Below are 115,343 nucleotides of genomic sequence, written 5' to 3'. Positions count from 1 at the left end.
GGCAGGGGATAGTCTTTTGCTCAGATGCGGCATTTATCTTTTTACTTATCTCTTACTGGTTTGTATAATGAAAAAAAATAATTGTGTGTTTCCTCAAAAGAATATGAACCAAAAGGTGTTAAAAGCGTTTATTGAATTGGCAAATACCGGGAATTTTCAACGAGCAGCGGAACGTTTGTGTGTAACGCAATCAACGTTAACCAAACAGATCCAGGCGCTTGAAGCAGAGTTAGGCCTGGATCTTTTTTCCAGAATCAAGAGTGGTACAATCTTGAATAAAAATGGGCATTTATTATTTAATGAAATAAATAATATTCTTACTGCTTACGACTTATTAAAAAACAAAGCTAACACCCTCACCAACCCTAATAATTTATCTGTTGCCTTTGGCATGGCCACCAGAGACCTGGCCCCTGCCCTCATCAATAATTTCATGACCAGTCATCCACAAAAAAACATTACGCTGATTGACCTTCCTACCGCAGCACAGAGTGAAAAGTTATTGGCCGGGGAGCTGGATCTGGCATTCATGCGTGAACAAAGCGGTACTTTTTTAAAACAAATGGTCGTCCGCCGCGATCGTCTCCTGTTGATATATCATCAAAGCCAAAAGCGTTTAATGGAACAACAAAATATTATTGACATCTTAAGTAATAATATATTTCTGTGTATTGATGAGAACATCTGCGGGGGCACCTACAATATTATATCGACTTTTTTAAAAAATACGGTTGCAACCGCAAACCTTAAAGAAATCAGTAGCTACCCGAACATCCTCTCGCTGGTAAAAGAAAATTTTGGCTGTGCGCTTATCCCTGAAAGCGCCTGCCATCATAATGAGCACAAGGATATACTTTCAGTGCCTATCAATAACCCGTTAACGATCTGGAATATTGTGATGGCATGGAACGAGCGATTTAATAACACGCTAAGAGATGAGTTTATTGATTATTGTCATGAGGTGATCACGACAACATCCGGGCGGCCGGTATCCCTGTGATACCGATCCGCCCGAAGTACTGCGTTGCATCGGGTGACTACTGCCAGCCATACCGACGGCTATAAAATCCTTTGACCAACTGCGTCAGCGTCATATATCCCGCCAGAATTGCAATAAGCCATGGGAAGTAGCTCAGTGGCAGCGCCTGAAGCTGCAAATAGCTCGCCAGCGGCGAGAACGGCAGCGCAATGCCAGCGATCATCACCAGCAACGTCATCAGCATTAATGGCCAGGCGGCACGGCTCTGGATGAACGGCAGACGGCGGGTACGGATCATATGCACAATCAGCGTTTGCGACAGCAGTCCGACCACAAACCAGCCAGACTGGAACAGCGTTTGCGATTCCGGTGTATTCGCATGAAACACCCACCACATCAGGCAGAAGGTCAGAATGTCGAAGATAGAACTGATCGGCCCGAAGAAGATCATAAAGCGCCCCAGATCCGCCGGGTTCCAGCGCTGCGGCTTCTGGATTTGCTCATCATCAACGTTATCAAACGGCAGCGCCACCTGAGAGACATCGTACAGCAGGTTCTGAATCAGCAGATGCAGCGGCAGCATTGGCAGGAACGGTAAAAAGGCGCTGGCCACCAGCACGCTGAAGACGTTGCCGAAGTTTGAACTGGCGGTCATCTTGATGTATTTGAGCATATTAGCAAAGGTGCGGCGTCCTTCGATCACTCCCTCTTCCAGCACCATCAGGCTTTTTTCCAGCAGGATGATATCCGCGGCCTCGCGGGCGATGTCCACCGCCCCGTCCACGGAAATGCCGATGTCCGCCGCACGCAAGGCGGGTGCGTCGTTAATACCGTCGCCCATAAAACCAACCACATGGCCTTCGCGCTTAAGCAGCGTCACAATCCGCTCTTTATGTAGCGGCGTCAGGCGCGCAAACAGCGTGGTGCATTGGGCCAGCCGCGCCAGCTCGTCATCGCTTAGCGCGTCAATCTCGCTGCCAGTCACCACCTCACCTGCATTCAGCCCAACTTCCTGGCACACTTTAGCCGCCACCAGTTCGCTATCGCCGGTAAGAATCTTCACTGTAATACCACTGGCCTTCAGCGCTTTCAGCGCGGGCGCAGTGGTTTCTTTCGGTGGGTCGAGAAAGGCGATATAACCTTCAAGGATCAAATCGGACTCGTCTATCCGCTGATAATCACCCTGACGCGCCGGCAGGTATTTGGTCGCAACTGCCACCACACGCAGTCCTTGCCGGTTGAGCGTATCCGTTACGCGTTTCACGCGGCGCAACATTCCCTCGTCCAGCGGCACAATATCGCCGTTGTGGCGCACATGCGCACAGACATTGAGGATCTCCTGCAATGCACCTTTGCAGATTAACTGATGGACATCGGCCTGCTCTGCCACCACGACCGACATCCGGCGGCGCTCAAAATCAAACGGGATTTCATCAATTTTTTGCCAGCGCGCTGAAAGCCCGCGCGCCGCTTCTTCATCCACGCCTTCAAGCACCGCGGTATCCAGCAGATTTTTCAGCCCGGTCTGGTAATGGCTGTTCAGCCAGGCTGAGTGCAGGACGCGATCGCTGGCTTTGCCGGAAATATCGGTATGGGTTTCCAGCACAATTTTATCCTGCGTCAGGGTGCCGGTTTTGTCGGTACAGAGAATATCCATCGCGCCAAAGTTCTGGATAGCGTCCAGATGTTTGACGATGACTTTCTGTTTTGACAGCTTGACCGCGCCGCGTGCCAGCGTGGACGTCACAATCATCGGCAGCATTTCCGGGGTCAGGCCGACGGCGACAGAAAGCGCGAATAACGCGGCTTCCCACCAGTCGCCTTTGGTGTAGCCGTTAATCAGTAGCACCAGCGGGGTCATCACCAGCATAAAGCGGATCAGCAGCATACTGACGCGACCAATCCCTTTCTGAAACGCATTGGGTTCCGCCGCCTGCTCGCTGACCCGTCCGGCCAGTTGTCCAAACCAGGTATTACCGCCGGTGGCCACCACCAGCGCCTGCGCCGTGCCGCTCACCACATTAGTGCCCATAAAGCACAGGGTGTCGCACTCCAGCGGATTGGTTTGCTGCCCATCCCGGCTGTGAGCAACTTTCTCAACCGGCAATGATTCCCCCGTCAGGGAAGCCTGCGCCACAAACAGATCGCGTGCCTGGATCACGCGCAGGTCCGCCGGGATCATATCTCCCGCCGCCAGTTTTACAACATCCCCGGGTACCAGGCGATCGATAGGCAATTCCACCCAACTGCTTTCACCTTTTTCGTTGATAACCCGCAGCACCGTGGCGGTATTGCTGACCATGGCTTTCAGGGCATCGGCGGCCTTTGTCGAACGCGCTTCCTGAATGAAGTTAAGCAGCGTCGAAATCCCCACCATCAGACCAATCACCCCGGCAGCGAAGAGGTCTTCTGTGGCATAGGAGACAATACCCAGCACGGTAAGCAGCAGGTTGAAAGGATTGCGATAACAGATCCACAGATGTACCCACCACGGCGAGGGTTGCTCCGCGGGAAGCTGATTCTCGCCGTGCGTTTCACGGGCGGCATCAACTTCCGACGGATTCAACCCTTCCGGATGGCTGTTAAAGGTCTGCCAGAGATCGCGCTCCTGCAGGGTGGCGATCTTCAGGCACTGTTCGCTCAGCGAGGGCGGGATCGCCACCGCAGCCAGATTGTTGGCTTCGGGCAGCACATCGCGCTGTACCAGACGGCGGGGTAAATGACGATTAAGCCGGGCAAAAAGCTGGCGGGTAATATTTTTCAGCATAATAAGTCCCTCCGCACCCATCAGCAGCGGGCGCAGAACATCCTGCAGGCGTGGCAAGGCCGTACCTTACAGGCAAAGATTTCTTACAGGGACGCGGATAACGTCACTGTCTCAGGCTTCCGCTAAGACAGTGAAAAGGCTGGCTTACCGGAAGGTTACGTATCTCCGTCGCGGGAGAGGGGTGGGATCGGGGTCCATACAGCCTCCGGTAAGTTAAGGGGATAATAAAACGCCGCGAATTATATAGAGTTATCAATATTATTTGTGGCAATTATGGCGGTATGATACCGCCGGGTAACTAAACCGAACGTAAACCAGACTTTGCCCATTGTGATTAACCCGGGTAAAGTTAAGCTCTTTTTTTAGACTTTGCTTCACCTCATGGGACGAAAGAATGCAAAACCGCCTGACAATCAAAGACATCGCGCGCTTAAGCGGCGTGGGGAAATCCACTGTATCGCGCGTGCTGAATAATGAAAGCGGTGTTAGCGAGCGTACCCGCGAGCGCGTTGAAGCTGTAATGCAACAGCACGGTTTCTCTCCCTCCCGCTCTGCACGTGCCATGCGCGGGCAGAGTGATAAAGTGGTAGCCATTATTGTCACTCGCCTGGATTCCCTGTCAGAAAATCTGGCGGTGCAGACCATGCTGCCGGTGTTTTATGAGCAGGGCTACGATCCGATCATGATTGAGAGCCAGTTTTCTCCCGCCATGGTCGAAGAACATTTGGGCATGTTACAGCGCCGGAATATTGATGGGGTCGTGCTGTTTGGTTTCACCGGCATTCGTGCGGAGATACTGGCACGCTGGCAGCCCTCACTGGTACTGCTGGCACGTGAGGCGAAAGGTTTTGCCTCGGTGTGCTACGACGATGAAGGTGCAATCCAGACGCTGATGCAGCGACTTTACGATCGCGGCCATCGGCACATCAGTTACCTTGGCGTTCCCCATCACGACGTTACGACTGGTCAGCGCCGTCATCAGGCGTGGCTGACATTCTGTAAGCAACATGAACTGGCGACGGTATCCGCGCTGCCGGGCCTGACCATGAAGCAGGGCTACGAACATGTTGCTCAGGTCTTGATGCCGGAAACGACCGCGCTGGTTTGCGCCACCGATACCCTGGCGCTTGGTGCCAGCAAGTATTTGCAGGAGCAACGCATCGAGTCTGTTCAGCTCGCCAGCGTTGGCAATACGCCGCTAATTAAATTTCTGCATCCGGAAATCGTCACTGTCGATCCGGGCTACGCCGAGGCCGGACGGCGGGCTGCGTCTCAGTTGATTGAACAAATTAACGGCCGTAGCGAGCCACAGCAAATCGTGATCCCCGCCACCCTCTCCTGATCTGAAAAACACAATTTCTGTGATCGTCGCTACGTTTCGGGAACGTTCCCGTTTTCACTCATTCAGCGAAGATATACTCTCTGCGCCAGTTATCACACCACTCCCTTTCATCTGCCACGAGGCTATAAGATGAGTAAAGTTAACCAACAGGATATCGATCGCTTGATCGAACTGGTCGGCGGGCGCGAAAACATCGCCACCGTCAGCCACTGTATTACCCGCCTGCGCTTCGTGCTTAACCAGCCCGCGAAGGCCGATCCCAAAGGTATTGAACAACTGCCAATGGTCAAAGGCTGCTTTACCAACGCCGGACAATTTCAGGTGGTGATCGGCACCGACGTTGGCGATTACTATCAGGTACTATTAGCGTCTACCGGCCAGGCGCGTGCCGATAAAGAGCAGGCGAAAAAAGCCGCGCGGCAGAATATGAAATGGTACGAGCAGCTTATTTCCCACTTTGCTGAAATTTTCTTCCCTCTGCTTCCTGCGCTGATCAGCGGCGGTCTGATTCTGGGTTTCCGGAATGTGATTGGCGATCTGCCCATGAGCAACGGCCAGACGCTGGCGCAGATGTTCCCGGCGCTTAAAACGATCTACGATTTCTTGTGGCTGATTGGTGAAGCGATCTTCTTCTATCTGCCGGTGGGGATCTGCTGGTCGGCAGTGCGTAAGATGGGAGGGACACCCATTCTCGGTATCGTACTTGGCGTCACGCTGGTTTCTCCACAGTTAATGAACGCTTACTTACTGGGCCAGCAGACACCGGACGTGTGGAACTTCGGTCTGTTCAGCATCGCGAAAGTCGGCTACCAGGCGCAGGTCATTCCGGCACTGCTGGCCGGCCTGGCTCTCGGTTTTATTGAAAATAATCTCAAACGTATCGTACCCAGCTACCTGTATCTGGTTGTTGTGCCGGTATGTTCTCTGCTGCTGGCGGTGTTCCTGGCTCACGCGTTTATCGGCCCGTTTGGCCGCATGATCGGCGACGGTGTGGCCTTTGCAGTACGTCACCTGATGACCGGTAGTTTTGCACCGATCGGCGCAGCATTATTTGGCTTCCTGTACGCGCCGCTGGTCATAACCGGCGTGCATCAGACCACGCTGGCTATTGATATGCAGATGATCCAGAGCCTTGGCGGAACGCCAGTGTGGCCGCTGATTGCGCTGTCGAACATTGCACAAGCGTCGGCGGTGCTGGGTATTATCATTGTCAGCCGTAAACATAACGAGCGGGAAATCTCCGTGCCCGCGGCCATCTCGGCTTTCCTCGGCGTCACCGAACCGGCGATGTACGGTATTAACCTCAAATACCGTTTCCCGATGCTCTGCGCGATGATCGGCTCTGGTCTGGCCGGGTTGCTGTGTGGTCTGTATGGCGTCATGGCTAACGGTATCGGCGTTGGTGGTCTGCCGGGCATTCTTTCCATTCAGCCGGGCTACTGGCAGGTTTTTGGCATCGCCATGATGATTGCGATTGTGATCCCGGTGGTCCTCACAACCGTGATGTACCAGCGTAAGCACCGTCAAGGTACGTTACAGATTGTCTGATCTTTTCGGGGCGCAATTGCGCCCCTTCGCATTTGCAGGAATGAATCATGAATACCCTTCCTCACTGGTGGCAAAACGGTGTCATCTATCAAATTTATCCAAAGAGTTTTCAGGACACCACCGGCAGCGGCACAGGTGATTTACGCGGCGTGACGCTGCGCCTGGATTACCTGAAAATGTTGGGCGTTGATGCTCTCTGGCTGACGCCGTTCTATATCTCGCCGCAGGTCGATAACGGCTATGACGTTGCCAACTATACCGCCATCGACCCCGCTTACGGTTCACTGGATGATTTTGACGAACTGGTGGCTGAGGCTAAAGCGCGCGGCATGCGCATTATTCTGGATATGGTGTTTAACCATACGTCAACTCAGCATCCGTGGTTTCGCGAGGCGCTGAATAAAGATAGTCCGTACCGTGAGTTCTATTTCTGGCGGGACGGCACGCCAGACATCGCGCCCAATAACTGGCGCTCCAAATTTGGCGGGAGTGCCTGGCGCTGGCAGGCAGAGAGCGAACAGTACTATTTGCACCTGTTTGCGCCAGAGCAGGCCGATTTGAACTGGGAAAATCCGGCGGTACGCGCCGAGCTAAAACAGGTCTGTGAATTCTGGGCTGACCGTGGTGTCGACGGGCTGCGCCTCGACGTGGTGAATCTTATCTCTAAAGACCTGAACTTCCCGGATGATGAAAGGGGTGACGGTCGCCGTTTTTATACCGATGGTCCGCGCGCGCATGAATTTTTGCAGGAGATGAGCCGCGAGGTCTTTACACCACGCGGGTTGATGACGGTCGGGGAGATGTCTTCCACCAGCCTGGAGAACTGCCAGCAGTACGCAGCGCTGGACGGCAGCGAACTGTCGATGACGTTCAACTTTCACCATCTGAAAGTGGATTATCCCGGCGGCGAAAAGTGGACCCAGGCAAAACCCGATTTTGTGGCGCTTAAGTCCCTGTTTCGCCACTGGCAGCAGGGCATGCATCAGCGGGCATGGAATGCGCTGTTCTGGTGTAATCACGACCAGCCGCGCATTGTGTCGCGCTTCGGCGATGAAGGTGAGTACCGCGTTCCCGCTGCAAAAATGCTGGGGATGGTGCTACATGGCATGCAGGGTACGCCCTACATCTATCAGGGCGAAGAGATCGGCATGACCAATCCGCATTTCACCCGCATTACCGACTATCGCGATGTGGAAAGCCACAATATGTTCGCCGAACAGCGGGTGAACGGGCGTGACGCGCAGGAACTGCTGGATATTCTCGCGGTGCGCTCGCGCGACAACAGCCGCACGCCGATGCAGTGGGACAGTAGCCCCAACGCCGGTTTTACCACCGGCGAGCCGTGGATTGGTATTAATGTTAATGCTCGAGAGATCAACGTTGAAGCGGCAATAAAAGACACGCAATCGGTGTTTTACACTTATCAGGCGCTGATCGCGTTGCGTAAAACGCAGCCGGTATTGACGTGGGGCGACTATCAGGACCTGCTGGGGGACCATCCACAGCTGTGGTGCTATCGTCGCCAGTGGCAGGGACAAACGCTGCTGGTGATCGCCAACCTCAGCCACGAATGCCAGCCCTGGCAGCCAGAGACGCTTAACGGTACATGGCAGGTATTGATGAGCAATTATGAAGAAGTCGCTGCTCAGCCTGCGGCCATGACGCTGCGCCCGTTCGAAGCGGTCTGGTGGTTACAATAGTGCCTTGCTGCCCGCTTAACGCGGGCAGTTTACTTTCCCCTGCTTTTTTTAAGGCTTTTCCCCTTCGAAAATAAGTACGGAAAAAATCTTTTCTCCGCAGCGCCCGCCATCTGTACTGTCTGTTTTTTACTTTGTCCTGCATCAATAAAACTGCAAACATCTTTAATGAAAACACTACATATAGAAATTAGAATGCACATCGGCCCTATATATGGTGTTTATCGTCTATTATTGCACCATACCCTTTTTAAAAGCTGTGGATAAAAGGGCCGAACCTGAGGGAAGTCTCTGGATACAGTAACGATTAAAACCACCCGGTGCTTTCTTCTTTTGTGGATAACCTGTTCTTTTAAATATGGAGTGATCATGACACCGCATGTGATGAAACGAGATGGCTGTAAAGCGCCGTTCAAATCAGAGCGCATTCAGGAAGCAATTCTGCGTGCAGCTAAAGCAGCGGGAGTCGATGACGCAGACTATTGCGCCACCGTCGCAGAAGTCGTCAGTAACCAGATGCATAGTCGCACGCAGGTTGATATCAACGAGATCCAGACCGCGGTTGAAAATCAGTTGATGTCCGGCCCGTATAAGCAGCTCGCCCGCGCCTACATTGAGTACCGCCACGATCGCGATATCGAGCGTGAAAAACGTGGCCGCCTGAACCAGGAAATTCGCGGTCTGGTTGAGCAAACCAACTCCGCGCTGCTCAATGAAAACGCCAATAAAGACAGCAAAGTGATCCCCACCCAGCGCGATCTGCTGGCCGGTATTGTCGCCAAACACTATGCCCGTCAGCACCTGCTGCCGCGCGACGTGGTGCAGGCGCACGAGCGCGGGGATATTCACTATCACGATCTCGACTATTCCCCGTTTTTCCCGATGTTCAACTGTATGCTGATTGACCTTAAAGGCATGCTGACGCAGGGCTTTAAGATGGGCAACGCGGAAATCGAACCGCCAAAATCTATTTCTACTGCGACCGCCGTTACCGCGCAGATTATCGCTCAGGTCGCCAGCCATATTTATGGTGGCACGACCATTAACCGCATTGATGAAGTGCTGGCTCCGTTCGTCACGGAAAGCTTCAATAAACACCGTAAAACAGCGGAAGCGTGGCAGGTGCCGGATGTTGATGGCTATGCCCATTCTCGTACCGAGAAAGAATGTTATGACGCGTTCCAGTCGCTGGAGTATGAAGTCAATACATTGCACACCGCCAATGGCCAGACGCCGTTTGTGACCTTTGGTTTCGGCCTCGGAACCAGCTGGGAATCGCGTCTGATTCAGCAGTCCATCCTGCGTAACCGTATCGCGGGTCTGGGCAAAAACCGGAAAACTGCCGTGTTCCCGAAACTGGTATTTGCCATCCGCGACGGTCTGAACCATAAACCGGGCGATGCCAACTATGACATCAAACAGCTGGCACTGGAGTGCGCGAGCAAACGGATGTATCCGGACATCCTGAACTACGATCAGGTGGTAAAAGTCACCGGCTCGTTTAAAACCCCGATGGGCTGCCGCAGCTTCCTCGGCATCTGGGAAAATGAAAAGGGTGAACAGGTCCACGATGGTCGTAATAACCTCGGCGTAATTAGCCTTAACCTGCCGCGCATCGCGCTGGAAGCAAAGGGCAATGAAGCTGCGTTCTGGAAACTGCTGGATGAACGCCTGGTACTGGCGCGTAAAGCGCTGATGACGCGTATTGCTCGTCTGGAAGGTGTCAAAGCGCGCGTCGCCCCCATCTTATATATGGAAGGGGCCTGCGGTGTACGCCTGAAAGCAGACGATGATGTGTCGGAGATCTTCAAAAACGGTCGCGCGTCGATTTCGCTGGGCTATATCGGCATTCACGAGACCATCAACGCACTGTTTGGTGGCAAACACCTGTACGACAGTGACGCGCTGCGTGCCAAAGGCGTGGCGATTGTTGAACGTCTGCGTCAGGCGGTGGACCAGTGGAAAGAGGAAACTGGCTACGGTTTTAGCCTCTACAGCACGCCGAGTGAGAACCTGTGCGATCGCTTCTGCCGTCTGGATACCGCCGAGTTTGGCGTGGTGCCGGGCGTCACCGACAAAGGCTACTACACCAACAGCTTCCACCTCGACGTGGAGAAGAAGGTGAACCCGTACGACAAAATCGACTTCGAAGCCCCCTACCCGCCGCTGGCGAATGGCGGGTTCATTTGTTACGGCGAATATCCGAACATTCAGCACAACCTGAAAGCGCTGGAAGACGTCTGGGATTACAGCTATCAGCATGTGCCATACTACGGGACCAATACGCCGATCGACGAATGTTACGAGTGCGGCTTTACCGGCGAGTTTGAATGCACCAGCAAAGGCTTTACCTGCCCGAAATGTGGCAACCACGATGCGGCCCGGGTTTCCGTCACCCGCCGCGTATGCGGGTATTTAGGTAGCCCGGATGCCAGGCCGTTTAACGCCGGTAAGCAGGAAGAAGTGAAGCGCCGCGTGAAGCATTTAGGCAACGGGCAAATCGGCTGAGTCCGTAGTATGCATGCCCGGTGGCGCTGCGCTTACCGGGCCTACGGGTACGCACACCATAACCATACCCGGCGGCACACTATATAGGTAGGCCGGGTAAGCGAAGCGCCACCCGGCATCACGGCGTAAGTACGCAGACACAATACCCGGCGACACGCCATCTTTGTAGGCCGGGTAAGCGCAGCGCCACCCGGCATCACGGCGTAAGTACGCAGACACAATACCCGGCGGCACGCCACCTTTGTAGGCCGGGTAAGCGAAGCGCCCCCCGGCATCACGGCGTAAGTACGCAGACACAATACCCGGCGGCGCGCCATCTTTGTAGGCCGGGTAAGCGCAGCGCCACCCGGCAGGAAACCACTATGAACTACCATCAGTATTACCCCGTCGACATCGTTAACGGCCCCGGCACCCGCTGCACTTTGTTTGTTTCCGGGTGCGTACACGAATGCCCCGGCTGCTACAACAAAAGCACCTGGCGGCTGAACTCGGGGCTGCCATTCACCCAGGCGATGGCCGATAACATCATCAATGATCTGAACGACACGCGGATCAAACGCCAGGGGATCACCTTCTCTGGCGGCGATCCGCTCCATCCACAAAACGTGCCGGAGATCCTTGCGCTGGTGCAGCGAATCCGCGCCGAATGCCCTGGCAAAGATATCTGGATGTGGACCGGCTATAAACTGGATGAACTAAACGAGGCACAAATGCAGGTAGTGGATCTGATTAACGTGCTGGTGGACGGGAAATTCGTGCAGGCATTAAAAGACCCGGCGCTTATCTGGCGCGGCAGTAGCAACCAGGTTGTGCATTATTTGCGTTAAGCCAGATGCCTGAAAATCACGCTTCAGGCATGGCGATTAATCATCCGGCACATACAAGCTCGGGCAATACAACGTTAACCACTGTGCAAACTGGGCGGGTGTTATGTATTTCATCGACACATTCCTTAAGTCCAGATGAAACACAAATTCTGCCGACTGATTATCGCGAAGTTGTTGTCACAGGTTAATTAACACGACAAAATCAGACAGGCGATAGATGCGCTATCACAGCGCGTTACCTGCATTAAGCCAGATTCAGGAAAACGCCCCTCAAAACCGGCTCACGCACTCCATAGCCAGCGTTTTAAACGCGCTGAAATCACTACAGGCGCAGAGCCGCGACATGGCGCGTTCGCGCAGGAAGGTAACGAAAATATCATAAATCGCCATCGCCTCTTCATATTCGCGCTTGCTGATGGCGAGTAAAAAGATCACATGCGCCGTTTCATCGCCCCAGGTAATACCCTGCGGGGCGAGCACCGTATAAACCACCGTTTTTTTCGCCAGTAACCCCAGGGCATGCGGCAGCGCGATGCCGTCGCCGAGCATGGTGCTGACAATGGCTTCACGCTCGGTGACGGAGTCAAGGAATTCCGCATCGACAAAGCCTTCATTCTGAAGCTGGTCACACAGGGTTTTAAACAGCGTCTGCTGATCGACGGGATGATTGATAATCGTGAAATGCGCGGCGTCGAAGTATTTATTCAGCATCCACGGGCGGGTGCGGTCGACCAGTACCAGCTTGCCGATCTGCTCAAGCTGGTAGTCGGTGGGAAACGGCGAGATGATCACTACTGGCTTATCTTTCTCACTCACGCGGGCGGTAGCAATGACAAAATCTTCACTAATACCTTCACTCTGCTCGTAATCACGCAGGGTCAGGGTTCGTGTGACGTCGATTTGCGGATATTTACGTGTCAGCACCGCCTCGATCATCCGCACCATCGCGTTCCCGGCATCGCAGACCAGCACTACGCGCGGCTGGCGCTGGTAGCCAATATTGTAATGACGCTCAAGCCCAACGCCGATATGCAGCACCAGAAAACCGATTTCGTTTTCACTAATGGCATAAGGCGTATATTTCCCCCAACTGGAGACAGCAGCCAGGGTCATATCCCACGCCATTGGGTAGTGCTGTTTAATATTCTCCAGCAGCGGGTTGGGGATCATGATTTGATAACGCACGCGGGTGATCATGGTTTTGATGTGGGTGAGCAGGTCGGCATGCAGCTGCGCATCGTTGAGCAGGTTATAGTTATAGTGGGTGTTGATGTAGCGCAGAATGTAGTTCGCCAGCGCCTCGTCGTCATCGGCGTTAATCGCGCTGGGGGCAATGTCCTGAACCTGACGGGCGGCAATATGGACCCGCAGCCAGTTTTCCTCCGGCGCAGCAAGCGGTTTACCGGCCAATTGCGCGAGCGCCATGGCGATATCGCGTGCGGCCTCCCGTACTTTCTCCTCGACATCTTCCGCCGCAAAATCATGCAGCGGATAACCTTCGCTAATGCGGCGCACCGCAACCGCACAATAGAGGCGCAAAAACAGCTCGCCTTCGTCAGTAAGACGAATATGGTGACGGGTAAAACAGGTGTCCAGTAGCGTGACCAGTTGCTCCGGCACGCCCGCATTGAGCGCGACCTCGGTAACCAGCGGGTTAAGGCTATCCTGCTGCGCCAGCTTCCATAACAGATCCGTCAGGCAGGCGCGGATCGCCATCTCGCTGCCGAACAGCTTCATGCCGTGGCGCGGACGCGTTTCGAGGGTCAAATGATAACGCTGTAGCCACTCGCGCACCTCGGCCATGTCGTTTTGCAGCGTGGCTCGGCTGACAAACCACTCGTCCGCCAGATCCTCAAGTTTCAGCGAAAACGCCGAGGTCAGAAAACGCACCATCAAATAATGCACGCGCTCCTGCCCGCTGCGCGGAATACGCAGCGCACGAGGCTGGGCGGTTTTCAGCGTTTGATAGCGGGCGGGATCGTCAATTTTAAGCTGATAACCGTTACCGCGGCTGAGAATAAACTGCGCCCCGTGCTGGGCCAGTAATGCGTTAAGCGCGGTGATATCGGCTCGCACGGTGCGCGTGGATACCGCCAGCCGCTGCGCCAGTTCGTCCTGGGGTAGCGTCTCGTTTTGCAGCATGTCGAACAGTTGCGCTAAACGCTGGTTCGGGAATCGCACGTCGTTATCCTCTTGTATCGCGGATCGATTTTCCTCTTCTCGTGAGGAAAGCGCATAGCTCAGGCCTGGTCTGATGAGGTTCCCCCTCACCCTGACCCTCTCCCTCAGGGAGAGGGGACTAAAGGCCAACGCCTCTGGCCGGGTTGGGTGGAGCTCCCCCTCACCCTGACCCTCTCCCTCAGGGAGAGGGGACTAAAGGCCAATGCCTCTGGCCGGGTTGGGTGGCGCGCCCCCTCACCCTGACCCTCTCCCTGAGGGAGAGGGGACTAAAGGCCAACGCCTCTGGCCGGGTTGGGCGGGGGGCCCCCTCACCCGGCCCCTCAACACAAACGCCGGAGCGGGGGGGGGTTTCTCCCTCTCCCTCAGGGAGAGGGCTGGGGTGAGGGTGGTTACCCCACCAACTGCCTCGTGATAGCCAGCAACTGGCGCACATCGTCAGGACGGGTATCGCCACTCACCTTATCAATAATCGAACTATAAATGTGAGGAATGATTTTGCTTACCCCGGCGTCCAGCGCAATCTGCAAAATTTCGCCGAAGTTCTTAAGATCGATACCGCCGGTCGGCTCCAGCCAGAAATCGTGGCGGGCGCAGGCTTCTGCCACCGCCTGGTATTCGTCACGGCATTGCAGGCCGCCCATCGGGAAGTATTTGATTGAACTGCCACCCATATCTTTCAACAGCGCGATGGCCGTTTCTACCGGCACAATGCCGTCCGCCGTGCCGCTGCTGAGCGGGCCGGTGGAGATTTTCACTTTGCCCGGCGTTCCCGTTGGCGACACCAGACCGTTCACCACCGTTTCGTTCTGCCCCAGTAGCGCCCGGCTGGTCGCCACGCCGGTGAATACCTGGTTGACGTGCTGCGGCTGTACCTCGCGCGAAATGGCGCTGACCACCGCCGACTGATTCGGATCGCCCGCTCCCAGCCCCACGGAAAGCGCGTTATCAATCAGCACCGCGTACTCGCGCATATCGGCCACCGCGCTCGCCACGTCGGGATAGTTTTTGGAAAGCACGCCCACCAGTACATGGCCTTCCGCCGCTTCATAGATGGCGCTGGCGTTAGCTCTGGAGCCTGCCAGCACGTTCAGGCACACGCGGTCACGGTAAAAGTTTGGGGTGAGTTTCATGCGGTTTTCTCCTGATTAATAACCTCGGCAATGCGGCGAGCCACAATCTCCAGTTGGGCGGCGTTCACACTGCGCACGTCGGCTTCAATAATCCCTTCATTGGCTTTATAGCCACGGAAATAAATCGCGTATTCGCCCTGTTTCAGCGCGGTGACCAGTTCCCCCGTCGCAATGCCGGTGACAGACTCGTCAAATTTGATCTCGGCGCGGGCGATATCGCGCCCGGCGCTGTCCCACACTACGCGGGCGGTGATGCCGTTAAGCGCATTCAGTGCATCAATGAATGGGGTCATTTTTTCGACCATCTCCGCCCCGCTTTCTTTCTCGGCGTTGAGATAGTGCTCAATCGCACAGGTGAGTCCGAGAATGCCTTCTTTACCCACCTTCATCGCGCGTCCAATGCCCGCCGTCTGGCGTTTCACCCATTCAACGTACTGGGTTTTGCCGATCACCAGTCCGCTGGTCGGCCCTTCAATCGCTTTCGCGCCGCTGTAGATCACCAGATCCGCGCCCGCACGGTAATACGCATGCAGATCCTCTTCTGCCGCGGCATCAACAATTAACGGCAGATCGTGCTTACGCGCCACCACTGCCGCCTGCTCTACGCTAAGCATGCTTTTCTGCACGCAGTGATGGGATTTGATATACAGAATGGCGGCAGTGCGCGGGGTAATGGCCGCGGCCAGTTGATCGGCAGAGCATTCGTTGGCATAGCCCGCTTCGACGACTTTACCGCCGCCCAGCGCCACCATGGTGCCAACCGGCGCGCCGAAATTCACGTTATGGCCTTTCGGCAGCACGATGTCGTTGTTCTCAACCGGCGTGACGTGCAGGTTTTCCAGCAGCCAGTCGCTGTCTTTCACCAGCACGGCGGCCACGGACTGCGCGATGCCCGCGGAGGCGCAGGAGACCACCGTCGCACCTTCCACGTCCAGCAGTTGCGCAATGTAGTCGCCGGTTTTGTTGACCAGATCTTTCATCTCGAAATAGTGATTCATGCCGTCCATCGCCGCCTGCACCACTTCCGGGCGCGGCGTGGACACGCCGAGCGCCGTCATGCGCCCGGAGGTGTTAATCACCTGTTTTAAACCGTACTTCTCATAAATTGAAGGCATCTTCCGCACTCCCTTGTTCGGTCGGATAAATCGCGCCCGCGCGCACGGCGGCAAGCGGGACCAGTAATTTTTCAGCCTGTAAGCTGTTGTTTTCCGCATCCACCAGCAGCGTGGGCTGGCGTTTCAGGGTAAAAATGGTGAGGTCGGCGTCATAGCCAACGGCCAGCCGCCCTTTGTTTTTCAGTCGCAGCCCGTCTGCCGCGCTGGCGGTTACGCACTCAATCACCTGCGGCAGCGACATCCCGATGGCGAGGAATTTCGACATCACGTTTGCGAGCGAATACACCGGCCCGTTGATCCGGTTGCGACAGTAAATATCTGAACTGATGGTGTGCGGCAGAATGCCCATGCTGATGGCTTTCTCTGCCACCGCAAAGCTGAGGCTGGCGGTACCGTGACCCACATCCAGCCGCACGCCGCGCTGAATGGCGCGGGTGACGGAGGCGCGCAATTCACCCGCCGGCGTCAGGATGCGATTCGGTTTGCCGTTATAGCAATGGGTAATGATGTCGCCGCAGGTCAGCCGTTCGGCAATATCATCCAAATCCGGTGGATTGTTGCCGATATGTACCATCAGCGGTAAGTCGCCGTTCTCCTGCTGCATGACTTTCGCGTGTTCCAGCGGCGTGATGCCGTTGTCGCCGACCACGCTGCTGCTCATCCGCGCTTTCAGGCCGACAATAAAATCCGGGTAGCGTTTAACCGCCTCGCGCACAGCGTCGCGGTCGATATTCGTCATGTTCGCCAGTTCGTTCTGCGCAATCAGCCCGACGCGGGAGATATTCAGCAGCGCGTAAACGTCCGTCGTTGCCTGGCGGGTGATGGCGTAAAAATCATCAATATCATCCGCGCCGGTGCTGCCGGCATCGATCACGGTGGTGACGCCGGTCGCAATGCCGATGCTGTCCGGCTGGTCATGGTAAATCGGCGAGTTGGGATAGCAGTGAACGTGAGAATCAATCCAGCCTGCGCTGACGTAGTATTCGCCCTGAAGGTCGATTTCAGTCGATGCTGAACCAGTAATCTCACCCAGCGCCGCAATTTTACCGTCCAGCAGAGCGATATCGGTCACGGTATCGTCGACCAGACGCGCACGGCGCAGGAGTACATCAAACATAACTCTCTCCTGTAGAGGCGGGCGCAAGAGCGCCCGCACGGGTTAACTGATGGCGACCGGGAAAATGGAGCCTAAAATCATCGCGCCGAGGATCGCCCCGCCAGTGATCGGCTTCTGCCAGATATAAAACAGCAGCGCCCCGACCAGCGAGCCGATGCCGATGGGGATCGACGCCGCCATCGCGCTGAGAATAATCAGCGGGCCGAGGAAGCGACCGGAAGCATTGCCCGCGCCCATCATCACGTCCGCGCCATAGGTGGAGTCGCTCTGGTTGATGGTGAACTTACGCGCCAGGATGATCAGGTAGCCAATCGCCAAACCAATCACCAGCCCGGTGATCAGCGACGCAATAAAGTTGGTCACCGGAAACATAATGCCCGCGCCCAGTAACAGCGCCGGAACCCCGAGGCCCACGCCGGTCTGGATCGCCCCGCCAATGTCGAGAATGCCGACCAGCGAGCCTTCGATAATCCGCGCGAACAGGAAGCTGGCACCAAAGGCCGCTACCGCGCCATACGCGCCGGTATCAATGCCCGCACGCAGCATGGAGACAAACGCTACTTCGTTAAACGCGCCAATACCGTAGAGGTAGTACATGTGCGTCCCGGCAAACACGCCGGATGAGAGCAGACCAACGAAGATCGGGAACGACCAGTCGGCATACCAAAACCCTTTATTCTGTTCCATTGCCGTCTCCGTTATTTGCCGCTGAGCGAGTTGTGGATCAGATCGAGCCAGTTCGGCACGGTCAGATGGAAGGATTCGATCATTTTCATGTCGAAGCCACGGAAGAAGGCGCTCAGCACGAACAGCGCGACAATTGCCGCCATCATCACTTTGGTGACGCGGTTCCAGCCGCTCTCTTCCACGCCTTTACCAATCAGTATCCCCAGCACCAGGCCCGGCACGGCGTTACCCATGATTAACTGCGCGGCCCCGCCGAAAATGGTGGCCCAGAAGCCCGATTTTTTACCCGCATCAATGGCCGCCAGCCAGAAGATCACCGGCATGACGGTGTTGACCAGCAGGTTAGCGGCGGGCACCAGCACTTTGACGGCGGTAACCTGTAAGGATTCCGGTACCGAGGATGCGGTGAGGTTAAGGAAGGTCACGACAAGGGTGCCGATGATACCGCAGGCGATCGCCATTTTTTTCGGATCGTGCAGCGTTTCGCCGACGTTACGGTTTTTAATCATCAGCGCCGCTGCGCCCCAGTTAGGGATAATGCGGTGATCGACATCCTGGGTGAATGACCCTGCCGCGACCGACGATGCCCAGGCGTTAAAGAAGAAACCGAGGCCAAATGAGAAGTGAGATGCCGGATCGCCTTCGCAGGAGTTCAGCTCGCCCAACGTACGAAATGCCCCCATCCCTTGTGTGGTGGGCGCATGAAACATGCGTGCAGCCCCGGCTCCCACGCCGACGCCGACCAGGCCGCCGATGATGAGCGATTTTATTAAAATTATCAGGAACATGGTTCCGCCCTTTTAGTGAGGATCAGCGTTGCGTGACGAAATCGACCTTATCAAGATCGATGGCGGTCACGTTGACGGTGACATCCAGCTCCACGCTGTACGTCCGTCTTTCGCGGCGCAAAAAGAAGAACAGAAACGCTTCTTTACGCACCGTTTCATGCGCATGAACGACCTGCACATCCTGTGGCTCAATACGCAGTAAAATATGCGGCGAGGACGTCATCACTGCCGCCTGAACGTGGTTCAGGGCATCGGCAAAGGCGCGCGATTTGGCCTCACCTTTGCCCTTCACTCTCACCGTGGTGGTGAATTGTTCTTTCATGCTTATGCGCCGTGCTTCTTCTGCCACGCCTGCACCAGGCGCTCGCCCAGCTCTTCTTTGTCCATAAAGCCGAAGCCCAGCACATTGCAGCCTTCGTTGATGGCGGTCACGCCTTCGTCCACCGAGCGCATGCCGTATTTGGCTTTATAGCCATATTTATTCTGCGCGGTGATGGCACCCGCGCCGCCGCTACCGCAGAACGAAATGCCGAAGGTGGCGTTTTCCGCTTTCATGACATCGCCCAGTTTCATATCCGCTGCCACGCCCGGCACGACCACCGCGCGTCCACCTGCTTTTTCCACGCCGGCGGCAACTTTCTGGCCCTTACCCAAACGATCGCCAATCACTACGGTAATCTGTTCCATCTTTTGCTCCTTAAAGGTTTTCTTTTGCGACTTCGAAGTGCACCGACAGTAGCCAGGCTTCTTCCTCGGGAAGGTTGCCGAATGCCGCGACCACGTCGCGGGCAAGCGCCATCGACTCTTCTGAAATTTCCTCAAACAAGCTGGCATCGACTTCCGGCAGTGACTCCCCGGTCACCGACCGGAGGGCCATCGCACGGACATGGGATGTCAACATCTGTTCCTGTACGGCGTTGGGAATAATGTGATGACGACGCAACAGCGCATACACCTGCGGCAATATACGATCGGCAAGCTGGCCAATCTGTTGCGTCTTTTCTCCAGCGTCGTTAATGACTGCTCCGTTATTCACTCGTCGTACCCCGTTTTTGGCTCTGGAGTAAAACTACCGTTGGAGGTTAATAGTTTGTAGCGAGTTGTTTTCCACTTCGAAGTGGAAAGGCGGGGGGAGAGAGTGATCTGTTCCACAGAATGGGAATGAATAATGATTTTTGACTGGTTTAGCGTGATGGAAGTCACATAAAAATGCGGAAATCAGCGGTTTTTTAAAGCGAAAGACGTGGTGAACCGGAGAGAAGAAATGTGAAGTCGATAAGGTTTACTTATGTGCAAAGGAGATAATAGCGTTTCGCTTCCAGGCCAATGACGATTTTTTTGCCAATGTGCGCCTTTATGCCGGGTGGCGGCCTCGCCTTACCCGGCCTATAAAATCCAAAATATCAACAAGTTATGCATAACCCGTAGGCCCGCGCAAGCGAAGCGCCGCCGGGCATGTTATGGGGGACGATCTCACGCCCTATCCCTCTGGCCCGATAAATACCTACGCTCAGGGACACCCCATTTCCTGCGCTAACGTGCCTTTCTGCTTTTTAATCATTTCAGCAATATTTTGCGGTAATGCCGACCAGATAGTAAGTTTCGGATTGGTTTGTTGCTCGATCGTATTTACCGTTACCTGATAATCACAAAAACTGGCGTTTTTTGGCGTTGATTGCTTCAGCAGAAACGCAGCATATTTCCCTTTATCCGGACGGGTACCAATAAAAATAATTTTCCAGTAAGCATCCGGAATAATCACGTCGGGGCGAGCAGGCAGTGCCGCGCCCGTTTTTTCAAAAAGCGGCCCGGTAACGGAATACACGGCAGAAACATCGCTGCGATTTGCCAGCGCGCGCTCCTGATCCTCTAATCGACTCCACGCCCCCTGATTCAGCGCGGCCTTTTGCGGCGTAATATTAGAGAGATAGTTCAGCGCCTGCCAGTCCGTATTGCCGCCGAGGCTGGCGAGCGGTGCCTGATGCCCGCGATCTACCGCCAGTAATTTATTCGCGTTCTGATAGGCGGCGGGAGGAAGCGTATCGGAGGCGGGCAAATCGGGGTCCGCTTTCCAGTTCCGCGCCCGATTACTGGCCTGGCTGGTTTTAGTAATTTTATAGGCGACCCAGTTGGCAAATTTGGTGCTGCTATTGTTGTTTAGCGTATAAACGTCGCGGATCACCGTTTGCGTACTGCCGCCAGTGGGACAGCCCACTTCACAATTATCCGGCCCACGGACGCTGGTTAATCCGTGATTTTGAGTGGTGGGGGGAGTGGCAGTACATCCCCATAAAAAAACCGCCAGCAATAAGTAGCTTTGTTTGAATATAATATGAAGTCGCATTTTTCTGTGCTTATTATTAAATCAGAGACCGTTGTCTCACAGAATAATAAGCGTAGCGGCTTGTTATAAGACGCGGTAATCAATAACCTTACTGCCGATAAAAGATGAGATAATGATATTATTATTATCTGCCAATGAGATGAGATTACGTGTCATCACAGACAAATGATAATGCGGGCGGAGTGACTACCGCCCGTTAGATAAAGTAGTTTATGCAGTAGATTTTGCCTGCCCTGTTTTCAGACCTCCAGCCAGCGTCTGGCTTCGGCTTTCATTTGCGTTTCAAGCGCGCTCCCGCGCGTCGCAAAAACCCGTTGCACCGGAAAGCCGCTTTTTTCCAGCAAATACGCCAGCGCAGCATATTCACGCGGGTATTTCGCCACCGTGTTTTGGTCGATATCGACCACGCCGAGCGGGAAGGTAAAGCTGGCCATGTCATAAATACTCTGGCGTCTAAACAGTTTCCACACGCCGTCGCGTTTTTCCACCATATCGTAAAAGCGGTTATGGCCGACGCAGCCCAGATTCAGCTTCACATGCTCGCCAATAATCATCGCGTTGGTCTCGACGATGGCCTTCGTCGCCGTCGGGTTAAAGGTCACGACCGGCGTACCGACCATGTGTTTGGTGCGCACGTCTGATGCGCCCATGCGCATTGATCCATCCACAAAATCGCTACCCAGCCCTTCAAACCAGGTGATCTCAATAGTGCCGTCCGGATGAAACAGATCGCGTAATTGATCCCATTCCCCCAGATCGCGATGCATCCAGCCAGTGAGTAAATCGGTAATTTGTTGACGATCGTTGAGAGTGTTTTGCATGACAGGCTGCTCCGGCAGAAAGGAGGTTTTAGTTTCCTCGCTCTCTGCGATAAGATCCAGTAGAGGACATTGAGCGATCGTTCAGATCAAGTGAACGCTGGAGTAACCCTATGGATCTGCGTCATCTGCGTTATTTTCTCGCCGTGGCAGAAGCGAAGCATTTTGGCCGGGCCGCCGAACGGCTTAATATTGTCCCGCCAGCACTGAGTATGCAGATCAAGAATCTGGAAGACGAACTCGGTGGCCCGCTGTTTATTCGCACCAGTCGTAGTGTGGAACTAACCGAAGCCGGGCGGCTGCTACAGGTGGAAGCGCAACGCATCCTGGATCAGGCCGACTATGCACGGCAGACCGTACAGCGCTCGTTGCGCGGTGAGACGGGCCGGGTGCGGATCGGTTTTGCCGGCAACGCGGTGTTGAGCGGTAAATTAACCGACGATCTGCGGGCTTTTCGCGCACGTTTTCCGCAGGCTGAATTGATTGCCAGTGAAGTCTCCCCTCTGGCGCAGGCCGACGCCATTCTGGCCGGGCAACTGGATATTGGCTACACCCCGGATCACGGTAAACTACATATCCCCGCCCTGAGGTGCGAAAAGATCGGCATCTGGAACCGCGTCGTCGCGCTGGCCGCCGATCATTTGCTCGCCAGCCAGGCTCGCCTGACGGTGGCGATGCTGGCTGGGGAACCTCTTATTTTCTACGATACGCATGGCGCTGACAAGGCGCTGTATACCTCACTGACCGCGCTTCTGGGCCGGGCACCGGATATCGCGCATTGCTCCTCCAGCTCACTCAGCGTGCTGGCGCTGGCCGCTGCCGGTCAGGGGATCGCGCTGGTGCCAGAACCGCTGATGAATATTTCGGTGCCGGGGGTGGTATATCGGCCGCTGGACGCGCCAGCGCTGGCGGCCAACCTGATGCTGATCAGTCGGCGAAAAGAGAATAATGGCGCGGTGGACGCGTTTTTAACGATGGCGAGCCAGAGCGAGAGACCCCGCTAAAACGCGGGGCGTAACAAAATTAACGATATTTCTGGTGATAGGTGTTGCGGGTGGTTTTAAAGTCTTCCGCCGCCGCCTGGGCTTCTTTCACTTTGCCTTCATTCGCCAGCTTAATTGCGCCGTCAATTTGGCTGACCAGAATATCAAACCCATGACGATAATCTTTCATCTCCGGGCTGTCGGCCGCCTTGTCTTCCAGCTTCGGCGGTGTAGCCTTTTGCGCATCCAGCGCCGCGGTACGCATGTCGGTCAGGGCCGCTTTCATTTCGGCGGCATTGTCGCTCTTTTGCACCACTTTCAGATTTTCATTAAGGGTGTCCATGTCATCTTCAAGGTCGGCGGCCAGGGCATGCGCTGAACTCAGCACAAGCGTTGACGCCGCCAGCATCGCTAACAGCTTTTTACGCATTGCTCACTTCCTTTTTTTATTATTGAGATTGATGATAAACCTGACGTTACTATTGGGGCTCCGTTTTGCCGGGCGGCGGCTTCGCCTTGCCCGGCCTACAAAAAAGAACAACAGTAACCCGTTATTCGTAATGTGTAGGCCTGTGCAAGCGCCGCGCCGCCAGGCATAATTCCACGGTATGACCTTTATCAGCGGTCTTACTGCCCGGCGATTTTCATCTCAGGCAGCAGAACCGATCCACACTGTATATTACTGCGCGTTTCAATATCGTTACCGATGGTCACCATATTGCGCCACATATCCTTAAGATTGCCGGCAATGGTAATTTCGCTTACCGGATACTGGATTTCACCGTTTTCAACCCAGAAGCCCGCCGCGCCGCGCGAATAGTCGCCGGTAATACCGCTGACACCCTGCCCCATCAACTCGGTGACCACCAGGCCAGTGCCCATCTCTTTCAGCAGCCCGGCAAAATCCAGACCACGTCCGGCAATCCGCCAGTTGTGAATGCCACCAGCATGGCCAGTGCTTTTCAGGCCCAGCTTACGGGCGGAATAGTTGGTCAGCAGCCACTGGGTCAGCACGCCGTCTTTAATGATATCGCGACGTTCTGTGCGCACGCCTTCACCGTCGAACGGCGTGGAGGCCAGCCCTTTGCGCAGATGCGGATGTTCTTCAATGGTGAGCCATTCCGGCAGGATCTGCTTGCCAAGCGAATCAAGCAGGAAAGTGGATTTTCGATACACCGCGCCACCGGCAATCGCGCCAACCAGATGACCAAACAGCCCGGTGGCAACTTCATTGGCGAAGATCACCGGCGCTTTCATGGTGGAGAGTTTACGCGGTGACAGGCGCGACAACGTGCGGCGAGCGCACTCTTCACCCACCCACTCCGGGCTTTGCAGATCGCCCAGCGCGCGGCCAATGGTATACGCGTAGTCGCGCTCCATATCACCGTTTTCTTCAGCAATCACGCAGCTGGAAAGTGAATGGCGTGTTGAGCAGTAACTTTGCAACATGCCGTGGCTGTTACCAAACACTTTTATCCCGTAGTGACTGTTAAAGCTGCCACCTTCGGTATTGGTGATACGTTTATCCGCTTTAAGCGACGCCTGCTCCGCACGCGCCGCCAGTTCAATGGCTTCATCCGGGGAGACTTCCGCCGGGTGGAACAGATCGAGGTCCGGGGCGTCAAAGGCCAGCAGTTCTTTCTCCGCCACGCCCGCGCACGGGTCCGGTGAGGTGTAGCGCGCAATGTCCAGCGCCGCCTGCACGGTACGGGCAATGGCCTGCGGACTCAGGTCGGTGGATGACGCGCTGCCCTTGCGGTTCTGGTGATAAACCGTAATGCCCAGCGCGCCGTCGCTGTTAAATTCAACATTTTCCACTTCGCCATAGCGAGTACTGACGCCGATGCCGGTGGTCTTGCTGACCGCCACTTCCGCGCCGTCAGATTTGCCGGCAGCCAGCGCCAGCGCGGTAGAAACCGCCTCTTCCAGGACTTTGCGCTGCTCTGCAACTTGTGTGATTACTTTCATTACCAGTGCCATAATGTAAGGTGACGTTTATTGAAGTCTAACAGAGAACCCATTCTCAGTGTGCGCTCACGGTGTTAGTATTAGCCTCTTTTTTGAGGAGCCAAATATGACCAAGCAGCCCGAAGACTGGCTCGACGATGTTCCCGGTGATGACATCGAAGACGAAGATGATGAAATTATCTGGGTCAGTAAAAGTGAAATTAAGCGTGATGCTGAAGAGTTAAAGCAGCTCGGCGCGGAAATGGTAGGACTGGGTAAGAACGCGCTGGACAAAATCCCGCTCGATGCCGATCTGCGTGCCGCCATCGAACTGGCGCAGCGTATTAAAATGGAAGGCCGCCGCCGTCAGCTACAGCTGATAGGCAAAATGTTGCGTCAGCGTGATGTAGAGCCGATCCGTCAGGCGCTGGATAAGCTGAAAAACCGCCATAATCAACAGGTGGCAATGTTTCACAAGCTGGAACAAATCCGTGACCGTTTGATTGCTGAAGGCGATGACGCGGTACCGGAAGTGCTGCGCCTGTGGCCTCATGCTGACCGTCAGCAACTACGTTCGCTTATCCGTAACGCGAAGAAAGAACAAGAAACCAACAATCCCCCTAAATCAGCCCGCCAGATTTTCCAGTATCTGCGCGAGCTGGCAGAAAACGATCTGTAATGCCCTTTACTAACGCGGACGCTCCGCGTTAGTCCTTCCTCTTATTTCATTAATGCTGAAATTCATAGCTGAATCGTTAAAGCTAAAGGCGATCAAGATCGCTTTTTTGTATGTATATTTTCGGGTATTACACTTTTTCTTCGTCATTGATCATATTTTTCGATCCCAAAATGGCGAATTACTCACCAGGTGAGACAAGTCACATTTTCATAACGCTGATATCACTAAATTTTACCCACCGAAACATAATCGATTCAGCAAAAAGGATGTTTTTATGAAAAAGATACTGACACTGTCGACTCTGGCCCTGCTTATTTCCGCGCCAGCACTGGCGCAAACCTGGGTGCTGACGGGTGCTGAAAACAGCACAGACAAAGGAAACTGGCAAATCAGCAGTGATAAGCTGAACATTAAAGATAGTCATTTCAGCATTGAGCAAAAGGTGTTGCATGGTGGTAAGCAGGAAGGCAGTAAAGTACTGACGATCCGCGCTAAAGACGGTCTGACTATTGCGCTGAGTCCCACACGGGGGATGAACTTGCTGCACGTTGAAGGGTTTGGCGTACGTATGGGTTGGGATTCGCCGGTGAAAGAGGTGGTTAACCCGGCATTTATTAACCTGGAAAGCCGTAACGGCCTGGGCTGGCTGGAAGGATTCAATGAGATGATGGTCCGCTGCGGCTATGAATGGACCGGTCACCCGGTGACGGCGGACGGACAGATTTATACGCTGCACGGCAAAGTGGGTAATACACCTGCCTCACAGGTTGAAGTGGAAGTCAGTGACACCGCACCGTATGAAATTCGCGTTCGTGGGCTGGTAAAAGAAAGCACGTTCAAAAAAGCCGATCTACAAACCATGACCGAATTGCGCTATATACCGGGCAGCAACAGCTTTAGTCTGCACGATGTGTTAACCAACCATGCCGACTATCCGCATGATTATCAGATTATTTATCACAGCAACTTCGGCAAGCCGATCCTCGAAGAAGGCGCTCGTTTCCTTGCCCCTATGGAAAGCATCAGCCCGTTTAACGACTACGCCAAAGGCGGCCTGAAAGAATGGCAAACCTACCTGGGGCCAACTAAAGGCTTCGATGAGATGGTCTTTAACATTAAACCGCTCTCAGACAATGACCACCACACGCTGGCAGCCGTCGTCAATAAAGCCGGCGATAAAGGTGCATCTATTCAGTTTGATACCCGCCAGTTGCCGGTTTTAACCCTGTGGAAAAATACTGATACTGAAAAACAGGGCTACGTCACCGGTATTGAACCGGGCACCAGCTATGCTTATCCGGTTACCATTGAACGCGAACAAAAACGCGTAAAACAACTTCAGCCGGGCGAAAGCACGCAGTTTGATTTGACCTATACCTTGCTCCATAGCAGCAGCCAGGTGAGTGACGTAGAAAAAACGATTAAGGACATTCAGGGCCAAACTACGTTGAAAACGGATGAAACGCCCATAGCCAAAGAATAATAACCGCATGGCCTGCCCGGTTATATTGGGCAGGCCATAAATGCACTCTGCTGGTTAATGTCAAATATTCTTTAATTGCCCCCACCTGATTTAGTGGGCGGTAGCTGACCAGTTAATTTGAATAGTCTATCCTTGCTCGGGCAACCAGTGCATCTGGTATTTTCTGGGGTAAGGAACAACGTATGACACAAAAGACCTACAGCGATAAGTGGAAAGATCGCTTCGATTTCTTTGAACGTAATGGCCTGCCGGGTTCTCCGGGCTACCGCGATGCCATTAAGCAATTAAAATTTACGCAGCGCCCGCGCTACATGTATAACTTCTATGCGTTCTTCTTTGGCTTTATCTACTTTTGTATTCTCGGCTTATGGAAGAAAGGACTGACATTATTTGTTGGCATTGCCGTCATTAACCTGCTGTTAGGCGTGTTTGAAGTGTTGAGCGATGTCAATATGGATGGCGTGGTCAGAGGCGTAAATATCGCCTATGCCGCGTTTTGCGCGATGTCGGTGAACAGCGCTTATTATCTGCACACCATCAAAGGTATCGATAGCTGGAACCCCTTCCAGGGCATGACCCGTAAGAGTTCAGCGGAACTTGAGAAAATCCCTTCCCGCCAGTATTAATCATTAGGGGAGTGGATGACACTCCCTACATTGATTCTGCCAGAAAAATACTGCCCACTAATAATGTCAGGGTAATACCAGAAATAAAAAAGGCCAACAGCGCCTTTAGCCGCCGCGTTGAGGCAATCATACCGGCAATACTCATCGGCAAGCTGATGCTCATTAACAGAAAAATAATGCACCATACGGCCATTATTGCCAGATCGAGCACCGGTATCCACTCATCACTGCCATCGGCAAAAACGGCAAATAAAACCATCAGCGCGAATAGCACCAGCGAGGCGATGCTCACACTCAGGGCAACACTGACCATTTTTACATTTTTCTCAACCGGTGTGGCCATCTCAGGTGATATATTCATGTTCGACGTTTCCGTTATATTTTTATTTCTCTGGGAATAATAGGTTAACGGCCTTGCATCTGTAAACATACATAAAAAAGGCCTGACTAATGCAGGCCTTGTAGAGAAAACCACTATTCGCTATTAATACTGTGTAGCTTCCGCCTTTTTCGCCAGTCGCTCCAGCAGCTTCTGATGAATGCCACCGAAACCGCCGTTACTCATCACCAGAATATGATCGCCCGGCTGCGCGGTTTTGACCACCATGTCGGCCAGCGTATCAACATCCGCATGCCAGTGGGCAGGCTGAACGCAGGCGTCAGCCACTTCAGCAACCTGCCACGGAATATGCTGTGGCTGGAGCAGGAAGACTTCATCCGCACGTCCCAGCGACGGCGCGAGGTCATCTTTGCAGATCCCCATTTTCATGGTGTTGGAGCGCGGCTCCAGTACGGCAAGAATCCGCGCAGTCCCCCCCACTTTGCCACGTAGCGCGGCAAGTGTGGCGAGAATAGCGGTTGGATGATGGGCAAAGTCGTCGTAGACCGTTACACCGTTGGCTTCACCGCGTAGTTCCAGACGACGACGCGCGTTAATAAACGAGCCGAGCGCATGCGCAGCGTCTGCAGGTGCGACGCCCACATGCCGCGCGGCAGCGATCGCCATCAGGCCGTTGTGCATATTATGCTCGCCCACCAGGGCCCAGTTCACTTCACCGGCTTTCTCACCGTCCAGCCAGACTTCCCAGTGAGAAGCGTCGGTGGTGAGCTTCTTCGCCTGCCAGTGCCCCTGCTCACCGACCAGCTCCTGCTCGCTCCAGCAGCCCATCGCCATCACCTGTTTCAGGTTGATATCATTTTCCGGCAGGATGATTTTGCCCTGCCCCGGCACGATGCGCACTAAATGATGGAACTGTTTCTGAATCGCTTTCAGATCGTCGAAAATATCCGCGTGGTCGAACTCAAGGTTGTTAAGTACCAGCGTACGCGGGCAATAATGGACAAATTTGGAACGCTTGTCGAAGAAGGCGCAGTCGTATTCATCAGCTTCAATCACAAAAAATGGACTATTACCGAGACGGGCTGAAACTTCAAAGTTACCCGGGACGCCGCCAATAACAAAACCAGGCTGATAGCCGCAAGCTTCAAGTATCCAGGTTGCCATTCCGGCCGTGGTGGTTTTACCGTGAGTGCCCGCAATAGCCACTACCCAGCGGTCACGCAGCACAAAATCATGCAGCCACTGGGGCCCGGACATAAACGGGATATTTTTCTCCAGTACCGCTTCCACACACGGATTACCGCGCGTCATGGCGTTACCAATGATCACCAGATCTGGCTGTGGCTCAAGCTGGTCAGTCTCATAGCCCTGGATCAGCGTGATGCCCTGCTTTTCAAGCAGCGTGCTCATCGGCGGGTACACATTGGCATCCGAACCTGTTACTTCGTGGCCCAGAGAGCGTGCCAGCATGGCCAGTCCACCCATAAAGGTGCCACAAATTCCTAAAATATGAATGCGCATTCGTCATTTCCTTTTTTTCAATTCCTGCATTTTACCCATATGTTTGGCAGCACGGAACTGCATTTCAGGATTTTCCTTGCGTGGCTGGCGCGATTCACCTGTGCGCGTTCTTTTGAATCTTTGTTAAGATTGTTGCAACGACATTACTCCACATACAATGCAGGGAAAGTGTTATGAAAACGTTAGGTGAATTTATTGTTGAGAAGCAGCATGAGTTTTCGCATGCAACCGGTGAGCTTACTGCTTTATTATCGGCAATAAAGCTGGGAGCGAAGATCATCCACCGTGATATCAACAAAGCGGGCCTGGTCGATATCCTCGGTGCCAGCGGGGCGGAAAACATCCAGGGCGAGGTTCAGCAAAAACTTGACCTGTTTGCCAATGAAAAACTGAAAGCCGCCCTGCGTGCCCGCGATATCGTGGCCGGTATAGCCTCGGAAGAAGAAGACGAGATTGTTGTTTTTGAGGGCTGTGAGCACGCAAAATACGTGGTGCTAATGGACCCGCTCGACGGCTCCTCCAATATTGATGTTAACGTCTCTGTCGGTACCATTTTCTCGATTTATCGTCGCGTAACACCGGTCGGCACTCCGGTTACGGAAGAGGATTTCCTCCAGCCTGGCAATCAGCAGGTGGCCGCCGGGTATGTGGTTTACGGATCGTCCACCATGCTGGTTTACACCACCGGTTGCGGTGTACATGCTTTCACTTATGACCCGTCACTCGGGGTATTCTGCCTCAGCCAGGAACGGATGCGCTTTCCGGAGAAAGGCAATACCTACTCTATTAACGAAGGCAACTACATTAAATTTCCGAGCGGCGTGAAGAAATACATTAAATTCTGCCAGGAAGAGGACAAGCTCACCCAGCGTCCTTATACCTCACGCTACATTGGCTCGCTGGTTGCCGATTTCCACCGTAACCTGCTCAAGGGTGGGATTTACCTGTACCCGAGCACCGCCAGCCATCCGGAAGGGAAACTGCGTTTGCTGTATGAATGCAATCCAATGGCATTTCTCGCCGAGCAGGCGGGTGGCAAAGCCAGCGATGGTAAAGAGCGTATTCTGGATATCATGCCGGAAACCCTGCACCAGCGCCGTCCGTTCTTCGTCGGCACCGGGCATATGGTCGAGGACGTTGAGCGCTTTATCCGCGAGTTCCCGGACGCGTAACACCGGCATTCCCTCTCCCGGTGGGAGAGGGAATGGTGAGCCTGACTACCCCGCCGTCTGCAACTGGAACGAGGCGACGGCGTTCATCACTTCGTATGACTGCTCCTCCAGCGAGCGGGTGGCGGCAGAGGATTGCTGTACCAGCGCGGCATTTTGCTGGGCGGTCTCATCCATCTGATTCACCGCAATGTTAACCTGCTCTATACCCCGGCTTTGCTCCTGCGATGCGCTGGCGATCTCACGCATCAGCTTTGTCATTCGCAGAACTTCAGTGGCGATCTCATCCATTGTCTCTCCCGCCTGCATCGCGAGATTGCTGCCCTCCCCGGCGTGGGTTTGCGAGTCGCTAATGAGCTGGCGGATCTCTTTTGCCGCGTCGGCGCTGCGGCTGGCAAGGTTACGCACTTCACCGGCGACCACCGCAAAACCGCGCCCCTGCTCGCCCGCCCTGGCAGCTTCAACCGAGGCGTTCAGCGCCAGAATGTTGGTCTGGAATGCGATGCCGTCAATCACGCTGAGAATGTCCGCGATACGATTGGCGCTGCCAGAAATATCGCCCATTTTTTCAATCACGTAGCAGACCATCTCGCTGCCGCGATCGGCGGTATCCGAGACCGATTTCGCCAGTTGATGCGCCTGCTCCGCGTTGGCGGCGTTTTGTTTTACCGTGGCGGTCAGTTCTTCCATGCTGGCCGCGGTTTCCTCAAGGGAGGTGGCGGTAGATTCGGTGCGCTGCGCCAGATCGGCGTGACCAGCCGTCAGTTCACGGCTTCCGGAGCCGATATGCGCGCCAGCGTCGCGCACGCGGATAACGGCGTCCGCCAGAGCGAGGCGCAGCATTTCAATCGCCCGGGTCAGCCGGATAAATTCGCCGCTGCGGGCAGCGCTGATTTCGTGGGTTAAGTCGCCGGTAGTGACCTGCTCCAGCGCGGCAATTGCCTCATTTAATGGATGCAGCAGTTGCCTGTTTAACCCCAGCCACAGCAGCGCCAGCAGAGAAAGAGAAATCAATGTTGCCAGGCCCGTCAGCACTATCGCACCCCAGCCTGCGCCGTGGTGTGTCAGTAGGTAAAACGCCGTGCCGCCGATCAGGACGATCAGCAGCGCCAGCGCCGCCAGTAAAACCAGTAAACCTGTTCGAAGAGAGAGTGTTCTTAACATAGTTATTTTCCGGTTACAGAGGGGGAATGCGTTTATCCACTGGGGATATCGGCAGTAACCGGAAAAAGTTTAGATAATTCGTTAAATCAATATGTTACATATTTGTTGATACTATGCCGATTCACATTATGCTGCCGCCAGCCGCCGCCGGCGACGTGAATACAGCGCGTAAATCAGGATCTCCAGAAATGAAGGACACAGCGCGCAGGCAGCCCACTTATATAATTGCGGGCGTATAATTTTCATCAGCTTATCTATCATTTCTCGTATGACATCCACACTCAGACCCTCTTTAACTGCTGGCTCCGTCGCCTGTTGCCATGCGTGTTGCCACGACTGCGCCGACGCTGGCGATTTGCCTGCCAGTGAATTCGCCATCTTACTGGTTACCGCCATCGCCATGCGGCTACCCACCGCGCGTTGAAAAGGAATGACCGCATTATTCAGCATGCCAAAATCGCCATCCTCTGGCAGGTCGCTTTCATATTCGTCTTCATAATGCGTCTTAATTTCTTTTGTTATTTCCTTAAGGCTAAGTTCTCTGGCGGTGTCACCATGCAGAAATGAAAGATATTCATTAAGAGCCTGCGTATGTTCTACGGACGTAGCGATAATTTCATCATGGTTTGTTTCGAGGGCAACCAGCCACCCCGCCTCCATCACCCGGAAAGCGTAAAAAATGCTGCATAACATCATGATTGCAACAGGTAAATAAACGTAGTTAATTCCCACGAGAATGCTGTACCACGTGCGATGACGTTTCAGAAGACCAGTCATGCCCAAAATAATGACAATGGCGATGCCTGAAAGAAGAAACAGACTTGCCCGGGCACAGTCGAAATTTTCATCAAAATAGATGAGAAAGGTATCCCAAAATTCAATCATTACAACGTCCCTGTCGTACGATGGCGGTGAACGCCATGTTGATTGCTACATCCGGCGTATTATACCAGGGTAAGGAACACAGGGATAATACGCTTTCGGAACAGACCCACCGGATCTGTATCAGATTTTATTCGCAGGCGGGACGCTCACCCGCGTCACGGCAGAACTCTGCCGGTTTTCCCACAGTACAGTCAGACCGCGCTGCAGGGCGATAAAAATAAACAACAAAATCCCGATGGCGATCTTCGTCCACCAGCTACTTAACGTGCCGTCGAAGTTGATATAGGTCTGAATCAACCCCTGAATCGCCACGCCAAATAGCGTGCCCAGAACCGTTCCCACCCCACCGCTCAGCAGTGTACCGCCGATGACGACTGAGGCGATGGCGTCCAGTTCCACGCCGACGCCCGCCAGCGCATAGCCCGCCTGGGTATAGATGGAGAAGACAATCCCGGCAAGCGTAGCCAGTCCGGTTGAGAGCATATAAATACGGATTGTGGTACTGCGCGTTGAAATGCCCATCAGGTTGGCTGAGATGGCATTACCGCCGATCGCATACACCTGATTACCGAAACGCGTGCGGCGGGCGAGGAAGATACCGATGACGACAACACCCAGCATCAGCAGGCCCATGGCGCTCAGCCGCCCACCGCCGGGAATTTTCCATGCCAGGCTGGAGAGCGTATCGTAAATCGGATGGTTAATCGGAATCGACTCCTCCGAGACCAGATAGCTGACGCCGCGCAGGAAAAACATCCCGGCGAGAGTAATAATAAACGCCGGAATTTTTAACGCATCAATGAGCAATCCCATAAACGCGCCGAACGCGCAGCCCATCGCCAGCACCAGCGGGAAGGCCACCAGCGGCGACAATCCCCAAAAACCAATGGCCTTTGCGAGGAAAACGCCGGTAAAGGCGATCACCGACCCGACGGAGAGATCGATACCGCCGGAGAGGATCACAAAGGTCATGCCGACGGCGATAATGCCCAGAAAGGCGTTATCGGTCAGGATATTGCAAATCACGCGCGTAGAAGCGAAGCCAGGGAACTGAGTCAGGCAGTAGAGGTAACCCAGGACAAACACACCGAGCGTGATCATCAGCGGTAAATTACGTTTTATCATGACCAGCTCTCCTTTTTAACAAACTAATAAAGCGCGGCGACTGGACAATTAATACGCACATCACCACCACCGCTTTCACCACCTGATTGAGCTCGGGCGGAAAACCGGAGAGGAGGATGCCGGTGTTCATCCCCTGAATAATCAGCGCGCCGACTACGGATAAAAACAGATTGAAGCGCCCTCCCATCAGGGAACCACCACCGATAACCACTGCCAGGATGGCGTCCAGCTCCAGCCACAGTCCGGCATTATTCGCATCTGCGCCGCGAATATCAGCCGCGACGATAATACCCGCCATCGCCGCGCAAACGCCGCTTAACACATAGGCCAGCATCACGACCACGCGCGTATTCACCCCGGCGTTTTTCGCTGCGCGGATATTAATCCCTACCGCTTCGATAAACATGCCGAGCGCCGTTTTACGGGTGAACAGCCAAAAAACGAGCAGTGCGACCAGAGCGATGATGACCGGCGTCGGAAAGAAAAATAGCGAGCCGCTGCCGATCCATGCCAGATGCGGCGAGTTAAAGGTGACGATCTGCCCTGAGGTAATAAGCTGGGCCACCCCGCGCCCAGCCACCATCAGGATGAGCGTGGCGACAAACGGCTGGATCTTGAGGATCGCCACCAGAATACCGTTCCACAGCCCGGCCAGTACGCCCGCGCCCAGCGAGGCCAGAATGACCATCGGTAACGAATGCCCGGCCACAGTCATCGATGCCGCCGTGGCTCCGGCAATCGCCATCACCGCACCGACCGAGAGATCGATACCGCCGGTGGCAATGACCAGCGTCATGCCAATCGCCAGCAGCGCAACCGGGGCGGCGCGGTTAAGAATATCAATCGGGCTGCCGAACAGCCGCCCGTCCTGCAACACGATCTGGAAAAAATGCGGTGCCACCAGGCTATCAACCACCAGCACCAGCAGGAGTGCAATAATCTGCGGCATCCCTGTGGGCCAGGAAAAGCGCCGCTTCGGCGGGGTGGTTTGCGGGAGGGATCGAGACATCACGGGGTTCTCCTTATGCCGCAATGGCATTCATAATCGCCGGAACGGATAGCTGATCCAGCGGGATCTCCGCCACCTGTTTGCGATCGCGCATGATAATCACCCGGTCGGCATAGCCCACCAGCTCTTCCAGCTCAGACGAGATGACCAGCAGCGCCAGCCCGTCGGCGCACAGGGTTTCGATCAGACGGATAATCTCAGCGTGAGCACCTACGTCAATGCCGCGCGTTGGTTCGTCGAGGATCAGAAACTGTGGGCGCGTCAGCAGCCAGCGTGACAGCAAGACTTTTTGCTGATTGCCGCCGGAGAGGAATTCAATCGGTTGCTCGGCGCTGGGGGTGCGGATGCCTAGCTGGCGGATAAATCGCCCGGCGATTTCGTCCTGCTCGCGGCGGGAAATTGGCCGTAGCCAGCCGCGCTGGGCCTGTAAGGCCAGAATAATATTTTCGCGTACCGAGGCGGCGGCGATGATGCCGTCGGTTTTCCTGTCTTCCGGGCAAAAACCAATCCCCAGACAGGATGCCTGATGCGGCGAGCGCAGGGTTTGCGTTTTTCCTTTGATAACCGCGCTGCCACTGTCGGCAGGCTTAATACCAAAAATAACTTCAGCCGTTTCAGTACGTCCCGATCCCAGCAGTCCGGCCAGGCCGACAATCTCTCCCGGTCTTACCTCCAGGTCGAAAGGATTGATCACCCCTTTTTTGCCAAAATCCTTAAAGGCCGCGACCGGTTTTTCACTCAGCAGTGTCCGCCCGGCACGCTGGAGTGCGTTGTTATCCAGCTCGCGCCCCAGCATCATCTTTACCAGCTCAATCTGCGGCAGCTCGCGGGTTTCCCGGCAGCCGACGAAGCCGCCATTACGCAGAACAGTAATGCGATCGCTGACGTCATATACCTGATCGAGAAAGTGGGTGACGAATACCAGACTTACGCCCCGATCCCGCAACTGGCGCATCAGGGTGAAAAGCATTTCCACTTCCTGCGTATCCAGGCTGGCAGTAGGTTCGTCGAGAATCAGCACTTTTGCCGAAAGATCGATAGCGCGGCAGATCGCGACAATCTGCTGCATCGCCACGGAAAAACGGTTGAGTGGCTCACGTACATCAAGAGAAAAGCCGTAGGACTCCATGAGTTCGGTTGCCCGCCGTTCCATCTCTTTACGGCGTATAAAACCAAAACGCTTAGGCTCCCGGCCAATAAATAGATTATCAGCGACCGACATATTGGGCAGCAGGTTAACTTCCTGATAGACGGTGCCGATGCCGAGCTGTTGCGCATGGGCGGTATTTTTTGGGGAAATCGTCTCGCCATCCAGCCAGATGGTGCCGCGATCGGCATGGTAGACGCCAGTCAGTGCTTTAATCAGCGTCGATTTTCCGGCTCCGTTTTCGCCGAGCAGCGCCATGATCTCACCGCGACGCAGGCTGAAGTCAACGTTGTCCAGCGCTTTGACACCGGGGAAGAATTTACTCAGCCCTTCGGTGCGCAGGATTTCCTGGTCTGTGTGCATAATGTTTCCTCTCCCCTTCCCCCTCACCCATCCCCTCTCCCTCAGGGAGAGGGGATGGTACGGTGTGCGGTATAATCCCCCGCCCAAAGAACAGGTACGGTGCGCGGTGTTTATGCCCAGGGTAAGGCGTCAAATGTGGCAGGTTTCCCCTCCCTCTCCTTCAGGGAGAGGGAGGGGTGAGGGTGGTTTAGTACCCCATATTTTTCTTCTTCTCTAACTCTTCTTTTGCCGTATCCGGCAGGTAGAGGGTTGATTTGGTAATGGTTAACTTCTCAGGCTGGGTTCCGTCTTTTTTGAATTTCTCCAGCGCGTCAAAGGCCGGGCCGGCCATATTAGGCGTCAGTTCGACGCTGGCATTCGCTTCCCCGTCCATCATCGCTTTATAAATATCTGGCACGCCATCAATTGAGCCGGTGAGAATATCTTTGCCCGGCTTCAGACCCGCTTCTTTGATGGCCTGAATCGCACCAATGGCCATGTCGTCGTTATGGGCATAAACCATGCAGATGTTTTTGCCGTTGTTTTCCGCTTTGATAAAGCTCTCCATGACTTCTTTACCTTTGCTGCGAGTAAAGTCGCCGGACTGAGAACGAACGATTTTAATATTTGAAGCTTTGGAAATAGCTTCGGCGAACCCTTTCTTACGGTCAATTGCCACGCTGGCACCGACGGTTCCCTGAAGCTCCACGACATTACATGGCTTGCCCGCAACGGTTTTTACCAGCCAGTCGCCGATTAAGCGTCCTTCCAGCACGTTGTCGGCGGTTACGGTGGTCATATAAAGTGATTTATCTTTCACATCAATAGAGCGGTCGAGCAGGATCACCGGGATTTCAGCATCTTTGGCTTCTTTCAGTACTGGCTCCCAGCCTGTGGCAACAACCGGCGCAATGAAGATCGCGTCAACGCCCTGAGCGATGAAAGAGCGAACCGCTTTAATTTGGTTTTCCTGTTTTTGCTGGCCGTCAGCAATCTTCAGGGTGATGCCGCGTTTCTGAGCTTCGCTTTTCGCAACGCTGGTTTCGGCTGCGCGCCAGCCGGATTCTGAACCAACCTGAGAAAAACCCACGGTGAGTGGGGCGGCCATTGCCATAGACGACATGGCTGCTGAAACTGCTGTGACTAAAAGTAAGCGCTTCCACATAAGAGCGTCCTCGTAGGGTTATTGTTAGTAAAAAGTCACCTGCGCTTGAACTATAGACAAACCGGGATGTAACAAAATGAGTTACATCACACTTCAGAAAAAAGAACACTTCATTAACAAGGCCCTTCTGCGCCGGGCGTGATGGTGCGGGGGATGGCAGCTCACCAGAGGTATCATAAAAATGAATAATTTTCAGACAGTTATTGGGCGGGATGATGCTTGGTGTAACCGGTTACACTAACTTATTCAGTAAGTAGCTGACTTTATGGATTTTCCTGTCATGAAAAGGACGTCAAAGCATGTTCTGAAAAAACCACCTTCCCAAAAAGAGGTCAAGACATTCCTTGCCAGTTGGCTATAATACCGGGCACTTGTTTGCCATACATTTTAAAGGAAACAGACATGAGCTTACTCAACGTCCCGGCCGGTAAAGATCTGCCGGAAGATATCTACGTCGTTATTGAGATCCCGGCGAACGCGGACCCAATCAAATACGAAGTCGACAAAGAAAGCGGCGCACTGTTCGTTGACCGTTTCATGTCTACCGCGATGTTCTATCCGTGCAACTACGGCTACATCAACCACACCCTGTCTCTGGACGGTGACCCGGTAGACGTTCTGGTCCCGACCCCGTACCCACTGGAACCCGGTTCAGTGATCCGCTGCCGTCCGGTTGGCGTACTGAAAATGACCGACGAGTCTGGCGAAGATGCCAAACTGGTTGCGGTACCGCACACCAAACTGAGCAAAGAATACGATCACATCAAAGACGTGAACGACCTGCCGGAGCTGCTGAAAGCGCAGATCACCCACTTCTTCGAGCACTATAAAGATCTCGAAAAAGGCAAATGGGTGAAAGTCGACGGCTGGGATAACGCAGAAGCAGCTAAAGCTGAAATCGTTGCCTCTTTTGAGCGTGCGAAGAAGTAAGATTTAGCGTTAATACTGGTTTTAAAATTTAAAGAACCCCATATTTTTGGGGTTCTTTTTATATCAGATGTAGTCTTATAATATTAAGTTCAGATTAGAATGCGCTACAAAAAACGCTTCCTGCTGCTTATCCTCGATTAATACATTTGCCCCTGAAGGTATTTTGGTTCTCGATATTTTTATTCCAGACCCACAAGATTCACACCACACTATTTTCCACCCAATATCCTTATCGTTAAACCCCATGTATTGATAAGAAAGCCCTTTACAATTACAAACTGGACAACATGAAGACGAGTACAGGTTATCGCATTTGGGTAGTTGCTTTAACCATTCAAGATAAGTTACTTCTTTCATTTATTTGTATTTTTCTTATTATCCAGTTTTATTCTTATTATAGTAATGCCAAAAGCTATCCTCAATACCATGGGCGGCATTTTCATTTAACCAGAGCTGCTTGTTCATCTCAAATGCATCTTCAGAATAAGCATTTGGGTGCTTATAATTATATTCGCATGGTTTATAATATTTAATGGGGCCAAAGATAGATAGTCGCATTGAAAGCTTATTTATGTTTGGGTTCTGATGCGCTGTCTTGCGGAAGGCTCTTCCACGGTCTTCCCAGCGCGCTTCCCTGGACCCCATGCTCGTTCAGGTACTTATCCAGCTCGACCATCCCCGTCCAGCGGTTTTCGCACCACAGCGGGGCCAGCAGCGTCGGGCGACGGGCGCTGGCGGAAATACGATGGAAAATCACTTCCGGCGGCGTGTGGCGGATCATCTCGCCTGCCGTCCGCGTATAATCTTCCAGTTCAATACCACTCAGCCGCCCGGCCTGCCAGGCTTTGGCCATAATGCTCCCTTTGACGATATGCAGCGGGTGAAGTTTGATACCGTCGACGCCGGTATCAACGACCCGCTCCAGCGTTTGCAGGCATTCGCCCTGCCCTTCACCCGGCAGGCCGACAATCAGATGCGCACACACCTTCAGGCCGCGCTCGCGTGCCAGGCGGGTAGTTTTTTGATAACAGGCGAAATCATGGCCTCGGTTAATGCGATGCAGGGTTTTATCCTGCGCGCTCTGTAGCCCCAGCTCCAGCCAGATTTCATAGCCCTGCTGTTTATAATCGCTGAGCAGATCGAGCACCGCCTCCGGCACGCAGTCCGGACGGGTGCCGACGCACAGGCCGACAATGCTGGCCTGACTCACCGCCTGCTGGTACATCGAACGTAGTACCTGTACCTCGGCAAAGGTACTGGTATAGGCCTGAAAATAGGCGAGATAGCGTTTGGCGCGATTCACCAGCATTCCCTGATGTGCCAGTTGTTCGGCGATGGAGCGATATTGCTGCGCTTCGTCAGCAAATGAGGCTACGTTACAAAAAGTGCAGCCGCCGCGCCCGATGGTACCATCACGATTCGGGCAGCTGAAACCGCCGTGCAGCGCCAGTTTATGAACTTTTTCGCCATAACGACGCGCAAGATCGCCGCCAAACATATTGACTAATTTTTGTAACTGCATAATCTGCCAGAACGTCCTGATGAATGGGGCCAAGCCTGCCACTTTTAGCCGCCGTTGGCGATGACCTGGATCAATCGCCCGGGGTGGCTTTTATCTATTGAATAATCAGTCACAATTACCGCAATTTCATGCATGCTTCAGATGATGACTTTTACTTATGGCCCACAGAAATTTTTCATTTCTGCTGTCAGGATTTAAAAACAGAGCGATCGTACAATATTCTTTTTAAAGCCAGTATAAAATGCTAATCCATCATAAAAAATAAGCAAAATAGATTTGTAGCATGCTTCACTGATAGTGAGACAGATCACACTCTCCAGGCGTCTGAATAGCGGTTAACGCATGACCCTCCAACTTAATTTCCTATTAATTTCAAAATATTAGGCCACGTTTAGCACATTTTTGCATAAATAAGAATGTCATTTGACCTGGATACTAAATCCCGATAAGTTGGAAATCCGCTGGAAGCTTTCTGGATGGGCCGCTGGTCCATCATATTTATGCAGTAATTGAGATTCCCTCTTAAGCAAGTCCTCAACACTTGTGTGACCTACGCGAAAGGATATTAAAGAGGGCGAATGCGAGGCAGGTCAGCCCCGTCGCCATGCTCTTTCTGTGCCCGTGCGCCGCGGTCAGGAGGGTCTCCCGTAGAGCCTGGGGAGGTTCACTGATATGTTGTACGATAAATCCCTTGAGAAGGATAACTGTGGTTTCGGCCTGATCGCCCACATAGAAGGCGAACCTAGCCACAAGGTAGTGCGTACCGCGATACACGCGCTGGCGCGTATGCAGCACCGTGGCGCTATTCTCGCCGACGGTAAAACCGGCGATGGTTGCGGCCTGCTGCTGCAAAAACCCGATCGTTTCTTTCGCATCGTTGCCGAAGAGCGCGGCTGGCGCTTAGCCAAAAATTACGCCGTCGGGATGCTGTTTTTGAATAAAGATCCTGACCTGGCAAAAGCCGCACGCGAAATCGTTGAAGAAGAGCTCCAGCGAGAAACGCTGTCGATTGTGGGCTGGCGCGAGGTGCCGACCAATGACGGCGTGCTCGGTGAAATCGCCCTCTCCTCGCTGCCGCGTATTGAGCAGATTTTTGTCAACGCGCCTGCGGGCTGGCGTCCTCGTGATATGGAACGCCGTTTATTTATCGCCCGCCGCCGCATTGAAAAGCGTCTTCAGGAAGATAAAGACTTCTACGTCTGTAGCCTGTCTAATCTGGTCAACATCTATAAAGGTCTGTGTATGCCGGCGGATCTGCCGCGCTTTTACCTGGACCTGGCGGATTTGCGTCTGGAATCGGCCATCTGCCTGTTCCACCAGCGCTTCTCCACCAATACCGTGCCGCGCTGGCCGCTGGCACAGCCGTTCCGCTATCTGGCGCATAACGGCGAGATCAACACCATTACCGGTAACCGCCAGTGGGCGCGGGCGCGTACTTATAAGTTCCAGACGCCGCTCATCCCCGATCTGCACGATGCCGCGCCGTTCGTCAACGAGACCGGTTCCGACTCCAGCTCAATGGATAACATGCTGGAACTGCTGCTGGCAGGCGGGATGGATATCATCCGCGCCATGCGTTTACTGGTGCCGCCAGCCTGGCAGAACAACCCGGATATGGACCCGGAACTGCGCGCATTCTTCGACTTTAACTCTATGCACATGGAGCCGTGGGACGGTCCGGCGGGCATCGTGATGTCTGACGGCCGCTTTGCCGCCTGTAACCTCGACCGTAACGGCCTGCGTCCGGCCCGCTATGTGATCACCAAAGATAAACTGATCACCTGTGCCTCGGAAGTCGGCATCTGGGATTATCAGCCGGATGAAGTGGTCGAGAAAGGCCGCGTCGGTCCTGGCGAACTGATGGTGATCGACACTCGCGGCGGGCGCATTCTGCACTCGGCGGAAACCGATGACGATCTGAAAAGCCGCCATCCGTATAAAGAGTGGATGGAGAAAAACGTCCGCCGTCTGGTACCGTTTGAAGATCTGGCCGACGATCAGGTCGGCAGCCGTGAGATGGACGACGATCTGCTCGCCAGCTACCAGAAACAGTTTAACTACAGCAACGAAGAGCTGGATTCGGTGATCCGCGTGCTGGGCGAAAATGGCCAGGAAGCGGTCGGTTCAATGGGCGACGATACCCCGTTCGCCGTACTCTCCAGCCAGCCGCGCATTATTTACGACTACTTCCGCCAGCAGTTCGCGCAGGTCACTAACCCGCCGATCGATCCGCTGCGCGAAGCGCATGTGATGTCGCTGGCGACCAGCATTGGCCGCGAGATGAACGTGTTCTGCGAAGCGGAAGGCCAGGCGCACCGTCTGAGCTTTAAATCGCCGATCCTGCTGTACTCCGATTTTAAACAGCTCACTACCCTGACCGGGGATCACTATCGCGCAGATGTGCTGGATATCACCTTTGACGTGACAGAAACCTCCCTCGAAACCACGGTGAATGCGCTGTGTGATAAAGCCGAGCAGATGGTCCGCGACGGCACCGTTCTGCTGGTGCTTTCTGACCGTAACATTGCTAAAAACCGTCTGCCGGTCCCGGCCCCGATGGCCGTCGGCGCGATCCAGACGCGTCTGGTCGAAAAAAGCCTGCGCTGCGACGCCAACATTATTGTAGAGACCGCCAGTGCCCGCGATCCGCATCATTTTGCAGTGCTGCTGGGCTTCGGCGCGACGGCGATCTACCCGTACCTGGCTTACGAAACGCTGGCGAAGCTGGTCGACAGCAAAGCGATTGAAAAAGCCTACCGCACGGTGATGCTGAACTACCGTAACGGCATCAATAAAGGTCTGTACAAGATCATGTCCAAAATGGGCATCTCGACCATTGCTTCCTACCGCTGCTCGAAACTGTTTGAAGCGGTCGGCCTGCATAAAGACGTTTCCAGCCTCTGTTTCCAGGGCGCGATCAGCCGTATCGGCGGCGCGGGCTTCAGCGACTTCCAGCAGGATCTGCTGAACCTGTCGAAACGTGCCTGGCTGGCGCGTAAGCCGCTGGAACAGGGTGGTCTGCTGAAGTACGTGCACGGCGGTGAATACCACGCCTATAACCCGGACGTGGTGCGTACGCTGCAACTGGCGGTGCAGAGCGGCGAATACAGTGATTATCAGCAGTATGCGAAGCTGGTTAACGAGCGTCCGGCAGCAACGCTGCGCGATCTGCTGGCGATCAACCCCAACGGCGAGGCGGTAAGTCTTGACGATGTTGAGCCGGCAACCGAACTGTTTAAACGCTTTGATACCGCCGCGATGTCTATCGGCGCGCTGAGCCCGGAAGCGCACGAAGCGCTGGCGGAAGCGATGAACAGCCTCGGCGGCAATTCGAACTCTGGCGAAGGTGGGGAAGATCCGGCGCGCTACGGCACCAATAAAGTGTCGCGCATCAAGCAGGTGGCCTCGGGTCGCTTTGGCGTCACCCCAGCGTATCTGGTCAACGCCGATGTGATCCAGATTAAAGTCGCTCAGGGCGCGAAGCCTGGCGAAGGCGGTCAGTTGCCGGGTGATAAAGTGACGCCGTACATCGCCAAACTGCGCTACTCCGTGCCGGGCGTCACGCTGATCTCCCCGCCGCCGCATCACGATATTTACTCTATCGAAGATCTGGCGCAGCTCATTTTTGACCTCAAACAGGTCAATCCGAAAGCGATGATCTCCGTGAAGCTGGTGTCCGAGCCGGGCGTGGGCACCATCGCCACCGGCGTGGCAAAAGCCTATGCCGATCTGATTACCATCGCCGGGTACGACGGTGGCACCGGTGCCAGTCCGCTCTCTTCGGTGAAATATGCCGGGTGCCCGTGGGAACTGGGGCTGGTGGAAACCCAGCAGGCGCTGGTGGCGAACGGCCTGCGTCATAAAATCCGTCTTCAGGTTGATGGCGGCCTGAAAACCGGCCAGGACATCATCAAGGCGGCCATTCTTGGCGCGGAAAGCTTTGGTTTTGGTACCGGGCCGATGGTCGCGCTGGGCTGTAAATACCTGCGTATTTGCCATCTGAACAACTGCGCCACCGGTGTGGCAACCCAGGACGAAAAACTGCGTAAGAATCACTATCACGGCCTGCCGTTCAAAGTGACCAATTACTTTGAATTTATCGCCCGTGAAGTGCGCGAGCTGATGGCGCAGCTTGGCGTGAAACGTCTGGTGGATCTGATTGGCCGCACCGACCTGCTCAAAGAGCTGGACGGGTTTACTGCCAAACAGCAGAAACTGGACTTAAGCAAGCTGCTGGAGACCGCCGAGCCGCATCCTGGTAAAGCACTCTACTGCACCGAGCATAACCCGCCGTTTGATAATGGCGTGCTGAACGCACAACTGCTGGCAAATGCCAAACCGTTTGTCGACGAGCGGCAGAGCAAAACCTTCTGGTTTGATATTCGCAACACCGACCGTTCGGTGGGTGCGCTGCTCTCTGGTTATATCGCACAAACCCACGGCGATCAGGGGCTGGCGTCCGATCCGATCAAAGCGCACTTCAGCGGTACCGCAGGCCAGAGCTTCGGCGTGTGGAACGCGGGCGGCGTGGAGCTGTATTTGACCGGCGATGCCAACGACTACGTGGGCAAAGGGATGGCAGGCGGTCTGCTGGCGGTACGTCCGCCGGTCGGCTCTTCCTTCCGCAGCCATGAAGCCAGCATCATCGGCAACACCTGTCTGTACGGTGCTACTGGCGGCCGTTTATATGCCGCAGGCCGCGCGGGCGAACGCTTTGGGGTGCGTAACTCCGGCGCGATCACCGTGGTGGAAGGTATTGGCGACAACGGCTGTGAATACATGACCGGCGGTATCGTGTGTATTCTGGGCAAAACCGGCGTTAACTTCGGCGCAGGCATGACCGGTGGTTTCGCCTACGTGCTGGATGAAGACGGCGAATTCCGTAAACGCGTGAACCCGGAGCTGGTGGAAGTACTGAGCGTCGATGACCTCGCCATTCATGAAGAGCATTTGCGCGGGCTTATTACCGAGCATGTGCAGCATACCGGTTCACAGCGTGGTGAAGAGATCCTGGCGCACTGGTCAGCCTTCTCGTCCAAATTCGCGCTGGTTAAACCGAAATCCAGCGATGTTAAAGCCCTGTTGGGTCACCGTAGTCGTAGCGCAGCAGAGCTGCGTGTGCAGGCGCAGTAAGGGGTCATTATGAGTCAGAACGTTTATCAATTTATCGACCTGCAGCGCGTTGATCCACCGAAGAAAGCGCTGAAGATCCGCAAAATTGAATTTGTTGAAATCTACGAGCCGTTTTCAGAAGGCCAGGCCAAAGCGCAGGCAGATCGCTGCCTGTCCTGTGGCAACCCCTACTGTGAGTGGAAATGTCCGGTTCATAACTACATTCCGAACTGGCTGAAGCTGGCGAATGAAGGGCGTATTTTCGAGGCGGCGGAACTGTCGCACCAGACCAATACCCTGCCGGAAGTCTGTGGCCGTGTTTGTCCCCAGGACCGCCTGTGTGAAGGTTCCTGCACACTGAATGATGAATTTGGCGCGGTGACCATCGGTAATATTGAGCGTTATATCAATGATAAAGCGTTCGAGATGGGCTGGCGTCCGGATCTGACCGGCGTGAAGCAGACCGGAAAAAAAGTGGCCATTATTGGTGCCGGTCCGGCGGGACTGGCCTGCGCTGACGTGCTGACCCGTAATGGCGTCAAAGCAGTGGTGTTCGATCGCCATCCGGAAATCGGTGGTTTGCTGACCTTCGGTATCCCGGCCTTCAAGCTGGAGAAAGAGGTGATGACTCGCCGCCGTGAGATCTTTACCGGCATGGGTATTGAGTTCAACCTCAATGTTGAAGTGGGCCGTGACGTTCAGCTCGACGATTTGCTGGCGGAGTACGACGCGGTGTTCCTCGGCGTCGGTACGTATCAGTCGATGCGCGGCGGGCTGGAAAATGAAGACGCCGATGGCGTATTTGACGCCCTGCCGTTCCTGATCGCCAATACCAAACAGATTATGGGCTTTGGCGAGACGACCGACGAGCCATACGTCAGCATGGAAGGCAAACGCGTGGTGGTACTTGGCGGTGGTGATACCGCGATGGACTGCGTGCGCACCTCGGTTCGCCAGGGCGCGACGCATGTGACCTGCGCGTATCGTCGTGATGAAGAAAACATGCCGGGTTCCCGCCGTGAAGTGAAAAACGCGCGTGAAGAAGGCGTCGAATTTCAGTTCAACGTCCAGCCACTTGGCGTGGAAGTTAATGCCAATGGCAAGGTTTGCGGTGTGAAAATGGCGCGTACCGAAATGGGCGCGCCGGATGCGAAAGGCCGTCGCCGCGCGGAGATTGTCGCTGGTTCTGAGCACATTGTACCCGCCGATGCCGTGGTGATGGCGTTTGGTTTCCGTCCTCACAGCATGGAATGGCTTGCGAAACACAGCGTTGAGCTGGATTCGCAGGGTCGCGTGATCGCCCCGGAAGGCAGCGACAATGCGTTCCAGACCAGCAACCCGAAAATCTTCGCCGGTGGTGACATCGTGCGCGGTTCGGACCTGGTAGTAACGGCGATTGCCGAAGGCCGTAAAGCGGCTGACGGGATTTTGAATTTTATGGAAGTCTAAGTCTGCCCTCCTGATGCCACCATCACCTTATTCAGATGATGGTGGCGAGTCAGGGCCGCTCAGGATGTAGCGCAATGGACGATCATGGGATTTAATGCATTGCTAAAAGCACGCTTTTATCTCCCCCTGCTCCGTGGCGATTTACGTGTTTTTATCTTTATTTTCAACACACTGGAGTTATCCAGGCTGTATCCGGAACGCCAGCAAAAGCCATTCAAAAAATTCTCTTACATATCAACTCAATGGATTTCCGTTATAAAAAAATTCTGACGTAATCGTTTGCTTTTCTGTGAGAAGTGTATATTATGCGGCGGATTTTTTGGGCCAAATTTAAGGAGGCGTTGTGTCGCAAGATAACAATTATAGCCAGGGGCCAGTGCCTCTGGCGGCGCGAAAAGGCGTAGTTCCACTGACCTTTGTCATGTTGGGTTTAACGTTCTTTTCCGCCAGTATGTGGACCGGAGGAACGCTCGGCACCGGTCTTTCTTATCATGATTTCTTCCTCGCTGTTCTCTTTGGTAATCTCCTCCTCGGTATCTACACTGCATTTCTTGGTTACATCGGCGCAAAAACCGGACTCTCGACCCACCTCCTTGCACGTTACTCTTTTGGCATTAAAGGCTCATGGCTTCCCTCACTACTGTTAGGCGGTACCCAGGTAGGATGGTTCGGCGTTGGCGTGGCGATGTTTGCCATTCCGGTCAGTAAAGCGACAGGGCTTGACGCCAATATTCTGATTGCCGTTTCTGGCCTGCTGATGACCCTGACTATCTTTTTCGGTATCTCGGCGCTGACTATTTTGTCTGTCATCGCTGTGCCCGCTATCGTCATTCTGGGGAGCTATTCGGTGTGGCTTGCCGTTAGCGGCGTGGGCGGACTCGCTCATCTCAGGACGATAGTGCCGCAGACGCCACTGGATTTTTCAAGCGCGCTGGCGCTGGTGGTGGGATCGTTTGTCAGTGCCGGTACGCTGACCGCCGACTTTGTCCGCTTTGGCCGTAATGCCAAAAGCGCGGTGCTGATTGCGATGGTGGCGTTTTTCCTCGGTAATTCGCTGATGTTTATTTTCGGTGCGGCAGGTGCCGCCGCTGTAGGTCAGGCGGACATCTCTGACGTCATGATCGCACAAGGGCTGCTGCTGCCCGCGATTGTGGTTCTCGGTCTGAATATCTGGACCACCAACGACAACGCGCTGTATGCGTCAGGTCTGGGCTTCGCCAATATTACCGGCCTTTCCAGCCGCACGCTGTCGGTAGTGAACGGTATTATCGGTACACTATGCGCATTGTGGCTTTACAATAATTTCGTCGGCTGGCTGACGTTTTTGTCATCCGCCATCCCACCGATTGGCGGAGTGATTATTGCCGACTATCTGTTGAATCGCCGCCGCTATGCCGACTTCAACAACGCGCGCTTTATTCCCGTCAACTGGATGGCGATTCTCTCCGTCGCGTTGGGCATCGCCGCCGGGCATTACGTTCCCGGTATTGTCCCGGTCAATGCCGTACTCGGCGGTGTCTTCAGCTATATCCTGTTAAATCCTCTTTTCAATCGCAGCGTTGCAAAATTCCCGGAGATCGACCATGCAGAATAATTCCCTTACTATCCACCATGCACGTCTACAGGGGCGCGAAGGATTATGGCAACTCACGATTGAAAACGGGCGCTTTAGCCGCATTGAACCGCAGGAAGGGCCAGCTTTAGCGCAAGACAACATGCTGGATGCCGAAGGTGGGCTGGTCATCCCGCCGTTTGTGGAGCCGCATATCCATCTGGACACCACGCAAACCGCGGGTGAGCCGGCCTGGAACCAGTCGGGTACGCTGTTTGAAGGGATTGAACGCTGGGCCGAACGCAAAGCCATGCTGACTCACGAGGACGTGAAAGCACGGGCCATGCAAACGCTGAAATGGCAGATGGCTAATGGTATCCAGTACGTTCGCACGCACGTTGACGTTTCCGATCCCACCCTGACGGCACTGAAAGCGATGCTGGAAGTCAGGCAAGAGGTCGCACCCTGGGTGGACGTACAAATCGTGGCGTTTCCCCAGGAAGGCATTCTTTCTTACCCTAACGGCGAAGCGCTATTAGAAGAGGCCCTCCGTCTGGGAGCCGATGTCATTGGTGCAATCCCTCACTTCGAATTTACGCGTGAATATGGCGTTGAGTCACTGCATAAAATTTTCACCCTGGCGCAGAAATACGATCGCCTGGTCGATGTACACTGTGACGAAATTGACGATGAGCAATCGCGCTTTGTTGAAACTGTCGCGGCACTGGCTCATCGCGATGCAATGGGCGATCGCGTTACCGCCAGTCATACCACGGCAATGCACTCCTACAACGGTGCCTACGCTTCCCGTCTGTTCCGCCTGTTGAAAATGTCAGGGATTAACTTCGTTGCCAACCCGCTGGTGAACATTCACTTGCAGGGGCGATTTGACACCTATCCTAAGCGTCGCGGCGTGACACGCGTTAAAGAGATGCTGGAGGCGGGCATAAACGTCTGCTTTGGCCATGATGACGTCTTCGATCCATGGTATCCATTGGGTACCGCCAATATGCTACAGGTGCTGCATATGGGCCTGCACGTTTGCCAGTTGATGGGATACGGGCAAATCAACGATGGGCTGAATCTGATAACCACCCACAGCGCGAAAACGCTGCATTTACAAGACTACGGCCTGAGCGTGGGGAATTCCGCTAATCTGGTGATCTTACCGGCAGAGAATGGGTTTGACGCGGTTCGTCGCCAGACGCCCGCTCGTTACTCCATTCGTCACGGGCAGATCATCGCCGAAACGATACCGAGCCAGACAACACTGCATCTGACCCAGCCGGAAACCGTGACGTTTAAGCGCTAATCGGCTATCTCCTGTGGCCTTAGTGCAGCGGCTAACGTGAGCATCTGCACAATACAGATTGCTGACAAACATCATCCCGTAGAATGATGCCTGGCGGCGCTTCGCTTGCACAGGCCTACGGGCTGCACGTAACTTGTTGATATTAAATGTTTCGAAGGCCACCAGGGCGAAACCGCCACCTGGCAAAACGGCGCAAAAAATAGCAAAACAGGTTTGTCGTCAGTCTGCACACTGCAAACATTATGCGCAAAGATATGATATGAGCAGGGAGTAAGGCAGGAAGCTTCTCTCTCCGCCAGGAGAGAGAAGGATATTACTTCACGACACGCAGTGCAGGACGGCCACCGCGCGGCGGCGGATCGTCATCCGGATCGTTATCATCCTGATGATCGGGTTTGTCGCCATCAATGACCGACATCACCGTTTCATTTTCAACGTCAGACTCGCCGTCGTCGTTCTGGCTGACAATGTCTTCGTCGTAGGCGGCTTCCGGCTCAAACATGGTGCCTGCACCGTTTTCACGCGCGTAGACAGCCAGTACCGCGGCCAGTGGAACGGACACCTGACGCGGCACGCCGCCAAAGCGCGCGTTAAAACGCACTTCGTCGTTCGCCAGCTCAAGATTGCCAACTGCACGCGGTGCAATATTCAACACGATCTGCCCGTCTCGCGCATATTCCATCGGGACATGCACGCCAGGCAACGTCACATCCACTACCAGGTGCGGCGTGAGCTGGTTGTCCAGCAGCCATTCATAGAATGCGCGCAGCAGATAAGGACGGCGTGGGGTGAGTTGTGACAAATCCATGCGGTTTAGCCCCGGCCAAGACGTATTTCACGCTCGGCTTCAGTCAGAGAAGCGAGGAAAGAATCACGTTCGAACACGCGGGTCATATAGCCTTTCAGCTCTTTCGCCCCCGCTCCGCTGAATTCAATACCCAGCAGCGGCAGACGCCACAGCAGCGGGGCCAGGTAGCAATCGACCAGGCTGAATTCATCGCTCAGGAAATAAGGCTTCTGACCGAATACCGGTGCAATGGCCTGTAATTCTTCACGCAATTGTTTACGCGCAGCGTCCGCTTCAGAAGCAGAACCGGTGACGATGACGTTCATCAGCGTGTACCAGTCTTTTTCGATACGGTGCATGTAAAGACGGCTTTCACCACGGGCAACCGGATAAACCGGCATCAGCGGCGGGTGCGGAAAACGCTCATCAAGATATTCCATGATGATACGGGATTCCCACAGGGTCAGCTCACGATCTACCAGCGTCGGCACGCTCTGATTCGGGTTGAGGTCAATCAGATCCTGAGGCGGGTTATCCTTCTCCACATGCTCTATTTCAAAGCTAACACCCTTTTCAGCCAGCACAATGCGGACCTGATGGCTATAGATGTCAGTAGGACCAGAAAACAGCGTCATTACCGAACGTTTGTTGGCAGCGACAGCCATGGAAACCTCCAGGTATATTCAGAATTTTTACTGCTGCCAGCCACAGAGTGACTGACCAGATGTTTACGCCTCATTTCCGTTGAACGACATTCCTGTTCAGTTAGTAAACAAAAAATGAACAATCCCCGGTATTTGGGCAGAAAATTGGATGATAGTTTACCAGATTTTGACGCCTTTGTGGTGAGGCTATTCCGGAAATGTGGAAAAAGAGGCCGTTGAGGGCCTAAAAATGTGGATAAACCTGACGTTATGCATAAAAAAACCCGCCGAAGCGGGTTTTTGTGCCATCGGTAAAAAACCGATTAACGTTTGGAGAACTGCGGACGACGACGTGCTTTACGCAGGCCGACTTTCTTACGTTCAACCTGACGAGCGTCACGAGTGACGAAGCCAGCTTTACGCAGTTCAGAACGCAGGGATTCGTCGTACTCCATCAGAGCGCGGGTGATACCGTGACGGATCGCACCAGCCTGACCAGAGATACCACCACCTTTAACGGTGATGTACAGATCCAGTTTCTCAACCATGTCGACCAGTTCCAGCGGCTGACGAACTACCATGCGGGCAGTTTCACGACCGAAGTACTGTTCCAGAGAACGTTGGTTGATAACGATTTTGCCGTTGCCCGGTTTGATGAACACGCGAGCTGCGGAGCTTTTGCGGCGACCAGTGCCGTAGTATTGATTTTCAGCCATTGCCTATAATCCCGATTAGATGTCAAGAACTTGCGGTTGCTGTGCCGCGTGGTTGTGCTCGTTACCTGCGTAAACTTTCAGTTTACGGAACATAGCACGACCCAGTGGGCCTTTTGGCAACATGCCTTTAACCGCGATCTCAATCACACGCTCAGGACGGCGAGCAATCATCTCTTCAAAGGTCGCTTGTTTGATACCACCGATGTGGCCAGTGTGGTGATAGTACACTTTGTCAGAACGCTTGTTGCCAGTAACAGCAACTTTATCAGCGTTCAGAACGATGATGTAATCACCGGTATCAACGTGCGGAGTGTATTCCGCTTTGTGCTTACCGCGCAGACGAAGAGCCAGTTCGGAAGCCAGACGGCCCAGAGTTTTACCGGTCGCGTCAACAACATACCAGTCGCGTTTTACGGTTTCTGGTTTAGCTGTAAAAGTTTTCATTAAAAGCTTACCCAAATAAATTAGTTACACGTTGGTGAACACCCAAACGCTTCAAAACACATGAGGCTCACACGACATTGTCCAGTAAACCTACCCCCTCGGATATGTTTAAACCGGCACACAAAGTTTTGGGAAAAAAACTTCGTTGTAACGTGGGGTCGCAGGATTATAGAGAAGTCAGGGTTAAAGATCGACCCCTTTTTGTGATTTGCACAGGGGTTTTTGCGCTACTACATACCCCGCTACCCTCACGCCAGATGTTCAAGACGCAAATACTCTTCGCTCTGCATCTCCTGCAAACGTGACAGACAACGGCGGAATTCAAACTGGAGCACGTTGCCCTGATAAATCTCCGCCAGCGGACGTTCGGCGCTCACCACCAGCTTCACATGGCGCTCGTAGAATTCATCCACCAGCGCGATAAAACGTCGTGCTTCGCTCTCCATTAACGGGGTGATCACCGGCATGTCAAACAGCAGCACCGTATGAAATAGCCGTGAGAGCGCAATATAGTCATGCTGACTGCGGGCATCGACGCACAGCGTGGTAAATGACGCCGCCAGCGTCTGGTTTTCCACGCCCAGCGTCGGGAACGGGCGATGATTAATTTCAAGCTCTGGCGCATGGCTGCGTTTCGCGCCCGCCAGCGCCAGCCACAGCGTATCCATTTGCTGTTGCGTCTCGCTATTGAGTGGCGACAGCCACAGATGCGCCTGAGTCAGCGTGCGCAGGCGATAATCGATTCCTGCATCCACGTTCATAACATCGCAGTGTTCTTTGATAGCCTCAATGGCAGGCAGGAAGCGCGCACGCTGTAACCCGTTGCGATACAGTTCATCCGGCGGGATGTTAGAGGTTGCCACCAGCGTAATACCGCGCGCGAATAAGGCTTTCATCAACCCGCCCAGCAGCATCGCGTCGGTAATGTCCGAGACAAAAAATTCATCGAAGCAAAGCACGTCGGTTTCGGCTTTAAAACGGTCGGCAACCACTTCCAGCGGGTCGCTCTCTCCCTGCAATTGCGTCAGTTCTTCATGAACCCTCAGCATAAAGCGGTGAAAATGCAGGCGCTGTTTACGTTCGCCTGGCAGGCTCTGGTAAAAAAGATCCATTAACCAGGTTTTGCCACGCCCCACGCCGCCCCACATATACAACCCGCGCGCGGGAGGGATGACCACGCTATCCTGTTTACCGAGCAGTTTGCCAATTTTACCGAACAGGCCACCGCGTGGCGTCGCAGGCTCGGTCCGTGCGGCAAGTTGCTGGTAGATGGCATCCAGGCGGCTTACCGCCTCGCGCTGCACATCGTCTGGCTGGTGGCTGCCCTCCTTCAGGGCCTGCTGGTAACGCGATATCGGGGAAGTGCTTTGCATGGCTTATTATTATTCCTTGTCAATCTGTGTGCCATCGTTCACGCCTGGCGAAAAAAAGGCCGTTCTACACTACGCGATGTGCGGCCGGGATTCCACTTCTGAGGATTTAGCGGTTATAGTGGCATTATCGGGCAGAGGCACGACGCCTCATTGCCAATACCCTACGGAATCACAAACAACGGGAGATGTACATGACCTGGGAATATGCGCTAATTGGTTTAGTTGTCGGTATCATCATCGGTGCCGTTGCCATGCGTTTTGGTAATCGTAAACTGCGTCAACAGCAGGCTTTGCAGTACGAACTGGAAAAAAACAAAGCAGAGCTGGAAGAGTATCGTGAAGAGCTGGTCAGCCACTTTGCCCATAGCGCGGAACTGCTGGATAACATGGCTGATGATTATCGTAAGATTTATCAGCATATGGCAAAAAGCTCCAGTAACCTTCTGCCCGGCATGGCAGCGGAAAATAATCCTTTCCGCAACCGTCTGGCTGAATCGGAAGCCAATAACGATCAGGCTCCGGTGCAGATGCCGCGCGATTACTCAGAAGGCGCGTCGGGCTTGTTGCGTAACGGCATTAAGCGCGACTAAATCCTTCTTCCTTTCTTTTCGGGCGCACGCGCTGCGCCCGCTTCAGTTTTTCTTATACCAGCTATTATTTAATCATTATCGCATTGTGACCCGGCCACATTTTCAATAACATCAAACTGTTTTGGGATGGTCTTTTTTCACTTCAGGTATGAGAGCCAGCATCGATGAAGAAACAAACCCTGCTGTTGAGTGCGTTAGCGTTAAGTGTCGGGTTATCTCTTTCGGCACCCTTTGCGGCTGTTGCGGCACTGCCGTCGCAGGTTCCCGGTCAGGCGGCGCTGCCGAGCCTGGCTCCCATGCTGGAAAAAGTGTTGCCTGCGGTAGTTAGCGTTCAGGTTGAAGGCACTGCCGTCCAGGGCGCAAAAGTGCCCGAAGAGTTGAAAAAATTTTTTGGCGATGTGGCCCCGGATCAGCAGCCACAGCCTTTTGAGGGGCTGGGTTCTGGCGTCATCATCGACGCGGCGAAAGGCTATATTCTGACCAACAATCATGTGATTAATCAGGCGCAGAAAATTAGCGTGCAACTCAACGATGGTCGTGAGTTTGAAGCCAAATTGATTGGCAGTGACGATCAGAGCGATATCGCGCTCCTGCAAATCCAGAACGCGCCTAATCTGACGCAAATCGCGATTGCAGATTCCGATAAACTTCGCGTCGGCGATTTTGCCGTGGCGGTCGGCAATCCGTTTGGACTCGGGCAAACGGCAACGTCCGGGATTGTTTCCGCGCTGGGCCGCAGCGGCCTGAATCTGGAAGGGCTGGAAAACTTTATCCAGACCGACGCCTCCATCAACCGGGGCAACTCCGGGGGCGCGTTGCTGAATCTAAACGGCGAACTGATCGGCATTAACACGGCCATTCTTGCACCGGGCGGCGGCAGCGTTGGCATCGGTTTTGCCATCCCCAGCAATATGGCGCGCACGCTGGCTCAGCAGTTGATTCAGTTTGGTGAAATCAAACGCGGCCTGCTGGGGATCAAAGGCATGGAGATGTCGGCGGATATCGCTAAAGCCTTTAATCTTAATGTGACGCGTGGCGCATTTGTCAGTGAAGTACTGCGCAACTCTGGTTCGGCAAAAGCAGGGATTAAATCAGGCGATGTCATCGTCAGCCTGAACGATAAACCGCTGAACAGCTTTGCCGAATTGCGCTCGCGGATCGCCACTACAGAACCGGGCAGCAAAGTGAAGCTGGGATTACTGCGCGACGGCAAACCGCTTAACGTAGAAGTGACGCTGGATAAGAGCACCTCGTCTTCCGCCAGTGCTGAGATGATTGCGCCAGCGCTTCAGGGGGCAAAACTCAGCGACGGTCAGTTAAAAGACGGCTCGAAAGGAATTACGGTGGATGAAGTGGAAAAAGACAGCGCCGCAGCGCAGGCCGGACTGCATAAAGGCGATGTGATCACGGGTATCAACCGCGAACGCATCCACTCTATTGCTGAAATGCGTAAAGCGCTGGAGTCGAAACCGTCCATCATTGCCCTGAATATTGTACGCGGGAATGAGAACATCTATTTGCTTCTGCGTTAATAGTTGGCGCTTCCGGACGTCACCTGACGTGTGATGTCCGGAAAAGTCGTGCTATGCTGCGACGGTTTATTTATCAATGATATCCGCATCATGCTTGTGAAGCTTTTACGCTCGATTGCTATCGGTCTGATTGTCGGCGGCCTGTTACTGGCTGCGATGCCCTCTTTACGCCAGTGGAATGTCCATTCGACACCGAATTATGACAGTGCCGATGAGTCCCCCGTCAGTTATAACCAGGCTGTGCGCCGCGCCGCGCCTGCGGTCGTGAATGTATACAACCGTGGACTGAACAGCAACAGCCATAACCAACTGGAGATCCGCACGCTCGGCTCCGGGGTGATTATGGATGAACGCGGCTATATCGTTACCAACAAGCATGTGATCAACGATGCGGATCAGATTATCGTTGCGCTTCAGGACGGCCGTGTTTTTGAAGCGCTGCTGGTCGGTTCCGACAGCCTGACCGATTTGGCGGTGCTCAAAATTAATGCCACTGGCGGTCTGCCGGTGATCCCGATTAATCGTAAGCGTATTCCGCATATCGGCGATGTGGTGCTGGCTATCGGCAACCCTTATAACCTCGGGCAGACGATTACCCAGGGGATCATCAGCGCCACCGGTCGTATCGGCCTCAACCCGTCGGGCCGGCAAAACTTCCTGCAAACCGACGCCTCCATTAACCACGGCAACTCTGGCGGCGCGCTGATTAACTCGCTTGGTGAATTGATGGGCATCAACACCCTGTCCTTTGATAAAAGCAACGATGGCGAGACGCCGGAAGGGATCGGTTTCGCTATTCCCTTCCAGTTAGCCACCAAAATTATGGATAAGCTGATCCGCGATGGTCGGGTGATCCGTGGTTATATTGGCATCGGTGGCCGCGAAATTGCGCCGCTCCATGCCCAGGGCGCGGGCATCGACCAGATTCAGGGAATTGTGGTTAATGAAGTATCCCCGGGTGGCCCGGCAGCGGAAGCGGGTATTCAGGTTAATGACGTGATTGTCTCGGTCAATAACAAACCCGCAGTGTCTGCGCTGGAAACAATGGACCAGGTGGCGGAAATTCGTCCAGGCTCGGTGATCCCGGTCGAGGTGATGCGTGAGGATAAGAAACTGAAGCTGGACGTGACGATTCAGGAATACCCGGCAACAGAGTGATGAAAGCCGGGTAGCTCTTGTGGCACATCATGCCGGGTGGCGGCTTCGCCTTGCCCGGCCTACGATTCTTTTTGTATCAAGGGGTTGTGTATAACTGTAGGCCCGGTAAGCGCAGCGCCACCGGGCAGGCTTCGTAGGATAGCCCACGTCATGCCGGGTGGCGGCTTCGCCTTGCCCGACCTACGATTCTTGTCGCATTAATGGGTTGTGTATAACCGTAGGCCCGGTAAGCGCAGCGGCGCAGGCTGCGATGGATAGCCCACGTCATGCCGGGTGGTGGCTTCGCCTTACCCGGCCTACGATTTTTGTCGCATCAATGGGTTGTGTATAACTGTAGGCCCGGTAAGCGCAGCGCCACCGGGCATTGTGTTGCAGGGTAATACGCTTTACTTATTCACAAACTCTTCGCCAAGCTGAATATCTTTTTTCAGCGTCTCCAGCATGCCGTCCAGCGCCTGCTGTTCAAAGGCGCTCAGCTCGCCGTAAGGTTTACGTTCTTCGATACCGTTTTTGCCCAGCAGCAGCGGTTGCGAGAAGAAACGCGCGTGCTTGCCGTCACCTTCAACATAGGCACATTCTACGACACCCTGTTCGCCCTGTAGTGCACGAACCAGAGAAAGACCAAAGCGTGCCGCCGCCTGCCCCATAGAGAGCGTTGCGGAACCGCCACCGGCTTTAGCTTCCACCACTTCCGTCCCCGCGTTCTGGATACGTTTGGTCAGATCGGCAACCTCCTGGCTGCTAAAGCTGACGCCCGGGATCTGCGACAGCAGCGGCAGGATAGTCACCCCTGAGTGACCACCGATAACCGGGACTTCAACGTCAGTCGGTTTCTTGCCTTTAAGTTCAGCCACGAAGGTATTGGAACGAATGATATCCAGCGTAGTGACGCCAAAAAGCTTGTTCTTATCATAGACGCCCGCGTTTTTCAGCACTTCCGCCGCAATCGCGACCGTCGTGTTAACCGGGTTAGTAATAATACCGATACAGGCTTTCGGACAGGCTTTGGTGATTTGCAATACCAGATTCTTAACAATACCAGCGTTAACGTTAAACAGATCGGAACGATCCATACCCGGCTTACGCGCTACGCCTGCCGAAATCAGCACCACATCAGCGCCTTCCAGTGCCGGAGTGGCGTCTTCGCCAGAAAAGCCTTTAATCTTCACGTCGGTCGGGATATGGCTAAGATCAACGGCGACGCCGGGAGTGACTGGCGCGATATCGTACAGGGAGAGTTCTGAGCCTGAAGGCAGTTGGGTTTTCAGTAGTAGGGCAAGCGCCTGGCCGATACCGCCCGCAGCGCCGAGGACTGCAACTTTCATCCTAAACTCCTTATTATGGTTAATATAATTGACCGTTACTCCATTGCAGTGACAGTAGTGAAAGACCTCTGCAAATACAAATGCCCTGCGCCTGGAATGCGTCATCACGCGCAATATTGCAGGCGAAAAAAGCACAATATGTTTTACTTACGAAGACCGTAGTCACTTTGGCTAACGAATCAACACGCGGTTACATTACACCGTCGAGGGTAACCAAAACAACATCAATTTGATAACAATTAATTTACTTTTAAGCCAATCCCTTTCTTGTGATACAGACATGTCTCTTAATAACGAAATTTGATAAAATCGCTCCCTTTCATAACATTATTTCAGCCTAATTCACGGCAGATAATTTGCATAAAAATTCATCAGTATGCATAATAATGTTGTTTCTACCGCCATGATATGGGTGACTTATGCGAAGCTCGACTAAACAAGAAGAATTAGTCAAAGCGTTTAAAGCGCTTCTTAAAGAAGAAAAATTCAGTTCTCAGGGAGAGATCGTCCAGGCGTTGCAGGAGGAGGGCTTCGAAAATATCAATCAGTCCAAAGTGTCCCGCATGCTAACGAAATTTGGCGCGGTACGCACGCGCAATGCCAAAATGGAAATGGTTTACTGCCTGCCGGCGGAACTGGGTGTACCAACAACCTCCAGCCCACTGAAGAATCTGGTTCTGGATATCGACTATAACGACGCCGTTGTGGTTATTCATACCAGTCCCGGCGCTGCGCAGCTGATTGCGCGCCTGTTGGATTCGCTGGGTAAAGCGGAGGGCATTCTCGGCACCATCGCGGGTGATGATACTATTTTTACCACTCCGGCCCGTGATTTTACGGTGAAGGAATTATACGAAGCCATTTTAGTGTTGTTTGAGCAAGAGCTTTAAGGCACATCCCTTCAGACCGCCTGGAGGGAATGCTGTTTCCTGCCCCACCCCCCTACAAACATCTTCATTTTCTTTAACATTTAGTGCGATATACCGTCTCATATCATTCACAAAGCGAATGATTTCGCACATAAAAGCACAAAAAATCAAATTTACGTATTCTCATGATTTTTAATATCTTTTACATGAAGGTGAGCACGAAATAACCCTTTTTTATTCTTCAGGGTTATATGAAAGTCCATCATTAAAACATATTAACCCCAGTTATAATTAGTCTGTTATTAATTTTCCGCGTGATTAGTGTATACTTGATTTTGTGATGAGGGTCACGAAATAAGGCCCTTACGAAAAATTTCGACGAGGTCAATATCATGAAAACAAAAACCACTTTAGCTACCCTGAGCCTGCTTTCCATCCTTTCGTTTGGCGCTGTCGCTGCGGATTCAATTTCCAGCGATCAGGCAATGAATCGTGAATCTATCGGCACCGTCTCTGTAAGCGCGGTCGGTACTGCGCCGATGGATATGCGTGCGATGCTGGATCAAAAAGCCGCTGAGCAGGGTGTATCGGCCTATCGCGTGATTGAAGCGCGTACCGGCGACCACTGGCACGCCACCGCTGAGCTGTATAAATAAGTTAGCAATAAGTAAGACATCATTCCCTGCTGCGGCATCCCATAAAAAAGTCACACAAAAGGTCCTGCCGCACGGACAACCCTGTTTAAGGAGTACGCCATGAAAAACGCAATGATTATCGCCTCTCTCGGTCTGGCTTCTGTTCTTTCTTTTGGAGCCAGCGCCGCTGCCCATCAGGTAAATGCTGAGCAGGCACAAAACCTTCAGCCAATGGGCACTGTCTCAGCATCCGCTGTCACAAGCAGCCCGATGGATATGCGCCATGAACTGGCGGCCAAAGCAGAAAAAGAAGGGGCCAGCAGTTACCGCATAACTGAAATGCGCACCGGTGACCACTGGCACGCAACTGCAGAATTGTATAAATAAACCCTCGTCGTCTTGTCAGACGACTTTGCCCCCGCTCTCCGGGGGCTTTTTTTTACTGACGAACGTTAAAACGCAGTTGGCCTTCCAGCTCTTCTTCTGCCTCATCAAATAACAGGATCAGTGCACCGTAACGTCGGTGCCTGGCATCGCTGACATGGATAAAGTCGATTTCCAGCGGCAGAGGCAACACATTACCCATTACCACTTCCCACAAAGAATCCAGATCGCTAACCTGCTCACTTTTCAGGGCAAACTGGCGCGTGAATTCGCGGTAGAAATCGCTTTGATTTTTTATAGTCGTAAAGTCGAAAGTATAGGTTTTCATTGCCCGATCCAGACCTAATGGGCGGCAGCTACCGCCCGGCAGCTTATAACCCCCCAATATGCAGGGTTTTCACTTCTAAAAACTCATCCAGTCCCAGCACTGACCCTTCGCGCCCAAGCCCGGATTCTTTTACGCCGCCAAACGGGGCAACTTCAGTAGAAACGGCACATTCATTGACGCCAATCATGCCGCTTTCCAGCGCCTGAGAGACTCGGAAGATGCGCTGCAGATTCTGCGTATAAAAATAGGCGGCAAGGCCAAATGGCGTATGGTTTGCGCGCTGAATAACTTCATCCTCAGAGGTAAAGCGGAAGCAGGCAGCGACCGGGCCGAAGGTTTCTTCTTGCGCCAGCTTCATCCCATCGTTGCAATCGCCCAGCACCGTAGGTTGCCAGAAGTTGCCGCCCAGCGCGTGTGCCTTCCCTCCGGCGAGAATTTTCGCGCCTTTACTCACCGCATCATCGATATGCTCGCGCACTTTGTCTACCGCAGAAGGCTCAATCAGCGGGCCAACGATGACGCCTTCCTCCAGACCGTTGCCGACTTTGAGCGTATTAACGGCGTCGCTAAGTTTATTCACGAAGCTGTCGTAGATACTTTCATGCAGGTAGAAGCGGTTAACGCTGACGCACACCTGCCCGGCATTACGGAACTTGTTGGCAATCGCGCCCTGCACGGCGGCATCAATGTCAGCATCGTCAAAAACAATGTAAGGCGCGTTACCGCCCAGTTCCATAGAGATTTTCTTCATGGTGTCGGCTGAATTACGCACCAGCGTTTTGCCTACTGCTGTCGAGCCGGTGAAGGTGATTTTACGCACTTCCGCGCTTGCCATGATCGCATCACTGATCTCAGATGTATTCCCTGCCACGGCATTAAGCACACCATCAGGTACGCCCGCTTTTTTCGCCAGTTGCAACAAGGCAAAGGCACTGAGCGGGGTATTATTTGCAGGTTTAATCACCCCGGTACAGCCTGCGGCCAGCGCCGGGCCAAGCTTGCGGGTGAGCATCGCCATCGGAAAGTTCCACGGGGTAATAGCAGCGACCACGCCAACCGGTTCGCGCGTCGCCAGAATGCGTGAGCCAGGCTTCGCCGGAGGGATAATCTCTCCGTTAGCACGTTTGGCCTGTTCCGCAAACCACTGAATAAAGCTGGCGGCGTATTCCACTTCACCCTCAGCTTCTTTGAGCGGTTTTCCCTGCTCGGTAGTCATTAGCTGGCCCAGCCAGGTTTTATTTTCGATGATGAGTTGATACCAGCGGTAGAGAATTTCCGAACGCTGTTTGGCGGTTTTTGCCCGCCAACCGGGGAAGGCGTTGCTGGCAGCGGCGATGGCGTCTTCAGTCTCTTTTTTCCCGGCTTTAGCCACGCGGGTAATGACCTCGCCAGTCGCCGGATTGACGACATCAAAGGTGGTATCAAGCGTTTTCCACACGCCGTCGACCAGGTAGCCTGTCTGAAAAAGTTCATGCTCCTGAAGTGTCTGGTCTGCCATGCTTCCTCCCGATGAGTTCTTTTGTCGCGTTTAAGTATAGCCATAAAAAAACCGACGCTTCTGGCATCGGTTTTTCCATTTTGTGCCGCGAACTCAGCGTGTAGTTAAGGCGTGCTGATATTTATGCAGCATGCCAACCAGACGATGTACCGGCTCAGTGACCTGTGGCGAGGCCTGCCAGTAGCGCAGTTTTTCCTGATAAACATCAAGCTGCTCAAGCAGTTCGGTAAAGCAGGCGCGGCGCTTATCATCATTGCCAGCGGCAATCACCCGGTCGGCAGTCTGCCTTAGCTGACGGTGGAAGGCCGAAAGATCGTCGTTAATGGGCACCGGCGCATCACGCAGGCGCTGGTGCGCGATGATAAGCGTCAGCGCGAGGCGGAATTTCGCGACATCACCGGGAAATTTGTTCAGCAGCAGGAAGAGCTGCTGATAGAGCGCTGGCAGATGATTTTCTTTACGCCGGGCAACGTTGGTGGTCATTGCCGAGACCGCGGCAAAAACAAACTGGTTCAATAACACGCGTCCGGTTCGCGTGCGGGAATTATCGCGCACCAGCAGGATCACCATCAGCGCCAGCGAGCAGCCTACCAGCTGCCCCAGCGCGCTGTCGAGAAACTGGCTGAAGTGAAAAGTCATCGGGTTGTCGAGCACGATAATATTAATGGTACTTGCCAGCGCCCCCAGCGAGCCTATCTGTCTTTTCTGTACCTCAATGCCAATAAAAAAGGCCAGCACTGCCAGGCTGATACACAGCAGCAGCATACTTTGCTGCGTTGAGGGAATAATCACCAGGAAGAACAGTGCGCCCAGCGGCAGCGCAGCCAGCGTGCCGTAAAGAAAATCTATCGCCACCATGCGCGGATTCGGCAGACGCATCGCCAGCGATGTCACCACCGCAATCATCACCATCGCCCCGCTGCCGGAGGTCCAGCCGGTCCACAGCCAGAACAAGGTGCCGAGAATGCACGACAGCGTGGTGCGCCAGAAATTGACCATCGCATGATGACGCTCGGCGGAGTCCAGCCGGACAAGCACTTCGCCCTGAAGGATTTCTTCTTCCACCGCGCTGATTTTGGTATTCCCCACCACGCCACGTTTTAATAACAGATAGCGCGTAGCGGCAGCAACCCAGCTATACACTGTTACCGGCGTATCCCGCTCGCCGGTCCAGACCAGCAGGCGGCGAATACGTTTTAGCTGCTTATGGACATCCTGCGCGTTTTCAACCGGGACGGCGAAAATCTCCCGCCAGGTATCGTTCACCAGCTCCGGGCGCGTGTTCTGCATGATATACGTCTCACACGCCTGGGTGATAAGGGTCAGCGAAACGGTGTTCAGCGCCTTCAGACGGCGGCCCGCGCGCGACCAGCGGGAGGATTCCATCAGCAGATTGCCGCGCATGCCCTCCAGCGCTGCCGTACGGCGCACCAACGCACCCCATGCCGCGTCCAGTTGTTCGCTGTCACCGTGCTGGATGCAAAGCTGCATCAGACGGTACTGCTCCACCAGCAGGTTATCCAGCTCCAGATCGATAACCTGTTTGATGGATCGCGGGGAGAAGAGCAGATCTGCAACGATAGCGCAGACGATGCCAATCACAATTTCACTACAGCGCTCGACGGCAAACTGTGGCGTCAGCAACGGTGCCGTCTGGATGGTGATCACAATGATCAGCGCCGTGTAACCCGCCAGCCCCCATGCGTAGGAGTTTTCAACGCGGACCAGCGACGAGACCCAGGTACAAAACCCAGCCCAGATGCAGCACACCAGCACCATTAGCAGCGGCGCGCGGATCATCAAAATAATGATCGTCAGCGCAGCGATACAGCCGATAAAGGTGCCGATGATACGCAGCATCCCGCGATAGCGGATCGCCCCGGACCAGGGTTCACCGCCTGCCGCAAAAGCCGGGCCTGCGGCAACGATCGCCGCCGTCAACACAGCCCAGCGCGGGGTTTCAAGCTGAAAGTGGAAGCCGACAAACAGCGCCAGCACGATGGCGCAAGCCAGCTTAATGGCAAAGCGCACATGCTGCGTGGCTATGGAAAACATACCCATAGCGTTTAGCCGAACTCGCGCAGGCGCAGCGCCAGTTTCTGGAAGAAGGTCATCTGCCGGACATCTCGATCCTGCGCACCGGTAATAACAACCGTGGCTGTCGTCCCGGCTGGCCAGAGATTTTCATCCTGGCGATCAAGGCGAATACGTACCGGTACACGCTGTGCCAGACGGACCCATTCCAGATTTGAATCGACAGTTGCCATGCCTTTCGCATCGTTACTACTGCTGGCATTGGTCACCCCGGCAGCGATGCTGTCAACGGTGCCTTTGATCACTTTGTTACTGCCCAGCGGCGTGATTTCTGCCCGGTAACCCGGACGTACACCTTCGAGTTTGGTCTCTTCAAGATAGGCCTGAATGTAAAAGGTATTGTGTTTCACCAGCGCCACGGCGGTTGAGCCCCGGGTGATAAATTCACCGCTGTAGACATTCAGATTGGTTACCCAACCATCGGCAGGCGCACGAATGACCGTACGTTCTAAATCCAGCTTTGCCAGATCACGTGTGGCCTCGGCTTTTGCTAACTGATGTTCAACGGTTTGCAGGATGTTGTTGGCCTGGTCAATTTCTTCCCGCGACATGGCCTGCACGCCCAGTTGGTTGCGTCGCCCGGCCTCACGCCGTTTTTCACTTGCCAGAGCCTTATAGTAGGCGACGTCAGCGTCAGCCTCTTCCACCGCTTTTTGATAGCGCGGCTGGTCAATGGTAAACAGCACCTGATCTTTTTTGACCAGCTGGTTGTCTTTTACGTCAACCTGAGTAATCAGCCCGGCGACATCCGGCGCAATGGCCACCACATCCGCACTAAAGCGGGCATCGCGCGTCCACGGCGATTGCGTGTAATAGACCCACGCGTGAAAAATAGCCGTAAAGGCTAACACGACCAAAACCAGCGTAATGGCCGTACGGGAAATTTTTCTTGTTAGTGTTTTCACATCCACCTCAGACGAACAAACGCGATATCAAATAAAACAGGCAGCAATACAACGCGGTATTAAAAAGTGCAGGATGCCAGACAAAATCGTAGATCCCGGTCGGGACCAGCACACGATGCACCAGCCAGAAGAGGGCCAGAGACAACAGCAATTCAAAGAAGATCGGCGGAAAGGACAGGCCGAAAATCACAATGACGGGAAACAGACTCATGTTGACCTTGATTCGAGAGAGTGCAGGCGAGTGCGATGTATTAGTTATATGGCTAACAATATATTAGCGTAACAGTTATGCTGTGATCTATATTATGTGATCTAAATCACTTTTAAGCCAGAGTGAACAATGGAACGTCTTAAGCGTATGTCTGTGTTTGCCAAAGTCGTAGAACACGGCTCATTTACCGCCGCTGCCAGGCAGTTGCAAATGAGCGTTTCTTCACTTAGCCAGACGGTGTCAAAACTGGAAGATGAATTGCAGGTTAAGCTGTTAAACCGCAGTACGCGCAGCCTGGCGCTGACCGAAGCCGGGAAGATTTACTATCAGGGCTGCCGCCGGATGATGCATGAAGTGCAGGATGTGCATGAGCAGCTCTACGCATTTAACAACACGCCAATTGGTACGCTGCGCATTGGGTGTTCTTCAACCATGGCACAAAATGTACTCGCAACTATCACCGCAGAGATGCTGAAAGAGTACCCGGGGCTGGCGGTGAACCTGGTGACCGGCATCCCTGCCCCGGATTTGATCGCCGATGGGCTGGATGTGGCAATCCGTGTAGGCGCATTACAGGATTCGAGCCTGTTTTCCCGGCGGCTGGGGAATATGCCGATGGTCGTTTGCGCGGCAAAAAGTTATCTCCAGCTTGCCGGAATTCCGGAGAAACCCGCCGATCTGGCCAGCCATTCGTGGCTGGAATACAGCGTGCGGCCGGATAATGAATTCGAACTGATCGCGCCAGAAGGCATTTCCACCCGCCTGATCCCGGAAGGACGATTTGTCACTAACGATCCCATGACCCTCACCCGCTGGCTGGTGGCCGGAGCCGGGATCGCCTACGTGCCGTTAATGTGGGTGATCAATGAGATCAATCGTGGCGATCTGGAGATCCTGCTGCCTCGCTATCAGTCCGATCCGCGTCCGGTTTATGCGCTGTATACCGAAAAAGATAAACTGCCGCTGAAAGTGCAGGTGTGTATTAATGCACTGACCGATTATTTTGTGGAAGTGGCGCGCGTGTATCAGGAAATGCGCGGGCGGGGGAAAGAACCACGCTGACGCTTCCCCTGAAACGATCGCTAAGCCTCGGTTGTCGTTCTGCCCGGTGGCGCTGCGCTTACCGGGCCTACATGTTTTGCAACCCGTTGATATAGAAAGAATTGCACGTTGGGTAAGACGAAGTCTCCACCCGGCAATACAGGTATTACGCTGGCGTATGATCTTGCCCGGTGGCGCTGCGCTTACCGGGCCTACATGTTTTTCAACCCATTGATATAACAAGAATTGCACGTTGAGTAAGACGAAGTCTCCACCCGGCAATACAAGTATTACGCTGGCGTATGATCTTGCCCGGTGGCGCTGCGCTTACCGGGCCTACATGTTTTGCAACTCTTTGATATGGCACGAATCGTAGGCCGGGTAAGGCGAAGCCGCCACCCGGCAACATGCGAGGTAAAAACGTTACGCTGTGCCACCCACCGTCAGGTTATCCACTTTCAGCGTCGGCTGACCCACGCCTACCGGCAGGCTTTGGCCCTCTTTGCCACAAACGCCCACGCCTTTATCCAGCTTCAGATCGTTACCAACCATCGAAATCTGCTGCATCGCCTCTATTCCGGAGCCAATCAGCGTCGCGCCTTTCACGGGCGTGGTCACTTTGCCGTTTTCGATCAGATACGCTTCAGAAGTCGAGAAGACAAATTTGCCGGAGGTGATATCTACCTGCCCACCGCCAAAATTCGGCGCGTAGATGCCGTACTCGACGGATTCGATAATTTCCTGCGGCGTGGATTTGCCTGCCAGCATATAGGTGTTAGTCATACGCGGCATCGGCAGGTGTGCATAGGACTCGCGGCGACCATTACCGGTTGGGGCAACGCCCATCAGACGCGCGTTAAGTTTGTCCTGCATATAGCCTTTTAGCACACCGTTTTCGATCAGCACGTTGTACTGGCCCGGCACACCTTCGTCATCAATGGACACTGAACCGCGGCGATCGGCAATAGTGCCGTCATCCACCACGGTGCACAATTCTGAAGCCACCAGTTCTCCAATATGACCGCTGAACACTGAAGTGCCACGACGGTTAAAGTCACCTTCCAGACCGTGACCAACCGCTTCATGCAGCAGGACGCCAGGCCAGCCAGCGCCCAGCACCACCGGTAATGTTCCGGCGGGTGCCGCGACGGCAGAGAGATTCACCAGTGCCATGCGCACCGCCTCTTTGGCCCACGCATCGGCGCGAACCTCACCATCTTCATCGCTGAGGAAGTACTCATAGCCAAAGCGACCACCGCCACCGCTGGCTCCACGCTCGCGTTTGCCGTCTTCTTCCACCTGAACGCTCACCGACAGCCGAACCAGCGGACGCACGTCGGCTGCCAGCGTACCATCGGTAGCCGCCACGAGGATCAGTTCATAAACGCCGGTCAGGCTGGCGGACACTTCCTGCACTCGTTGATCTGCCGCACGCGCCACGCTGTCAACCCGGCGCAAAATGTCGAGTTTCTCTTCGCGGCTCATGCTTTGCAGCGGATCAATGCTGGTATACAGCGCGCGATGTTCCACTGCGCCCAGCGTCTGCACGCGGCCATCACCCGTATCACGCACGATAGTGCGCGCCGCCAGTACGCTTTGCTCCAGCGCCAGTTTGCTTATCTGATCGGCATAGGCAAAACCGGTTTTCTCACCGCTCACGGCACGGACACCAACCCCCTGGTCGATGTTATATGAGCCATCTTTAATAATGCGGTCTTCTAAAACCCAGGATTCGTGGTAGCTCGACTGAAAATAGAGATCGCCATAATCAAGCCGACGCTCGGTTAACTGGCCGAGAATGGCAAACAGATCCTGATGGTTCAGGCCGTTTGCAGAAAGCAGGTGTTCACTTACCAGGTTCAGACTCATTATTTTGCTACTCTTTGGTTGCCAGCACGGCTGGCGATAAAAAAACGTATCTATTGAGAGTGAGGCAATTCATAGCTGTCGTCAAATCATTGCTTTTTGCCATCGCGCGTTTGACGCAGCACCTCGTTAATTTGCGGTTTGTCTATCGGACCGGTAATGCGGTAGCGCAGTATAGACACTTTATTCCACAGCGGCCCCAGCACTTTACTGGCGGCGAAGACCGCCGCGCCGACAATCGGGTTGACGGCAAAGGCGGCTGCCACGCCGACGGTGGCGGAGATTTCCGGGGCCACCACGGCCTCCATATCCAGCTCGCGGCGTACCAGGTTAACCGAGCCTTTCATGGCGATATCGGCTTCCAGCCCATCCACCAGCGTATCATCGGTGTGTAGCGTACCGTCTTTGATCCAGGCGGTACTGTGAATGGAATCAAACCAGAACCCTTCGCTAAAGGTATCGCTGAAATCAAAACGCAGCTTACGCAGTAGCGCATCAACGCTGACAAGACGCAGCAACTGCCCGGCGTGACCCGTACTGATATCGGTGAATTCCCCTTTGCCCAGTCGGGTATGCAGCACGCCGTTCAGCGAAGAGACATCAGGCTGCCACGGTGCATCGCGCCAGTGTAGATCGTAATCAAGATTAAAGGAGGAGTCGCGAATCGGCGTGGCAACACCAAAGAATCCCAGCGTGGCATCCAGCTTACTGCCATGAATTTTCCCTTTCAGCGAAGTGCGCTTATTCCCCTGGCCGTTGACCCATACGCCATCGGCAGTTAGCCGTCCAAAGCCGGTATCAACCAGCCCGTTCGCCAGGGTCAGGGTGTCGCCTTTAATGGTGAAGTCGCCGTCGATTCTTCCGTATTTTTGCCCCCAGAACCAACACTCGGCGCAACGCAACTGTACATCAGGCCAGCCGCTGAAATTGATGTTGTTGGCGCTAAACGGCGCATCGGCAGTCGCGTTACCGGCCTTTTTACTGGCCGGGTTAAAGTAAAGATAGCGGATCGCAGCCAGCCACGGCGCGTTATCGCGCATCGTCAGGGTGGCATTGATTTCGCGACCCTGCGCGTCTACCTGCGAGCCGCCTGTAATCGGCTGCGAAACGAGACTAAGGTTATTCCACTGCTGCCCGCCCAGAGACAGCGCTGGCGTGCGTAGCGTAATACTTTGCGGAAAACGCGCCGCCCCACTGACGTTATCCGCCGCGCCTTTCTGGAACAACGCCAGCCATTCAGCGCCGTCCATCGGCGGCAGATTAAGTTCTACCCCTTGCTGTGGCGGTAGTGGCGGCACCGTGCGGCTGTCGGTGGTCAGTATCGCGCGATCGAGGGTAAGTTTTTTACCCAGCAGCCAGCGACTGTTGAAATGGCTTTCTGCGCCCAGGTTGCCGGTCAGATCGAAATGCGTCAGATCGCCTTTCGCATTCACCTTAACCGGTAACGGCGTCCCCGCTGATTTACTGGCGGGCGCAGGTAAGTGACTACTTACATTTCTCAAATCGCCGGTCAGCTCAACGTCATAATAGGTACCGCCACGATAAGGCAGCTCAACGCCCACTTTTCCCTGCCACGGAATAGTGCCGCTCAGCGCCTCGTTAAGCTGTTTCGGTAAAATGCCGGTACGGGCTGGCTGCCAATTAGCGTTCATATTGACCGCCACCTGATAGGCTTTCTCGCCTTCAGTGGTGGAAAAATTGACCCTCAGCGGATGATTAAACCAGTTTGCCTGCATCGGTTCACTTTGCAGATTACCGTTCACGAAACGAAAAGCCCCGCTCAGGTTTTTCAGCGTCGAATCCAGCGGTTTGATGTACAGGCTGTTGTTTTTCAGCACCACGTTGCCTTCGGCGGTGACCTCTTCGCCGTCCAGCGGGATATCGAGATGTAAGCGAGCGTTCACATCGCCATCCAGCTGAAGTTGTTGCAGCGTCGCGCCCAGCGAATCATCCAGCGGCGTTTTTTCGAAGTATGGGCCAACCTCTTTGCCCGGCCCCTGCAAATCGGCGTCGATGAGCAGTTTTTCTTTCACGTAATCTGGAATAACGGCCCGTAAATTCCGCGCCTGCACACCGCCAAGCTGTGCGCTGTCGGCCTTCATCCACAGGCCATCGTTAATAAAATCAAGGTCAATATCTTGTTGAGTTAACGCCGGCCAGTTCGGCTGGAAGGCAAAGGTGGCATTACGCACCGGGACAAAAATTTCAAATTGTCCTTCATTGTGTTTATAAGGGAACAGTCGCGGGTTACCGCCGTAGACGATGGTGGCGTTTTCTGCCTGCCCACCCTGAATGGCGCTGCTGAGATACTCCACCAGCTTTTTGCCCATCAGGTTCTGTGGGAAATAGCGCCATGCCTGCGAGGCATCGGTCGCGTTGGCTCCCGCCAGAATGCCCAGCCACGGCTGATCGTCTTTCGGTTGCAGGTAACGAAAGCCGCCTGCGCCGCGCACGCCTTTCGCCTGAACGTCAATGTTGCGGCCATCGAGCATAAAACCGTGCTCATTCTTGATCCAGTTGAGCGTGGCAGTACCTTTTTCAATTTCCAGCGGCGCGCGAAACACCAAATCGTAAGGCATTTTCGCGTTGTTCATTGAGGCCGTCAGCGAAGCATTTTCCACGCTGCCGACCAGTTGTCCGGAAAAGTGTTCGGCACCGGGCAGCATTTTCCACTGCTTCCAGTTCAGATTTTGCCATGAGGCGTTAAAGCGGGTTTTCTCCGTCGCTTTTAACGGGATATCCAGCGCAAGCGCGTCTATCTGCCCGGAAGGCTGCGTCGCACGCCAAATTTCGCCAAGTCTGGGCGAGATTTTCTCGGCTATCGGCAGTAAACCATCAAGCCCGCTCAGCTCAAGATGGCTGGCGCGAATGCGGAACTCGTCGCTTTGTACCCGATCGTGTCCCCCTACGTCTTTTTCAGGTATCCAGGCCAGCGCCAGTGCGCCCTGGGGCCAGGGTTTATCGTCAATGGTGATGCGGGTATCAGGAATGCGGAACTCCCATCCGGCGTTGCCGCCTGAGACGTGGGCAGTCAGGTTATCGACAGCAAGATGATGCGTTTTATCATCGCCCTTCCAGCTCGCGCCTCCCTTTTTCAGCCAGACATCGCCGCCTGAGATATCGCCTTTGGTGAGATTGACCCAGCCTTCAAGACTGAACTGCGCCGTCTCAAGCGCTACGTTATCCTGCATCCAGCGCCCCAGCCAGGGCTTGACGTCGATGTCGTCGGCCTGCACCCAGACTTTTCCGTCGTTCAGCAGACCGTTATCGTCGCGCAAATCCATACGCACTTTCATGACGCCATGCTGCCCGGTCAGGCTGGACAAACTGACTTCGCCTTCCGCGCGATGGCGGTTACGGCCGTTCAACCAGGTAAGCTGGGGGATCGCCAGTTCGGCGCGCTGCCCGGAAAGGGTCAGGAAGCTGATATGGCTGTCGCGCAGATCGAAATGATCGAACTGCCGCAGAAAGAGATCGCTGATGCGATCGGTTTTGATACCCTCACCGCTGTTTTGCAGCAGGGGCGTGTTAGTGCTGAACTGAAGCTGCCAGAAGGTGAGATCGCGGAACTGCCAGCGCATATGCAGCAGGCTCTGCCAGACGTCGAGCGCCAGCGTAACCCGCTTTACGCTAACCTGACCACCATCCTTGAGCTGGGCGCTGATGTCACGCACGTCCAGCGTCGGGCCAAAATTTTCCCAACTGGCGCGGATCTGACTGGCATCAACCGGTACGCCGGTGGAGGATTCGATTTTAGCCAGCAGGGCCGGACGCCATTTGTCCAGCCGCGGCAAAACAAGACGCAAGCCGCTCACCGCCAGGGCAACGATGACAACCAGCGTTGCGCCTGTAAGCAGTAAAATCCCCGGCAATCGCCTCACGCCATTCTCCTTGTCCGCCGCGAGCCGGCAGACTGTTGTATTACATCATTACCACATCAAACTGCTCCTGATTATAGAGCGGTTCAATCTGGACTTTGACCTGCTTACCGACGAAGATTTCGACTTCTGCCAGCGCGTGAGACTCTTCACCTTTGAGCGTTTCTGCCACCGCAGGAGAAGCGTAAACCAGAAAACGGTCGGAATCGTAGGCATGATGCACGCGCACGATTTCGCGCATAATTTCATAGCATACGCTTTCCACCGTTTTAACCGTCCCGCGACCGTGGCAGGTTGGACACTCATTACACAGCACGTGCTCCACACTTTCACGGGTGCGCTTGCGGGTCATCTCAACCAGCCCAAGCTGTGAAAAGCCATTGATGCTGGTTTTAACCCGATCCTTGCTCAGCGCCTGCTCAAGAGAATGAAGTACCCGGCGGCGGTGGTCGTCGTTGCTCATATCAATAAAGTCGATGATGATGATCCCGCCGAGGTTACGCAGCCTTAACTGACGCGCAATCGCCTGCGTTGCTTCAATGTTAGTATTAAAAATCGTGTCATCAAGATTACGATGGCCAACAAACGCGCCGGTGTTGATATCAACGGTGGTCATCGCCTCAGTCTGATCGATAATCAGATAGCCGCCAGATTTCAGTTCAACTTTGCGCTCCAGCGCGCGCTGAATTTCATTCTCCACGTCAAAAAGGTCGAAAATCGGCTGACGCCCGCTGTAATGTTCCAGCTTGCTGGTCATTTCAGGAATGTACTCAGCGGTAAACTCCAGCAGCGCTTCAAAGGTCAGACGGGAGTCAACGCGGATACGGTCGAGGTGCGCATCGGCAAAATCACGCAGTACGCGCTGCGCCAGCGCCAGTTCCCCGTAAAGCTGATAGCGGGTCTGGTGGCGTTTTTTACGCTCCATCACTTTGGTCCAGACACGCTTCAGATAGGCGGCATCCGCTGCCAGATCGTCATTACATACCCCTTCCGCTGCGGTACGGATAATAAACCCGCCCTGCTCGTCGCAATAGTCAGCGACGATTTTTTTCAGCCGGTCGCGTTCAACTTCGCTCTCAATGCGCTGTGATACGCCGACGTGCGACGCGCCCGGCATAAAGACCAGATAGCGAGAAGGAAGGGTGATATCGGTCGTCAGACGCGCGCCTTTGGTGCCAAGCGGATCTTTCACCACCTGCACCATCAGATCCTGCCCCTGGCGGACCAGTTCGGAGATGTCACGGACAATAAACTGTTTTTGCTCTTCACCGGCCACGCATTCGGTATGCGGCATGATATCGGAAGCATGAAGGAAAGCGGCTTTGTCGAGGCCAATATCTACAAATGCCGCCTGCATACCGGGGAGAACGCGACTCACGCGACCTTTGTAGATATTGCCTACAATCCCACGTCGGGCTTCACGCTCAATGTGGATTTCCTGGAGAATACCACCGTCAATATACGCCACACGGGTTTCCGAGGGCGTTACGTTTACCAACAATTCAGCCGTCATGTTTATCCCTTTGCTCACGCAGTGAGTTAAAATTACTCAGCAACTCATACGTTTCCACCAGCGGTAAGCCGACTACGGCGTGATAGCTGCCATTAATCTTCCTGACGAAACAGCCACCCAGCCCCTGAATACCGTATGCACCTGCTTTATCCTGAGGTTCACCGCTGGCAATATAGCCCGCGATATCCTCTTCAGAGAGTACCCTGAAGGTGACCTCTGTCGCTACAAGACTTTCAAGCACCGACTGCCGGTCTGCCAGCGCTATCGCCGTCAGTACCTGGTGGGTCTGCCCGGAAAGCCTGCCCAACATGGCGGCAGCATCGGCATCGTCGCGTGGTTTTTCCAGTACCTCACCGTGCAGGACAACGATGGTGTCCGCCCCCAGCACAGGCCGGTCACTGGCGGCCAGTGCCACGCCTGCCAGCGCTTTTTCCCGTGCCAGACGAACAACGTAGTGCGCCGCGCTTTCATCGGGCTGCCGCTGTTCTTCAATGCCAGGGACGATACGCTCGAACGTCACGCCCAGTTGAGTGAGCAGTTCCTGACGACGTGGAGAACCGGAAGCAAGATAAAGCGCTGTCATAAAAACCTTATTGCACCGCAAATTGCTGGCGGATTTTCCGCATCAGCAGGAAGAGCCAGGGCCAGAGTACGCCGTTTACTACGCTACTCCAGAATACTTCGGGCCGGAAAGAGACGTTGATCACTAAAAATTCAGCCCAGAACACGATGATGTCAGTAGCAAGCGACAGCAGCATCACTACCAGCGCCTGTTGCCAGAGCGCCAGGTTGCGAAATAGCTGGTATTTCAACGCCACCAGATAGGCAATGATGCTTAACGCCAGCGCACGTACGCCCAGCGTGGAGCCGCTGATCAGATCCAGTATGGCACCCATTAATAAACCGGTACCCACATTGACCCGGTGCGGCAGCGCCAGCGCCCAGTACAGCAGGATCAGCAATACCCAGTTTGGCCGGAAAACAATGATGTTATCCGGCCAGGGCATGATCTGTAGCAGAAGTGCGACCAGGAACGAGAGCCAGATAACCCATCGCCCCTGACTACGGTAACTCGCCACTACTGCCCTCCTGAAGAGGACGGCTGCGTCTGCGGCTGCGGTGAAGACGTTATGCCCGTCGCTGGCGCAGGCACAGGTGCTGGCGGCCCCATCGCATCAGGTGCCGGCAGTACCTGCGGCATCATCTGCATCAGACGTTCATTTGCCACGCGGTGCACATCTTCCGGCGTCATCGGGTTGGTGCCTTCACGATCCGCTCCCCACAGCAACAGCAGGTAGCGCAAACGCTGTAAACCGGCGGTCGGACGCGCCTGGATAACGGTGTAGGCACGCTGGGTGTCGAGCTTCACGGAGGAGACCACGCCAACCGGGTAGCCCTCAGGGAAACGACCGCCAAGACCCGAGGTCACCAGCACGTCGCCGACACGAATGTCGGTATTGGCAGGCAGATGCTCAAGCTGAAGATCGTCAGTACAACCGTTACCGGCAGCAATCACCCGAATGTCGTTACGCAGTACCTGAATCGGCAGCGCGTGGGTGGCATCACAAATCAGCAGCACGCGGCTGGTCAGCTTCGCCACGGCGATCACCTGCCCAACCACGCCTTTATCGCTGATGACCGGCTGGCCTTCATACACCCCGTTGGCGCTGCCTTTGTCGATGACCACTTGATCGCTGTAGGGATCGTTGACCGTTGAGATCACCTGGGTGACCATTTTTTGTTCATCCTGACGCAGCGGGGAACCCAGCAGCTCGCGCAGACGCGCGTTTTCCTGCTTATATTGCCCCAGCATTAGCAGGTCGCTGTTTTTCAGCAGCAGTTCCTGACGCAGCGCCCGGTTTTCAAGTTCGAGCTGATCGCGCGAGGCCAGCGTTTGTGAGACGCTATCAAGTAATTCGCGGGGACCATTTGAGATAAAGTAGAAAGGACTGACGGCAGTATCCATGTACGTTCGAATCTGGCTGAACGTACCAAGGCGGCTGTCGGCGATAATGACGCCGAGCGCCACCAGCACCGCCAGAATAAGGCGAATCTGTAGCGACGGGCCACGGCTAAAAATGGGCTTCATAGGCTATGCGTATTCTCGCGTCAGTTCAGGCTGGGGCAGCGCTAAGGCAACCCCGCACCCGAAGCCGACTACTCTTCGCTAAACAAGTCGCCGCCGTGCATGTCGATCATTTCCAGTGCCTTGCCGCCGCCGCGAGCCACACAGGTCAGCGGATCTTCAGCAACAACGACAGGAATACCGGTTTCTTCCATTAACAGACGGTCAAGGTTACGCAGCAACGCGCCACCGCCGGTCAGCACCATACCGCGCTCGGAGATGTCAGATGCCAGCTCTGGCGGGCACTGTTCGAGGGCAACCATCACCGCGCTGACGATGCCAGTTAGCGGTTCCTGTAATGCTTCGAGGATTTCGTTAGAATTCAGGGTGAAGCCGCGCGGCACGCCCTCCGCCAGGTTACGGCCGCGAACTTCGATTTCGCGCACTTCGTCGCCCGGATAGGCAGAACCGATTTCGTGCTTGATACGCTCCGCAGTGGCTTCACCAATCAGCGAGCCGTAGTTACGGCGTACATAGTTGATGATGGCTTCGTCGAAACGGTCACCGCCGATGCGCACGGAAGAGGAGTACACCACGCCGTTCAGGGAGATCACGGCGACTTCAGTGGTGCCGCCACCAATGTCCACCACCATCGAGCCGGTTGCTTCAGAGACCGGAAGACCCGCACCAATCGCAGCAGCCATGGGTTCTTCGATCAAAAATACTTCACGGGCACCAGCGCCCTGCGCGGATTCACGAATAGCACGGCGCTCAACCTGGGTAGCCCCCACCGGGACACACACCAGCACACGCGGGCTTGGACGCATAAAACTGTTGCTATGCACCTGCTTAATAAAGTGCTGAAGCATTTTTTCGGTCACGAAGAAGTCGGCAATCACGCCGTCTTTCATCGGGCGAATCGCCGCGATGTTACCAGGCGTACGGCCCAGCATTTGCTTCGCGTCATGACCGACAGCGGCGACGCTTTTCGGTGAACCAGCACGATCCTGACGAATGGCCACTACAGAAGGCTCATTCAATACGATGCCTTGTCCTTTCACATAAATGAGGGTATTCGCAGTACCCAGGTCAATGGACAGGTCATTGGAAAACATGCCACGAAATTTTTTCAACATACTAAGGGATAATCCTGAAAGCTGGGGCGGAGTACAAAATCCGCTTACTTTACCAACCACACGCAGCAGCGACAAGGCGCAAAAATCATCTGCTACGGTGAAAATTAGTGCAGTTCGTTACCTTTGTTACAAACTGATACCTGACTCCTTCAGATTTAACATCATCAGCAGCGTTCCCTGCTTTCATTTGCAACCTGTAAAAGGTCGTTAACTGCGTGATCCTGGCGGGCAGACAAGCACACCCCCAAAGATACAGCGCGCGTTATTCTACGTGAAAACATAGTAAACGGCAGGTCAAACCGAATATCTTTGCGAATATTTTTTAAGATTAGAGTCAAGTGGCTGGGAGGCAGCAAAAAAATCGCCCTGCCCACCCGCTACACCACATTCCGCCAGAATTAGCCATTCGCTTTTTGTCCTAATTCCACAGGCAAAAACCTGCGCTGATGTTCCTTTGCAGGCTTCAACCAGGCTCTGTACCAAAAGCTGGTTTTCGCTACGTTTTTCAAAATTACGCACCAGGCCAGGATGCAATTTAATTATGGCAACGTCCAACTGCTTGATCCAACTGGTACTCACCATGGTTAACCCTGCCTGGGCGACCGCCACTCTTACCCCCAGCGCATTAATTAATCGCACCACAGGCTGTAAGCGGCTGATATGTTGACAAACATCCGCCTCAGCAAGTTCAAAAATAATGCGTTTTCGATGCGATTTTTCGCATTGCATTAATGTATCACGTAACCAGCGCTGAAAACGTGGGCGTATTAATGCCTCAACGGAGATTTGCATGGCCAGGTTTTCCTGCGGCCAAAACCCCAGGAAAGGGAGCATACGGGAGATTTGCAGACGGTCATATTCTTCGGCAAGGCCAAATTGCAGGACAAAAGGCATATATTCCGCCGTCAGCAATTCTTCATTGCCATCAAAGATCCGGCAGAGTAATTCCCGATGATGCACATGACCATCTGCCAGTACCGTCGGTTTTTGGTATAAACGCGGGCCGCCACGGCTTAGCACTTGCTCAATCAATGTTCGCCAGCGTACGTTACCGCGGCCTTTCTCAGGCAGTGAATCGTCATAAACCAGCCAGCTATTACCGCCCTGAAGCACGGCGTTACGTGTCGCTGTTTCCGCATGCCCCATTACCTGCTCTGTGGTTTGTCCGCTGCGCCAGGTGCATACGCCGATGTGCATAGTGTCTTCCCGGTCGAGTATTCTGGACGGCGGTAGCGCACGTACCGCTTTTAACAATTGGGACGCAATGCCATCAGCTTCTTTTAAGGTACGATGCGGCAGTAATACGGCAAAATCACTACGATGATAGCGAGCCAGCAGCGCGCCGGGATAGCGCATAATAAAGGTAGAGATAAGGTTAATTAAGGTAAAGGAATGCTCCTGCGCCGCTGCGCGTCCCCAACTTTCCGACAGCAGATCGAAGTCAGGTAAACGAATAAGCATCACAATGCCGTGTGTTCCCACTTTTTCCTGATCTTCCAGCAGGGTGGCCAGTTGGCTATCGAAAAACAGACGGTTATTTAGCCCCGTTTTCGTGTCCTGTGCAGCATAGGAGCGAATAAGCGTATCCATCCGACTGCGTTGCTCACTGGCAAAATGAATTTCTGAGAGCAGCATATCGAGCGCGCTACTGGCGCGGGCGGGCCATTCATAGACGGTGCCGCGCACGCCGTGTCCCCGCTCGCCATTAAGTATCCGCGTCGCACGCATTTCCAGCAGTTCTCCTCCCGCCAGCTGACGACGCAGCCAGCGGACCGCCAGAAAAATCACCAGCACCATAAAACCAATCGCAAAGGTTAACGGCGCGGTGGTCATCAGGGAGTGAAAATAATTGGCCATCGGGTCCTGGTAGATCAGGTGGATGGTCATACCCGGATGCTTTAATGAAGAAACGGTCTGTTCACGATAGAGGTTACTGCTCCCCAGCAGACGATAGCTTCCTGTCCTGGCATGGCTGTAGAGCACCTGTTTCCCGTGGAAAAAATCAATGCGGACAATATCAGCAGGCACCATTAATTCATCCATCTGGATATCAAGCTGCCCAAAGGCACGAGTAACCAGCCGGTTATCAAGAATGGTAGCAACAGCGCGCACGCGTCCGTCAATTTTGCTCTGGATCGCATTATAAAAACTGAGCGAACATCCTATCAGCGTGACCAGAATGGCCAGGCCAATAAGCAAGGTAATAAAAGCGGAAAACTTCGTCGTTAAACGCATCCCTGAGTTAACTCCGTTGTGTTATGAACAGCCCGGTTAATGTAAGGCCCCTCAGCCAGCAGCATTTACCTTAAAGTAAGCACTAACTCGCAGATGAACTGTGAATACTATCAAACCTGGCGGATCTGGCAATTTATTGCGTAAAGTCGGCATCGTATTTTGATTAACGAGTATAGTCTGCTGAGTAGTATTTCTAATCATTGGTCAAATGAGGGCGGATTATGCAGGCTTTACTCTTAGAACAGCAGGACGGGAAAACGCTCGCGTCGGTGCAACATATTGATGACAACCAGCTACACGAAGGCAACGTCACCGTAGATATTCAGTGGTCCGGTCTGAACTATAAAGACGCCCTGGCCATTACCGGTAAAGGCAAAATTATCCGCCATTTTCCCATGGTGCCCGGCATCGACTTCGCAGGGACGGTTCATATCAGCGACGATCCGCGTTTCCATCCTGGTCAGCAGGTGGTGCTGACCGGCTGGGGCGTGGGCGAAAATCACTGGGGCGGTCTGGCTGAACGCGCTCGCGTTAACGGTGACTGGCTGGTGGCACTCCCTGAAGGGCTTGATGACCGTAAGGCAATGATTATTGGCACAGCAGGTTTTACTGCCATGCTGTGCGTCATGGTGCTGGAAGAGGCAGGCATCCGCCCTCATAGCGGCGAAATCCTGGTGACGGGTGCCAGCGGGGGCGTTGGCAGTACCGCTGTGGCCCTGCTGCATAAATTGGGTTATCAGGTGGTGGCGGTCTCCGGTCGCGAAAGCACTCACGACTATCTGCGTACTCTCGGGGCCAGCCGCATTCTCGGGCGTGATGAATTTGCCGAAACGCGTCCACTTGAAAAACAGCTATGGGCAGGTGCGATTGATACCGTTGGCGACAAGGTGCTGGCAAAAGTCCTGGCGCAAATGAACTACGGCGGCTGTGTAGCGGCCTGCGGTCTGGCAGGCGGCTTTGCGCTGCCAACAACGGTAATGCCGTTTATTTTGCGCAACGTGCGTTTGCAGGGCGTAGATTCGGTAATGGCCCCTGCTGCACGACGCGCGGAAGCCTGGCGTCGTCTGGCTCAGGATTTGCCAGAGACGTTTTATACGCAAGCGGCGACGGAAATCACGCTTGATGATGCGCCAAAAGTGGCCGAAGCCATTATTAACAATCAGGTGCAGGGCCGTACGCTGGTAAAAGTGAAATAATGCTGGTGCGAGAAAATTTACATTTAATTAACCAATTTTCTCGCGCGCTGACAGACTCCCTGCCATGATTACAGGTGCGCTGCAGCTGTTCTGCTGAGGGCGCGCTCGCCGGGAGTCCGTCATGAAGAAATTACGTCGCTTTACTGAAGCCGATGTCACCGCCGAATCGGCTTTTTTTATGCAGCGCCGCCAGGTTCTGCAAGCGCTGGGTATCAGTGCCGCTACGCTCAGCGTGCCCGCTATGGCAAGAGCCGATCTGCTGGACTGGTTTAAAGGTCACGATCGTCCCCCTGCGCCGTCGGGTAAGCCGCTGGATTTTACTCGCCCTGCTGAGTGGCAGAGTCAGCTTGCGCAAACGCCAGAAGATAAAGTCACCGGCTATAACAATTTCTATGAATTCGGACTGGATAAAGCCGATCCTGCAGCTAATGCCGGGAGCCTGAAAACCGATCCGTGGATGCTGAAGATTGATGGTGAAGTGGCTAAACCCCTCACTCTCGATCATGATGACTTAACGAAACGTTTCCCGCTTGAAGAACGCATTTACCGCATGCGCTGCGTTGAGGCCTGGTCGATGGTAGTGCCGTGGATCGGCTTTCCGCTGCATAAACTGCTGGCGCTGGTTGAACCCACCAGTAACGCGAAGTACGTCGCGTTTAAAACGATTTATGCGCCAGAGCAAATGCCGGGTCAGAAGGATCGCTTTATCGGCGGCGGTCTGAAATACCCTTATGTTGAAGGATTGCGGCTCGACGAGGCGATGCATCCACTGACGATGTTGACCACAGGCGTGTATGGCAAAGCGCTACCGCCGCAAAACGGTGCCCCGGTTCGTCTTACCGTGCCGTGGAAATATGGTTTTAAAGGCATTAAATCCATCGTCAGTATTACCCTCACCCGCGAGCGCCCGCCGACGACGTGGAATCTCTCTGCACCGGATGAATATGGTTTTTACGCCAACGTCAATCCGCATGTGGATCATCCGCGCTGGTCGCAGGCAACGGAGCGTTTTATCGGTTCCGGCGGCGTGCTTGATGTTAAGCGTCAACCGACGCTGTTGTTTAATGGCTATGCCGATCAGGTGGCATCGCTTTATAAAGGCTTAGATTTGCGGGAGAGCTTTTGAGTGCGATTAACGGCAAAACACATAGTCTGGCTGAAAGTCGTGCTGCACCTGGCCGCTTTTCTACCACTGGTGTGGCTATTCTGGGCAGCGTCCCAGGGCTATTTCAGCGCCGATCCGGCAAAGGATATCCAGCACTTTACCGGTAGGATGGCTCTGAAATTACTTCTGGCGACCTTGCTGGTCACACCGCTGACGCGATACGCTAAACAGCCCTTATTGATACGCACGCGGCGTCTTTTAGGCTTATGGTGCTTTGCCTGGGCCACGCTGCATTTGACCAGCTATACGTTACTGGAACTGGGTATCAACAATTTATCGCTGCTGGGACAAGAGCTGGTCACACGTCCTTATCTGACCCTGGGCGGCATCAGTTGGCTTATATTACTGGCGCTGGCAATAACGTCGCCTCAGTTAATGCAGAGGAAATTGGGCCGGCGTTGGCAAAAACTGCATAACTGCATCTATCTTGTCGCGATCCTCGCCCCTGTGCATTATTTGTGGTCGGTAAAAATTTTGTCGCCACAGCCGGTGATTTATGCCGTGCTGGCGCTGGTGCTTTTAGCATGGCGTTACAAAAAGTTCCGTCAATGGCTGCGTTAGTGTCGAAAGTGTGCGGTTTCCCGCAGATATTCCCTCTGCGACTGCGCTTACGGCAATAGCGGTTGATAATCTTCCCTGATAAGACCAGTATTTAGCTGCGAAATGCTACGAAATCGTTATAATGTGCGACTTCAATTTTCCTGCCAGGGGATTTATCGCCCCGGAAAGGTGACAATCGTCCATTGAAGGTATATTTTGTTTTTTGCCGGACAATAGCCGAAGATGGCGACACAATAGCTGGCGAGTCAGGTATTTTCCATATGAATGGTTAATAGCTGTTCTGCCCGGTAACCGGAGGATGATGAGCAGATGTGCTTCTCATTAATCCAGAGAATCCGGTTATTTTTATGCTTTACAGACGGCGGTTAAACGCCTGTCACAATCACACTAAACAAAGAGTACGGAACCCACTCATGGATATTCGTAAGATTAAAAAACTGATCGAGCTGGTTGAAGAATCAGGCATCTCCGAACTGGAAATTTCTGAAGGCGAAGAGTCTGTACGCATCAGTCGTGCCGCGCCGAATGCAGGTATCCCAGTGATGCAACAGGCGTATGCTGCGCCCGTTATGCAGCAGCCAGCTTTATCTAACGCTGTAGCTCCGGCGGCCGCTCCGGCCATGGAAGCGCCAGCAGCGGCAGAAATCAGTGGTCACATCGTACGTTCCCCGATGGTCGGTACGTTCTACCGCACCCCGAGCCCGGATGCCAAAGCGTTCATCGAAGTGGGCCAAAAAGTGAATGTGGGTGACACTCTGTGCATCGTTGAAGCAATGAAAATGATGAACCAGATCGAAGCCGACAAAGCGGGCGTAGTGAAAGCTATTCTGCTCGAAACAGGTCAACCGGTAGAATTTGACGAGCCGCTGGTCGTCATCGAGTAACGAGGCGAACATGCTGGATAAAATTGTCATCGCTAACCGTGGCGAGATCGCACTGCGTATCCTTCGTGCCTGCAAAGAGCTGGGCATTAAGACCGTCGCTGTACACTCCACTGCGGATCGCGATTTAAAACACGTATTGCTGGCGGATGAGACCGTATGTATCGGCCCTGCTCCGTCCGTAAAAAGCTATCTGAACATCCCGGCTATCATCAGCGCCGCTGAAATCACCGGCGCGGTGGCAATCCATCCGGGTTACGGCTTCCTCTCTGAGAACGCCAATTTTGCCGAGCAGGTTGAACGCTCCGGCTTTATCTTCATCGGTCCGAAGGCGGAAACTATTCGCCTGATGGGCGACAAAGTGTCCGCCATTACCGCCATGAAGAAAGCTGGTGTGCCGACCGTACCGGGCTCTGACGGCCCACTGGGCGACGATATGGATCTTAACCGTGCTCATGCTAAACGCATTGGCTATCCGGTTATTATCAAAGCGTCCGGCGGCGGCGGCGGTCGCGGTATGCGCGTAGTGCGTAGCGATGCTGAACTGGCGCAGTCCATCTCCATGACCAAAGCAGAAGCGAAAGCCGCTTTCAGCAATGACATGGTGTACATGGAAAAATACCTGGAAAACCCACGCCACATCGAAATTCAGGTGCTGGCTGACGGTCAGGGTAACGCTATTTATCTGGCTGAACGTGATTGCTCCATGCAGCGCCGTCACCAGAAAGTCGTCGAAGAAGCGCCAGCACCGGGCATCACGCCGGAATTGCGTCGCTACATCGGCGAGCGCTGCTCAAAAGCGTGCGTGGATATCGGCTATCGCGGCGCGGGTACGTTTGAGTTTCTGTTCGAAAACGGCGAGTTTTATTTCATCGAAATGAACACCCGTATTCAGGTCGAGCACCCGGTTACTGAAATGATCACCGGCGTTGACCTGATCAAAGAACAGTTGCGCATTGCCGCAGGTCAGCCGCTGTCGATCAAGCAAGAAGAAGTCCAGGTCAGAGGCCATGCGGTTGAATGCCGTATCAACGCCGAAGACCCGAACACCTTCCTGCCAAGCCCGGGTAAAATTACCCGTTTCCACGCGCCTGGCGGTTTTGGTGTGCGCTGGGAGTCTCATATTTACGCCGGCTATACCGTACCGCCGTATTATGACTCAATGATCGGTAAGCTGATTTGTTACGGAGAAACCCGTGATATTGCAATTTCGCGCATGAAAAATGCGTTGCAGGAGCTGATCATCGACGGCATTAAAACCAACGTTGATCTGCAAACGCGCATCATGAACGACGAGCACTTCCAGAATGGTGGAACTAACATTCACTATCTGGAGAAAAAACTCGGGTTGCAGGAAAAGTAACGGGTTAGTGTCGGCGCGGTTCGCCGCGCCTGACGACGATCTGATTAACGCCAGGCTTTTTATTACAGCCTGGCGTTTTTTTAATGGGATTAGCAGTAACCCGCAATTTCGTCTTTCAATGCGTTCAAAGCTTCTTCCCCTTCCACAATGCCCAGTTCAAAGCAGTAATCGAGCGTTTCGCCGGGTTGAATAAACTGGAGCCGTCCTGCTGCACGCTCTTTATCGCGTCCGTCAGGAAAACTGTTACTGACTTCCAGACCCATCACATACTCGCCCGCGCCTAAATTCTTCCACTGGATCACGTTTGGTAACTGCCGGGTGCTGAATGTTTCATAGATCCCCCAGCCTAACTGCCGGTTGATCAACGCAATTTTGCTCATGCCCTCGCTATCGCTGCCAGGCGTTATGTAATAAACCTGCTCGGCGAAGCCTGGCTGCGGCGCGGTGATATCCAGATGTCCGGTTAATCCCTCCTCCGCTCGCACCGTACGCGGCACGACATTTCTGGCCGACAGGAGAATTTCCGCATCCGGTGACAATAGCGGCCAGCCATAATTAAAGTGATACAGGATCTGCAACGGCTGCTCGCTAAACCCGTTATTGGTCACTTTATCCGTGATGTGCAGAACGTTCTTCCCGTATTCACAACGAAGGGTTCTCTCCAGCGTCAGGTTTTCGCCAAACAGACGCGTCTCACGTATTTTGCCATTGATGATAAATTCAATACCGTCTTCAGTCCGCTCGGTACGATAACCCACCTCTTCCGCTGGCGTCGCAGCCAGACGTCCATGCAACCCAAGCGCCTCGCCATTATCTTCGCAGGGCGTGCCGATATAACTCAGGCCGCAGGTCGTAAGCAGCCCCGCGTAGAAGCTGCGTAGAAAACCATTACCCTGTGGTTCAAAGAACGTTGGAGCGACCATACCGTTCGGTGTAATAAAAGAAAGTGCGGTATCTTTATAACTGGCCCAGGCAATATCCAGGGCGCGATCTTTTACCACGGTGAAAGCCAGCCCCGCGCCGGTACGCACATCAAACGCTTCCGTGCCTTTCGCTTTGCCGCTACGCAGCTCATAGTGCTTAATACCCGCCACCTGAGAGAGATCGCCGATCCACGGCCAAATAGCTTTTTTCATAGCGACGCTTCCCTGTCAGGTGTGGTGTGACGGCAGATAAAATCCCTGATCTCTTCAAGCCGGGAGGTGCCTTCCATCGGCCCTCGCCGCGTGACAGCCAGCGCGCCGCAGACATTGGCGTATTGCAGCGCCTGATGCGCATCAAACCCTAACTGACGGCACGCGATATAAGCGCCGCCAAAGCAGTCCCCTGCACCGGTAGGATCAACTTCCTGTACCGGATAACTATCGACATGAAAATGTTCCTCCTGCGAATAATAACTAGCACCTTTATTACCGCGTTTAACGATAACCTCTTTAACACCTTCATCAAGAAAACCCATAATGGCGCGTTCAGGCGTAGAATGCGGTGAAAGTAACAGCACCTCGCCCTCGCTGGGCATATAAATATCCGTTAATTCAAGCACAAAATGCAAAGCATCGCGCATTTCAGGAATATCGAGCATTTCTTTACGGATATTGGGATCAAAAGAAATGATTCCGCCATTATCTTTAACCAGCGCCACCGCTTTTTTTACCGCATCCACCATATGAAACGAAAATAACGATGAACCCATAATATGAAAGTGTGTGCAATCTTTCAGCAAGTTTTCATCTACGTGTTGCGCCGATAGTTTACCGCAGGCGGCATTTTTAATATTAAAAATAAAATCACGGTCGCCCGACTTATGATAGGTGACAAACGCGCTGCCGGTTGCCTCCAGGGGTAAAACGGAAATACCCCTTATATCTACCCCATCGTCAGCCAGGCGATGTAAATTAATATCGCCAAAACCATCCTTCCCCACACAACTAATGATGCCGCAAGGCACCCCAAGTCGGGTCACCTGATCGATAAAAATTGCAGGTGCGCCGCTGGGATACGGACCGTTCCAGACGCCTGGTTGATCGAACGGCTGACCAATTTTATGCGCCATAATTTCAACCAGAATTTCTCCAATCGTGAAGACCTTACTCATATGATTAATCCCCTGAAATAATTAGCTGCGTTTTCTTTTATTTCTGACATCAACATAAACCGCCACCAAAATGACTAATCCTTTCACTACCATCTGATAGAAATAGGGGACATTCATTAAGTTCATGCCGTTATTGATAACGCCAATGGTTAACGCGCCAATCATGGTGCCGATAACCGTACCGTAACCACCATTCAGACTTGTACCACCCAGCACGGCGGCGGCGATTGCATCCAGTTCATAGCTCAGCGCGGAATTAGGCTGCCCGGAGTAAAGACGGGAAGCGAGGATCATGCCGCTGACGCCCGCCAGCACGGCGGTGATCATAAAGACTTTAATATTCAGCCGGACAACGTTAATACCAGAATAAATCGCGGCCTCTTTATTACCGCCAGTGATATAAATTTTGCGGCCAAATGTTGTCTTAGTCAGAATGAAATGGTTCACCAGCAATAAAATCAGCAGAATCCAAATAGGAACAGGAATATATAAAAACTCGCCGTTGCCAAGCGCCAGAAAAGCGTTATCCTTGATCATAATCGGCGTGCCATCCGTTACAATGTAGGCTATACCGCGAAAGATCCCCATGGTGGCAACGGTGACAATAAAGGAGGGTATTCCCGCGAAGGCCGTTAATCCTCCGTTAATCATTCCCAGAACCAGCGCCGCTATTATGGATAGAGGCACCAATAATATAAAAGGAACGCCCCATGACGCGCCCAGGGCGGCAAACGTGCCGATTAAAGCGATCGTCGAACCTACTGATAAATCTATATCACCCAGCAGTAATACGTACGTCATACCATACGCCGTGATGGCGATGATAGAAACCTGAAGAATGATATTGGTAATATTATTGGTTGTGAAAAAACTGTCATTCATAAAACTGAACAGAATGATCAGCACCACCATGCCGCTCAGAATACCGCCATATTGTTTCAGGGCTTTTTTAAATCCGCTGGCTGCGGGTAAAGCCGGAGCTTTTGACATAGGGATAGTCTTCTCAGTCATTTACCGTACTCCTGTTGCCGCGGTCATTACCTGCGTCTGCGTTAAATTTTCACATGAAAAAATTTCAGCGATGGTTTTGTTGCGCATAACAACCAGACGATCGCTTAGCGCCATCACTTCCGGCAGTTCAGAGGAGACCAGAATAATGGCCGTGCCTGCTGCCGCCAGTTGGCGTATGACGTTATAAATTTCAAATTTTGCGCCCACATCCACACCGCGCGTCGGTTCATCAAGCAATAAAATGCGCGGTGTTTTTTCCAGCCATTTCGATAACACGATCTTCTGCTGATTGCCGCCGCTTAATGCGCCGGTTAGTTGATGGATTGAATTCACTTTCGTGTTCATGCGGGCGATCGACGCCAGCGTTCGCTTCTCCTCCTCCTGATGATTAATGAGGCCCATCACCGACGCGTTATACTGAAAGGCAACGTGATGCGTATTCATGTTCACGTCATGCATCAGTACCAACCCTTCTTCCTTACGGTTTTCCGTCACAAACGCAATGCCATGATCGATCGCCTGTTTCGGGTTTGAGAGGGTGACTTCCTGACCATCAATTAAAAGGGTTCCCTGATAAGCAATCAGCCCAAATAACGCTTTCATTACATCAGAACGTCCCGCGCCTACCAGACCAAAAAATCCCAGCACTTCACCTGGCCGCACGGCAAAACTCACCTGCTGAAACAGTGTTGGGTGAGTAAGATCCCTCACCTCCAGTTTTGGTGTGACGCTTTCATCGGGCTTTTGCCCAATACGCGGCGGCCAGATATTTTTCATTTCCCGTCCGACCATTTGCGCTATCAGGCGCTGGATATCACTGTCTTTTTTCTCATGGGTAGCAATATATTCTCCATCGCGAATCACGGAGATATCGTCAGAAATGCGCATGATTTCATCCATCCGATGAGAGATATAAATGACTGCGCTGCCACGTGCTTTTAATTTGGCAATAATATTAAATAAAATTTCAGCTTCGTTATCGCTCAGTGAGGAGGTTGGCTCATCCATGATCACCACATCCGCCGGATAACTTAGCGCTTTGGCAATTTCAACCAATTGCCGATGCGCCATCGACATATTACCGACCACTTCCTGTGGGTCCAGAGGAATACCTAACTCGGTCAACAGCTGCTGACAATCAGTAAGCATTTTTTTGTCGTTAATAATTCCCCAATGCATTGGTTCATTATTAGCGTAAATATTTTCCGCAACCGTCATATTATTGCTAAGACTGAGCTCCTGGAAAATAATGGCAATGCCAAGTTTGCGCGAATGCTGTGGGCTATTAATCGCAATGTCTTTACCGTGTAGCGTTATCGTTCCTTGTGTTGGAGGATAAACACCCGCAAGGATTTTCATTAACGTTGATTTGCCTGCGCCGTTCTCACCCAATAATGTATGCACACGTCCTTTGCGGATGGTCAGGGTAATATCCTTTAACGCCTGGACGTGACCGAATGTCTTTACTATATGCGAAACATCAAGAATAACATCTGTCATTGTTACCTCAGTATCACAACAAAACGCATTCTGCGTTTTGTTGTGAGGTAAAGATAATTTTATTTCCCTGTATAGACACCAGGTTGTACTGGGATCAGTTTTTCCACCGATTTACCGTTAAGGTGATCAACCGCGGCATCAATTGCTTTTTCGCCCATCTGATCGGGATATTGACGGATCACCGCGGCAAATGTTTTTTCGCTATCGACCGCATCGCGTGCTTCTTTCATGCCGTCAAAACCAATGATCCTGATATTGTCGTTACGCGCGGATTTGGCTGCAATCACCGCCGCCAGCGCCGCATCATCGCCAAATCCAAACAAGCCGCTAAGGCCAGGATTCGCCTGCATAATGTTTTGGGCAGTGGTTAACGCCTCGGCCCGGGTGATCCCCGGCTGTTCCGCGACAATTTTGATATCGGGAGTCTCGCCTAATCCTTTCTTAAAGCCCTCTACGCGGGCCACGACAGATTGCAGTGCCGGATAGGAAATAATGGCGACCGTACCTTTACCATTTAACATTTTCCCCATTAATTTACCGGCTTGTACGCCTCCCGCATAATTATCGGTCGCTACATGCGTCACGACCGGCACCCCTTCGGCAGCTACATCAACAGTAATAACCGGGATGCCTGCTTTGTCCGCTTTGATAATAGCGGCCTGTACGCCCTTTGAATCGACGGGAGAGATAATGATGGCATCGACTTTTTTAGTGATAAAGTCTTCCACATCAGACAACTGTTTATTCAAATCCTGGTTAGCAATCGAAATGCTCAGATTAACGTTGTCTTTTTTGGCCTCGCTTTTCATTGCGTTAGCCAAATCAATATAAAAAGGATGTTGCTGTGTTAATAGTGAAGCGCCAATTTTATACTCTTTGGCAAATGAACTTTGTGAGAACAATGCCAGGCTCACTAACATAGCAGAGCCAAGTAATTTTATTTTTTTCATAACGTTCCTCGTTGTTTTGTAGGGTCAGATATTTTTAAATCTTTCCTGCACTGCCGCAGACGCCAATAATACGCGCCACCACTTCCTTCATTGCAGCTTTAGCAGGCTGCATATAGTGACGCGGATCGTTAGCATCGGGGTTATTATGGAAATAGACTTTCAGCGCATCGGCAAAAGCTATTTTTAATTCAGTGGCGACATTCACTTTACAAATACCGCGCTGAATACATTTTTGCACATCATGCTCCGTTAAACCGGAAGCGCCATGCAAAACTAATGGGATATCTACGTGCTGGCGGATCTGTTCCAGGCGTGAAAAATCTAAGCGAGGCTCCTGAGTATAAAGACCATGCGCTGTGCCAATCGCGACCGCCAGCGAGTCGATCCGCGTGCGCTGAACGAACTCTGCCGCCGCTTCCGGTGAGGTATAAGCAGAATCTTTTGCGTCAACCACCAGGTCATCTTCCTGCCCGCCGAGACGTCCCAGCTCAGCCTCCACGCTAACATCATAGGTATGACAAAAGGTCGTAACCTCTTTAACGCGCGCGATATTTTCTTCGAATGGCAGATGAGAGCCGTCAATCATGACGGAGCGGATGCCGGCGCGCACTTTATTAAAAATATCTTCGCACTCTTCATGATGGTCAAGATGTAACGCCAGCGGCAGCTGATATTCACGGGACAGTGCTTTCACCAGCGATATCAAATTTCCCACGCCTCCGTTGCGATACGTGCCAGGCGTACCCGCAAGTATTACCGGAGAGCGATATTGTGCTGCGGTTTCCACAATGACCTGAAGGGTTTCAAGGTTATGAATATTGAACGCCGGTACAGCGTATGCCTCACATTGCGCCTTCTTCAACATGTTTTTACTTGAAATAATGAACATTTCTTCTCCTGGCTTTTTGCTTACAAAACGAAGAAAGTTAGTCTTTACTTTCATTTTGTAAGAAAACTAGCATAAGCAAAGAGGCAAAAAGCGTGATTAAGCTCAAAAAATCGAGACAAAACTTACAAAACAAAACCAAAATGAATTTTCATTTTGAAAGCGAGAGTTAAGAAATCAACGAGGCCTGTATAAATATCATTGTATTTCAATAGGTTGTATTTAAGAGATGTAAAACAGGGTTATGAAGAGCTTTTCAAAGTACAGCTTTGCTGAAGGATAACTTTCAAAGAAAAAATCATGAGATTATAGTGATAGACATTACAGGCCAATTACGAGTGTTAACGTGCCGAGAAAATCCTCTACTCTTTTAAAACGCAGGCTGAAGATTGCTGAAATTGTCGCTGCGCAAGGAGAAATCAAGGTTGATGACTTATCTGCTCAACTCGGTGTTTCTGGGGTAACCATTCGCGGCGACTTAAGTTATCTGGAGCAACAGGGCTACCTGAAACGCTCATTCGGCGGGGCAATCGCGACGCCGACAACGCCTGCGGAGCCAGAAGCAGTTCTACAGGCAGCGACGCCGTCACTGGCGCAACAAATGGAGATTGCCCGCCACTGCGTTCGTCTCATTCGCGACCGGGATACGTTATTTCTCGGCCATGGTGCGTTCTGTCGCAAAATTATCCCGCTGTTAAGCGAAGTGAAAAAACTTCGTCTGATCACCAACGATCCTGAGCATGCGCTTCTGGCAAATCAATTTATTGACGGAGAGATCATCCTGGCCGGCAGTGAAATGTTACGTCCGGATACCGCGCTGGCGGGAAAATCGCTGGAGCAGGCATTTCAGCATTACACCCTGACCCACAGTATTCTGGAGGTTAGCAATATTGATGCGGAAGGAGCGTTGAATATTGCCATGCCCCGGCTGGCACCTGCCTGGCAGCTTTGTTTTGATCACGCACAAAACAAAACTGTTATCGTGACCGCAGATTCGGCCTCTGCCACCGCGTCTATCGGCCATATCGATCAGGCGGAAAATGTGATCGTCTACCGCAGTATTAATGAACATTATCAGCAACAATTACAGCATGCTGATTTTGTTATTCTTTATACCAGTAATGAGTGCTTTACCTGGACTAATCGCGAGAGGTTTCAGGAATGAGAGGGTGTTTGTGACACTTACCATTTGTACCATGGGTGAATTATTGGTCGAGTTTTTGTCGCGGGACCCGCAACAAAAATTCACTCAGCCAGGCGAGTTTGTGGGGCCCTTTCCCAGCGGGGCACCCGCGATTTTCGCCGCTCAGGTTGCAAAGCTTGCCCATCGGGCAATCATTTTTGGTTGCGTGGGCAGCGATGATTTCGGTCGGCTGAATATTGAGAGATTGCGTCATGAAGGTGTGATTACCGATGGCATCCACATTATAGATAATGCCGTAACGGGCACGGCGTTCGTAAGCTATCGCACTCCGCAGGAGCGCGACTTCGTTTTTAATATTCCCAATAGCGCCTGTGGTGTGTTTGCCGCTAAACATATTGATATCGAGCTGCTGCACCAGTGTACCCATATTCACATTATGGGCTCGTCATTGTTTTCTTTCCGAATGATTGACGCGATGCGTAAAGCAATTACCGTCATTAAAGATGCTGGTGGCACCGTGTCCTTCGATCCCAATATTCGTAAAGAGATGCTTAATATTCCTGAAATGGCACAGGCTCTTGACTACCTGGTTGAATATACAGATATTTTTCTGCCCAGCGAAAGCGAATTGCCTTTTTTCGCACGTTATAAAAATCAGCCAGCAGAAGAGATTATTAGCGAGCTTCTCCATAGCGGCGTAAAGCATGTTGCGGTAAAACGCGCACAGCAAGGCGCAAGCTATTACCGGCTTGAGAAGAATACGCTTCAGACGTTGCATATTCCTGGTCACAAGGTAAATAGCGTCGACCCGACAGGTGCGGGCGGCTGTTTTGGCGCAACCTTTGTCTCTCTGTTTCTGGCAGGCTTTTCAGCACAGAAAGCGTTGCAATACGCCAATGCCAGCGGCGCGCTCGCCGTAATGCAACAGGGACCAATGGAAGGCATTTCGTCTATTTCCGACATTGAAAACCTACTGCGGGATCAACCTCGCCCGTAGAGCCTGCCCCGGCTATAGATTTTTCCAGCACTACGCCCGGTAGCGAAGATCGACGCTGCCGCGAAAAGGCGAATATCACGGCACGCTGCATCTGATCGCCCTCGACTGGCACGATGAAAACGGGTCTGCTAATGTGAACGTCGCCCTCCATTTGACTATTTAACCCTCCCTTTCCGCTGTATCCTCGCCGGCTACAGCGGAAAATCTTTGGGTAATGCCCTCTCTATCCGTACAATCACCGCAGAATAACGACATTCCTGACTCTGGAAAGCTATGAATAAACGTTTTGCTCAGGCTCATAAAGAGGCGCGCTGGGCGTTGTGGTTAACGCTTCTTTACCTCGCCGCATGGTTAGTGGGCGCTTACTTACCAGGTTCAGCACAGGGCATAACCGGCCTGCCGCACTGGTTTGAAATGGCCTGTCTGCTGGTGCCGCTGATTTTTATTGTGCTGTGCTGGGCGATGGTGAAATTTATCTATCGCGATATTTCGCTGGAGGACGATGATGCAGTCTGAAGTGATCCTGCCGCTTATCGCCTATTTACTGATAGTATTTGGCCTGTCGGTTTATGCCATGCGTAAACGGGCAACGGGCAATTTTTTAAACGAGTATTTCCTCGGCAGCCGCTCAATGGGTGGCGTGGTGCTGGCGATGACGCTGACGGCGACTTATATCAGCGCCAGTTCGTTTATCGGTGGCCCCGGCGCGGCGTATAAATATGGTTTAGGCTGGGTGCTGCTGGCGATGATCCAGCTCCCTGCTATCTGGCTCTCGCTCGGCATTCTCGGCAAAAAATTCGCTATCCTTGCCCGCCGCTATAATGCCGTGACGCTCAACGATATGCTGTTTGCCCGCTACCGGAGCCGACTGCTGGTCTGGCTGGCGAGCCTGAGCCTGCTGGTCGCGTTTGTCGGTGCGATGACGGTACAGTTTATCGGCGGCGCACGTCTGCTGGAGACGGCCGCGGGCATACCCTATGAAACCGGTTTGCTGATCTTTGGTATTAGCATCGCGTTGTACACCGCTTTCGGTGGATTTCGTGCCAGCGTGCTCAACGATACGATGCAGGGGATGGTGATGCTGATCGGCACGCTTGTGCTGCTGGTGGGCGTGGTACATGCGACTGGCGGCTTAGGCCATGCGGTTGAAACGCTGAGGACTATCGACCCGAAACTGGTTTCCCCTCAGGGCGCGGAGGATATTCTCTCGCCGACCTTTATGACCTCTTTCTGGGTACTGGTATGCTTTGGCGTAATCGGCCTGCCGCATACCGCGGTACGCTGCATCTCCTATAAAGACAGTAAAGCCGTTCATCGCGGGATTATTATCGGCACCATTGTCGTGGCCATCCTGATGTTCGGCATGCACCTGGCCGGCGCGCTGGGACGCGCGGTGATCCCAGACCTTACGGTGCCGGATCTGGTTATTCCGACGTTAATGGTTAAAGTCCTGCCGCCGTTCGCCGCCGGGATTTTCCTCGCCGCGCCAATGGCGGCAATTATGTCGACTATTAACGCCCAACTGCTGCAAAGTTCCGCGACTATCATTAAAGATCTGTACCTGAATATGCGTCCAGAGCAGTTGCAAAACGAGCGTCGGCTTAAACGTATGTCGGCGGTGATTACGCTGGCTCTGGGGGCGTTGCTGCTGCTCGCCGCATGGCGTCCGCCTGAGATGATCATCTGGCTGAACCTGCTGGCGTTCGGCGGGCTTGAAGCGGTATTTCTCTGGCCGCTGGTGCTGGGCCTGTACTGGGAGCGCGCCAATGCCGCTGGAGCGCTAAGTGCGATGATTATCGGCGGGGTGCTTTATGCCGTACTCGCCTCCTTGAATATTCAGTATCTGGGCTTTCATCCGATTGTCCCTGCATTGCTGTTAAGTTTGCTGGCGTTTGTGGTGGGTAACCGTTTCGGTCAACCTGTACCGCAAGACGCTATCATTTCTCCTGATAAATAAAGAGTTTTTGCATGCCGTGGATACAACTGAAATTAAATACAACCGGCGCGAATGCCGAAGAGCTGAGCGATGCGCTGATGGAGGCCGGTGCGGTTTCCATTACCTTCCAGGACACGCATGACACGCCGGTATTTGAACCGCTGCCGGGTGAAACGCGCCTGTGGGGCGATACGGACGTTATCGGCCTGTTCGATGCGGAAACCGATATGAAAGCGGTCGTTGCCGCGCTGGAGCTGAATCCGCTGCTGGGCGCTGGGTTCGTACATAAAATTGAGCAGATCGAGGACAAAGACTGGGAACGTGAGTGGATGGATAATTTCCACCCGATGCGTTTTGGTGAACGTCTGTGGATCTGCCCGAGCTGGCGCGACGTGCCGGATGAAAACGCCGTCAATGTGATGCTCGATCCGGGACTGGCATTTGGCACCGGCACGCATCCAACCACTTCGCTGTGCCTACAGTGGCTGGACGGGCTGGATCTTAGTGGTAAAACGGTAATTGATTTTGGCTGCGGCTCCGGCATTCTGGCCATTGCGGCGCTCAAACTGGGTGCGGCGAAGGCGATTGGGATTGATATCGATCCGCAGGCCATTCAGGCCAGCCGCGCCAACGCAGAGCGTAACGGCGTTTCTGAGCGCCTGGCGCTTTATTTACCGCAGGACCAGCCGGAAGCGATGAAAGCCGATGTGGTAGTAGCTAACATTCTTGCAGGCCCCCTACGCGAGCTTGCGCCGCTTATCAGCGTACTGCCGGTTCAGGGCGGCCTGCTGGGGCTATCGGGCATTCTGGCAAGCCAGGCGGAAAGCGTCTGTGAAGCCTATGCCGATCTCTTCGCGCTCGACCCGGTGGTTGAGAAAGAGGAGTGGTGCCGGATCACTGGCCGTAAAAAGTAATCCCAACGCGGCCGGCGGGCCGCGTACTTATTGATAGTTTCGATATATTTTTATCTAAAAATGAGACCGCGATCGCATTCATAAACGCTTTTTTGCTTATTAAAACAGCTTTTTATCCCGCCAGCGCGGTACTTCCGGTAAGAAAAAAAGAGAAGTTTTACGAATTTATAATTGCATACAAAATCGCCGTAATTTATTAACTGCATGATATTTAAGGTAATTTATTTATAAGAAGCCTTCCAGGCTGCGATTCATTGATCCAGGACAGAGGATTGGTCAAAGTTTGGCCTTTCATCTCATGCAAAAAATGCGTAATATACGCCGCCTTGCAGTCACAGAGTGGTTATTTCTTAACTCATGCGTATCGGACATTACCAGCTCAGAAATCGTTTGATCGCAGCACCGATGGCTGGCATTACCGACAGACCATTCAGGACGCTGTGCTATGAGATGGGAGCAGGGTTAACCGTTTCCGAGATGATGTCCTCCAACCCGCAGGTTTGGGAGAGCGACAAGTCCCGTTTACGGATGGTACACATTGATGAGCCAGGGATTCGCACCGTGCAAATTGCCGGCAGCGATCCTGAAGAGATGGCCGGAGCCGCGCGTATTAACGTGGAAAGTGGCGCTCAGATTATTGATATCAATATGGGCTGCCCGGCGAAGAAGGTGAATCGGAAGCTTGCAGGTTCTGCCCTGCTACAATATCCGGATGTGGTGAAGTCTATCCTGCTCGGTGTTGTAAAGGCGGTGGATGTTCCTGTCACGCTAAAGATTCGTACCGGATGGGCTCCGGAACACCGTAACTGCACAGAGATTGCCCAACTGGCTGAAGACTGTGGCATTCAGGCTCTGACTATTCACGGACGCACCCGCGCCTGCTTGTTTAACGGAGATGCTGAGTACGACAGCATTCGGGCAGTTAAGCAGAAAGTTTCCATTCCGATTATTGCGAATGGCGACATTACTGACCCGCTTAAGGCCAGAGCTGTTCTCGACTATACAGGGGCGGATGCCCTGATGATAGGCCGGGCAGCTCAGGGAAGACCCTGGATCTTTCGGGAAATCCAGTACTATCTGGACACTGGGAAGCTGCTGCCCCCTCTGCCGCTGGCAGAGATCAAGCGCTTACTTTGCACGCATGTTCGGGAACTGCATGATTTTTATGGTCAGGCAAAAGGGTACCGAATTGCGCGTAAACACGTCTCCTGGTATCTTCAGGAGCACGCGCCAGATGACCAGTTTCGGCGCACATTCAACGCCATTGATGATGCCAGCGAACAGCTGGAGGCGTTGGAGGCATACTTCGAAAAACTTGCCTAAACAGAAATAAAGAGCTAACAGAACTATGTTCGAACAACGCGTAAATTCTGACGTACTGACCGTTTCTACCGTTAACTCTCAGGACCAGGTAACTCAAAAACCCCTGCGTGACTCGGTTAAACAAGCACTGAAGAACTATTTTGCTCAACTGAATGGTCAGGACGTTAATGACCTCTACGAGCTGGTACTGGCTGAAGTAGAACAGCCCCTGTTGGACATGGTGATGCAATACACCCGTGGCAACCAGACCCGTGCTGCCCTGATGATGGGCATCAACCGTGGCACGCTGCGTAAAAAATTGAAAAAATACGGCATGAACTGATACTAATCAGTTAACTGCTTGTTTTAAAAGGCGCTCTTCGGCATGGGGAAGCGCCTTTTTTATTGGCATTATGATGACGGCATCCCTCCATAACGCGTGATAAGTAAAGAACTCATCTTCTTCTTTCTCTGCCTCTTTTTTCATGTATATTGCCAGCACTTTCCTCCCCACTATCAGGACAGCGCAATGATTCGTAAATACGGATGGCTGGTGTTATTCGCCATTTTTGTCTTCATTTTTGACGCCCTGGTTGTGCAGTGGATTGAATGGCTGATGACGGAAAACGCGAAGTGCAGGAACATGGACTCCGTCAACCCATTGAAACTGGTAAACTGTAGCGACATCTGACGCCAGTCTTATTGAATTGAGCAACGTTTTCCGCATAAAAAGCACGGATTTAAAACACTTTGCGCTATCTCAGGACAGTGGTAATGTCTTGCCCCCTTACAACAGGTATTGCCTGAACGTTCCACTGCGGATGAGTTTAAGACATGATGCCGGTTAACCACTACGATCAAATCCTCGTTGTTGTCTCCTTTATTGTTGCCATTCTGGCCTCATACACTGCCCTTAATATGGCAGGGAGAGTGTCAGATGCCTCCGGGAAAGTGACCTACGTTTGGCTAATTGGCGGTGGTTTCGCAATGGGAACGGGCATCTGGGCAATGCACTTCATTGGTATGCTGGCGATGGAACTTGCCATGAACCAGCGTTACGATCCCGCGTTGACCGCGTTTTCGCTAGCTATTGCCATTAGTTCCTCTCTTTTTGCCCTCTGGCTGGTCAGCGCCGAGCGGTTACAGCTTCGTCGTCTGCTTCCGGGTGCGTTGATAATGGGAACCGGCATCGTGACCATGCATTACACCGGCATGGCCGCCCTCCAGGTTTCGCAGCCTATTGTCTGGGATTTATTCTGGGTAGGTGTTTCGGTGTTGATTGCGATGTTGGCCTCGCTGGTCGCGCTCTGGCTTACCTTCAGACTGCGTCGCGAGGCCCAGCAGATTGCCGTTCTACGTGCCGGTGCCGCGTTAATCATGGGTGTTGCGATAGCAGGCATGCACTATACCGGCATGATGGCCGCTCATTTTTCAGCACATACGCATACGTTGAATCAGGGTATGAATGGAAACTGGCTGGCTGTGCTGGTCAGCGTAATGGCGCTGGCCATTCTTGCGATTACGCTTATCGTTTCAATGCTGGATGCCCGGTTACAGGCGCGCACCTCTTTATTGGCTTCCTCGCTGGCGCAGGCTAATCGTGAGCTGGCGGAAATGGCGCTTCATGACACACTCACTCGCCTGCCTAACCGCATTTTGCTTCAGGACCGCCTGGAGCAGGCTATTAATAAAGCCGACCGCGAAGGGTCGTCATTTGCTCTGCTGTTTATGGATTTGGATGGTTTTAAGAATGTGAATGATGGTTATGGGCATGACACTGGTGACCAGTTACTGGTGGAGGTGACTGCCCGCTTGCGCACCATCCTGAAAGGTCAATATACCCTTGCCCGAATCGGCGGTGATGAGTTTGTACTGCTTGCAGAGAGCAAAACACCCGAAGAAGCGGCCTCTCTGGCAAGCGCACTGGTCAGCGTGATTGATCGGCCATTCAATCTGGAACCGTATGAAATTATGGTGACGCTTAGCGTGGGCATCACCCTCTACCCTTACGATGGTAAAGATGAGCGTGAGCTGATGTTTAATGCAGATGCCGCGATGTATCACACCAAACATATGGGACGTAACGGCTATCATTTTTTCCAGCCGTCAATGAATCAACTGGCCCAGACGCAACTACAGCTGATGAATGACTTATGGCAGGCACTGGAACGTAAAGAGCTGCGTCTCTATTATCAGCCTAAATTTCAGGCTCCGGCAGGCCCGGTCATCGGTTTTGAAGCCCTGTTGCGCTGGCAGCATCCGAAACAGGGACTTTTAATGCCTGAAATTTTTTTGCCGCTGGCAGAAAAAACCGGGCTCATTGTTCCTGTCGGCAATTGGGTGATTGACGAAGCCTGCCGACAGTTGAGTGAATGGCGCGTACAGGGTAATACCCGTTGGTCGGTGGCAGTCAATCTTTCACCACTACAGTTTGAGCAATCGGCGTTGGTGAAGACAGTGATGCAGAGCCTTGCTCGTCATGCCGTACCGCCTGAGATGCTGATACTGGAAGTAACGGAAACCACGGCGATGAGCAATCCGGATGAAAGTGTGCGCATACTCACTTCTCTCACGCAACTGGGTGTCAAAGCCTCAATAGATGATTTTGGTACCGGTTACTCCAGCCTGCTTTACCTTAAGCGACTGCCTGCCAGTGAACTGAAAATTGATAAAGCCTTTGTCAACGAGCTTAGCGGCGAGGGAGAAGACGTCACCATTGTCTCGGCTATTGTCGCGCTGGCAAAAACGCTGGGTCTTAAGGTCGTTGCAGAGGGCGTAGAAACCGAAATGCAGCAACGTTTTTTGACAGAGCTGGGATGTAATACCTTACAAGGTTTTTTGCTCGGCAAACCGATCAGCGCAGATGCCGTGCTGGCGTTTGCCGAAGAGCTGAAATAGCGGTGACCTCACGACGATTCCCTTTTCAACAGGCTACCGATGCTTCGCGCAAAATTTGACCGGGCTTCGCTGTTACCGCCAGCATAATATTATCCACTAACGTTGGTGCATGCTGATACAGGTCAAATTTTTCCGGAGCCATTAGCCAGTTTTTTATTACCCCACTAAAGAAACCATGTAACATAATTAATACAACATTAAGATCAACTTCCGTCGGAAGTGAGCCTGATGTCACTGCTTCTTTTAACACCGCGCGTACATGCTCATGACTAAAACCAATTTTCTTACGGATTTCATCCTCTGGCATCATTTCGTCAATAAATTCACATCTGTGATACAAAATTTGCATTAATGCGCGCAAACGTGAATCCGCTGCAATATATTGCAAAGCAATAACAAACTGGTTACGTAAATGTAGCAGCGGACTGAGATGAATATCCTCTTTTGTTTGGTGATAAATGATATCTCGCAAGGGAGCCTGCTGCTCCCAGATAGCATTAAAAATATCAATTTTGCTATTGAAGTGCCAATAGACCGCGCCACGTGTGACGCCAGCGGCATCAGCGATATCCGTCAGGGTGGTGTTTGCCACTCCATGCTGTGCAAACTGTTCAATCGCTGACTCGATCAGCATCTGTCGGGTCTTAAGTGCTTCTGCTTTTGTTTTCCTTGCCATAGGATCTCGCCCTCAGCACAACGACTAAATGGCTGTATAAGGGTATTAATTTTTACGTATTAATAAGCATTATTAACGATCATGAGTATAATATTTACATAAAAAGTGGCAAAGAAAAAATAATTTTAGGGAATGTATTTCCCATTTATATTCATGCCATCAATATAAAATAACAATCTACTAATTCCCCCTTCATTTACTCATCGTTTTTTTGCCTTTATGTGCCGTGGACAGCCTCAATAAATAAGTATCTCTTACATCCAGTGATGATTATTTGTAGGATAACCCCCTGTTTTTTTATTAAGCATTTTCTTTCACCGATTTTCGGCGAATTCTGGTTTTCGGTTTTTAAGGAACAGCAATGACGATCCACGCCAGGACTACACTCCTTTCCAGTCTATTCATTTCTGCTACGTTACTTGCAGCATGTGATGATAAAGGGAATCAACAGCCGACGTTACCGGCTCCCCAGGTCACAGTTCATGTCGTGAAAAGTGCCCCCCTGACAGTGACAACTGAATTGCCGGGTCGTACCTCCGCATTTCGTATTGCCGAAGTTCGTCCGCAAGTGAGCGGCATCATTCTGTCACGTAATTTCACTGAGGGCAGCGACATCACTGCCGGGCAATCGCTCTATCAGATTGATCCTGCGACTTACCAGGCCGCCTGGGATAGTGCCAAAAGCGATCTGGCAAAAAGTGAAGCGGCTGCGACTATCGCGCACCTCACGGTGAAACGCTATGTTCCGCTACTGGGCACTAAATACATCAGCCAGCAGGATTATGATCAGGCGGTAGCGAATGCACGTCAGGCGGATGCCAGCGTACTGGCCGCTAAAGCGGCAGTCGAAACCGCACGGATTAACCTGGCCTATACCAAAGTGACTTCACCCATCAGCGGCCGCATCGGTAAATCTTTCGTAACCGAAGGTGCGCTGGTCACGAATGGTCAGGCAAACGCCCTCGCCACCGTCCAACAACTCGATCCGATTTACGTTGATGTGACGCAGTCCAGCAACGATTTTATGCGCCTTAAACAGGCCAGTTTGCAAAAAGGGAATGAGGCCAGCAGCGTTGAGCTGGTAATGGAAAATGGCCAACCTTACGCGGAAAAAGGCAGCCTCCAGTTCTCTGACGTGACGGTTGATGAGAATACGGGCTCTATCACTCTGCGTGCTATTTTCCCCAATCCTCAGCATCAGTTGCTGCCGGGGATGTTTGTGCGCGCACGCATTGATGAAGGTGTGCAACCCAATGCCATTCTGGTGCCACAACAGGGCGTAACCCGCACCCCTCGCGGAGATGCCACCGTACTGCTCGTGAACAGCGAAGACAAAGTTGAGCTGCGTGATGTTACAGCTTCGCAGGCCATTGGTGATAAATGGCTTATCAGTGATGGCTTAAAAGATGGTGACAAGGTTATTGTCAGCGGTCTGCAAAAAGCAGAGCCGGGAGCCACCGTGAAAGCCATCCCAGAAGAAACTGCGGTTAAAGCAGCACAATAAGGTGACCGCACATGGCTAACTTTTTTATCAGACGACCTATTTTTGCATGGGTACTGGCTATCATTCTGATGATGGCAGGCGTCATGGCAATCTTACAGATGCCTGTTGCGCAGTATCCCACTATCGCACCGCCAGCGGTTTCCGTCTCGGCAACCTATCCAGGTGCCGATGCGCAAACGGTTCAGGATACCGTAACGCAGGTTATCGAACAGAATATGAACGGTATCGATAACCTGATGTACATGTCCTCCACCAGCGACTCTGCGGGTGGCGTGACCATTACCCTGACCTTTAACTCAGGGACAGACCCTGATATCGCGCAAGTTCAGGTGCAGAATAAGCTGCAACTCGCGATGCCGTTGTTACCTCAGGAGGTTCAGCAACAGGGAATTTCAGTCAAAAAATCCACCAGCAGTTTCCTGATGGTGGCAGGCTTTGTGTCTGATGATCCCAATGTTACTCAGGAAGATATTTCTGACTACGTAGCGTCAAACGTAAAAGATCCGCTTAGCCGACTCAATGGCATTGGCGATGTTCAGCTGTTTGGTGCTCAGTATGCAATGCGTATCTGGCTGGATGCCAACTTGCTGAACAAGTATCAACTGACGCCGGTTGATGTTATCAATCAGCTTAAAGTGCAGAACGATCAAATTGCCGCAGGCCAGCTTGGTGGCGCGCCTGCCGTTAAAGGGCAGCAACTAAACGCTTCCATTATTGCTCAAACACGGCTTAAAGACCCCGAAGAGTTTGGAAACGTGACGTTGCGGGTCAATGCCGATGGCTCCATAGTGCATCTGAAGGATGTTGCACGCATTGAGCTTGGCGGCGAAAACTATAACACTATCGCCCGTATCAATGGCCGTCCGGCGACAGGGCTTGGTATTAAGCTGGCAACAGGTGCGAATGCGCTGGATGCGGCGGCCGCCGTAAAAAGTAAACTGGCCGAACTGGCACCCTTTTTCCCGCATGGGGTGAAAACGGTTTATCCTTATGACACGACTCCCTTCGTACAAATCTCTATTCGCGAAGTGGTTAAGACGTTGTTTGAGGCAATAGTTCTGGTGTTCCTGGTGATGTATCTGTTCTTGCAGAACATCCGCGCGACCTTGATCCCAACCATCGCGGTTCCGGTCGTATTGCTGGGTACATTTGCTATCCTCGACGCCTTTGGTTTCTCAATAAACACGCTTACGATGTTCGGCATGGTTCTGGCGATAGGACTCCTTGTGGATGACGCTATCGTGGTGGTCGAGAACGTTGAGCGTGTGATGCACGAGGAACATTTGCCCCCCAAAGAGGCGACGGAGAAATCCATGTCGCAAATTCAGGGCGCACTGGTCGGGATTGCCATGGTATTGTCCGCCGTGTTTGTGCCGATGGCGTTTTCCGGTGGCTCCACTGGCGCTATCTATCGCCAGTTCTCCATTACGATCGTGTCGGCCATGGCCCTTTCAGTGCTGGTGGCAATGATCCTGACGCCAGCGCTTTGCGCCACGTTGCTTAAACCTGTTTCACCAGAAAAGCACGGTCACCAGGGCGGTTTCTTTGGCTGGTTTAACCGCCTGTTTGATGGCAGTGTAAACCACTATACCGGCAGTGTTAGCGGTATTGTCCGCAGAAGCGGTCGTTATCTACTTATCTACCTGCTGATTGTCGTTGTTATGGGAGCGCTGTTTTTACGTCTGCCGACATCCTTCCTGCCAGATGAAGATCAGGGCGTCTTCCTGACCATGGTCCAGCTCCCTGCCGGCGCTACGCAGGAACGCACCCAGAAAGTCATGGATCAGGTGACAAATTATTATCTGAACAATGAGAAAGCGAACGTTGAAAGTGTGTTCACCGTTAATGGCTTTAGCTTTAGTGGCCAGGGCCAGAACGCGGGGATGGCGTTTATCAGCCTGAAACCGTGGGAAGAGCGTAACGGTAAAGAGAACAGTGCCCAGGCGGTGATTGGCCGCGCAATGCGGGCGCTCAGCCAAATCCGCGACGCGCGGGTCATTCCGTTTAATATGCCGGCCATTTCAGAACTGGGAACCGGAACGGGCTTTGACTTTGAGCTTATCGATCAAGCTGGCCTCGGTCATAATGCATTAACCCAGGCGCGTAATCAGCTGCTGGGTATGGCAATGCAGCATCGGGACACGCTGATCAATATGCGCCCCAACGGTCTGGAAGATACGCCGCAGTTTAAGCTGGATGTCGATCAGGAAAAAGCACAGGCGCTCGGCGTTTCGCTGTCTGATATCAATGAAACAGTCTCCTCTGCACTAGGTGGAACCTACGTAAATGACTTTATCGATCGCGGTCGGGTGAAGAAGGTTTACGTGCAGGCCGAGGCTAAATTCCGCATGTTGCCGACGGATATCAATAATCTGTATGTCCGCAGCGCCAACAACGAGATGGTGCCCTTCTCCGCCTTTAGTACCTCACACTGGAGTTACGGTTCTCCGCGCCTTGAGCGTTATAACGGCCTGCCTTCCATGGAAATTGTTGGCGAACCAGGGCCTGGTAAAAGTTCTGGTGACGCCATGGCGCTAATGGAAAGCCTGGCGGCGAAACTGCCTGCCGGGATCGGTTATGACTGGACTGGCCTGTCTTATCAGGAAAGACTATCCGGCGATCAGGCACCGGCGCTGATTGCGCTGTCAATGGTCGTGGTATTCCTGTGTCTGGCGGCGCTTTATGAAAGCTGGTCAATTCCCTTCTCGGTAATGCTGGTAGTACCATTGGGGATTGTTGGCGTGCTGCTGGCAGCAACATTCTTCGATATGAGCAACGACGTTTACTTCAAGGTCGGGCTGCTGACAACCATCGGCCTTTCGGCGAAAAACGCCATTCTGATCGTCGAATTTGCCAAGGAGCTGATGGAAAAAGAGCGTAAAGGCTTGATCGAGGCGACCATTGAATCCGCTCGCATGCGCTTACGGCCTATTCTGATGACCTCACTGGCCTTTATTCTTGGCGTATTGCCCCTGGCAAAAAGCAGCGGTGCCGGTAGCGGCGCGCAAAACGCGGTGGGGATCGGGGTCATGGGAGGGATGATCTCTGCAACATTACTGGCCATTTTCTTTGTGCCCGTTTTCTTTGTGGTGATCCGTGGCTGGACAACACGCCGGACGAAGTAAATAAAAGGATCTGTCCTGGTCGCAAGGCCAGGACATTACTCTTCAAAGATGTTGCCTCTTTTATTAACCTCCCAAGACCTGACGCCGCTGTCGGCTTAACTTGCGGTATTGCTGCGGGGACATGCCGGTATATTTATTGAAGGTACTGTAAAAGCGACTACTGGAGCAAAAGCCTGCGGTATACGCAATATCCAGAATGGTTTTATCGGTATCGCACAATAACGCGCGTACATGATTAATACGCATCGCTGTAATATATTGCTTCATCGTCAGTTGCATAACGCGCTGGAAAATGCCCATTGCATAATGCGGATTTAGCTTTACATGCTCAGCAACGTCGTTAATCGTCAGCATATGGTCATAATTTTCTGCGATAAAACCCAACATTTGACTGACGTAAAATTGCGCATGCCGTGAGACGCTATTTCTGTGGGTACGCGACGTTTTATTGACCAGGATCGGTTGCCAGCCTGAGAACGTCAGACGTTTCAGCATCAGGCCTATTTCATCAATAACCAACTGGTGAACTTGTGTGTCCGGGCTGGCCAGCTCCTGTTGCCAGCGTCGAACTTCAAAAGCACTCAGTTGCTGAGCGGCCAGCGACTTAATGACCATTCCGTGCGTCACGTGATTTATTAGCTCCCGGTCAAGCGGCCAGGAAAGAAAAAGGTGCATTGGCAAATTAAAAATTGCCATATTACGGCAATTACCCGGTCGGGTAAGTTGGTGAGGGGTGCAGGCCCAGAAGAGCGTGATATGTCCCTGCTTGATTTGTACCACTTCATTATTGATCAGGTATTCTACATCACCATCAAAGGGAACATTAACCTCTACCTGCCCGTGCCAGTGACTTGAGGGCATGGCGTCTGGCGTCCGTAATTCAATGTCCATCCCTTCATACACAGAGTAGACGGCCAGCGGGCTACGATTCTGCTTTTCGTCTTTACTACACATAAATGGCTTGAACGGTATCGGTAACGTATCCATCGTCATTCCTTATCCTGAACGCTCAGAACCAGGCCACCCTGCAAATCCAATGAGATGCGGCAGTTAACCGCTTCCTGACAGCATAACGCTATTCTCATTCCAGATGCTGTGCTTTTTTGCGTATTTTATCCCATAAAGTCAGATATTGCGCAGGAGAACGCTTAATCTGAACTTTTGGGAATGTCCGGGAAGAAAGACGGAGGTTTCCGGCGATCGCGAATGACACCATGTTTGTATTTAGCACAGTACGGAGATTCATGATGCCTACCGCAAAAAATAACTTTTCACGACACAGGCGCTACGTGTTTTTTGAAAAATACTCGCGGGATATTTATAACGCCATGAGGTCAACACACCATTACAAAGTACCGCTTTCTTAACTTTCAGCTCCCGGATTTCATTATGAGTTCAGTGTGAAGGCAAAGCATTATATTAGGGGAAGAAGCTATGTCTGGTTCAATATTACGTTTGGAAAGCGCTACAACAGATGTCGTCATAAAAACGCACCCTTTTGCGGAAATTATTTACTGGGGACCCCATATTCAGAATTTTGCAGCTCAGGACGTGGTGATGTTCGATCGTCCGCTGCCGAATAGCGGCCTTGATGTAGATGCCCCGCTGACGTTAATGGCTGAAATAAGTTATGGGCTTTTTGGCTCACCGGGAATTGAAGGTCACCGTCAGGGGCTGGATGGTTCACCTTTATTTACCACCACCAGCGCAGTACACAGCGATCAAAAAATTAATATTATCAGTGAAGATCAGCAGGCTGGCTTACGGCTAAACAGTGAAATCCAGCTGGATAATAGTGGCGTATTACGGGTTTGCCATGGGTTAACTAACCTGCATGCCGATCCCTGGCAGGTGGATCGTTTCGCCGTAACATTGCCTGTTGCCGGGCGAGCCAAAGAAGTGATGGCTTTTCATGGCCGCTGGATACATGAGTTCCAGCCACACCGTCTGACACTTGAACACAATAGCTTTGTGCTGGAAAACCGCCGTGGTCGTACATCTCATGAACATTTTCCCGCCCTGATTACGGGCAGCGCGTCCTTCAGTGAAATGCAAGGCGAAGTGTGGGGTGTTCATCTTGGCTGGAGCGGAAATCATCGCCTGCGCGCCGAGGTGAAAACTGACGGCCGTCGTTATTTACAGGCCGAAGCTCTATATTTACCGGGCGAAATGGCGCTTGCCCAGGGAGAAACGCTATGGACGCCGTATCTTTATGCCAGTTATTCCGGGCACGGCCTGAATGGCATGAGTCAGCAGTTCCATCGCTATTTACGCGAGCAAATTATTCATTTCCCGGGTGATAAACCGCGTCCAGTTCATCTTAATACCTGGGAGGGGATCTATTTTAATCATGATCCCCATGACATTATGCGTATGGCGGATGAAGCCGCCGCGCTCGGTGTGGAGCGTTTTATTATCGATGATGGCTGGTTTAAAGGTCGCAATGACGATTGGGCGGCACTAGGTGACTGGTATGTCGATGAGAAGAAATACCCTGATGGCCTGATGCCCGTTATTCAGCACATTAAATCATTAGGCATGGAATTTGGCATCTGGGTTGAACTGGAAATGATTAACCCTGATTCAGATTTGTATCGTGCCCATCCTGAGTGGGTATTATCCCTGCCGGGATACCCTCCGCTTACCGGGCGTCATCAGTACGTACTGAATCTGAATATTCCGCAGGTTTTTAATTATCTGCTGGAGCGGATGAGCTGGCTATTGGGTGAGCATCCTGTCGACTACATAAAATGGGATATGAATCGCGTGCTGGTACAACCGGGGCATAACGGAAAGGCTGCTGCCGATGCCCAAACCCGTCAGTTTTATCGGCTACTGGATATCCTTATTGACCGTTTCCCGCATGTTGAATTTGAAGCCTGCTCATCGGGAGGTGGACGTATAGATTATGAAATTTTGAAACGCAGCCACCGATTCTGGGCCTCAGATAATAATGATGCACTTGAGCGCAATACCATTCAGCGTGGAATGAGCTATTTCTTTCCGCCGGAAGTGATGGGCGCACACATCGGCAGCGATTGTTGCCATGCCACTGGCCGTCAACACACTATTTCATTTCGCGGATTAACTGCCCTGTTTGGTCATATGGGACTGGAACTGAATCCGCTGGTTGCCAATGAGCAGGAACGTGAAGGCTATCGAAAATATTCCGCTTTATATAAACAATGGCGCGGATTAATCCATCACGGCGTGTACTGGCGCGTGGATATGGCGGACAACTCGACGTTAGTGCACGGTGTGGTAAGTAAAGATCAGCATCAGGCATTGTTCATGGTAAGTCAATTGGCAATGCCAGATTATTCCTTTACAGCGCCGTTAAACATCCCTGGTCTTGACCCTAACGCGCGCTATCAAATCTCATTATTGGATCATGCAAATATTCAGTTAATAGGTAAAGGCGGGCATACCATGCACAAATTACCTGAATGGCTAATCACTCCTCAAACAGCCAGTGGTGAATGGTTACAAAAAGCAGGAATAACTCTCCCCATCCTTGATCCAGAGAGTGCCATATTGATTGGTTTACAACGGTTATAAACACGATGGGCCGCTTATTAAGGCCCTTCAGGGAGGATATTATGAGCATTACTAATAGTCATTATATGCATAATCCCAATTTTTGGTTGTTTGGGTTCTTTTTCTTTATTTACTTTTTTATCATGGCTACCTGTTTCCCATTTCTACCTATCTGGTTATCAGATGAAGTAGGCTTGAGTAAGACAGATACTGGCATCGTTTTTTCCAGCCTGTCACTGGCGGGGATTTGCTTCCAGCCAATACTGGGATTTATTTCTGATAAACTGGGCCTGAAAAAAAACCTGATGTGGATTGTAGCCATCGCCCTCGTTTTTATTGCGCCTTTTTTTCTGTACGTTTTTGCACCATTATTAAAAGTCAGCATCTGGTTAGGCGCACTAAGTGCCGGCCTGTACATCGGTTTTGTCTTTTCCGCAGGTGCCGGGGCGATGGAAGCATATATTGAGCGTATCAGCCGCCACACTGGCTTTGAATATGGCAAGGCCCGAACCTTTGGTTGCCTGGGTTGGGGGCTTTGCGCCACCACGGCAGGTTTTTTATTCGGTATCAACCCTGATTATGTATTCTGGATGTGATCGGCTGCCGCTATCGTGCTATTAATATTGGTTGCAATAGCGAAACCACAAGCCAACCTGAGCGAGGCGACGAGCGCGAAAACCGATCGCCCAGCCGTCGATTTGAAAACAGTAGGACGCCTGTTCTGCGATCGTAAACTGTGGATGCTAATGCTATATGTGATAGGCGTCTCCTGTATTTATGATACCTACGATCAGCAGTTTGCCACTTTTTTCAAATCATTCTTCGCCACACCCGCTGAAGGCAACCGCACTTTTGGCCTGGTCACTACCGCTGGTGAGGTTTGTAGCGCAATAGTCATGTTCTGCTCTCCATGGATTATTAATCGTATAGGCGCAAAGAATACGTTATTGCTGGCAGGGCTGGTCATGACCACCAGAATGATAGGCTCATCACTGGCAACAAACGAAATTGAAATTATCGCGCTGAAAATGCTCCACGCACTTGAAGTGCCGTTTATCTTAATTGGCATATTTAAATATATTACTGGTGTATTTAATCCCTTATTGTCAGCCACAATTTATCTGGTAGGTAATCAGGTTGCGTCTAAGATTGCATCGATTTTCATGTCCTCTTTTGCCGGTAGTATGTACGATAAAATTGGCTTCCAGCATACTTATATGATTTTCGGCTGTATTGCGCTAACCTTTACAGTAATATCAGCATTCACCCTCACGAAATGTAATAAAAACCAGGCTGAAATTAATCCGGCTATAAACGTGTCATAATTATTACCGGACGATACTTAAATCATTTAAGTTGCAGCTATGTAACGGAGGTCCAACGTAGCGACAGCCTGAAGGATGAAGAGAATATAATCGATATTACATTACGGCCCTCTATGCCGTATGAGCCGCTGAGGCGAGCTGCTTTTCTGGCTCGCACTCAGTCATTCGGGATTTATGCACTGACAGGATGACTGTGCTGGCAAACTCAGATTACCTTTACCCCCGGGTAAACGCCCGCTGTGAGCGTTGGTTAGCCTAACACCGTTCAACGCTTCCCAGGACGCTCTTTCACACTCTTACCAAATGGTAGTTTTCTGGCAGAGGTCATCCCGCTTCCATCTTTTCTCCATACTGCTCCGGTTCAGGCGTATTTCTCTCCATAATATTTACACTACAAATAATTTGAGAATATTCACTCGTCACAAATTTCACGCCGGATGGTAAAATTCTTTTAACGCCCGATGCCGTAATTACCCGGCGCTGAACGTGGCTTTATTAGAGGTAACACCATGAAAAAACTTATTTCCGTTGCACTGCTGGCCACCTTTCTCGCGGGCTGTGCACATGACTCGCCTTGCGTACCAGTCTATGACGATCAGGGTCGGCTGGTGCATACCAATACCTGCATGAAAGGCACCACTCAGGATAACTGGGAAACCGCAGGTGCTATCGCTGGCGGAGCCGCCGCACTGGCGGGCCTGACGCTGGGTATTGTGGCGTTAACGAAATAACACATCGTACAGCGCGGATCGGTCCGCGCTGTCTTCTTAAAGCATCCTGCTGTCCCTGCCCAATTTTATAGCAACGTTATATTCACGCACATTATCACCTGATATCTGCCTCTCATTTCTGGATCTTTTTTGCTCCACTTTGTGGCATACGTTTTATTTTCGCACCAGACCGGGGCGCTAAAACGTATTTTCTGCTTCTACACTCAGCCTGATGCGTTCGCGAAACCGCATTCTCAGCGCACGCAAAACTGGCACTACCTTTGCTTTATTAAGTATGGCCACAGCCACAGGCCGGGTATAGCGCTGTCCCGGACGCCTCTCTATAACGATAAATTTTCGTCACACAGGATGCTTTATGAAAAAAATGATGTTAGCCAGCCTGGCCACTGCCAGTATGCTTCTTGCATTTACCGGTCAGGCTCACGCGGGTGCCACTTTTGATGCTGTTAAAAAGAAAGGTTTCGTACAGTGTGGGATTAGTGATGGTTTGCCGGGTTTTTCTTATGCAGATGCTGACGGGAAGTTTACCGGTATTGATGTAGACATCTGTCGGGGCGTTGCCGCCGCGCTGTTTGGCGACGACAGTAAAGTGAAATATACCCCGCTGACGGCGAAAGAACGTTTTACCGCCCTGCAATCGGGCGAAGTCGATATGTTATCCCGCAATACCACCTGGACTTCATCACGCGATGCGGGCATGGGGATGGCCTTTACCGGCGTCACGTATTATGACGGTATCGGCTTCCTGACGCATAACAAGGCTGGCCTGAAAAGCGCTAAAGAGCTGGATGGCGCAACGGTGTGCATTCAGGCCGGTACGGATACTGAACTGAACGTGGCGGATTATTTTAAATCCAACAATATGAAATACACGCCCGTCACTTTCGATCGTTCGGATGAGTCTGCCAAAGCGCTGGAATCAGGCCGTTGCGATACGCTGGCTTCCGACCAGTCACAGCTTTATGCATTGCGCATCAAGTTAAGTAACCCTGCCGAATGGATCGTCCTGCCTGAAGTGATCTCGAAAGAGCCTCTGGGTCCGGTTGTACGTCGCGGTGATGATGAATGGTTTGCGGTTGTCCGCTGGACGCTGTTTGCCATGTTGAATGCAGAAGAGATGGGCATTACATCGAAGAACGTCGATGAAAAAGCCGCTAACCCCGCAACACCGGATATGGCGCATCTGCTAGGTAAAGAGGGCGATTACGGCAAGGATCTGAAGCTGGATAATAAATGGGCCTACAACATCATCAAGAAAGTCGGTAACTATGCCGAAGTGTTTGAACGCAATGTGGGTGCCGAAAGCCCGCTGAAAATTAAACGCGGTCAGAACAACCTCTGGAATAACGGCGGCATTCAGTACGCGCCACCGGTACGTTAAGACAGTGCGATGTAACGGGCACCGCTGCGGCGGTGCCCAGTCCAGAGTCAGAGTAACAGAGGTTTGCTTATGTCCCATCGCCGCCCAGCCGTAAAAGGATCGTGGTCCTTTTCTAACCCTGCGGTTCGTGCCTGGCTATTCCAGATCCTCGCGATAGTCGCTGTCGTCAGCATCGCGGTGTATTTAATTCATAACACCATAACCAACTTAAATAATCGTGGTATTACCTCGGGCTTTGCCTTTCTTGATCGCAGCGCCGGGTTCGGTATTGTCCAGCATCTTATTGATTATGAACAGGGTGATACCTACGGGCGGGTATTTCTTGTCGGCCTGTATAACACGTTGCTGGTTTCTGCGCTGTGCATCGTTTTCGCCTCTTTTTTAGGTTTTTTTCTTGGGCTTGCCCGCCTGTCTGATAACTGGTTACTGCGTAAAATTTCTACCGTTTATATTGAGACGTTCCGCAATATTCCACCGCTGCTGCAAATTTTCTTCTGGTATTTTGCCGTGCTGCGTAACCTGCCGGGGCCGAGGCAGGCGGTTAGCGCATTCGAACTGTTTTTTCTGAGCAACCGGGGATTATATATTCCGGCTCCACAAATGGGTGAAGGGCTGGGAGCGTTTGTCGTGGCCCTACTGCTCGCCGTTGTCCTCGCGGTTGGACTGTATCGCTATAACAAGGCACATCAGCGTAAAACCGGGCAACTGCGCCGTTCCTGGCCAGTCATTCTGGCTGTGCTTATTCTGTTGCCGCTGCTTGCTCAAACCGTATTTGGCGCGGCATTACACTGGGATGTACCACAATTACGCGGCTTTAACTTTCGTGGGGGCATGGCACTCATTCCGGAACTGGCGGCACTTACGCTCGCACTGTCGGTCTATACTTCCGCGTTTATTGCCGAAATTATTCGCGCGGGTATTCAGGCGGTGCCGCATGGTCAACATGAGGCTGCACGCTCTTTGGGTTTGCCAAACCCAGTTACTCTGCGCCAGGTGATCATTCCTCAGGCGTTACGGGTGATTATTCCGCCGCTGACCAGTCAGTATCTCAATATTGTCAAAAACTCGTCGCTTGCCGCTGCCATTGGCTATCCGGATATGGTGTCTCTTTTTGCCGGTACGGTGCTTAATCAGACCGGCCAGGCCATAGAAACCATCGCTATTACCATGTCGGTTTATCTGATTATCAGCCTCATTATTTCTCTGCTGATGAATATCTATAACCGTCGCATTGCGCTGATTGAGCGTTAAGGATTGGGAATGACAAAAGCATTGCTGTCTCATCCTCCGCGTCGGGGCAACACCAGCGGGGGTCCACTCATTGCGTGGGTGCGGAAAAATCTATTTTCAAGCTGGTCGAATAGCCTGCTGACAATCGTATGTCTTTGGCTGATGTGGGAGTTGATTCCGCCGTTAATAAACTGGGCATTATTGCAGGCAAACTGGGTCGGAACCACGCGGGCAGACTGTACAAAAGCGGGGGCGTGCTGGGTGTTTATTCATCAACGCTTCGGACAGTTTATGTACGGACTTTATCCGCACGATCAGCGCTGGCGTATTAACCTGGCTCTGATCGTTGGTCTGCTTTCCGTTGCCGTTATGTTCTGGAAGGGAATGCCGCACCGTGGCCGATACATCGCGGTCTGGGCGGTAATTTACCCGCTTATCGTCTGGTTCCTGCTCTATGGCGGTTTTGGCGGGCTGGAACGAGTGGAAACACGGCTTTGGGGTGGGCTGACACTGACGCTGATTATCGCCTCCGTCGGCATCGCCGGGGCCTTGCCGCTGGGTATTCTTTTGGCGCTGGGAAGACGATCGACGATGCCAGTGGTACGCATACTGTCAGTCATTTTTATTGAGTTCTGGCGCGGCGTGCCCTTAATTACCGTTCTGTTTATGTCATCGGTCATGCTGCCGCTGTTTATGGCAGAAGGAACCAGCATTGATAAGTTAATCCGCGCACTGGTGGGGGTGATCTTATTCCAGTCAGCCTATGTAGCTGAAGTGGTTCGCGGGGGCTTGCAGGCGCTGCCGAAGGGACAATATGAAGCCGCAGAGTCGCTGGCGCTTGGTTACTGGAAAACGCAGGCATTAGTCATTATGCCTCAGGCATTGAAGCTGGTTATTCCAGGCCTTGTTAACACCATTATTGCGTTATTTAAGGATACCAGTCTGGTGATCATTATCGGCCTTTTCGATCTGTTTAGCAGCGTGCAACAGGCTACGGTTGATCCCGCCTGGCTTGGGATGTCGACGGAAGGATATGTCTTTGCCGCAATGATCTACTGGATCTTTTGTTTCAGCATGTCGCGCTATAGCCAGCATCTGGAGAAGCGCTTTAACACCGGGCGTACACCGCACTGAGGATTTTATGAGCCAAATTACAATGCAACCTGCCGACGCGATGATTACGCTGGATAATGTTAATAAGTGGTACGGTCAGTTTCACGTTTTAAAAGACATCAATCTGAAGGTTAAACAAGGTGAGCGTATCGTTCTCTGTGGCCCTTCTGGCTCCGGGAAATCAACGACGATTCGCTGTATTAATCATCTGGAAGAGCATCAACAGGGAAGGATCGTTGTTGATGGTATCGAGCTTAATGACGATATTCGCAATATTGAAAAAGTACGTCAGGAAGTTGGTATGGTGTTCCAGCACTTCAATTTGTTTCCTCATTTAACCGTATTACAGAACTGTACTCTGGCCCCAATTTGGGTACGTAAAATCCCCAAAAAGGAAGCGGAAGCGCTGGCGATGCATTATCTGGAGCGCGTGCGAATAGCCGAGCACGCACATAAGTTTCCCGGACAAATTTCGGGTGGCCAGCAACAGCGCGTGGCTATCGCTCGTTCACTGTGTATGAAGCCTAAAATAATGCTGTTTGATGAGCCAACCTCAGCACTTGATCCAGAGATGGTAAAAGAGGTGCTGGATACCATGATTGGACTGGCACAGTCAGGTATGACAATGCTTTGTGTGACACATGAGATGGGCTTTGCGCGTACCGTTGCGGATCGCGTGATATTCATGGATCGCGGGGAGATCGTTGAGCAGGCTGCGCCGGAGGAATTTTTTGCCCGACCTAAATCTGAGCGGACACGGGCATTTTTGTCTCAGGTTATTCATTAAGTTTTTGTCGGGCCCGGTAGACCTTTGTGTACCGGGCCTGAGCGGCGCAGTAACGGTTTATCAAATTATCGCCCGGCTAACTGATACTCTGAATGCAAAAAGGCCATCCTTGCGGATGGCCTTTTCACTTAATTGATGTCTGGCAGTTCCCTACTCTCGCATGGGGAGACCCCACACTACCATCGGCGCTACGGCGTTTCACTTCTGAGTTCGGCATGGGGTCAGGTGGGACCACCGCGCTACGGCCGCCAGACAAATTCTTTTCTTAGCGCCGAACTTTAACCTTAAAACTGGTGCTGATACCCAGAGTCGAACTGGGGACCTCACCCTTACCAAGGGTGCGCTCTACCAACTGAGCCATATCAGCACACTTAATTTGATGCCTGGCAGTTGATGAATCACTTTGTGATTCACCCTTCGGGCCGTTGCTTCGCAACGTTCGAAAGCTTTCGCTTTTGTCCCACTCTCTGTCGAGTAGTGAACTGCCTCAAAGGTCAGTGCCATACTGCTTAATTTGATGCCTGGCAGTTCCCTACTCTCGCATGGGGAGACCCCACACTACCATCGGCGCTACGGCGTTTCACTTCTGAGTTCGGCA

General features: G+C 52.8%; 98 protein-coding genes, 1 tRNA gene, 2 rRNA genes and 1 pseudogene. 46 read left to right on the top strand and 56 right to left on the bottom strand.

From position 1 onward, the window contains the following. Positions 1 to 67 precede the first annotated feature (67 nt). Positions 68 to 1,000: a LysR family transcriptional regulator gene (locus tag CHU32_RS11545; RefSeq protein ID WP_103675674.1), complete on the top strand. Its 933-nt coding sequence runs from the start codon at positions 68 to 70 to the stop codon at positions 998 to 1,000. A 37-nt stretch (positions 1,001 to 1,037) separates the two neighbouring features. Here CHU32_RS11545 and mgtA read toward each other — a convergent pair whose 3' ends face one another. Together mgtA and mgtL are read right to left on the bottom strand one after the other, a co-directional pair. Beyond that, positions 1,038 to 3,746: a magnesium-translocating P-type ATPase gene (gene mgtA / locus CHU32_RS11540; RefSeq protein ID WP_103675777.1), complete on the bottom strand. Its 2,709-nt coding sequence runs from the start codon at positions 3,744 to 3,746 to the stop codon at positions 1,038 to 1,040. A gap of 144 nt (positions 3,747 to 3,890) precedes the next feature. Beyond that, positions 3,891 to 3,944 carry a mgtA regulatory leader peptide MgtL gene (gene mgtL / locus CHU32_RS28930; protein ID WP_116480916.1) on the bottom strand — a complete coding sequence of 18 codons (54 nt, stop codon included), beginning with the start codon at positions 3,942 to 3,944 and terminating at the stop codon, positions 3,891 to 3,893. Positions 3,945 to 4,140: 196 nt separating this feature from the next. Between mgtL and treR the strand changes: the two genes are divergently transcribed. The 4 genes from treR to nrdD all read left to right on the top strand — a co-directional run bounded on the left by treR (position 4,141) and on the right by nrdD (position 10,841). Further along, a complete protein-coding gene (gene treR / locus CHU32_RS11535) occupies positions 4,141 to 5,088 on the top strand; it encodes a trehalose operon repressor TreR (RefSeq protein WP_103675673.1) in 948 nt (315 codons plus the stop codon). A gap of 129 nt (positions 5,089 to 5,217) precedes the next feature. Next, positions 5,218 to 6,636, top strand: a complete 1,419-nt coding sequence (gene treB, locus CHU32_RS11530; protein ID WP_103675672.1) for a PTS trehalose transporter subunit IIBC — start codon at positions 5,218 to 5,220, stop codon at positions 6,634 to 6,636. Between the two features lie 47 nt (positions 6,637 to 6,683). Beyond that, positions 6,684 to 8,336, top strand: coding sequence for an alpha,alpha-phosphotrehalase (gene treC, locus CHU32_RS11525; protein ID WP_103675671.1), 1,653 nt, complete (start codon positions 6,684 to 6,686; stop codon positions 8,334 to 8,336). A 366-nt stretch (positions 8,337 to 8,702) separates the two neighbouring features. Further along, positions 8,703 to 10,841 carry an anaerobic ribonucleoside-triphosphate reductase gene (gene nrdD, locus CHU32_RS11520; RefSeq protein WP_103675670.1) on the top strand — a complete coding sequence of 713 codons (2,139 nt, stop codon included), beginning with the start codon at positions 8,703 to 8,705 and terminating at the stop codon, positions 10,839 to 10,841. On the opposite strand, the gene CHU32_RS11515 is transcribed toward nrdD, so the two are convergent. Further along, on the bottom strand, positions 10,818 to 11,138 hold the full coding sequence (locus CHU32_RS11515; protein WP_103750849.1) for a hypothetical protein: 321 nt from the start codon (positions 11,136 to 11,138) through the stop codon (positions 10,818 to 10,820). The two genes, nrdD and CHU32_RS11515, sit on opposite strands and share 24 nt — an antisense overlap. A 65-nt stretch (positions 11,139 to 11,203) precedes the next feature. On the opposite strand from CHU32_RS11515, the gene nrdG reads away from it, so the two are divergent. Then, entirely contained in the window at positions 11,204 to 11,668 is a 465-nt protein-coding gene (gene nrdG, locus CHU32_RS11510; RefSeq protein ID WP_103675668.1) for an anaerobic ribonucleoside-triphosphate reductase-activating protein, read from the top strand. Positions 11,669 to 11,938: 270 nt separating this feature from the next. Here nrdG and CHU32_RS11505 read toward each other — a convergent pair whose 3' ends face one another. From CHU32_RS11505 to CHU32_RS11455, 11 genes are all read right to left on the bottom strand, one after another. After that, positions 11,939 to 13,849: a BglG family transcription antiterminator gene (locus CHU32_RS11505; RefSeq protein WP_103750848.1), complete on the bottom strand. Its 1,911-nt coding sequence runs from the start codon at positions 13,847 to 13,849 to the stop codon at positions 11,939 to 11,941. A gap of 389 nt (positions 13,850 to 14,238) precedes the next feature. After that, entirely contained in the window at positions 14,239 to 14,979 is a 741-nt protein-coding gene (dagF, locus tag CHU32_RS11500) for a 2-dehydro-3-deoxy-phosphogluconate aldolase (RefSeq protein ID WP_103675666.1), read from the bottom strand. Beyond that, positions 14,976 to 16,094 (bottom strand): DgaE family pyridoxal phosphate-dependent ammonia lyase, encoded by a 1,119-nt coding sequence (locus CHU32_RS11495; protein WP_103675665.1) that lies wholly within the window; start codon positions 16,092 to 16,094, stop codon positions 14,976 to 14,978. The genes dagF and CHU32_RS11495 overlap by 4 nt, the downstream gene beginning before the upstream one ends. Continuing rightward, positions 16,078 to 17,211: an amidohydrolase/deacetylase family metallohydrolase gene (locus tag CHU32_RS11490; RefSeq protein WP_103675664.1), complete on the bottom strand. Its 1,134-nt coding sequence runs from the start codon at positions 17,209 to 17,211 to the stop codon at positions 16,078 to 16,080. Before CHU32_RS11490 ends, CHU32_RS11495 begins: the two co-directional genes overlap by 17 nt. Positions 17,212 to 17,253: 42 nt before the next feature. Further along, positions 17,254 to 17,898, bottom strand: a complete 645-nt coding sequence (locus CHU32_RS11485) for a DUF4310 family protein (protein WP_103675663.1) — start codon at positions 17,896 to 17,898, stop codon at positions 17,254 to 17,256. An 11-nt stretch (positions 17,899 to 17,909) separates the two neighbouring features. After that, a complete protein-coding gene (locus CHU32_RS11480) occupies positions 17,910 to 18,686 on the bottom strand; it encodes a DUF4311 domain-containing protein (protein ID WP_103675662.1) in 777 nt (258 codons plus the stop codon). A gap of 22 nt (positions 18,687 to 18,708) precedes the next feature. Next, the gene (locus tag CHU32_RS11475; RefSeq protein ID WP_103675661.1) at positions 18,709 to 19,008 is read right to left on the bottom strand and encodes a DUF4312 family protein; all 300 of its coding nucleotides are present in this window, start codon (positions 19,006 to 19,008) and stop codon (positions 18,709 to 18,711) included. Between the two features lie 2 nt (positions 19,009 to 19,010). Next, entirely contained in the window at positions 19,011 to 19,373 is a 363-nt protein-coding gene (locus tag CHU32_RS11470) for an SFCGS family glycine-rich protein (protein WP_103675660.1), read from the bottom strand. A 10-nt stretch (positions 19,374 to 19,383) separates the two neighbouring features. After that, entirely contained in the window at positions 19,384 to 19,722 is a 339-nt protein-coding gene (locus tag CHU32_RS11465) for a glycine dehydrogenase (RefSeq protein ID WP_103675659.1), read from the bottom strand. A 474-nt stretch (positions 19,723 to 20,196) separates the two neighbouring features. After that, positions 20,197 to 21,030: a DNA/RNA non-specific endonuclease gene (locus CHU32_RS11460; protein WP_103675658.1), complete on the bottom strand. Its 834-nt coding sequence runs from the start codon at positions 21,028 to 21,030 to the stop codon at positions 20,197 to 20,199. Positions 21,031 to 21,269: 239 nt separating this feature from the next. Continuing rightward, positions 21,270 to 21,851 (bottom strand): nuclear transport factor 2 family protein, encoded by a 582-nt coding sequence (locus CHU32_RS11455; protein ID WP_103675657.1) that lies wholly within the window; start codon positions 21,849 to 21,851, stop codon positions 21,270 to 21,272. Positions 21,852 to 21,961: 110 nt separating this feature from the next. On the opposite strand from CHU32_RS11455, the gene CHU32_RS11450 reads away from it, so the two are divergent. Further along, complete coding sequence (locus CHU32_RS11450; RefSeq protein ID WP_103675656.1) at positions 21,962 to 22,852, top strand: LysR substrate-binding domain-containing protein; 891 nt, start codon at positions 21,962 to 21,964, stop codon at positions 22,850 to 22,852. 19 nt (positions 22,853 to 22,871) lie between these two features. Here CHU32_RS11450 and cybC read toward each other — a convergent pair whose 3' ends face one another. Both cybC and pmbA read right to left on the bottom strand, forming a co-directional pair. Then, positions 22,872 to 23,261, bottom strand: coding sequence for a cytochrome b562 (gene cybC, locus CHU32_RS11445; RefSeq protein ID WP_103675655.1), 390 nt, complete (start codon positions 23,259 to 23,261; stop codon positions 22,872 to 22,874). A 197-nt stretch (positions 23,262 to 23,458) separates the two neighbouring features. Then, positions 23,459 to 24,811 carry a metalloprotease PmbA gene (pmbA, locus tag CHU32_RS11440; RefSeq protein WP_103675654.1) on the bottom strand — a complete coding sequence of 451 codons (1,353 nt, stop codon included), beginning with the start codon at positions 24,809 to 24,811 and terminating at the stop codon, positions 23,459 to 23,461. Between the two features lie 94 nt (positions 24,812 to 24,905). Between pmbA and yjgA the strand changes: the two genes are divergently transcribed. The 3 genes from yjgA to CHU32_RS11425 all read left to right on the top strand — a co-directional run bounded on the left by yjgA (position 24,906) and on the right by CHU32_RS11425 (position 27,566). After that, positions 24,906 to 25,457 carry a ribosome biogenesis factor YjgA gene (gene yjgA, locus CHU32_RS11435; RefSeq protein ID WP_103675653.1) on the top strand — a complete coding sequence of 184 codons (552 nt, stop codon included), beginning with the start codon at positions 24,906 to 24,908 and terminating at the stop codon, positions 25,455 to 25,457. Positions 25,458 to 25,731: 274 nt separating this feature from the next. Further along, positions 25,732 to 26,940 (top strand): aldose 1-epimerase family protein, encoded by a 1,209-nt coding sequence (locus tag CHU32_RS11430; protein ID WP_103675652.1) that lies wholly within the window; start codon positions 25,732 to 25,734, stop codon positions 26,938 to 26,940. Between the two features lie 182 nt (positions 26,941 to 27,122). After that, complete coding sequence (locus tag CHU32_RS11425; protein ID WP_103675651.1) at positions 27,123 to 27,566, top strand: DUF2628 domain-containing protein; 444 nt, start codon at positions 27,123 to 27,125, stop codon at positions 27,564 to 27,566. 25 nt (positions 27,567 to 27,591) lie between these two features. Here CHU32_RS11425 and CHU32_RS11420 read toward each other — a convergent pair whose 3' ends face one another. Then, the gene (locus CHU32_RS11420; protein WP_103675650.1) at positions 27,592 to 27,927 is read right to left on the bottom strand and encodes a hypothetical protein; all 336 of its coding nucleotides are present in this window, start codon (positions 27,925 to 27,927) and stop codon (positions 27,592 to 27,594) included. A gap of 123 nt (positions 27,928 to 28,050) precedes the next feature. After that, positions 28,051 to 29,427 (bottom strand): UDP-N-acetylmuramate:L-alanyl-gamma-D-glutamyl-meso-diaminopimelate ligase, encoded by a 1,377-nt coding sequence (gene mpl, locus CHU32_RS11415; protein WP_103675649.1) that lies wholly within the window; start codon positions 29,425 to 29,427, stop codon positions 28,051 to 28,053. Positions 29,428 to 29,600: 173 nt separating this feature from the next. On the opposite strand from mpl, the gene fbp reads away from it, so the two are divergent. Continuing rightward, positions 29,601 to 30,599: a class 1 fructose-bisphosphatase gene (gene fbp, locus CHU32_RS11405; RefSeq protein ID WP_103675648.1), complete on the top strand. Its 999-nt coding sequence runs from the start codon at positions 29,601 to 29,603 to the stop codon at positions 30,597 to 30,599. A 45-nt stretch (positions 30,600 to 30,644) separates the two neighbouring features. Here the strand turns inward: fbp and CHU32_RS11400 are convergent, their stop codons facing one another. From CHU32_RS11400 to ytfQ, 6 genes are all read right to left on the bottom strand, one after another. Beyond that, complete coding sequence (locus CHU32_RS11400) at positions 30,645 to 31,760, bottom strand: methyl-accepting chemotaxis protein (protein ID WP_103675647.1); 1,116 nt, start codon at positions 31,758 to 31,760, stop codon at positions 30,645 to 30,647. Between the two features lie 126 nt (positions 31,761 to 31,886). Then, positions 31,887 to 32,645 carry a hypothetical protein gene (locus CHU32_RS11395; protein WP_103675646.1) on the bottom strand — a complete coding sequence of 253 codons (759 nt, stop codon included), beginning with the start codon at positions 32,643 to 32,645 and terminating at the stop codon, positions 31,887 to 31,889. 120 nt (positions 32,646 to 32,765) lie between these two features. Continuing rightward, positions 32,766 to 33,770, bottom strand: coding sequence for a galactofuranose ABC transporter, permease protein YjfF (yjfF, locus tag CHU32_RS11390; protein ID WP_103675645.1), 1,005 nt, complete (start codon positions 33,768 to 33,770; stop codon positions 32,766 to 32,768). Next, positions 33,757 to 34,782 carry a galactofuranose ABC transporter, ATP-binding protein YtfT gene (gene ytfT, locus CHU32_RS11385; protein ID WP_103675644.1) on the bottom strand — a complete coding sequence of 342 codons (1,026 nt, stop codon included), beginning with the start codon at positions 34,780 to 34,782 and terminating at the stop codon, positions 33,757 to 33,759. The genes yjfF and ytfT overlap by 14 nt, the downstream gene beginning before the upstream one ends. 10 nt (positions 34,783 to 34,792) lie before the next feature. Further along, positions 34,793 to 36,289, bottom strand: a complete 1,497-nt coding sequence (gene ytfR / locus CHU32_RS11380; RefSeq protein WP_103675643.1) for a galactofuranose ABC transporter, ATP-binding protein YtfR — start codon at positions 36,287 to 36,289, stop codon at positions 34,793 to 34,795. A gap of 187 nt (positions 36,290 to 36,476) precedes the next feature. Continuing rightward, on the bottom strand, positions 36,477 to 37,433 hold the full coding sequence (ytfQ, locus tag CHU32_RS11375) for a galactofuranose ABC transporter substrate-binding protein YtfQ (RefSeq protein WP_103675642.1): 957 nt from the start codon (positions 37,431 to 37,433) through the stop codon (positions 36,477 to 36,479). 402 nt (positions 37,434 to 37,835) lie between these two features. Here ytfQ and ppa point away from each other — a divergent pair, with 402 nt between their 5' ends. Further along, positions 37,836 to 38,363 carry an inorganic diphosphatase gene (gene ppa / locus CHU32_RS11370; RefSeq protein WP_103675641.1) on the top strand — a complete coding sequence of 176 codons (528 nt, stop codon included), beginning with the start codon at positions 37,836 to 37,838 and terminating at the stop codon, positions 38,361 to 38,363. Between the two features lie 565 nt (positions 38,364 to 38,928). On the opposite strand, the gene mnmL is transcribed toward ppa, so the two are convergent. Beyond that, on the bottom strand, positions 38,929 to 39,885 hold the full coding sequence (mnmL, locus tag CHU32_RS11355) for a tRNA modification radical SAM protein MnmL/YtqA (RefSeq protein WP_103675776.1): 957 nt from the start codon (positions 39,883 to 39,885) through the stop codon (positions 38,929 to 38,931). Positions 39,886 to 40,557: 672 nt separating this feature from the next. On the opposite strand from mnmL, the gene gltB reads away from it, so the two are divergent. From gltB to CHU32_RS11330, 4 genes are all read left to right on the top strand, one after another. Beyond that, positions 40,558 to 45,018, top strand: coding sequence for a glutamate synthase large subunit (gene gltB, locus CHU32_RS11345; protein WP_103675638.1), 4,461 nt, complete (start codon positions 40,558 to 40,560; stop codon positions 45,016 to 45,018). 9 nt (positions 45,019 to 45,027) lie between these two features. Next, entirely contained in the window at positions 45,028 to 46,446 is a 1,419-nt protein-coding gene (gltD, locus tag CHU32_RS11340; RefSeq protein WP_103675637.1) for a glutamate synthase subunit GltD, read from the top strand. A gap of 343 nt (positions 46,447 to 46,789) precedes the next feature. Next, positions 46,790 to 48,040 carry a cytosine permease gene (codB, locus tag CHU32_RS11335; RefSeq protein WP_103675636.1) on the top strand — a complete coding sequence of 417 codons (1,251 nt, stop codon included), beginning with the start codon at positions 46,790 to 46,792 and terminating at the stop codon, positions 48,038 to 48,040. Then, the gene (locus CHU32_RS11330; protein ID WP_103675635.1) at positions 48,030 to 49,310 is read left to right on the top strand and encodes a cytosine deaminase; all 1,281 of its coding nucleotides are present in this window, start codon (positions 48,030 to 48,032) and stop codon (positions 49,308 to 49,310) included. The genes codB and CHU32_RS11330 overlap by 11 nt, the downstream gene beginning before the upstream one ends. A 313-nt stretch (positions 49,311 to 49,623) precedes the next feature. On the opposite strand, the gene sspB is transcribed toward CHU32_RS11330, so the two are convergent. The 5 genes from sspB to zapE all read right to left on the bottom strand — a co-directional run bounded on the left by sspB (position 49,624) and on the right by zapE (position 53,274). Continuing rightward, positions 49,624 to 50,118 (bottom strand): ClpXP protease specificity-enhancing factor, encoded by a 495-nt coding sequence (gene sspB / locus CHU32_RS11325; protein WP_103675634.1) that lies wholly within the window; start codon positions 50,116 to 50,118, stop codon positions 49,624 to 49,626. Positions 50,119 to 50,123: 5 nt separating this feature from the next. Further along, the gene (sspA, locus tag CHU32_RS11320) at positions 50,124 to 50,762 is read right to left on the bottom strand and encodes a stringent starvation protein SspA (RefSeq protein WP_103675633.1); all 639 of its coding nucleotides are present in this window, start codon (positions 50,760 to 50,762) and stop codon (positions 50,124 to 50,126) included. 302 nt (positions 50,763 to 51,064) lie between these two features. Continuing rightward, entirely contained in the window at positions 51,065 to 51,457 is a 393-nt protein-coding gene (rpsI, locus tag CHU32_RS11315) for a 30S ribosomal protein S9 (RefSeq protein ID WP_000829818.1), read from the bottom strand. Between the two features lie 15 nt (positions 51,458 to 51,472). Continuing rightward, the gene (gene rplM / locus CHU32_RS11310; protein ID WP_103675632.1) at positions 51,473 to 51,901 is read right to left on the bottom strand and encodes a 50S ribosomal protein L13; all 429 of its coding nucleotides are present in this window, start codon (positions 51,899 to 51,901) and stop codon (positions 51,473 to 51,475) included. A 248-nt stretch (positions 51,902 to 52,149) separates the two neighbouring features. Next, positions 52,150 to 53,274 (bottom strand): cell division protein ZapE, encoded by a 1,125-nt coding sequence (gene zapE / locus CHU32_RS11305; protein ID WP_103675631.1) that lies wholly within the window; start codon positions 53,272 to 53,274, stop codon positions 52,150 to 52,152. Positions 53,275 to 53,465: 191 nt separating this feature from the next. Here zapE and zapG point away from each other — a divergent pair, with 191 nt between their 5' ends. The 3 genes from zapG (at position 53,466) to degS (ending at position 56,554) form a co-directional block, all read left to right on the top strand. After that, positions 53,466 to 53,864: a Z-ring associated protein ZapG gene (gene zapG / locus CHU32_RS11300; RefSeq protein WP_103675630.1), complete on the top strand. Its 399-nt coding sequence runs from the start codon at positions 53,466 to 53,468 to the stop codon at positions 53,862 to 53,864. A 164-nt stretch (positions 53,865 to 54,028) separates the two neighbouring features. Beyond that, the gene (gene degQ, locus CHU32_RS11295) at positions 54,029 to 55,396 is read left to right on the top strand and encodes a serine endoprotease DegQ (protein ID WP_103675629.1); all 1,368 of its coding nucleotides are present in this window, start codon (positions 54,029 to 54,031) and stop codon (positions 55,394 to 55,396) included. Between the two features lie 90 nt (positions 55,397 to 55,486). Then, complete coding sequence (gene degS / locus CHU32_RS11290; RefSeq protein WP_103675775.1) at positions 55,487 to 56,554, top strand: outer membrane-stress sensor serine endopeptidase DegS; 1,068 nt, start codon at positions 55,487 to 55,489, stop codon at positions 56,552 to 56,554. Between the two features lie 386 nt (positions 56,555 to 56,940). Here the strand turns inward: degS and mdh are convergent, their stop codons facing one another. Continuing rightward, positions 56,941 to 57,879, bottom strand: coding sequence for a malate dehydrogenase (mdh, locus tag CHU32_RS11285; protein WP_103675628.1), 939 nt, complete (start codon positions 57,877 to 57,879; stop codon positions 56,941 to 56,943). Between the two features lie 419 nt (positions 57,880 to 58,298). On the opposite strand from mdh, the gene argR reads away from it, so the two are divergent. The 3 genes from argR to yhcN (CHU32_RS11270) all read left to right on the top strand — a co-directional run bounded on the left by argR (position 58,299) and on the right by yhcN (CHU32_RS11270) (position 59,770). Beyond that, on the top strand, positions 58,299 to 58,769 hold the full coding sequence (gene argR, locus CHU32_RS11280) for a transcriptional regulator ArgR (RefSeq protein WP_103675627.1): 471 nt from the start codon (positions 58,299 to 58,301) through the stop codon (positions 58,767 to 58,769). Between the two features lie 371 nt (positions 58,770 to 59,140). Then, the gene (yhcN, locus tag CHU32_RS11275; protein ID WP_103675626.1) at positions 59,141 to 59,404 is read left to right on the top strand and encodes a peroxide/acid stress response protein YhcN; all 264 of its coding nucleotides are present in this window, start codon (positions 59,141 to 59,143) and stop codon (positions 59,402 to 59,404) included. A gap of 99 nt (positions 59,405 to 59,503) precedes the next feature. After that, positions 59,504 to 59,770, top strand: a complete 267-nt coding sequence (gene yhcN / locus CHU32_RS11270; protein WP_103675625.1) for a peroxide/acid stress response protein YhcN — start codon at positions 59,504 to 59,506, stop codon at positions 59,768 to 59,770. 52 nt (positions 59,771 to 59,822) lie between these two features. Here the strand turns inward: yhcN (CHU32_RS11270) and CHU32_RS11265 are convergent, their stop codons facing one another. From CHU32_RS11265 to aaeX, 5 genes are all read right to left on the bottom strand, one after another. Then, the gene (locus tag CHU32_RS11265; RefSeq protein WP_103675624.1) at positions 59,823 to 60,095 is read right to left on the bottom strand and encodes a barstar family protein; all 273 of its coding nucleotides are present in this window, start codon (positions 60,093 to 60,095) and stop codon (positions 59,823 to 59,825) included. Positions 60,096 to 60,138: 43 nt separating this feature from the next. Continuing rightward, positions 60,139 to 61,593, bottom strand: a complete 1,455-nt coding sequence (locus CHU32_RS11260) for an NAD-dependent succinate-semialdehyde dehydrogenase (protein ID WP_103675623.1) — start codon at positions 61,591 to 61,593, stop codon at positions 60,139 to 60,141. 93 nt (positions 61,594 to 61,686) lie between these two features. Continuing rightward, positions 61,687 to 63,654: a p-hydroxybenzoic acid efflux pump subunit AaeB gene (gene aaeB / locus CHU32_RS11255; RefSeq protein WP_103675622.1), complete on the bottom strand. Its 1,968-nt coding sequence runs from the start codon at positions 63,652 to 63,654 to the stop codon at positions 61,687 to 61,689. A gap of 5 nt (positions 63,655 to 63,659) precedes the next feature. Beyond that, complete coding sequence (gene aaeA, locus CHU32_RS11250; RefSeq protein WP_103675621.1) at positions 63,660 to 64,592, bottom strand: p-hydroxybenzoic acid efflux pump subunit AaeA; 933 nt, start codon at positions 64,590 to 64,592, stop codon at positions 63,660 to 63,662. A 7-nt stretch (positions 64,593 to 64,599) separates the two neighbouring features. After that, a complete protein-coding gene (gene aaeX, locus CHU32_RS11245; protein WP_103675620.1) occupies positions 64,600 to 64,803 on the bottom strand; it encodes a p-hydroxybenzoic acid efflux pump operon protein AaeX in 204 nt (67 codons plus the stop codon). Between the two features lie 129 nt (positions 64,804 to 64,932). Here aaeX and aaeR point away from each other — a divergent pair, with 129 nt between their 5' ends. Further along, positions 64,933 to 65,865, top strand: coding sequence for an HTH-type transcriptional activator AaeR (gene aaeR, locus CHU32_RS11240; RefSeq protein ID WP_103675619.1), 933 nt, complete (start codon positions 64,933 to 64,935; stop codon positions 65,863 to 65,865). A 402-nt stretch (positions 65,866 to 66,267) separates the two neighbouring features. On the opposite strand, the gene tldD is transcribed toward aaeR, so the two are convergent. The 8 genes from tldD to csrD form a co-directional block, all read right to left on the bottom strand. Continuing rightward, a complete protein-coding gene (gene tldD / locus CHU32_RS11235; RefSeq protein WP_103675618.1) occupies positions 66,268 to 67,713 on the bottom strand; it encodes a metalloprotease TldD in 1,446 nt (481 codons plus the stop codon). 86 nt (positions 67,714 to 67,799) lie between these two features. After that, positions 67,800 to 71,591 (bottom strand): AsmA2 domain-containing protein YhdP, encoded by a 3,792-nt coding sequence (gene yhdP / locus CHU32_RS11230; RefSeq protein WP_103675617.1) that lies wholly within the window; start codon positions 71,589 to 71,591, stop codon positions 67,800 to 67,802. A 40-nt stretch (positions 71,592 to 71,631) separates the two neighbouring features. Continuing rightward, the gene (rng, locus tag CHU32_RS11225; protein ID WP_103675616.1) at positions 71,632 to 73,101 is read right to left on the bottom strand and encodes a ribonuclease G; all 1,470 of its coding nucleotides are present in this window, start codon (positions 73,099 to 73,101) and stop codon (positions 71,632 to 71,634) included. Further along, positions 73,091 to 73,684, bottom strand: coding sequence for a Maf family protein (locus tag CHU32_RS11220; RefSeq protein ID WP_103675615.1), 594 nt, complete (start codon positions 73,682 to 73,684; stop codon positions 73,091 to 73,093). Before CHU32_RS11220 ends, rng begins: the two co-directional genes overlap by 11 nt. A 7-nt stretch (positions 73,685 to 73,691) precedes the next feature. Then, on the bottom strand, positions 73,692 to 74,180 hold the full coding sequence (gene mreD, locus CHU32_RS11215) for a rod shape-determining protein MreD (protein ID WP_103675614.1): 489 nt from the start codon (positions 74,178 to 74,180) through the stop codon (positions 73,692 to 73,694). After that, positions 74,180 to 75,190 (bottom strand): rod shape-determining protein MreC, encoded by a 1,011-nt coding sequence (gene mreC, locus CHU32_RS11210; RefSeq protein ID WP_103675613.1) that lies wholly within the window; start codon positions 75,188 to 75,190, stop codon positions 74,180 to 74,182. The genes mreD and mreC overlap by 1 nt, the downstream gene beginning before the upstream one ends. Positions 75,191 to 75,258: 68 nt before the next feature. Continuing rightward, entirely contained in the window at positions 75,259 to 76,302 is a 1,044-nt protein-coding gene (gene mreB / locus CHU32_RS11205) for a rod shape-determining protein MreB (protein WP_000913396.1), read from the bottom strand. 294 nt (positions 76,303 to 76,596) lie between these two features. Next, positions 76,597 to 78,537: an RNase E specificity factor CsrD gene (gene csrD, locus CHU32_RS11195; protein WP_103675611.1), complete on the bottom strand. Its 1,941-nt coding sequence runs from the start codon at positions 78,535 to 78,537 to the stop codon at positions 76,597 to 76,599. Positions 78,538 to 78,758: 221 nt separating this feature from the next. Here csrD and acuI point away from each other — a divergent pair, with 221 nt between their 5' ends. From acuI to accC, 5 genes are all read left to right on the top strand, one after another. Continuing rightward, positions 78,759 to 79,733 (top strand): acrylyl-CoA reductase (NADPH), encoded by a 975-nt coding sequence (gene acuI / locus CHU32_RS11190; RefSeq protein ID WP_103675610.1) that lies wholly within the window; start codon positions 78,759 to 78,761, stop codon positions 79,731 to 79,733. A 121-nt stretch (positions 79,734 to 79,854) separates the two neighbouring features. Then, positions 79,855 to 80,859: a protein-methionine-sulfoxide reductase catalytic subunit MsrP gene (gene msrP, locus CHU32_RS11185; protein WP_103675609.1), complete on the top strand. Its 1,005-nt coding sequence runs from the start codon at positions 79,855 to 79,857 to the stop codon at positions 80,857 to 80,859. After that, positions 80,860 to 81,459, top strand: a complete 600-nt coding sequence (gene msrQ, locus CHU32_RS11180; RefSeq protein ID WP_103675608.1) for a protein-methionine-sulfoxide reductase heme-binding subunit MsrQ — start codon at positions 80,860 to 80,862, stop codon at positions 81,457 to 81,459. Positions 81,460 to 81,872: 413 nt separating this feature from the next. Then, complete coding sequence (gene accB / locus CHU32_RS11170) at positions 81,873 to 82,343, top strand: acetyl-CoA carboxylase biotin carboxyl carrier protein (RefSeq protein ID WP_103675607.1); 471 nt, start codon at positions 81,873 to 81,875, stop codon at positions 82,341 to 82,343. Between the two features lie 10 nt (positions 82,344 to 82,353). After that, on the top strand, positions 82,354 to 83,703 hold the full coding sequence (gene accC, locus CHU32_RS11165; protein ID WP_103675606.1) for an acetyl-CoA carboxylase biotin carboxylase subunit: 1,350 nt from the start codon (positions 82,354 to 82,356) through the stop codon (positions 83,701 to 83,703). An 89-nt stretch (positions 83,704 to 83,792) separates the two neighbouring features. Here accC and CHU32_RS11160 read toward each other — a convergent pair whose 3' ends face one another. Genes CHU32_RS11160 through CHU32_RS11135 form a run of 6 tightly spaced genes read right to left on the bottom strand, consistent with a single transcriptional unit; the run spans position 83,793 to position 90,148 of the window. Continuing rightward, positions 83,793 to 84,839: an aldose 1-epimerase family protein gene (locus tag CHU32_RS11160; protein WP_103675605.1), complete on the bottom strand. Its 1,047-nt coding sequence runs from the start codon at positions 84,837 to 84,839 to the stop codon at positions 83,793 to 83,795. Beyond that, positions 84,836 to 85,798, bottom strand: a complete 963-nt coding sequence (locus CHU32_RS11155; RefSeq protein WP_103675604.1) for a sugar kinase — start codon at positions 85,796 to 85,798, stop codon at positions 84,836 to 84,838. The genes CHU32_RS11160 and CHU32_RS11155 overlap by 4 nt, the downstream gene beginning before the upstream one ends. Before the next feature lie 21 nt (positions 85,799 to 85,819). Next, positions 85,820 to 86,809: an ABC transporter permease gene (locus CHU32_RS11150; RefSeq protein WP_103675603.1), complete on the bottom strand. Its 990-nt coding sequence runs from the start codon at positions 86,807 to 86,809 to the stop codon at positions 85,820 to 85,822. Then, complete coding sequence (locus CHU32_RS11145) at positions 86,810 to 88,309, bottom strand: sugar ABC transporter ATP-binding protein (RefSeq protein ID WP_103675602.1); 1,500 nt, start codon at positions 88,307 to 88,309, stop codon at positions 86,810 to 86,812. A 59-nt stretch (positions 88,310 to 88,368) separates the two neighbouring features. After that, a complete protein-coding gene (locus tag CHU32_RS11140; RefSeq protein WP_103675601.1) occupies positions 88,369 to 89,259 on the bottom strand; it encodes a substrate-binding domain-containing protein in 891 nt (296 codons plus the stop codon). 34 nt (positions 89,260 to 89,293) lie between these two features. Continuing rightward, the gene (locus CHU32_RS11135) at positions 89,294 to 90,148 is read right to left on the bottom strand and encodes a tagatose bisphosphate family class II aldolase (RefSeq protein WP_103675600.1); all 855 of its coding nucleotides are present in this window, start codon (positions 90,146 to 90,148) and stop codon (positions 89,294 to 89,296) included. 328 nt (positions 90,149 to 90,476) lie between these two features. Here CHU32_RS11135 and CHU32_RS11130 point away from each other — a divergent pair, with 328 nt between their 5' ends. From CHU32_RS11130 to fis, 7 genes are all read left to right on the top strand, one after another. After that, positions 90,477 to 91,310 carry a DeoR/GlpR family DNA-binding transcription regulator gene (locus CHU32_RS11130; RefSeq protein ID WP_103675599.1) on the top strand — a complete coding sequence of 278 codons (834 nt, stop codon included), beginning with the start codon at positions 90,477 to 90,479 and terminating at the stop codon, positions 91,308 to 91,310. 31 nt (positions 91,311 to 91,341) lie between these two features. Next, positions 91,342 to 92,286: a sugar kinase gene (locus tag CHU32_RS11125; RefSeq protein WP_245880215.1), complete on the top strand. Its 945-nt coding sequence runs from the start codon at positions 91,342 to 91,344 to the stop codon at positions 92,284 to 92,286. A gap of 273 nt (positions 92,287 to 92,559) precedes the next feature. After that, positions 92,560 to 92,802: a YhdT family protein gene (locus tag CHU32_RS11120; RefSeq protein WP_103675597.1), complete on the top strand. Its 243-nt coding sequence runs from the start codon at positions 92,560 to 92,562 to the stop codon at positions 92,800 to 92,802. After that, positions 92,792 to 94,243 carry a sodium/pantothenate symporter gene (gene panF, locus CHU32_RS11115; protein WP_103675596.1) on the top strand — a complete coding sequence of 484 codons (1,452 nt, stop codon included), beginning with the start codon at positions 92,792 to 92,794 and terminating at the stop codon, positions 94,241 to 94,243. Before CHU32_RS11120 ends, panF begins: the two co-directional genes overlap by 11 nt. 11 nt (positions 94,244 to 94,254) lie before the next feature. Further along, entirely contained in the window at positions 94,255 to 95,136 is an 882-nt protein-coding gene (prmA, locus tag CHU32_RS11110) for a 50S ribosomal protein L11 methyltransferase (protein WP_103675595.1), read from the top strand. Between the two features lie 357 nt (positions 95,137 to 95,493). Then, the gene (gene dusB, locus CHU32_RS11105) at positions 95,494 to 96,459 is read left to right on the top strand and encodes a tRNA dihydrouridine synthase DusB (RefSeq protein WP_103675594.1); all 966 of its coding nucleotides are present in this window, start codon (positions 95,494 to 95,496) and stop codon (positions 96,457 to 96,459) included. Positions 96,460 to 96,484: 25 nt separating this feature from the next. Further along, positions 96,485 to 96,781 (top strand): DNA-binding transcriptional regulator Fis, encoded by a 297-nt coding sequence (gene fis, locus CHU32_RS11100; RefSeq protein WP_000462905.1) that lies wholly within the window; start codon positions 96,485 to 96,487, stop codon positions 96,779 to 96,781. A 6-nt stretch (positions 96,782 to 96,787) separates the two neighbouring features. On the opposite strand, the gene CHU32_RS28240 is transcribed toward fis, so the two are convergent. Next, positions 96,788 to 96,925 (bottom strand): hypothetical protein, encoded by a 138-nt coding sequence (locus tag CHU32_RS28240; RefSeq protein ID WP_176691642.1) that lies wholly within the window; start codon positions 96,923 to 96,925, stop codon positions 96,788 to 96,790. A gap of 42 nt (positions 96,926 to 96,967) precedes the next feature. Here CHU32_RS28240 and CHU32_RS11095 point away from each other — a divergent pair, with 42 nt between their 5' ends. Then, positions 96,968 to 97,129 carry a DUF2556 family protein gene (locus CHU32_RS11095; RefSeq protein WP_103675593.1) on the top strand — a complete coding sequence of 54 codons (162 nt, stop codon included), beginning with the start codon at positions 96,968 to 96,970 and terminating at the stop codon, positions 97,127 to 97,129. Positions 97,130 to 97,275: 146 nt separating this feature from the next. After that, positions 97,276 to 99,336 carry a putative bifunctional diguanylate cyclase/phosphodiesterase gene (locus CHU32_RS11090; RefSeq protein ID WP_103675774.1) on the top strand — a complete coding sequence of 687 codons (2,061 nt, stop codon included), beginning with the start codon at positions 97,276 to 97,278 and terminating at the stop codon, positions 99,334 to 99,336. A 25-nt stretch (positions 99,337 to 99,361) separates the two neighbouring features. On the opposite strand, the gene envR is transcribed toward CHU32_RS11090, so the two are convergent. Then, a complete protein-coding gene (gene envR, locus CHU32_RS11085) occupies positions 99,362 to 100,012 on the bottom strand; it encodes an acrEF/envCD operon transcriptional regulator (RefSeq protein ID WP_103675592.1) in 651 nt (216 codons plus the stop codon). A 361-nt stretch (positions 100,013 to 100,373) separates the two neighbouring features. Between envR and CHU32_RS11080 the strand changes: the two genes are divergently transcribed. Then, positions 100,374 to 101,516, top strand: coding sequence for an efflux RND transporter periplasmic adaptor subunit (locus CHU32_RS11080; RefSeq protein ID WP_103675591.1), 1,143 nt, complete (start codon positions 100,374 to 100,376; stop codon positions 101,514 to 101,516). Positions 101,517 to 101,527: 11 nt separating this feature from the next. After that, positions 101,528 to 104,641: an efflux RND transporter permease subunit gene (locus CHU32_RS11075; RefSeq protein WP_103675590.1), complete on the top strand. Its 3,114-nt coding sequence runs from the start codon at positions 101,528 to 101,530 to the stop codon at positions 104,639 to 104,641. Between the two features lie 63 nt (positions 104,642 to 104,704). Here the strand turns inward: CHU32_RS11075 and melR are convergent, their stop codons facing one another. Further along, positions 104,705 to 105,634, bottom strand: a complete 930-nt coding sequence (gene melR, locus CHU32_RS11070) for a transcriptional regulator MelR (RefSeq protein ID WP_103675589.1) — start codon at positions 105,632 to 105,634, stop codon at positions 104,705 to 104,707. A 441-nt stretch (positions 105,635 to 106,075) separates the two neighbouring features. Between melR and CHU32_RS11065 the strand changes: the two genes are divergently transcribed. From CHU32_RS11065 to CHU32_RS11035, 7 genes and pseudogenes are all read left to right on the top strand, one after another. Further along, on the top strand, positions 106,076 to 108,199 hold the full coding sequence (locus CHU32_RS11065) for an alpha-galactosidase (protein ID WP_103675588.1): 2,124 nt from the start codon (positions 106,076 to 106,078) through the stop codon (positions 108,197 to 108,199). Positions 108,200 to 108,240: 41 nt separating this feature from the next. Further along, a pseudogene (locus tag CHU32_RS11060) lies at positions 108,241 to 109,503 on the top strand (oligosaccharide MFS transporter). Positions 109,504 to 110,012: 509 nt separating this feature from the next. Beyond that, the gene (locus CHU32_RS11055; protein ID WP_103675587.1) at positions 110,013 to 110,234 is read left to right on the top strand and encodes a putative periplasmic lipoprotein; all 222 of its coding nucleotides are present in this window, start codon (positions 110,013 to 110,015) and stop codon (positions 110,232 to 110,234) included. Positions 110,235 to 110,589: 355 nt separating this feature from the next. Further along, complete coding sequence (locus CHU32_RS11050; RefSeq protein WP_103675586.1) at positions 110,590 to 111,615, top strand: amino acid ABC transporter substrate-binding protein; 1,026 nt, start codon at positions 110,590 to 110,592, stop codon at positions 111,613 to 111,615. Positions 111,616 to 111,684: 69 nt separating this feature from the next. Continuing rightward, positions 111,685 to 112,866 (top strand): amino acid ABC transporter permease, encoded by a 1,182-nt coding sequence (locus tag CHU32_RS11045; RefSeq protein ID WP_103675585.1) that lies wholly within the window; start codon positions 111,685 to 111,687, stop codon positions 112,864 to 112,866. A gap of 9 nt (positions 112,867 to 112,875) precedes the next feature. Continuing rightward, entirely contained in the window at positions 112,876 to 113,979 is a 1,104-nt protein-coding gene (locus tag CHU32_RS11040; protein ID WP_103750847.1) for an amino acid ABC transporter permease, read from the top strand. Positions 113,980 to 113,986: 7 nt separating this feature from the next. Then, the gene (locus CHU32_RS11035; protein ID WP_103675583.1) at positions 113,987 to 114,745 is read left to right on the top strand and encodes an amino acid ABC transporter ATP-binding protein; all 759 of its coding nucleotides are present in this window, start codon (positions 113,987 to 113,989) and stop codon (positions 114,743 to 114,745) included. Between the two features lie 137 nt (positions 114,746 to 114,882). Here CHU32_RS11035 and rrf (CHU32_RS11030) read toward each other — a convergent pair. The 3 genes from rrf (CHU32_RS11030) to rrf (CHU32_RS28925) all read right to left on the bottom strand — a co-directional run. Further along, a 5S ribosomal RNA gene (rrf, locus tag CHU32_RS11030) occupies positions 114,883 to 114,998 on the bottom strand. 38 nt (positions 114,999 to 115,036) lie between these two features. After that, a tRNA-Thr gene (locus tag CHU32_RS11025) sits at positions 115,037 to 115,112 on the bottom strand. 152 nt (positions 115,113 to 115,264) lie between these two features. Continuing rightward, positions 115,265 to 115,343: ribosomal RNA gene (gene rrf, locus CHU32_RS28925) — 5S ribosomal RNA — on the bottom strand; the annotation flags it as partial.

The organism is Superficieibacter electus (assembly GCF_002915575.1).
Taxonomy (GTDB): domain Bacteria; phylum Pseudomonadota; class Gammaproteobacteria; order Enterobacterales; family Enterobacteriaceae; genus Superficieibacter; species Superficieibacter electus.
The sequence above is the reverse complement of the archived record's forward strand: the minus strand, read 5'-3'. Positions and strand labels throughout refer to the sequence as shown.

Bases quoted from the DNA above. Each gene is read 5' to 3' on its own strand.
- CHU32_RS11160 (WP_103675605.1), bottom strand. From the start codon at position 84,839: ATGAAAAAAGCTATTTGGCCGTGGATCGGCGATCTCTCTCAGGTGGCG.
- CHU32_RS11460 (WP_103675658.1), bottom strand. From the start codon at position 21,030: ATGCGACTTCATATTATATTCAAACAAAGCTACTTATTGCTGGCGGTT.
- treB (WP_103675672.1), top strand. From the start codon at position 5,218: ATGAGTAAAGTTAACCAACAGGATATCGATCGCTTGATCGAACTGGTC.
- tldD (WP_103675618.1), bottom strand. From the start codon at position 67,713: ATGAGTCTGAACCTGGTAAGTGAACACCTGCTTTCTGCAAACGGCCTG.
- yhcN (WP_103675626.1), top strand. From the start codon at position 59,141: ATGAAAACAAAAACCACTTTAGCTACCCTGAGCCTGCTTTCCATCCTT.
- CHU32_RS11065 (WP_103675588.1), top strand. From the start codon at position 106,076: ATGTCTGGTTCAATATTACGTTTGGAAAGCGCTACAACAGATGTCGTC.
- treC (WP_103675671.1), top strand. From the start codon at position 6,684: ATGAATACCCTTCCTCACTGGTGGCAAAACGGTGTCATCTATCAAATT.
- CHU32_RS11035 (WP_103675583.1), top strand. From the start codon at position 113,987: ATGAGCCAAATTACAATGCAACCTGCCGACGCGATGATTACGCTGGAT.
- nrdD (WP_103675670.1), top strand. From the start codon at position 8,703: ATGACACCGCATGTGATGAAACGAGATGGCTGTAAAGCGCCGTTCAAA.
- CHU32_RS11135 (WP_103675600.1), bottom strand. From the start codon at position 90,148: ATGTTCATTATTTCAAGTAAAAACATGTTGAAGAAGGCGCAATGTGAG.
- CHU32_RS11095 (WP_103675593.1), top strand. From the start codon at position 96,968: ATGATTCGTAAATACGGATGGCTGGTGTTATTCGCCATTTTTGTCTTC.
- aaeX (WP_103675620.1), bottom strand. From the start codon at position 64,803: ATGAGTCTGTTTCCCGTCATTGTGATTTTCGGCCTGTCCTTTCCGCCG.
- CHU32_RS28240 (WP_176691642.1), bottom strand. From the start codon at position 96,925: ATGAAAAAAGAGGCAGAGAAAGAAGAAGATGAGTTCTTTACTTATCAC.
- accB (WP_103675607.1), top strand. From the start codon at position 81,873: ATGGATATTCGTAAGATTAAAAAACTGATCGAGCTGGTTGAAGAATCA.
- CHU32_RS11040 (WP_103750847.1), top strand. From the start codon at position 112,876: ATGACAAAAGCATTGCTGTCTCATCCTCCGCGTCGGGGCAACACCAGC.
- CHU32_RS11145 (WP_103675602.1), bottom strand. From the start codon at position 88,309: ATGACAGATGTTATTCTTGATGTTTCGCATATAGTAAAGACATTCGGT.
- CHU32_RS11400 (WP_103675647.1), bottom strand. From the start codon at position 31,760: ATGTTAAGAACACTCTCTCTTCGAACAGGTTTACTGGTTTTACTGGCG.
- dagF (WP_103675666.1), bottom strand. From the start codon at position 14,979: ATGAAACTCACCCCAAACTTTTACCGTGACCGCGTGTGCCTGAACGTG.
- CHU32_RS11260 (WP_103675623.1), bottom strand. From the start codon at position 61,593: ATGGCAGACCAGACACTTCAGGAGCATGAACTTTTTCAGACAGGCTAC.
- degS (WP_103675775.1), top strand. From the start codon at position 55,487: ATGCTTGTGAAGCTTTTACGCTCGATTGCTATCGGTCTGATTGTCGGC.
- mdh (WP_103675628.1), bottom strand. From the start codon at position 57,879: ATGAAAGTTGCAGTCCTCGGCGCTGCGGGCGGTATCGGCCAGGCGCTT.
- csrD (WP_103675611.1), bottom strand. From the start codon at position 78,537: ATGCGTTTAACGACGAAGTTTTCCGCTTTTATTACCTTGCTTATTGGC.
- mreC (WP_103675613.1), bottom strand. From the start codon at position 75,190: ATGAAGCCCATTTTTAGCCGTGGCCCGTCGCTACAGATTCGCCTTATT.
- aaeR (WP_103675619.1), top strand. From the start codon at position 64,933: ATGGAACGTCTTAAGCGTATGTCTGTGTTTGCCAAAGTCGTAGAACAC.
- mnmL (WP_103675776.1), bottom strand. From the start codon at position 39,885: ATGCAGTTACAAAAATTAGTCAATATGTTTGGCGGCGATCTTGCGCGT.
- ppa (WP_103675641.1), top strand. From the start codon at position 37,836: ATGAGCTTACTCAACGTCCCGGCCGGTAAAGATCTGCCGGAAGATATC.
- fbp (WP_103675648.1), top strand. From the start codon at position 29,601: ATGAAAACGTTAGGTGAATTTATTGTTGAGAAGCAGCATGAGTTTTCG.
- prmA (WP_103675595.1), top strand. From the start codon at position 94,255: ATGCCGTGGATACAACTGAAATTAAATACAACCGGCGCGAATGCCGAA.
- argR (WP_103675627.1), top strand. From the start codon at position 58,299: ATGCGAAGCTCGACTAAACAAGAAGAATTAGTCAAAGCGTTTAAAGCG.
- CHU32_RS11125 (WP_245880215.1), top strand. From the start codon at position 91,342: ATGGGTGAATTATTGGTCGAGTTTTTGTCGCGGGACCCGCAACAAAAA.
- panF (WP_103675596.1), top strand. From the start codon at position 92,792: ATGCAGTCTGAAGTGATCCTGCCGCTTATCGCCTATTTACTGATAGTA.
- mgtA (WP_103675777.1), bottom strand. From the start codon at position 3,746: ATGCTGAAAAATATTACCCGCCAGCTTTTTGCCCGGCTTAATCGTCAT.
- rpsI (WP_000829818.1), bottom strand. From the start codon at position 51,457: ATGGCTGAAAATCAATACTACGGCACTGGTCGCCGCAAAAGCTCCGCA.
- CHU32_RS11265 (WP_103675624.1), bottom strand. From the start codon at position 60,095: ATGAAAACCTATACTTTCGACTTTACGACTATAAAAAATCAAAGCGAT.
- CHU32_RS11495 (WP_103675665.1), bottom strand. From the start codon at position 16,094: ATGCCTTCAATTTATGAGAAGTACGGTTTAAAACAGGTGATTAACACC.
- pmbA (WP_103675654.1), bottom strand. From the start codon at position 24,811: ATGGCACTGGTAATGAAAGTAATCACACAAGTTGCAGAGCAGCGCAAA.
- CHU32_RS11055 (WP_103675587.1), top strand. From the start codon at position 110,013: ATGAAAAAACTTATTTCCGTTGCACTGCTGGCCACCTTTCTCGCGGGC.
- CHU32_RS11545 (WP_103675674.1), top strand. From the start codon at position 68: ATGAAAAAAAATAATTGTGTGTTTCCTCAAAAGAATATGAACCAAAAG.
- CHU32_RS11490 (WP_103675664.1), bottom strand. From the start codon at position 17,211: ATGTTTGATGTACTCCTGCGCCGTGCGCGTCTGGTCGACGATACCGTG.
- gltB (WP_103675638.1), top strand. From the start codon at position 40,558: ATGTTGTACGATAAATCCCTTGAGAAGGATAACTGTGGTTTCGGCCTG.
- CHU32_RS11470 (WP_103675660.1), bottom strand. From the start codon at position 19,373: ATGGAACAGATTACCGTAGTGATTGGCGATCGTTTGGGTAAGGGCCAG.
- CHU32_RS11395 (WP_103675646.1), bottom strand. From the start codon at position 32,645: ATGATTGAATTTTGGGATACCTTTCTCATCTATTTTGATGAAAATTTC.
- CHU32_RS11220 (WP_103675615.1), bottom strand. From the start codon at position 73,684: ATGACAGCGCTTTATCTTGCTTCCGGTTCTCCACGTCGTCAGGAACTG.
- degQ (WP_103675629.1), top strand. From the start codon at position 54,029: ATGAAGAAACAAACCCTGCTGTTGAGTGCGTTAGCGTTAAGTGTCGGG.
- sspB (WP_103675634.1), bottom strand. From the start codon at position 50,118: ATGGATTTGTCACAACTCACCCCACGCCGTCCTTATCTGCTGCGCGCA.
- CHU32_RS11430 (WP_103675652.1), top strand. From the start codon at position 25,732: ATGAAAAAGATACTGACACTGTCGACTCTGGCCCTGCTTATTTCCGCG.
- CHU32_RS11425 (WP_103675651.1), top strand. From the start codon at position 27,123: ATGACACAAAAGACCTACAGCGATAAGTGGAAAGATCGCTTCGATTTC.
- aaeB (WP_103675622.1), bottom strand. From the start codon at position 63,654: ATGGGTATGTTTTCCATAGCCACGCAGCATGTGCGCTTTGCCATTAAG.
- CHU32_RS11090 (WP_103675774.1), top strand. From the start codon at position 97,276: ATGCCGGTTAACCACTACGATCAAATCCTCGTTGTTGTCTCCTTTATT.
- rplM (WP_103675632.1), bottom strand. From the start codon at position 51,901: ATGAAAACTTTTACAGCTAAACCAGAAACCGTAAAACGCGACTGGTAT.
- treR (WP_103675673.1), top strand. From the start codon at position 4,141: ATGCAAAACCGCCTGACAATCAAAGACATCGCGCGCTTAAGCGGCGTG.
- accC (WP_103675606.1), top strand. From the start codon at position 82,354: ATGCTGGATAAAATTGTCATCGCTAACCGTGGCGAGATCGCACTGCGT.
- CHU32_RS11155 (WP_103675604.1), bottom strand. From the start codon at position 85,798: ATGAGTAAGGTCTTCACGATTGGAGAAATTCTGGTTGAAATTATGGCG.
- rng (WP_103675616.1), bottom strand. From the start codon at position 73,101: ATGACGGCTGAATTGTTGGTAAACGTAACGCCCTCGGAAACCCGTGTG.
- zapE (WP_103675631.1), bottom strand. From the start codon at position 53,274: ATGCAAAGCACTTCCCCGATATCGCGTTACCAGCAGGCCCTGAAGGAG.
- yjgA (WP_103675653.1), top strand. From the start codon at position 24,906: ATGACCAAGCAGCCCGAAGACTGGCTCGACGATGTTCCCGGTGATGAC.
- nrdG (WP_103675668.1), top strand. From the start codon at position 11,204: ATGAACTACCATCAGTATTACCCCGTCGACATCGTTAACGGCCCCGGC.
- CHU32_RS11475 (WP_103675661.1), bottom strand. From the start codon at position 19,008: ATGAAAGAACAATTCACCACCACGGTGAGAGTGAAGGGCAAAGGTGAG.
- mreB (WP_000913396.1), bottom strand. From the start codon at position 76,302: ATGTTGAAAAAATTTCGTGGCATGTTTTCCAATGACCTGTCCATTGAC.
- envR (WP_103675592.1), bottom strand. From the start codon at position 100,012: ATGGCAAGGAAAACAAAAGCAGAAGCACTTAAGACCCGACAGATGCTG.
- yjfF (WP_103675645.1), bottom strand. From the start codon at position 33,770: ATGATAAAACGTAATTTACCGCTGATGATCACGCTCGGTGTGTTTGTC.
- gltD (WP_103675637.1), top strand. From the start codon at position 45,028: ATGAGTCAGAACGTTTATCAATTTATCGACCTGCAGCGCGTTGATCCA.
- ytfQ (WP_103675642.1), bottom strand. From the start codon at position 37,433: ATGTGGAAGCGCTTACTTTTAGTCACAGCAGTTTCAGCAGCCATGTCG.
- zapG (WP_103675630.1), top strand. From the start codon at position 53,466: ATGACCTGGGAATATGCGCTAATTGGTTTAGTTGTCGGTATCATCATC.
- msrP (WP_103675609.1), top strand. From the start codon at position 79,855: ATGAAGAAATTACGTCGCTTTACTGAAGCCGATGTCACCGCCGAATCG.
- fis (WP_000462905.1), top strand. From the start codon at position 96,485: ATGTTCGAACAACGCGTAAATTCTGACGTACTGACCGTTTCTACCGTT.
- CHU32_RS11080 (WP_103675591.1), top strand. From the start codon at position 100,374: ATGACGATCCACGCCAGGACTACACTCCTTTCCAGTCTATTCATTTCT.
- CHU32_RS11120 (WP_103675597.1), top strand. From the start codon at position 92,560: ATGAATAAACGTTTTGCTCAGGCTCATAAAGAGGCGCGCTGGGCGTTG.
- CHU32_RS11330 (WP_103675635.1), top strand. From the start codon at position 48,030: ATGCAGAATAATTCCCTTACTATCCACCATGCACGTCTACAGGGGCGC.
- yhcN (WP_103675625.1), top strand. From the start codon at position 59,504: ATGAAAAACGCAATGATTATCGCCTCTCTCGGTCTGGCTTCTGTTCTT.
- CHU32_RS11455 (WP_103675657.1), bottom strand. From the start codon at position 21,851: ATGCAAAACACTCTCAACGATCGTCAACAAATTACCGATTTACTCACT.
- CHU32_RS11150 (WP_103675603.1), bottom strand. From the start codon at position 86,809: ATGACTGAGAAGACTATCCCTATGTCAAAAGCTCCGGCTTTACCCGCA.
- ytfR (WP_103675643.1), bottom strand. From the start codon at position 36,289: ATGCACACAGACCAGGAAATCCTGCGCACCGAAGGGCTGAGTAAATTC.
- acuI (WP_103675610.1), top strand. From the start codon at position 78,759: ATGCAGGCTTTACTCTTAGAACAGCAGGACGGGAAAACGCTCGCGTCG.
- CHU32_RS11480 (WP_103675662.1), bottom strand. From the start codon at position 18,686: ATGTTCCTGATAATTTTAATAAAATCGCTCATCATCGGCGGCCTGGTC.
- CHU32_RS11075 (WP_103675590.1), top strand. From the start codon at position 101,528: ATGGCTAACTTTTTTATCAGACGACCTATTTTTGCATGGGTACTGGCT.
- melR (WP_103675589.1), bottom strand. From the start codon at position 105,634: ATGACGATGGATACGTTACCGATACCGTTCAAGCCATTTATGTGTAGT.
- CHU32_RS11420 (WP_103675650.1), bottom strand. From the start codon at position 27,927: ATGAATATATCACCTGAGATGGCCACACCGGTTGAGAAAAATGTAAAA.
- dusB (WP_103675594.1), top strand. From the start codon at position 95,494: ATGCGTATCGGACATTACCAGCTCAGAAATCGTTTGATCGCAGCACCG.
- CHU32_RS11050 (WP_103675586.1), top strand. From the start codon at position 110,590: ATGAAAAAAATGATGTTAGCCAGCCTGGCCACTGCCAGTATGCTTCTT.
- CHU32_RS11140 (WP_103675601.1), bottom strand. From the start codon at position 89,259: ATGAAAAAAATAAAATTACTTGGCTCTGCTATGTTAGTGAGCCTGGCA.
- cybC (WP_103675655.1), bottom strand. From the start codon at position 23,261: ATGCGTAAAAAGCTGTTAGCGATGCTGGCGGCGTCAACGCTTGTGCTG.
- CHU32_RS11045 (WP_103675585.1), top strand. From the start codon at position 111,685: ATGTCCCATCGCCGCCCAGCCGTAAAAGGATCGTGGTCCTTTTCTAAC.
- sspA (WP_103675633.1), bottom strand. From the start codon at position 50,762: ATGGCTGTCGCTGCCAACAAACGTTCGGTAATGACGCTGTTTTCTGGT.
- mpl (WP_103675649.1), bottom strand. From the start codon at position 29,427: ATGCGCATTCATATTTTAGGAATTTGTGGCACCTTTATGGGTGGACTG.
- CHU32_RS11450 (WP_103675656.1), top strand. From the start codon at position 21,962: ATGGATCTGCGTCATCTGCGTTATTTTCTCGCCGTGGCAGAAGCGAAG.
- CHU32_RS11485 (WP_103675663.1), bottom strand. From the start codon at position 17,898: ATGGAACAGAATAAAGGGTTTTGGTATGCCGACTGGTCGTTCCCGATC.